This window comes from Bacillus sp. FSL H8-0492, assembly GCF_038006145.1.
GTDB lineage: Bacteria > Bacillota > Bacilli > Bacillales > Bacillaceae_G > Bacillus_A > Bacillus_A mycoides.
In genome coordinates this window covers 656,029-771,371 of sequence record NZ_JBBOUP010000001.1, presented here as the reverse complement: position 1 = coordinate 771,371, position 115,343 = coordinate 656,029, and the positions used below count along the sequence as shown (strand labels likewise).

Sequence of the window (115,343 nt, the reverse complement as noted above, 5' to 3'; positions counted from 1 at the left end):
TCATTTTCCCATCTACTAATAAATGATCTTCAAATGCTTCCACTGTTCCGTCAAACTTACCATGTACTGTATCATATTTAATTAAATGTGCTAACGTTTCGGATGGATAGCTTGCGTTGATTGCTACAATTTCGAATGCGCTTTCTTTTATTGCTTGACGAAACACCATTCTCCCAATACGTCCAAATCCATTAATTGCCACACGAGTCATAATATGTTATCCCCCTTGAATGCGTTATACTATTTATCTCCAATCCCAATAATAGTATAACACAAAAAGGAGATATGTCACTAAGCATTTTCATTAATTTCACAATTTTTTAGTCAATAATGTTCCAATTCTTTAAAATCACCTGTAATTGTGTTTTCGTTCCCATAATTGTGCCATCATTATTTATCACTTCATCTGCACTCTTCACTTTTTCTTCTAACGGCATTTGAGATTGAATACGAGCTGTTGCTTCTTCTTCTGAAAAATTATTTCGTTTCATTAAACGTTCTAATTGTGTTTTCGGCGTAACTGCTACAACTAAAACACGATCAACGAGACTTGTTAATTTACCTTCAAACAAAAGGGGGATATCTAACACAACCGCTTGCATACCTTCTTTTATGTACATCTCCTTTTGTGCATTCATTTCTTCACGCACTGCAGGGTGAACAATTTTGTTTAACTGCAATCGTTTTTCTTCATTATAGAAAACGACACTTCCAAGCTTCGGTCGATCCAGTTCTCCATCTTTTTGCAATACTTCCGTTCCGAACACCTCTACAATTTTGTTATATGCCGGTTTTCCTCGTTCTACAACTTCTCGCGCAATAATATCTGCATCAATAACCGGTATACTCATTTCACGAAACATTTCTGATACCGTACTTTTTCCGCTTGCAATGCCTCCTGTTAATCCAATTACTACTGTCATAATAATCCTCCTCACAATATTAAAGGCGCGAAACTAATGTTCCACGCCCATACTTACATTTTCCAAATTCCAATAATAATGAGTAATACCCCAGGCAGAAATGTAAATTTTTGTAACCATTTCATATTTGATAAAATCGTACCGAGCTTCATTCCAATAAATAAAAATAAAGAACTCATAACCGCGACTAATGCCGCCATCATCGCGGGTGCATAACCTAATAAAGATGCACCAATTCCAGCACCAAACGAATCTATAGAAAGAGCAATACCAAGAAGTAACGCTTCTCCTGCAGAGATAGTTCCTGATTTATCAAAATCCGCAACAGTCGGCTTCCGCAAAATTTGAATCACTAACCCTAGCGAAGCAATTTCTAGTTTCCAAACCTTCTCCTCTTGCTTCGGTTCTTCTTTTTTATCACTTCGAAAAAATTGATATAATACCCAAATACCTATTCCAATAAGAACAAATCCGCCGATACGCGTTGCGATAACAGGTGAAAATATTTTCGCGATCATATGTCCAATTCCCATGGAAACGAGCATTACAGCTGCTGAACAGATCCCGATAATTATAATTGATCTTAGTGGAATTCTTACGCTCCTTAACCCGTATGTTAGCCCTACACTACAGCTATCTAAGCTTAATGTAAAAGCTAATAAAATAAGAGATAAATAAAGGTACATCGGTAAGCTCCTCCCTTATACATAGCTCTGCTCTATGTATATGACAAATGCCTATCCGATGTTATCCCTTTTCTATATTCTAGGTTGGCAAATTGGGCAGTAATGTGTTCCCCTTCCGCCAACAACTGTTTTTTCTAATAGCGTACCGCAAGTCACACACGGTTCTCCTTTTTTCCCATATACATTTAGAAGTTCTTGGAACGAACCAATTTGTCCTTGTGAATTAATATACGTTCTAATTGTACTTCCGCCTCGCTTAACAGCTTCGCCCAGCGTTGTAACAATCGCCTCGTAAATTCTTTCTATTTCTTCTTCTGTTAAAGATGCAGCTTCTCGTTCTGGGTGAATTTGAGAACGGAATAACACTTCATCTACATATATATTTCCAAGCCCTACTAAAAGACGCTGATCTAATAATACGACTTTTATTTTACGATTTGTTTTTTGCAATCTTTCTTGTAAATACTGCGGTGTCAATTCAGCATCAAATGGCTCCGGGCCTAAATCAGCAAGAGGCATTTGATTCAACTCTTCACCTTTCTTAAAGAGATGCATCGTACCAAACTTTCTCACATCTTTATAATGTAATTCAGTTCCATCTGTAAATAAGAAACGGACGTGCGTATGTTTATCAATCGGCTCATCCTCTTGATGAAGTAAAAACTTACCTTCCATGCGCAAATGTGAAACAATTACATAGTTCGTTACATACAAAAGCAAAAACTTACCTCTTCGCTTTATATTTTCAATTGTCTCGCCTCTTAGCATTTCTTTAAAAATTTCTGCATCATCCGGTCGTTTTACTATTTTGGGATAAGTAATAACGACATCTTCAATCGTTTTTCCTGTTACAAGATTTTCAAGCGTCCGTCTAACGTTTTCAACCTCTGGTAATTCCGGCATTTCATCACGTCCTTATTTCGCATCGTACCAAGTTGGACCGTAAGAATAATCAACTTTCAATGGAACGGCTAGTTCAATTGCATGCTCCATTACTTCAGGTACAAGCTTCTCTAATTTTTCAATTTCTTCTTTTGGTGCTTCAAATATCAATTCATCGTGTACTTGCAGAAGAAGACGCGCTTGTAATCCTTCTTCTTCTAGACGATCTGCCATAATAATCATCGCTTTTTTAATAATATCAGCCGCACTACCTTGAATTGGTGTATTCATAGCTGTACGCTCAGCAAAGCTACGTAAATTGAAATTACGACTCGTAATTTCCGGAATATAACGGCGACGATTTAATAATGTAACCACATATCCTTTTTGTTTCGCATCTTTTACGATTTCATCCATGTATTCTTGTACACCAGGGAAACTTTCTAAATACTTTTCAATAAATTCCGCTGCTGCTTTTCTTGTAATTCCTAAGTTTTGCGAAAGACCATAATCACTAATACCATACACAATTCCGAAGTTAACAGCTTTTGCTTGTCGTCTCATGTTAGATGTTACTTCATCTTTCCCAACACCAAATACATCCATAGCTGTTTTCGTATGAATATCCATGTCATGTTGGAACGCTTCAACTAACCCTCGATCTTTTGCAATGTGAGCAAGCACACGAAGTTCGATTTGTGAATAATCAGCCGCGTACATGATCCATCCTTCTTCTGATGGAACGAATGCCTGACGAATCTTTCTTCCTTCTTCTAAGCGAATCGGGATATTTTGTAAGTTCGGATCTGTTGAACTTAATCGACCTGTTTGCGTTAACACTTGATTAAAACGAGTATGGATTTTAGATGAATCTTCATGTACAACTTTCAATAAACCTTCAATGTAAGTTGAATTTAGCTTTCCTAATTGACGGTAATGTAAAATATTTGGAATAATTTCATGACGATCCATAAGTTTATCTAATACATCCGCCGACGTAGAATAACCTGTTTTCGTCTTTTTAATAACTGGTAAGTTTAAATTCTCAAACAGAATAACCCCAAGTTGCTTCGGTGAATTAATATTAAATTCTGTTCCCGCAAGCTTATAAATTTCCTGTTCCATTTCCTTTAATCTACCTGCAAGTTCTTCTCCCATATTACGAAGACGCTCCGTATCAACTTTTACACCTTTCACTTCCATATCAGCTAATACACGTGCAAGTGGTAATTCTAATTCCGTAAATAATTCATATTGCTCGTTCTTTTTTAATTCTTCTAAGAACGTTTGCTTTACATCATATAATACATGCACTTTACGAGCTACATGCTCCGCTACTACCTCTAGCTCCGGAACAGCACGCTTCGCACCTTTCCCGTAAACTTCTTCGTCAGATTTTACCGCATGTGTTTCTTTCATTTTCGCAACAGCACGGAAATCTTTATCTGTATCGGCTGGATCAAGTAAATAAGCGGCAATTAATAAATCAAAGTCAATCCCTTGAATATCTACACCTTTCCACTTGAGAGCAACGATAGCACGCTTCGCATCAAATGTATGTTTTCTCATTTCCCCATTTGCAAGCCACTCTTTAAAAGCATCTGATTTAAGAGCAACATCGGCTGGAATGAAGTAACAACCATTTTCATTTTGAATACCAAAACCTTGAATATCGGCTTTATGATAATTATCTTCTTGCACTTCAACAATAAGCGCACTATCTTGCTGAAGCATTTCTTCTGTAACTTCTTCTACAATATCAAATGTAATATCATCTAATTCAGCTGGAGCCGTTTCCTCCGGCGTAACACCTAACTTATTTAAAAGGGATGTAAATCCTAAATTCTCGAACATTGGAATCAAATCGCTTGGTTCATACCCTTTATATTCCATATCATCTACATGCACAGTAATCGGTGCGTCTGTAATAATAGTCGCAAGTTCTTTACTCATAAGAGCTTGTTCTTTATTCGCTTCTAACTTTTCTTTTAATTTCTTTCCACTCACTTGATCTAAGTTTTCATATACTGCTTCTACCGTTTCAAATTGCGTTAATAATTTAATGGCTGTCTTCTCACCAACACCTGGTACACCTGGAATGTTATCCGATTGGTCTCCCATTAAACCTTTCATATCGATAATTTGCTTTGGTGATAAGCTATATTTCTCAAATAAAGCTTCTTTCGTATATTCATCTACTTCCGTAATCCCTTTGCGAGGAATACATACGAGTGTATTATCTGAAACAAGTTGCAGTAAATCTTTATCTCCTGAAATAACTTTAACATGAAACCCTTGCTCACTCGCTTCTTTCGCTAACGTTCCCATAATGTCATCCGCTTCATAATTTTCCAGCTCATAACGCGGTACATTGAATGCATCAAGCACCTCACGAATAAACGGGAATTGCTCTGATAACTCAGGTGGAGTCTTTTGACGCCCTCCCTTGTAATCACTATACGTTTTATGACGGAATGTTGTTTTCCCCGCATCAAACGCCACAAGCATATGCGTCGGTTTTTCTTCCTCTAGTATCCTCATTAACATCATTGTAAAACCATAAATTGCGTTCGTATGTATACCTTTGTCGTTATTTAAAAGCGGTAGTGCAAAGAAAGCACGATACGCGATATTATTACCATCTACTAATACGACTTTTTTTTCCAAACTACAAACCTCCCCATACATATTTGAAACGATTTTTTCCACAGAAAAAAACCGTTCCTGTCCTCTCTCTATATTAACATGACTAATAGAGAGAAGAAAAATAACGGTTTTTTTCTATCATATATAAACAGACTTACATTGGCATAAAGGGAAGTGACGAGAATAGCATAACTACTCTCGTCCAAAATTACTCCTTGGATGAAGGGGTTTTCATATATTATATTAACAGAGCTTTATTAATATTTAATTAAGCCATTGTTAATATATTGTAAATATCCTTCATCCTATTTTTCAGTAGCTGATTTTGGTAAAACAACTGTAAATGTTGTTCCTTCCCCAACCTCACTATCCACTGTAATCGTACCTTGATGCGCTTCAACTAAATGTTTTACAATTGATAAACCAAGACCCGTTCCACCCGTATTTCTACTTCTTGCTTTATCCACTCGGTAAAAGCGTTCAAAAATACGCGGAATTTCATCTTTACTAATACCAATTCCAGTATCAGATACTTTTATATAAGCATTATATTTATCTTCTGCCAATTCAACAGAAACAACGCCTCCAGCCGGTGTATATACAATCGCGTTATTAATTAAATTAATAAAGATTTGTTTCAAGCGGCCTGGATCTCCAATAACGGAAACTCGTTTCAATGCATTCACTTGTAAAGAGATTTCTTTTTCTCCCGCTTTATTATCAAGCACCATATGAATATCTTCAAGAAGTTCCTTCATATCAACGGTCCCCATATTTAGTTTAAACCCTTGTTGCTCGATCTTTGACAAGTCTAATAAATCTTCAATTAATCCTTGCATGCGTTCACTTTCTTTTAAAATAATATGTAAGAAATGTTCGCAGAATTTTTTATTATCCATAGCCCCATCCAAGAGCGTTTCTGAAAAACCTTTAATAGAAGTAATTGGCGTCTTTAGTTCATGAGAAACATTCGCTAAAAAGTCTTTTCTCATTTGTTCTAATTTCTTTAACTCTGTTATGTCATGGAACACAAGAACAATACCTTTCCATTCATGGTTCGTCCCAATAATTGGCGCTCCATATACTTCGAAATGCTTTCGCTCAATTCCAAGCGGCAATAACATTTGTTTACGCACTTTCACTTCTGTCATAAAGATTTCTTCCACAAGCTCAATAATTTCTGTATGATGAAACGATTCATAATATAAGCGATCTAAATATTCTTCATCTGTTACGTGGAAAGTTTCCTTATAAGAACGGTTTACAAGGTTTATATAACCGCGGCTATCAATTAAAATCATTCCACTTCCCATATTTTCAATTAACGTATGCAGACGATCCTGTTGCATTTCCTGCTCAAGAGTCATCTCTTGTAAATTACGAGCTAAAATATTAATCGCTTTACTCAGCATCCCTGTTTCATCCGAATGACTTTCATAAGCGCGTGCTTTATAATTTCCCTTCGCTAATTCAATGGCAACTTTCGTAACCGATTCAATCGGCCTAATATATTGCCCCGTAATTTTCATACCTAAAAATACGACTACGAGACAAGCGATAACAAATCCTATAATTAATAATCCCCACGTTTTTTGATGTACGTCTTTCAATGGCTCAATTGTACTTTTCACCAAAATATATCCTTGTTTTCCTGCTAGATCTTGAACGAACACCGCATGATAAAATTCATTCTTTTGATCTGTTTCTTGCGTAATCACTTTACTTCGTTGTTTTGCTGCTTCAGAAGAAAGTTCTTTAATCATCTCTTGATTAAATGCAGATGGTTGCCCTCCGCTATATTGAACTTTCTTTTTTTCATCAACAAATATAATAGAAGCTGGTATTTTTTCTTCTAACTTTTCAAATACATAAGGCTTTTTTAAAACAGCATCAAACCCTTGCTCTTCTGCTAATACCGCAACATACTGTGTCTCTTTTATCATTCTCTCTTTAGCATGATCTATATAGTAGTTTTCAAATACAGTTTCTAATAATACACCTAGTCCAACTAAAATAAAAACGATAAGAGAAACAAATGTAAAAAGAAGCCTGGAACGAAACTTATTCATCCACTTTTGGCTCCTCTAATTTATAACCTAAACCACGTATCGTTTTAATGTACGTCGGTTTTTTCGTATTTTGTTCAATTTTATCGCGCAAATGGCTAATATGGACATCAACAATTCTTGTATCACCGGCAAAATCATAATTCCATACAGCACTTAATAATTGGTCACGAGTTAATACACGACTTTTATTTTTCGCAAGATAAACAAGTAACTCAAATTCTTTCGGTGTTAATTCCAGTTTCCTTCCTTGGAAGTACGCTTCATAAAACTCCGGTAAAATTTTAAGCTCTCCAATTTTGATGCTCTCTTCATCTGGCGATTCTGAAACTTGTTCTTCCTGCTGTAATTTCGTACGGCGCAAAATCGCCTTCACACGAGCAACAACTTCCCTTGGACTAAATGGCTTCGTCATATAATCATCAGCCCCAAGCTCAAGACCTAGCACCTTATCAAATTCATCATCTTTTGCTGTTAACATTAAAATCGGCGTCATAATACGCTGCAATCGTAATTCTTTACAAACTTCCATACCATCCATTTTTGGAAGCATTAAATCTAATATAATTAAATCTGGGCGTTCTGTAGTCGCTTTTTGAAGCGCCATTTCTCCATCCATTGCTGTAATAACTTCAAACCCAGCTTGTTGTAAATTAAATTCAATTAAAGTTAAGATAAATTCCTCATCATCAACTACTAAAATACGATTGTTCATTCTTTTCCTCCAAGTTATAGACTTGAAACCTTCTTCATCCTAGTATTTTCCCCGTTATTCTCATCATACTAGAAAACAAGGTCTCCCTCAATATAATTGTCTATTCATGGAGCTCGTTTGTACTAGAGTTTCGGAAAATAAAAGCAATCGTAACTTCATTCCCTCTATCCGGTCGCTATCCAAACTTTATAGATGAATCTATCTTTTTTAAACCCTTCTTCCGTATGAACTATAAACTCTCGATTTTGCGCTAGGAAAAACGAAAGAGCATACGCTATTTTATAATCTGGTGTTTCATATCCATCAAATACTTTCCCGTACATTTCATTTGCGATTGAATCGGCCCATACTTCAGCTTCTCTTATCGTTTCAAAGATAACGTCTTCTCTTTTCCACTTCATCTAAAAAAACCTCCCCCTTAATTGACTTCAATTACCAATAATCGCATTATTATTTTGAATATATAAATAAATTCGATAAAAGAAGGCTATTATGCGAATATTACTACCTATTTTAACTTTAGTAGTAACATGTTTCCTTACTTTTAACGTACCTAGCTGGGATACGATTAAAACAGGTTGTTCAGAATTTGCTGAAGGGTTCAAAGAAGGATTTTTCAACTAAAATAGCGCTAGCCCCTTATAAAAGGTTTGCTAGCGCTATTCATATTTTCATATTTTAAAAATTATCTAATGCTTTTTCCATAATGGAAACAGATTTAAAAGGTGGTGTTACTGTTAATGAACCTTTTACAACAGTTTCTCCTTTTTCATCATGAGCAAATACAATCATATCAATTGTATGTTCCTCCTCTGAAACAGCCACAACTTCAAAGTGGATTTGTAACGTTTCATAATGGTGAACATGTTTCACGAACGTAAGGTCCTTCCTAGTAATATGACTACCTGGACCTGGTAAATATTTCGTAACCGCCGTTGTAATCAGTCCCGTTAGCATAATGCTTGGGACAATCGGCTTTTCATACGGAGTTTGGGATGCGTAATCATGCTGAATATATAATGGATTGGCATCATTCGTTAACCCTAAGTACAATAACAAATCTTTATCCTCAATTTTTTCAGTGATAGATAATTTCTCTCCTACTGTAATTTCATCCATTCTACGACCAATTTGAACTTTTTTCTTTAACATGTTACAACCCCCTCCGATTTTTTCACCTTATTATCCTACTAAAAGCGATACCTTATCCGAAATTTACTGTGATGAGGGCAATGTATAGTATAAGTCTATAGTTTCATTATAGGATACACCAAATGATAGCGTTTTCATATTATTTCAAAAAAACATTTCAATATATAGTAGAAAAAGATTCGGGGCCCCGAATCTTTTTCCACTTATATTTAATTATTAAACAAGAACTTTCATAACGTTACGTACAGATTCTACAGAGCGATCCAACGCTTCTTTCTCATCTGCAAGAAGTTCTAATTCAATAATTTTTTCAATTCCGTTACCACCTAGAATTACTGGTACCCCTAAGTAAAGGTCACTATAACCATATTCACCTTCAAGGTACGCAATAGCTGGTAATACACGGCGTTGATCTTTCAAGATCGCTTCTGTCATTTCAACTAAAGAAGCTGCTGGTGCGTAATATGCACTACCGTTTCCTAATAAGCCTACAATCTCACCGCCACCTTTACGTGTACGTTCTACGATTGCTTCTAAACGCTCTTTTGGAATTAATGTTTCTAACGGAATGCCACCTGCATAGGAATAGCGTACAAGAGGTACCATATCGTCACCATGTCCACCAAGAACAAATCCTGTAATGTCTTTCACAGAAAGGTTTAACTCTTGTGAAATAAATGTACGGAAACGAGCTGTATCTAATACGCCCGATTGACCGATAACACGCTCTTTCGGGAATCCTGCTTCTTTAAATACAGAATATGTCATTGCATCAACTGGATTTGTTAATACAAGAATAATCGCATTTGGTGAATGCTTTGCAATGTCGCGCGTAATACTTTTCATAATTTTAGAGTTTGTTGCTACTAAGTCATCACGGCTCATACCAGGCTTACGCGCAATACCTGCTGTAATAACGACAACGTCAGAATCAGCAGTATCTGCGTAATCAGATGTACCAATAATGTTAGCATCAAAACCTTGTACTGGGCTCGCTTCTAACATATCTAACGCTTTCCCTTTTGTTGGATTTTCCAGCTGTGGAATGTCCACTAATACAACATCTGCAAGTTCTTTTTGTGCTAATAAGAATGCTGTTGTTGCTCCTGTAAATCCTGCACCGATGACTGAAACTTTCTTGCGTTTGATTGTCATAATTTACCCCCCGCTTTAATTATGCGTTTTTGATTATCGCTACATCCATGTTTTTAATAAGTTCATTAGCGAACTCAGAACATTTCACTTCTGTTGCACCTTCCATTAAGCGTGCGAAATCATAAGTTACTACTTTTGATTCAATTGTTTTCTCAACTGAATCAGTTACTAAATTCGCAGCTTCGTTCCATCCTAAGTGCTCTAATAATAATACACCAGAAAGAAGAACTGAAGATGGGTTTACTTTATCTAAACCTGCATATTTTGGAGCTGTACCATGTGTAGCTTCAAAGATAGCATGTCCAGTCACATAGTTAATGTTTGCACCAGGTGCAATACCAATTCCACCTACTTGTGCAGCAAGTGCATCAGAGATGTAGTCTCCGTTTAAGTTCATTGTTGCAACAACATCAAACTCACGTGGACGAGTTAAAATTTGTTGTAAGAAGATGTCTGCAATAGAATCTTTTACGATGATTTTCCCAGCCACTTCTGCTTCTGCCATCGCTTTATTCGCTGCATCTTTTCCATCTTTTTCAACAATGCGATCATATTCAGCCCAAGTAAATACTTTGTCGCCGAATTCTTGTTCAGCTACTTCGTAACCCCAGTTTTTGAAAGCACCTTCTGTAAATTTCATAATGTTTCCTTTATGAACTAATGTAACAGAAGAGCGTTTTTCGTTAATTGCATATTGAATTGCAGCGCGAACAAGACGCTTTGTCCCTTCCTCTGAAATTGGTTTAATACCAATCCCTGATGTTTCTGGGAAGCGGATTTTATTAACACCCATTGCTTCTTTTAAGAAAGCAAGAACTTTTTCTGCTTCTGGAGAACCTTGTGCATATTCAATTCCAGCGTAAATGTCTTCTGTATTTTCACGGAAAATAACCATATCAGTATCTTCCGGACGTTTTACAGGTGAAGGAACACCTTCAAAGTAACGAACTGGACGTAGACATACATATAAATCTAATTCTTGACGAAGCGCAACGTTTAGAGAACGAATACCACCACCAACTGGAGTTGTAAGTGGACCTTTAATTGCGATTAAATATTCACGAATTAAATTTAAAGTCTCTTCTGGTAACCACTCGCCTGTTTGGTTGAATGCTTTTTCCCCTGCAAGCACTTCTTTCCAAACGATTTTCTTCTCACCATCATAAGCTTTTTCAACTGCTGCTTCTATTACGCGAGATGCTGCAGCCCAAATATCAGGACCAATTCCATCTCCTTCGATAAATGGAATAATCGGATTGTTTGGTACATTCATAACACCATTAGTTACAGTAATTTTTTCACCTGTCGTCAATGTGATAACCCCCATGTTTGAAATTTCATATGTATGAAACTGAGGGAATAACCCCTCAGTTCAAACCGTTATTCAAATTTAAATATTCTAATCATTATATCTTCCCAAAAAAATCAGACTTTTGAAAGCGTATTTTCACTATCAAAATAGTGTTTTTCGCTTATCGTTGCGCTAGCGGAACGTACACTTGATGTGTCGGTCCATCATAATCAGCACGCGGACGGATTAAACGGTTGTTTTCATATTGTTCTAGAATATGAGCTAACCAGCCTGACATACGGCTAATTGCAAAGATAGGTGTAAATAAGTCATGGTCAATTCCTAAACAATGGTATACAGAAGCTGAATAGAAATCAACATTTGGTGGAAGACCTTTTTCTTTTGTTACAATGTCTTCAATTTTGATAGACATATTATACCATTTATCTTCTCCTAAAAGCACGCATAATCTCTTAGACATTTCGCGTAAGTGTTTCGCGCGTGGATCACCATGCTCATATACGCGATGACCAAATCCCATAATTTTCACTTTATTTTGAAGAGCATTATGAATATATGATTCTACATTTTCTTCTTCGCCAATTTCAGTTAACATCTTCATTACATTTTCATTTGCCCCGCCGTGAAGAGGACCTTTTAATGCACCGATTGCTGCTGTAATACCAGAATACACATCTGAAAGTGTAGCTACGCAAACACGTGCAGTAAATGTAGAAGCGTTTAACTCATGATCGGCATGAAGTACAAGTGCCTTATCAAAAGCCTCAATTTCAACTTCATTTGGCTCACGATCATTTAACATGTACAAGAAGTTTGCAGCTAATGATAGATCTTTTCTTGGCTCAACAACATCTAACCCTTTACGAATTCTTGCATAAGCCGCAATTAAAGTTCCGACTTGAGCCTGTAATTTAACCGCTTTCAAATAATTAGACTTTCCATCCATTATTTCAGCGCTCTCATCATATAATGATAGCATGGAAATCGCAGTTCGTAAAACCGACATCGGGTGCGCGATTTTTAAATCTACTTGTTTCAAATATGTTAAAACCTCACCTGGTACCTTATAGTATTCAGATACTGTTCCACTAAATTCCGCTAGTTCTTTTTCGTTAGGAAGCTTGCGGTGCCATAATAAGTACACTACTTCTTCGAACGTAGCATTCTCAGCTAAATCATCAATATTATACCCAACATAAGTTAATGTATCATCAATAATAGAGCTCACAGATGATGTTGTTGCTACTACCCCTTCTAAACCTCGAATAACAGTCATGACATTCTCTCCTTTTCCTGAAAATTCTCCCAACCTTGCTCCTTATATCTATTTGCTCCCCTTATAAATTATGAACGCTCGTTCACTCTTTAGGCAAGCAAAATGCACGTTCATGCAAATTTATTGCGATGTTCCCCTCTTATTGTCCATTGCTTACATGGAAAGCATGAGCGTGAATGTCTCCCCGAATCCTCACGCTCAGAACAACAAGTTAGTGAGGAAAATGAATTCCGAAGAGTTTATGATAAAAACAACATAAAACAATATCATTATAAAATTGTTTTATGTTGTTTTTATTTTATCTGGTGTAAAGTCTCTGCTGTTATGTAACTTTTCAAAGTTTCTAATCCTATTATAAACAATTATCTGACTTTTGTGAACAGAAAGAATTCAAAAATTTTATATTACTATAAAATTCCTTATTTAAACATCTGTATAATACTCATAACTGCGTAGGCAATTCCAGCCCCAATTAATGGACCTACAGCGACTCCATTAAATAAAGCTACAGCTATAATTGTCCCAAAAACAAGTGCGGTTGTAATATGTGGGTCCGTCGTCAATAATTGTACGCCGCCTTTCGCTAACAAAGCGACCGCCACACCTGAGGCTAAAGCAATCCATGCATAATACGATTTCGCTGCTTCTCCGAGTTGTTTAAAGCCTATTTCCCCTGTTGCAATCGGTACGAGTACTGCTATTGTAATGACTGTTACACCAAGGTTAATCCCTTTCGTTTGTAGATAAGGAAAGACTTTATCTCCTAAAAACGTAAATTTCAATAAGAATAACACTCCAATAGCTACAGTAAGCGATTGGTTTTTAGCAATAAGTCCTATAATAAGTAGTATGAATAAAAATAACGTTGACTGACTAATCATGTTTGCACTTCCTTTCTGAAAATAATGAACTCGCTTCCAAACAAAAATACCTTTAAACCTATCGTTATACATGCTATATCGATGTATATGCAACAATAACCACTTCATTTTTTTCATATTTTAAAATGACAAACTGAAACTCTAACCATCAAAAATTTAAGCATGTATACATTTTTAAAAACGGTCGTCTCTCCTTTCTTTTCTATTAAGAAACAGGTAAAATAAAAAGAAGAGAAAATGAAGTTTTTACCATATAGTAGAAGCATCAACACCAAGCTTTTCCGGTCACTCATATATTGAAAAAGCAGGAAAAATCCATCATTCCACTATAACATAAAGTGAAACTTTGATCAGTGAATCTCACTAGTTATAAGTTGAACGAATTAGGATAATCCAAATTGGAATGGGAGGTATACATCTTTGAACCGAAACTTACTATATATGATATTACGACTCATGTTTGTCATTGTAGCAACGGTAGTTGGGTTCTATGCATTGCTGTACATGTCAGGCCTTATCTACCCTTTTATTATCGCTTTTGCATTCGCTTATTTGATTAATCCTGTCGTCAATTTCCTTAATCAAAAACTACAATTCCCTCGCGCATTAGCGGTACTCGTTAGCTTAATTCTCGTATTCGGAGCTATCGTTGGACTTGTTACATACCTTGTAACTGAAGCAATATCTGCCACAACGTACTTACTACAAATTGTTACAGTTAAGTTTCCAGATATCGTTGCATTCGCCCAACAATTTGCACTTAATCATATTATGCCTCTCTATGATGATTTAATCTCTAAATTTAATCATCTCGGAGAACCACAGCGATACACTATTACACAAAACATTCAAAACTTAGGCACCGAAGCAACGACACAAATGAAAGAACTTTTAACCGCCATTATAAGTGGGTTAACAAATTTCATTAGTGCATTACCAACAACTTTAACTGTCCTTGTCTTCGTCTTATTAGCCACCTTCTTCATTAGTTACGATTGGCACCGTCTTGCTCATAAAGTAAGAAAACTTCTACCTAATCGTTTGCATGGATACGGAAAAACTATTTTTGTCGATTTAAGAAAAGCTTTGTTTGGTTTTGTTAAAGCGCAACTTACACTCGTATCTATGACAACTATCATTGTACTAATCGGCCTTTTAATATTACGCGTGCCATACGCAATTACTATCGCGATTATTACAGGGGTTGTAGATTTACTCCCGTATTTAGGAACTGGAGCCGTCTTCGTTCCTTGGGTTATATACGTATTTTTCACAGGCGATACTGCATTCGCCATCGGTCTTCTCATCCTATACATCGTCGTGATTGTCCAAAGACAAATCATGGAGCCAAAAGTACTTTCATCTAATATTGGACTAGATCCATTAGCGACACTCATCGCTCTATTTGTCGGCTTTAAGCTCTTTGGTTTTTTAGGATTAATCATCGGTCCAGTCATATTAGTACTACTTAATACATTACACAAAGCTCATGTATTCCACGACTTATGGAAATTCATTAAGGGTTCACCATCAAAATAATATTTCCTAATTCATACACAATAAAAAATCAACTGTAATCAGTGGGAATTTCCCACTGATTATTCACTGTACTTTTTTGTACTACCTACATCTACAAGAGAATTTCCTAAAAAAGGATAATCCTCTTATTTTTTTGCATAAAAACGCATATTTTAGGACAAAAATACATTTTTATTCTATATACTTTATAATTATCACTTACATTTATTACCTTTTATGCAAATGAATAAATATACAAAACAAGGCAGATGAACCCTTTAATCAGTAATTTTTCTTCTCCTGTCTAACTTCTGCTCACTAGTCGAATCTTACTACACGCAAAAAACATCATCCTAATGTAACACCCTTCATTCACAAGAACCCTCTGCATCCTATCGTTTAATAACTAACAAAAATCCAACCCGAGCAGGAAGCTAACAATTGACTATAAGTGGCAAATAAAAAATAACGCGTAGATCGCTATAATCTACGCGTTATTTCTGAACAATAATAGTAGTTCTCTTTCTAAATTTCCAATCAATCCACTTCATAACAGCCGGCTTCAATAAAGCCCTCGTTATAGGAACAACAAAGATAAAACCTATTATATCCGTCACATATCCAGGCAGTACTAAAAGAATACCTCCTACGAATATAAAAATACCATCTAGAACCGCATCACCCGGCATTTCTCCTCTATTTAGCCTAAATTGAATCTCTCTAAGTACTTTAAACCCTTGTCGTTTCGCCAAATATACACCCACAATACCCGTAAATACAATCATAGCGAACGTAGACCATAAACCTATTACATGACTCGACCCTATTAACACCGTAATCTCAATCGCCGGCACTAAAATAAGTAAGAACAGTAACCACTTCATAGCTCACACTCCTTCATATTTCAATTTAAAAGGTTTGAAAGTATCACCCTTACAAAACCCTTTATAAGCCCCTTAAAACGCTCATACAAGCTTCACAAAGGACAAATAACCCTCTCCCACTAAACATTATAATAAACGTTTTTCAAAGCGATTTCAGGTATTTAAAGCTATCTCTATCCTTTTTTGTGTAAAAAAAAAGAGAAGGACTCCGATCCTTCTCTCCGTATTACTTCTTATAGCACTTCCGCATGTCCATTATAAACAATTCCGCGTGCTGCATCAACTGTTACTTCTTGGCCATTTTTTAAAGTTGTTGTTACGCCGTTTACACCAACGATAACAGGAATACCGATTGATACACCTACAACAGCTGCATGGCTTGTTAGACCGCCTTCTTCTACAACTAGAGCAGCAGCTTTTTCAATTGCAGGAATCATATCTTTATCTGTGCTTGTCGTAACAAGGATATCACCTTTGTTTACGTTCGCTACAGCTTCAGCAGCTGTTTTCGCTACAACTACTTTACCTTTTGCAGATTTACGACCGATTCCTTGCCCTTTAGCAACTTTTTCACCAACAACGTGGATTTTCATTAAGTTTGTTGTACCAATTTCAGCAACTGGAACACCAGCAGTGATTACTACAGTATCTCCAAGTCCGATTAGACCCGCATCCATACCTGTTTGAATTGCTGTATCTAACATTTCATCAGTAGAAGCTGCACGTTTCTCAGACATAAATGCTTGAACACCCCAAACAAGTGCAAGACGACGTCCTACTTGCTCGTCAGATGTTACAGCTACGATTGGAGATTTCGGACGGTATTTAGAGATCATTTTCGCAGTATGTCCACTTTCTGTTGGAGCTACGATTGCAGCTACATCAAGAGCAAGTGCTGTGTGCGCAACAGATTGGCTAATTGCATCTGTAATTGTTGGCGTGAACTCTTTAATACGTTTTTTGAACATATCTTCATATTGTAATGATTTTTCAACACGTATCGCAATGTTAGCCATCATTGTTACAGCTTCTACAGGGTATTGACCCGCAGCAGTTTCACCTGAAAGCATGATTGCATCTGTTCCATCGAAGATTGCGTTTGCTACGTCACTTGCTTCCGCACGAGTTGGACGTGGGTTACGTTGCATAGAATCTAACATTTGTGTTGCAGTAATAACTGGTTTGCCTAATACGTTACATTTTTTGATTAGACGTTTTTGTACTAATGGTACTTCTTCTGGTGGAATTTCTACACCCATATCACCACGAGCAACCATTAAACCGTCAGAAACTTCTAAGATTGAATCGATGTTGTCGATACCTTCTTGGTTTTCGATTTTTGGTACGATTTGGATGTATTGAGCGTTATGCCCTTCTAATAATTCACGAATTTCTAATACGTCAGATGCTTTACGTACGAAAGATGCTGCGATGAAATCAACTTTTTGCTCGATACCGAAAACGATATCTTGCACGTCTTTTTCAGTGATACCTGGAAGCTTAATGCTTACGTTTGGTACGTTAACACCTTTTTTATTTTTTACAGTTCCGCTGTTTAATACTTTTGTACGGATGTTTCCGTCAGCTTTCTCGATTACTTCTAGTTCGATAAGACCGTCATCGATTAGAATACGAGAGCCTGGATCAACATCATCATAAAGACCAGCATAAGATACAGAGAACTTCTCTGCAGTTCCTAATACTTGTTCAGTAGAAAGAATTACTTCTGCACCTGTTACAAGCTCAGCTTGTCCGTCTACGAAGTCATGTGTACGGATTTCTGGACCTTTTGTATCAAGTAAGATACCAACTGTTTTACCAGTTTTCTTTGAAGCTTCACGAATATTTTTAATACGAGCTCCATGCTCTTCATGGCTACCATGAGAGAAGTTTAAACGAGCAACGTTCATACCCGCTTCCATTAATTGCTCTAATTTCTCAATACTTTCACTAGCAGGACCTATAGTACATACAATTTTAGTTTTACGCATATTGCACCTCCGAAAATTATGAAACCGTTCCCAAATACAAGGCATTAAGCCGATTAGATAGATAATTCTTTAGATAATTGATACATATCTTTATCGATTGTATGCTTTTGAGCTAACGCTTCGATAATGTCATGATCAACAAGTTTATTATTTTGAATACCAACACAACGTCCGCCATTACCAGCAATTAATAATTCAACTGCTCTTGCACCAAGACGACTAGCTAATACACGGTCTTGTGCACTTGGTGATCCACCACGTTGTACGTGACCTAATACAGTTACACGAGTATCAAAGCTTGTTGCTTCTTCAATGTGCTTACCGATGTCAATTGCACTTCCAACACCTTCAGCTACAACGATAATACTGTGCTTTTTACCACGTTCACTACCGCGTTTCAGACGAGCGATAACATCTTCCATGTCATACTTTTCTTCTGGAATTAAGATAGTTTCTGCACCATCAGCTAAACCAGCCCATAATGCGATATCTCCAGCGTGACGTCCCATTACTTCGATAACATATGTACGTTCATGAGATGTAGCTGTATCACGGATTTTATCAATTGCATCAATAACAGTGTTTAAAGCTGTATCAAAACCAATTGTGAAGTCTGTTCCAGGGATATCATTGTCGATTGTACCTGGTACACCTACACATGGGAATCCTTGCTCAGTTAATTTTTTTGCGCCTTGGTACGAACCATCTCCACCAATAACGACAAGTCCTTCAATACCATGTTTCTTTAATTGCTCGATTCCTTTTAGTCGTACTTCTGGGTCTTTAAACTCAGGACATCTTGCTGTATATAATTTTGTACCACCACGGTGGATAATATCGCCAACAGAACCAAGTTCTAATTTTTCAATATGACCAGAAATTAAACCAGCGTATCCATGGTAAATACCATATACTTCAATATCATGGAAAATCGCTTTACGAACAACTGCACGAATGGCAGCATTCATACCAGGTGAATCTCCACCACTTGTTAATACACCAATACGTTTCATTTGTACTCACCTCATAAAGATTATTTGCCTTATAATAAAATAACACGAAAAAATACAAAAACACAATGGAGAAGATGTGTCTTTTCATAATAAAAACGTGCATTCGCGAAGAGGAACGCACGCTTTTCTTATTTTATCCCAATGGAAGCGTTTGAAAACGAAACTTGCCCAATTTTCATATATTTTTCATAACGTTTTTCGATTAATTCATCTTTCGAAATTCCGCTTAATTGTTCAAAAGTTTTCTTAAGCATTAAATCTATATTTTCTGATTGTTTCAAAACATTACGATGTGCTCCGCCTTTTGCCTCTGGAATAATTTCGTCAATTACACCTAATTCTTTCAAATCTAATGCTGTAATTTTCATCGCTTCTGCAGCTTCTTTTGCTTTACCAGCATCTTTCCAAAGAATCGCCGCCGCACCCTCTGGTGTAATAACAGAATAAGTGGAATTTTCCAGCATATGAATGTAATCTCCTACTCCAAGACCTAACGCACCACCGCTACCACCTTCACCGATAACGATACAAATAACAGGTACAGTTAAACCCGCCATTTCAAATAAATTACGGGCAATTGCCTCACTTTGTCCACGTTCTTCAGCTGCTTTACCAGGATAAGCTCCCTTCGTATCGATGAAACAAATAATGGGACGATTAAACTTTTCCGCTTGTTTCATTAGACGCAGTGCTTTTCGATATCCTTCTGGATGAGGCATCCCAAAATTACGACGAATATTTTCTTTCGTATCTTTTCCGCGTTGGTGCCCAATTACAGTTACGGGCATCCCCTTATATTTCGCAATGCCGCCGACAATCGCTGCATCGTCGCCAAATAGGCGATCTCCATGACATTCAAAAAAATTAGTAAATAAGTGCTCAATATAATCGAGCGTTGTCGGTCGTTCTGCATGACGAGCAATTTGAACACGGTCCCATACTTTCATATTGCCGTATATATCTTCCTCTAGTTTTTCTAGCTTGTCTTCCAAAATACGAATCTCCTCACTGAAGTCCATCTGGCTGTTTTTCGTATAGTCTTTCAGTTCACGAATCTTATTTCTTAGCTCAACAACTGGTTTTTCAAATTCTAGCTCTGCCATACAGCCATTTCCCCCCCTTGATGAACTTCTAAAATCTTACGGAGTGATTCTCTCATATCATCACGATGCACCACCGCATCTAATTGACCGTGCTCTAGTAAAAATTCTGCCGTTTGGAAATCTTCCGGTAGTTTCTCACGCACTGTTTGTTCAATTACGCGTCTACCAGCAAATCCGATAAGTGCACCTGGCTCTGCAAGATTGTAATCACCAAGTGAAGCGAAACTCGCTGAAACCCCGCCCGTCGTTGGGTGAGTCATAACAGAAATAAATAACCCTCCTGCATTACTATGCTTTTTCAAAGCTACGCTTGTTTTTGCCATTTGCATTAAACTTAATATCCCTTCTTGCATACGAGCACCACCCGAAGCAGTAAAGATAATAAATGGAACTTGTAAGTCGTATGCCTTTTCAACCGCACGGGCAATTTTCTCTCCTACAACAGAGCCCATGCTGCCCATTCGAAAACGAGAATCCATTACTGCAACAACAACAAGCATGTCATCAATTGTTCCTTCACCAGTTACAACCGCTTCATTCAATTTAGTCTTCTTACGATCGTTTTCTAGTTTCTCTTCATATCCCGGAAACTCAAGTGGATTTAGTGAAACCATCTCTTTGTCATACTCACGAAATGAACCTTCGTCCAATATACTATCAAGGCGTTCCCATGCATTCATCGGATGATGATATCCACAATTCACACATACTTTTAAATTTTTAAGAAGCTCTTTCGTATACATGATTTTTTTGCATTTCGGACATTTTGTCATAACGCCATCTGGTACATCTTTTCGTACTTGTTCTGAAGGTATTGCAGCGTACTTTTTCTTTTTCACGAATAAATCTCTTAGCACAATTTGACCCCCTTCATTGAGAGCTAAGGTTAGCGTAAGAAGAAAATGGGGCTAACACCAATGTTTGATGTTAGCCTTATCTTCTCAATCTGTCTAATAACCTCTCTCTTTACGTTTAACTTTAACCGCTATGCGGTAGAATGTTTGTCATAACGTGTCATGGTCATTTCGACAAATTTTATACATTACGAGTGAAACTGTATATTCTCTACTAATTCATCGTAAATTTTTAATGCATCATTTTCTTGTTTCACTTCCAAAGTAGCATAAAGCTTTCTATACATTTCGATAGAATCTCCTGAAACTTCACAAGAAAGAGTTGCAACGTAATCATTTACGATCATCCAAATGCGATAGAGTAAATAATTATCGAATTGTTCAATAAGTGTTTTAAAGAACGTTTGATGAAGCACCGGAATTGAGCTTTCATTTTCTTCAAGCACTTTGTGTAATTTACTTAGTACTTCAGAAAACGTTTCTTTCGGTAAATTACATACAAGTCGAATCATATCTTTCTCAAGCAATCGTTTTGTTTGTAATAAATCACGAATTGTTTTCTCATCTTGCAGCAAGAACGGAGCAATTAATTGTACAAGACCGTTATCGTAAAAGTTTCGAATAAACGTTCCCTCACCACGTCTCGTTTCAATTAATCCTACCAACTCTAACGCACGTAATGCTTCTCTTACAGAGGAACGTCCAACATTTAAGCGTGAACTTAACTCACGCTCAGATGGCAAACGATCCCCTGCTACTAAACAATCCTCTTCCATAATGGAACGGATTTTTTTTACAATTTCGAGATATACTTTTGTATTTGATGATGTCAATGGAAATTCCTCGCTTATTCTTTACCAATCAGCGCTAATTGTTTTGTTTTCTCAGCGACTTCATTTGGATCTACTTGACGGCGAGCTACTCCTGTCTCCATTGCTGCTTTCGCAACGTAAGCCGCTACTTGAGGCGCTACACGCGCGTCAAATGGTGCTGGAATGATATGATCTGTATTCAACTCATCCTCTGATACAAGCTCTGCAATGGCCTGTACAGCTGCCATCTTCATTTCTTCATTAATTTGTGTCGCATGTACATCAAGTGCACCGCGGAAAATCCCTGGGAACGCTAGTACATTATTTACTTGGTTCGGGAAGTCAGAACGACCTGTTCCAACAACAGCTGCGCCCGCTGCTTTTGCCAATTCTGGCATAATTTCTGGAACCGGATTCGCCATTGCAAAAATAATTGCATCGTCATTCATTGTACGAACCATCTCTTCAGTTAATGCACCTGCTGCAGATACACCAATGAATACGTCCGCACCTTGTAAAACGTCAGCTAAAGAACCTTCTATACGACTCTTATTTGTATATTTTGCAACTTCATCTTTCACCGGATTCATACCGACAGGACGACCTTCATAGATTGCACCTTTACGGTCACACATAATAACGTCACGTACACCATAGCGATATAAAAGTTTAATGATTGCAATACCTGCTGCACCTGCACCATTTGCGACAACTTTAATGTCAGACATTTTCTTTCCAACTAACTTCAGCGCGTTCACAAGGCCTGCTACTGTTACGATAGCTGTTCCGTGTTGATCATCATGGAATATTGGAATGTTTGTCTCTTTTTTCAAACGTTCTTCAATAACGAAGCAGTTTGGCGCTGCGATATCTTCTAAGTTTACACCGCCAAAAGTTGGCTCCATTAATTTTACAGTTTCAACAATTTTATCTACATCGTTTGTATTTAAGGCAATCGGGAATGCATCTACACCAGCAAAGCTCTTGAATAATACAGCTTTACCTTCCATTACTGGAAGAGATGCTTCAGGTCCAATGTTACCAAGACCAAGTACAGCCGTTCCATCTGTCACAACTGCTACCATATTTCCCTTCATTGTATATTCATATACCTTACTTTTATCGTCATAAATTTCTTTACAAGGCTCTGCAACCCCTGGAGAATATGCAAGACTTAAATCTTTTGCATTTTCTACTTTTACTTTTGATACAGTTTCTAATTTTCCTTGATGCACTTTATGCATGTGAAGTGCTTCTTCACGAAGTGTTGACAAACTATCCACTCTCCTCAAATTATGCTTGCTGATATCAATTTCTCCAAGTGGTCTGACCACGAACACTACTACTATAATAATCGAAGTGTAGGGAAATTGTCCATTATATTTTCACAACGACATTTTCTTCACCGACAATTTCACGAAGTGCTCCTAGACATTCTTCACTTGGATGAATCGATAAACTTCGAGATAATTGTACCATTTTATGTTCCTTTTCATAATAAATTAGTACTTTCGTAAAACCTGAATAATCAAACAATATTTTTGTAACTTGATTTACAAGCTTTTTTTCATATTGAGACGGCAATTTCACGTAAACAGATGCTTCTTTCATTCCTTCATAAACATCCATTTCTTCTAGCGGATATAGTCCATTCACGATCCATTGTAACTTATGATTTCTTTGCTCGATCGTACCATCAACTAAAACGATTGCACCTTCTTGTAACCTGTCCGAAAAATGTATATACGTTTCTGGAAAAATAACGGCTTCCATTTCATCATTTTGATCACAGAATGTAATAAACGCCATCTTTTGCAACTTTTTCGTACGAATAACTTTCACACTTGTTATATATACGATCGCTCTTTGTACTTTTTTCTTATGTCGCATCGCCTGAGCAAGAGATGGAATTTCTAATTCTTTTCCTAGCTCCGCATACTGCGCTGTCGGATAGCTAGATAAATAAAAACCGAGTGCTTCCTTCTCTTTATTTAACTGTTCAATAAAGGATAGCTCTTCTCCTTGTACGTATTTTGATTTCGGAACAGCATCCCCTAAATCAAAATCACGTGCAAGATTTGCATACTCCAACGCTCCTTTAAGACTTCTCCATAACGTCGTCCTCGAAACACCAAAACCGTCAAAACAACCAGACCAGACAAACGCTTCTAAATTTCGCTCTGTTAAAAATTTTGATGGCATACGAAGACAAAACTCAAATAAATCTTCGAACATTTTTTCCTCTCGTTCTTCGAGTAATGCCGTCACGGTAGCCATTCCGATATTCCGAATCGAAAGTAAACTATATCGAATCGCATTCCCTTCTATTTGGAAGTTGTAACCACTTCTCTGAAGAGACGGCGGTAAAACGTGAAAACCTTTCCGCTTCGTTTCTCGTACATACTGCACAATCTTATCTTCATTTCCAATTGCACTTGATAATAACGCAGTCATAAATTCCAGCGTATAATTTGCTTTTAAATATGCAAGCTGATATCCGATCATACTGTAAGCTACAGCGTGACTTCGGTTAAAACCGTAATTCGCAAATCTTACAATTAAATCATAAATTTGTTCTGAAGATGTCTCATCGTATCCGTTTTCCAAACAACCTTGAACAAAATGCTTACGTTCTTGATCTAAAATATCACGATTCTTTTTACTCACTGCACGGCGCAGCAAATCCGCTTCTCCAAGCGAAAATCCAGCTAACTTCGATGCGATTTGCATAATTTGTTCTTGGTATACAATTACGCCGTATGTTCTTTCTAAAATCGGCTTTAAATCCGGATGTAAATATTCAATTTGTCTTTTCCCATGCTTCGATTCAATAAAGGTTGGAATTTGGTCCATCGGTCCTGGTCTGTATAACGAGTTAACAGCGACTATGTCTTCAAATTCATTCGGTTTTAACCCACGAAGTACATTTCGCATACCACCTGATTCAAGCTGAAATACACCTGTTGTATCCCCTCTTCCTAACAATTGAAACGTCTTTTCATCTTGCAGAGGTAAATTTCTTATATCAATTTGTTTCCCAGTTTTTTCAACAATAAATTTTATAATATTTTCAAGTAACGTTAAATTACGTAAGCCTAAAAAGTCCATCTTGAGCAATCCAAGTTCTTCTAATGCATCAGCTGGATATTGCGTAACATAAACATCGTTATGCCCTTCTTGAATCGCTACACTTCCCGTTAACGGTTCTTGGCTCATAATAACGCCAGCTGCATGAATAGACGTATGACGCGGTAATCCCTCTACACGTTTTGCAATTTCAAACACACGCTCATGTAACAGATTCCCTTGTATAAACTCACGGAGCGATTGCGATTCCTCATATGCATCTCTTAACGTTATACCAAGCTTTGATGGGATAAGTTTCGAAAATATGTCAATATCTCTTGGCAGGAGCCCCATTACACGAGCAATGTCTCTAATTGCGGCTTTCGCTGCAAGAGTTCCGAACGTTACAATTTGAGCAACACGAAGCTGACCATATTTATCTTTCACATATCGAATCATCTCATCACGTCTTATATCTGGAAAATCAATATCAATATCTGGAAGTGTCACACGTTCAGGGTTTAAAAACCTTTCAAATAATAATTCATATTCAATCGGATCAATATCTGTAATTTCCAATACGTAAGAAACGAGTGAACCAGCTGCCGATCCACGGCCTGGCCCAGTTAAAATATGATTTTCATGTGCATATTTCATAAAGTCCCATACGATGAGGAAATAATCGCTAAATCCCATACGAGAAATAACATTTAATTCATGATCCAAACGTCCTATATGCGCTTCTTTCGGCGTACCATAGCGTTTCTGCAAGCCTTCTTCACAAACACGGCGCAAATACGTATCATTCGTCTCGTTAGATGGGACAGGAAATTTCGGTAATTGATTTACATGGAAAGGAATTTCTACTTGGCAACGTTCCGCGATTGTTATTGTATTTTGAACCGCTTCCTCAGCATGAGAAAATAGTGCTCCCATTTCATCCGATGACTTTAAATAATACTGATCCGTTTTCATTCTCGGTCTATCTGGATCAGTCATTTTCGTTCCGCTTTCAACAGATAATAAACATTCATGAACAAGTGCGTCACTTTGATTAATATAGCGAACATCATTTGTTGCAACGACTGGAACGTTTACCTTATTAATAAATTCAGGCAGTTTTTCTTGTAAAAGTAGTTCATCTTGAATCGCATGATGCTGCAAACTTATATAAAAATTGCTGAACATATTTTGATACGTACGAGCTACTTCTTCAGCCTGACTCTCTTTGTCTTCTAATAATAGCTGTTCAATCTCTCCGTCTTTCCCTGGTGAAATTGCAATTAACCCTTTCGCATAATGAGCAAGCCACTTCTTCGGGATACCTTCTTTTGACTTCGTCATAATGCTGCTAGAGATCTTTAATAAATTTTGATAGCCTATTTCATTCTCAGCAAGTAAGACAAGTGGATAAGACCTTTCTTCTTCTTCACTAAAAATAGAAGCTGTTAAGCCGATAATAGGCTGTATACCATTTTTCTTGCATGCTTTATAAAACGGAATAACTCCATACATAACATTTTCATCTGTAATGGCCAGCGATGAAAATCCAAGCTCTTTCGCCCGAATGACAAGCTCATCAATTTTACAAGCACTTTTTAATAAACTAAAAACGGTTTGACATTGTAAATGCACAAACTTCACTGTTGTACCCTCTCTTTACCTATGTGACTACTTTTATTATAGGTGATGAGGAAAGCGGAAATCAAAACATACTTCTCATACTTTGTCCATATATATGAAGAAGAAAGGGGAATGACGATGGATGTAAGAGAACATACTTTTTTCTCTCTGCTTATTATTAGTTATTTTATTGCCTTTGGAGTTATACTTGGTGGTTCATTAATTGGCGGATTTGGTGCATTTCTCATCGGAAAACCAACTCTAACTTATATTAATCAATTCGCCCAAAATTTAAGAATTTGGGCACTCGTTGCAGCAATTGGCGGAACGTTCGATACCTTTTATAGCTTTGAAAGAAGCTTCTTTGGCGGAGATATGAAAGATATCGTAAAACAAATTCTCCTTATTTTTTTTGCAACTGGCGGTATGCAAACTGGTCTTATTATTATTAAATGGCTTACACAGGAACATGTATGAGAGTACCCAGCGCCAATACAGCCAAAAGGTGGTATTTAGTTTTAGCTGGTGCTGCTGTTGGAGGAGTGTTGAGCTGGTTTGTTTTTTTGTACATATACGGTGTTTTTCAAGAAGAACAAACTAGTAAAATAGCAGAACAAAAAGAAATTATCGAAAAACAAGAAGCAAAACTCCACGTCCTTCTCGAAGACCAAGAGAAATTGAACACAGAAAATAAACGGCTCTTAACAATTCAAGAAATCAAAATAAAAATTATAAATCGAAAAAAATATAATTTAGACAATCTTACACTTGAAAACATGACCACTTCTATCCATAATGATCTCCAGCATCTTTTAACGAAAAACATTCAAAGCATCGCAAAAAATAAAGACCTGCTCAAAAAAGTCATCGAAAATAAAACGTACAAACATTACGATCGTATATACCGCTTTAAAGTAGACACAGTCTCTTTTGATACCGTACTTGAAATTAGTATTGATATAGAGAAAGAAAAATAAAAAAAAGGAGGGCTTCAGTGCCTCTCCTTCTCTTTCGTTCAACATACAATTTTTATCTACACAGCTCACGTAAATCAGCAAACAGGCGATCTGCTTCTTCCCAAGAAGATGCTTTTGCACCAGAAGCCATCGGATGTCCTCCGCCATTATATTGCATTGCTAACTTATTAATAACTGGTCCTTTTGAACGAAGACGAACACGAATAACATCATCTTCCTCTAAAAATAGAACCCATGCCTTTAATCCATCAATATTACCAAGTGCTCCGACAACACCAGATGCTTCAGTAGAAAGTACATCAAACTCTTCTAGTACCTCTTTCGTTAATTTAATGTACGCTGCACCTTCTTCTACCATCGTAAAGTTTTGTAAAATATAACCGTTTAAACGAGCAATTTTTTCTTTCGTTTTATACATTCCATTGTATAAATCTGTAAATTTTACATCCATGTCAACGAGCTCACTTACGTAACGAAGTGTTTTCGCTGTTGTATTTGGGAATAAGAAACGACCTGTATCTCCAACAATACCCGCTAAAATAAGGCGAGCTACTTCCTTTGAAATCGTTAATCCTTTATCTTTTCCATAACTGTAAAATTCATAAATCATTTCACTTGTAGAACTTGCTGTCGTATCCACCCATGTAATATCTCCGTACGGGTCTTCATTCGGATGATGATCAATTTTAATTAACATCTTTCCTTTTGCATAACGCTGATCACAAACACGCTCTTGGTTCGCTGTATCACACACGATAACAAGTGCATCTTCATATACACTATCTTCAATATCATCCATTACTCGTAAAAACGATAAAGAAGGCTCGTTGTACCCAACCATATAAATATTTTTCTCTGGAAACGATTCTTGCAGAATTGTACCAAGTCCGCACTGAGAACCTAACGCATCTGGATCCGGACGTACATGACGATGAATAATAATTGTATCAAACTCTTTAATTGCTCCTAAAATTTGCTCATGCATATGTATAATCTCCTTTTTATTCAACTTCTTCATTTTATCCCGCATTAACGTGTAGTAAGACTCCCACCTCAAAAGTATTAAAAACAATAGGGCAAAATTAATTTGGAGCCTGGATGCACGTAAAAGCCCGATTGGTGAGGGCTAATAATTAGTATGTGGGATCTCCCCACACTAATTAAAGTTTCACTTTATCCCCCATTATAACGGAAAACATTTCATACATGCGAACAATTGCTTTATAATAAAAGTTAGAAAGTTTAGATTTTTCTTTTTTCTAAATTGTTATTTTTATACCAATCGATGGGAGCGTGTATTATGCCAGTATTCGTCTTTTGTATTATCATCTCATTTGTGTTGTACCTCTTCTACAAAACAAAATTCTTTCGTACAAACCGTCCAATGGAGAAAGGTTGGCTCTCTGGAAAATCCGCAATGGCACTCGGCTTATTCGTCCTCTTCTTTGGGATAAACCAATTCTTTTTAGAACTTTCAACTGCACGCATTATCGTTGGTGTTTTGTTTATTTTACTTGGCAGCGCGAGTACATTTAATGGATTCCGCCAATATAAACATTTTCTACCATTAGCAGTCAAAGAAGCCGAATCTTATAAAACAACGTAAAAAAAGCATCAACATTGTGATGCTTTTTTACGTCCCTTCACTTTCAAAATCATATATGCAACAAACGCAGATGGTATATTAAAGGGATTACCTTGCACGTGAAAATGTAATTGTTCTTCTCCAAAAGACATCTGTTTGTATAGTTCTTGCTGAGATAATCCTGTTCGTTTCTTTTTTTCATTTAATCCTTGTAAGTATAAGTATTGAATTGGTATCATCACAAGGAAATAAAAGAGTGCGATACCACAAAAAAAGAGTAATTCTGATGACATATTGCATCCCCCCTCCGACATCCATTATCTTACAATCTAATTATATCATAGTATACAATCTAAATGAATTAATATTCTGTTTTTTCTAATTATATAATCATCTCTCCTTATATATTTCCCGCTAAAACTCTTCCACATCTTTAGCAACAGCTTCCAAACCCAATAAAACAAAAAAGATGGAACAAACCAAAGCGATTTGTTCCATCTTTTTATTTATCGATTAATTGCACCATAAGTAATGCTTTCCCGACAACATTACCTTCATGATGCACTTCTACATCAATCTTACCAAATTTACGCCCAATTTCTAATACTTTCGGATGAACTGATACAACATTATCAATTTGAACTGGCTTAACGAAATAAATGGTTAAGTTTTCAACAATTAAATCGCTCTTCTTCTGCGCACGAATGACGCGGTTTGTTGCTTCTGTCACAATTGTTGTGAATACGCCGTAAGATAACGTCCCGATTGAATTCGTCATTTGTGGCGTCACTGAAAATTGATACAAATGCTCATTTTTCGCTTCTTTCGGCGTCATAAATTGGTTCGTTACAATGTCATCAATTGTTTCCCCAACTTGCGGTTGGCGCTGAATCATTTGCAGCGCCTGAAGTACATCTTGGCGACTAATGATCCCTTGCAATTTATTCCCTTCTTCCACAACAGGAAGTAACTCAATACCTTCCCACACCATCATACGTGCTGCAGCTGCGACAGACATTTTTCCGTTTACCGTAATTGGATGCTTTGTCATCACTTTATCAATTGGTGTTTCTTTCACGACACCAATCATATCTTTTGAAGTTACAATACCTAACACCTTTTTATTTTCATCAACAATTGGATAACGTCCATGCATCGTCTCTTCATTGTACTCATGCCATTTCTGCACTATGTCACTAGGCTTTAAATATAGTGTTTCTTCAATTGGTGTTAAAATATCTTCAACTAGTACAATTTCTTTCTTAATAAGTTGATCATAAATTGCACGGTTAATTAACGTTGCGACCGTAAATGTATCATAACTACTCGAAATAATTGGCAATTTCAATTCATCTGCTAACTTTTTCACATGCTCTTCTGTATCAAATCCACCTGTAATTAATACAGCAGCCCCTGTTTCTAATGCTAATTGATGTGCGTTCGTACGGTTACCGATGATAAGTAAGTTCCCTGCTTCTGTATAGCGCATCATCGCTTCTAATTTCATAGCCCCGATTACGAATTTATTTAATGTTTTATGTAGCCCTTCTCTGCCTCCAAGTACTTGACCATCGACAATGTTAACGACTTCTGCATATGTCAGTTTTTCGATATTCTCTTTCTTCTTTTGTTCAATTCGAATTGTTCCGACACGTTCAATTGTACTAACATATCCTTTATTTTCTGCGTCTTTAATTGCACGGTAAGCTGTCCCTTCACTTACACTCAAATCTTTCGCAATTTGCCGCACAGAAATTTTATGCCCTACCGGCAGGCTATTAATATGTTCTAAAATTTGATTATGTTTGGTAGCCAAATGGTTTCACCATACTTTCTTTTCCCTAAATTCTTCATGTGTTGTATTTTCAGTATACTATATTTTCAAAACTGTTACACTCTCTCTTTATATGCCTGTACCATTTTTTTTATAACAAAATACCCCTTACATTCCACCAGTCATTCTATTACAACAATGTAATGGTATTGTCATCTCGTTCGATAGTTTGTCCAGACGCTTCAATATACAATTAAGACAAGAAATGAAACAAAGGAGCGAATACATTATGAAAAAATTTTTAGAGGTTGTAGGTGCTGTATTTTTAGCTTTCGTAGATGGAAAAAAAGTTGCAATGGAGTTGAATGAAACACCCGAACAGCCACGTACAAAACGAGAAAAATCAGCTAAACAAATACAGACTTTAAAAACTGTACTACACACATAAAAAACCCTTCACTTGTCATTTCAAATGAAGGGTTTCTTTTTTATAGTGTAATACTTTCTCCAGCTTCTAATACTTTCCCTGTACAATTTTGTAGCTTTCCTACAAATTGATATGGATCTTGTTCAATAACTGGGAACGTATTGTAATGCATCGGTACAACTGTTTTCGCCTCTATCCATTTTGATGCTAACACAGCATCTTCTGGCCCCATTGTGAAATTATCGCCAATTGGTAAAAATGCTAAATCAATATTATTCAGTTCTCCAATTAACTTCATATCAGAGAATAAAGCAGTATCTCCTGCATGATATACCGTTTTCTCCTCTGCTGTAAACAAAATACCAGCTGGCATACCTGTATATGTAATCGTCTTATTTTCTTCATCAATATAACTAGAGCCGTGGAATGCTTGAGTAAATTTCACTTTTCCAAAGTCAAATTCATGTGAACCACCAATATGCATTGGATGTGTATTTACACCTTGCCATCCTAAAAATGTTGCTAGTTCAAACGGTGCTACTACAACTGCATTATTTTTCTTCGCAAGCTCTACTGTATCCCCAACATGATCACCATGTCCGTGCGATAAAATAATCGCATCAACTTTTACATCTTCAGCCTTTAAATCTGTTTTCGGATTTCCCGTTAAAAATGGGTCAATTAAAATAACTTTGCCATTCGTTTCAATCTTTACAACTGAATGCCCGTGATAAGATACTTTCATCATTACATTCCTCCCCTATTCACATTCACACTTTTTATTCTACATGATTTCTTAATTCCCTGTCTTTTCTAACATCTATTTACTTGTCATAACGCTTTCGTCCGATGTAAAGTTATATTTGTAATTAAATATCTCGGGGGTGCCAATCGATGAATGCTAGATTAGAAAATTTAATGCAATGGCTAAAAGAAAAAAACGTAGAAGCTGCGTTCTTAACTTCTACACCAAACGTTTTCTACATGACAAACTTCCACTGTGAACCACATGAAAGACTACTTGGTATGTTTGTATTCCAAGAAAAAGAGCCTATTTTAATTTGTCCTAAAATGGAAGAAGGCCAAGCGCGTAACGCTGGCTGGGCACATGAAATTATCGGATTTACTGATACGGACAAACCATGGGATATGATTGCAAAAGCAATTAAAGATCGTGGTATTGATGCAAATGCAGTTGCAATTGAAAAAGAACATTTAAACGTAGAACGTTACGAAGAATTAACAAAGTTATTCCCAAATGCAGCTTTCAAATCAGCTGAAGAGAAAGTTCGCGAGCTTCGCTTAATTAAAGACGAAAAAGAACTTTCTATTTTACGTGAAGCAGCTAAAATGGCAGATTATGCTGTTGAAGTTGGTGTAAATGCAATTAAAGAAAATCGTAGTGAGCTAGAAGTATTAGCAATTATTGAGCATGAATTAAAAACAAAAGGCATCCATAAAATGTCATTCGATACGATGGTATTAGCAGGTGCAAACTCTGCTCTTCCACACGGTATTCCAGGTGCAAACAAAATGAAACGCGGCGATTTCGTACTATTTGATTTAGGTGTAATCATTGAAGGTTATTGCTCTGACATTACACGTACAGTAGCATTCGGTGAACTTTCTGAAGAACAAACTCGCATTTACAACACTGTACTTGCTGGACAATTACAAGCAGTTGAAGCATGTAAACCAGGCGTTACATTTGGTGCTATCGATAATGCTGCTCGTTCTGTTATCGCAGATGCAGGTTACGGAGACTTCTTCCCACACCGACTTGGTCACGGACTTGGAATTAGCGTACACGAATATCCAGATGTAAAAGAAGGCAATGAGTCTCTATTAAAAGAAGGTATGGTCTTCACAATCGAGCCAGGTATTTACGTACCAAACGTAGGCGGCGTTCGTATTGAAGATGATATTTACATCACAAAAGACGGATCAGAAATCTTAACGAAATTCCCGAAAGAATTACAATTTGTGAAATAATAAAAAAGGTAGCGTGATCGCTGCCTTTTCTATTTCTCTACTATTTCAAATTTCTCTACAATCATTTTTGATGGATAACTCTCAAGTGTTTGAGAAGACCATACTTTTATTTTATCCCCTGTTTTTAATTGATTATATGCGTCTTTATTCTTAAAACTCAAGACTGTATGTGATGGATGCTCTTTATTCATTTGTTGTTCCATATAATTTTGCAACTCTACTTTTGTTTTAAAAGTTTTATCACTGTCAAAAAATATTGTGCCATTTCTCAATATTACATACCCTTCTTTAGGTTCTTCTTTTCCCCCTACTTGCTCTACTGTTTTCGTAGTACACGCTGATAATATGATTAGAAGTACACTTAAAAATATATGCATAGAAATTTTCATATTTCTATTCATTTTTAATCCCTCACTCTTCGCTATTTCCGCTTTAAAACCATCTTCTCTTCATACTTATCATCCCATTTAATCACAACCTCTATCGGTTCACCTTTAGATAAAGGCGCACAACTTACACAAGATGATTTCATTTCAATCCTTGCCCCTTTATGACTTTCTGACGTTTGTGTCATTGTACTAAACGCTTCATTAATAGCAATCTCTAAATTTTCAATTTCTGTATTCCCATCTCCGCCCTTATACTGAAACGTAAACATTCCATCTTCACTGTCATCCTTAATATGACCTTTATATTGTCCCGTCCAACTTTTGCTCTCGCTAGAAAAAGTAACATACGAAATCGAACAACTTCCAAAAAAGAAAATACTAATAAAAAAGAATAATGCTCTCTTCATAATGTCCCCCCCATCCAAAAGCACTTATTTCTTGTCTATTTCTTCCTCTCATTATACTATTAATATACAGAATTTTCTAAAACAGGAGGTTTACATGTTACAACAACAGTTAGCAGAAATTCGTGATAATAATTACGTAATCAATGGTGCACTCAATATTGATTCTTTAAGTTCAAGTATGCTTCAACATATCGGTGTTACTGATAGCTATTTAAGGGACAAACTCATTTACTCTACTTTTTATCATCTAATCAAGAAGGACTATATTTCACACACCCACTTACAGAAACTATTATCAGAAAGCATCAGTGAAAAATATTTATTTTATAAGATTCATTCGGATAAAGACGATGCTGTATTTACCCGTGCATTTACAACATTATTAATCGCACTCATTATTGATGCTGATACAAATCATAATTTCTTATCACAGACTGATATTTTAAATGTAAAAGATAAATTAATTCTATATATGAACAAAGAACAGGATTTCCGTGGGTATGTACAAGACCAAGGCTGGGCACATAGTATCGCTCATGCTTCCGATACATTTGAGGCACTTGTTAATAATCCTAAACTGGAAACTTCACATTACGAAGAAATACTACAAACTTTATTAAACAAAGTTTGTATCCATTCCATTTATTACAAATATGAAGAAGATGAGCGTCTCGTTTATCCGATTGTCGTAATGCTGCAAAATGGCTTGGAGGAAAAAATACTCATATTAGCCCTTCGTGATCTAGTAGCTCAATTACAAGTTCAAAAACCGACACTACATATTGACTCGTATGAATTTCTATACGGAAATATAAAATCTTTCTTGCGCAGCTTATTTTTCAAATTACGTACAATGTCTATATGTAAAAAAACTGAACGTGAAGTTGAAAAATTACTACAAGAACTTCATAAATATTATTACTAAAAAAGAAGGCCACTCAAAAAGTGCCTTCTTCTATCTCACTAATATTTATTTGAAATTTCACGATCCAAACTGAGAAAAGGTGGACAAGAAGCGCAAACGCCATACATGCTCCGCTTAAAAAAGTTAGTATAGGATGCGAATACACGTGCCCTAATCCATAGGATATCGCCACGAAAAACATTGTTATGTAAATATAAATTGCTCCATGTATTTGCCTCATATAAACCTCCTTTTCCCATATTATAACATAAATTTTCTGATTATTCACATTAATTAATTATAATCAATATTTCTCAACTGTTACGCCTCTTACAGCCGCCTTAATATATGGTGCTCCTTGTAAACCTTGTAAATCCTCTGTTTTCCCTGTTACAACTACACCGTATATTGGTAGGTCTTTTGGTTTCGTGTTTTTTATTTCTTTATAATATTGTTCAAAATAATCACTTGGTATACCTTCACTATTTTTTGCTAAATACTTCATTTGGTATAGAAATTCTTTTGAGTTTATTGTTATATCGTTTTTCATATCTTCTTTCACTTTTGAATAACTTCCTTCAAATCCAAAAACGTTTTTTGCCATTTCCGCATTTAATATCGCACCATCTTTAGGATCTTTTAACCCTACATAAAAATCGCTTTTCTTTTCATTATATGTATCCACCCAAAACCAAACTGGCTGTACACTTTTGGGAAGCATCTCAGTAATTTGTTCAGCTGTATACGATTTATCAAAAGATAAGGCTACTTCTGCAACTTTATTTTGCAAATCCCCAATATTTTTCAGATCATCCACATAATTTTTATAAGTAACGAAAGGTAAATAAAACCTCATTTCTCTTTGCATTGTTTGTACATTATAATCCGGTATGGTAACAGCCCCTCCCCCCCTTTTCTCTTCATCTAAACTAACAAGTTCACCATTGTAGTGCTTCATACTATAACCCCAGATACCTGATTCATATATATCATTTATCCATTTTACTGGTTGACCGGCTATATTTTTATAAGAGTTGTATATTACTGTACTTCCTGTCATACCGAGACTTAAATACATACTTCCACTAAAATGAATATTAGGGCCTTGAACCCTATGTAGTGCATTCATTTCTCTTTCCATTTTTCTAAACGTTTGCTGAGAAAAATAAGCTGCCCCCAAAAACAAACTTACTATAACAATAATGGACGCACAAATAGAAATAAGCCAGTTTCGCCAAAGCTGCTTCCTCTTCGCTCTCTTCATCAAAGTCTTCATCTGCTTATCATCCATATTCAAATCAAAATCCTTCCGACTCATCATTTCTCCTCCTATACAATTTTTTAAATTGATTTCTTGCACGGTACAAACTTGTTTTCACTGTTTCTTCTTTCATACTTAATAAAATGGCAATTTCCTTATAAGATAGTTCATATTCATATTTCAACAGTAAAATATGACGATAATCCTCCGTCATCGTCTCCAGTATTTCTTGTACTTCTCCTTGCAGTTCACTTGTTAAAAGCACTTCATCTAATGACTTTTGACCAATAAGAACGACCGATTCAATCGCAATTGGATTTAGTCTTTTTTCTTTTCGGTGTAAATCTCGGTGCTGATTGATCGCAACTCTAAATAGCCACGGTGTTAAATGCTCTAACGGTATTTCCTCCATAAGCAATAAAGCCTTATACAACGTATCTTGCACAATATCTTCCGCTTCTTTTCTATCTGCTCCAATCTTAATTAAGTATCCAAACACAGCTTTTGATTTCTCTATTAATAATGATTCAAACGTATCATGGCTCATTCTGCTCTCCTTTGTATATACTCAACGTTTGAGAGCGTAAAATGTATACAGCTTTTCCTTAAAATTTTTTTCAAAATAAAAAGCACATCTATTTTGATGCGCTTCTCTCCAACATACTATTCTATTATTTCATTACTTCCTTCACAACATCTTGAATCATAACAACTTCTGTTTTCATATCAACAGACGGTGTTTCTTCATCAATACATTCATACCAAAACTCTAAATGTTTTTTATCAATTTCATGATGAGAATTTTCGACAAGAGCCCCGCCTTCTCCTTGCACAGAATACCAATATAAGTACTCTTCTCCATCTCTTATTTCCCGGAAAATTGTCTCTACATACATCTTTTCGTCGTTTAATGTCAAAAGCACTTCTTTCATATTATCATTAAGAAGCTGCATCCATTCATCTACACGCTGGCTTTTACCTGGCTTGACTTTGAATCTTGTTAATTCTACGTTCATCTTTTATTCCCCCATTTTCCTGCGGACAAACAAAACATATTCTACTGGATTATGGAAGCTTAATTTACTAGCTAATTTTTGCGAGGGAATATTATCTACATTACAATCCCAGCATGGTGTAATATGATTTTGTATACACTGTTCAATGAAACGTGTTGCGACAGCTTGAGCTAACCCTTTCCCTTGATGTGCTTCATGTGTTGCAATATCAATTTCAGCAAAGCCATTCCCTCTAAATATTGAGACGCATTCGGCTACAATCATCCCATCTTGTTCTATACAAAAACCAAAGCCGTTATTTAAAAACACTTCTTTTGATCCCCAATATTCTTTATAATAATCCTCTGTAAATTCATTACTTCGTTCTATATCACTTTTATCAATACGTTTAATTTCATATGTATTTTTGTTTAATTCTATTTTTCTATCTTCAAAAACTTCTCTTTGAAATTGAAATGTCATTCGTGGGATGTTCCGAAATGCATTACTAAAACGCTCTTCTAACATCATTTCCCAATCGTCACTCGAAGTGAACAATGTAAATCTCTTCTCTGTTTTTTCAATAGCCATTTTTAAATATGCAAATAAATATTCGTTATAATTTTGATCATCCGTATCACCAAATAAATAATAGATACCATTAGCTGTACGAATTAGTCCTGCTGTTAACTTCTCGTTTGCAAAAACTTCACCATCTATCATTTGATCACATACCGCATGAGCAAAGGTTGTTGTCCTTGTATGACCTTCTAAAATCGGAAGGATTTTTCTATACTGGGCTACAGATAATTTTTTCATAATTGCTCCACTTTAATCGTATCCGCCTCTATATTTTCAAAACAAAGATTTACCGTTCTCTTGAATACTCTCGTTCTATGGATCGTGCATGCTGGAATTAAGATAGAATCATTTGGCTTTAAAACCGCCGTCTCTCCATCTTCAAAATCGATAAGTAGTTCTCCCTCTAGCACAATAAATAATTCATCCGAATTAGAATGATAGTGCCAATCATATTCACCAGTAAATACGGCGATTCGTAAACAATGATTATTTACATTTGAAACGACGAAGTTTTTATGTTGTTCTTGAATGTCCTTTGTTAATTCTAATAAATTTACAGTTTCCATCTTTCGTCCCACCCTTTCATTAGTCGTTCTTCTGAAAAACTAACTTAGTCTCCACCACCTCCGCAATCTCCTCCACTATCACTTGAGCTGCTACAATCGTTGCTACTATAATCACCAAATCCACTTGATGAGCTTGAATCGGATGAAGATTTTTTTCTCTTTTTTCTTTTCCTATTTCTCTTACTTTCATAACTAGGCCATACTTTATGAAAGAATATAACGAATAAAACCAATTCTATTACAACAAGGATAAAAACTAGACTACTCTCAATAATATTAGGAGTTATCTCAAAACTGTAAAACAGTCCAAATGAATACATACACAAAATCACATACAGAGCCATACAAATATACCGAAATGTTTTTTCTATCATAATGACTACTTTTTTTGAAAGAGGTATGTTCTGTTCCTGTTTTTTCTTTATATACTTTTGTCTTTTAGCTTGCTTTTTCTTCCTATTTTTACTCCCCATTGAATCCCCTCTATCGACTTTCATTTTTCATTTAATTCCAAATTATCACAAAAAACAACATCATAACAAGCTATATCTCTCGTAAAGTTTTATTTACTTTTTGTAAAGTTTCATTTACTTTTTACCTATAAATGGATATTATAAAAGTAACAAATTTACAAAAAGGAGACTTTGTATATTTGATTAAAAATAAAGTGAAACAATTCCGCGTCGTTAGAGACATCACCCAAGAGCAATTAGCTTCCTCTGTTCAAATCACTAGACAATCCCTCATCGCTATCGAGAAGAATAAATACAACCCAAGTTTAGAATTAGCATTGAAATTATGTGAGTTTTTCGGCTGTAAAGTAGAAGATTTATTTCAATTAGATAAAACTGGGGAGGAAAAAGAATGAAAAATACTTTTAATCAAGAGTTCATTTCGCATCTTACCATTTTGTTGTTAGGATCGACTTTTCTTTATTTCAATAGTAGTGATGAAGAAAAGATTCGTTCCGTCCTTCTATTCGCTGGCGTTTACATACTCTTAGCCTTGGTACTATTAGTAGTGAAACGAATATTCTTTAAGAAAAAAAAGAACGATGCAGAGAAATATCCATTACCTGAGATGGATGAAAGAATCGAGAAGATGAGTTTAAAACTTATGGCGCAAATTTTCGGTCTGTCTCATTTAATTGGCTCTGCGATACTATTTGTTTTATATATCACTAACGAAAATTCGACGATACGAGTAGAGTATGCCTTATATTACTTGTTCGGCATTCTTTTCTTTACAATGATGTTCGGATTAAAGATTGTAAAGAAACTAGACAATTAATCTAAATAAAAAGCCCCTCCTTACGAAAGGAGGGGCTTACATGTATTTCTATTATGATAAAGCAGGAGCTTTTTCAAGTAGCTCTTTTGCATCAGCATATTGTAAGCCGTGTGCTTCTGCCACTGCTTCGAATGTTACATAGCCATCTAATGTGTTAATACCTTTTAATAATGCAGAGTTGCCTAAGCAAGCGTCTTTATAGCCTTTGTTAGCAATTTGTACTGCATATGGTACTGTTACGTTTGTTAATGCAAGAGTTGATGTACGTGGCACCGCACCTGGCATATTTGCAACTGCATAATGAACAACGCCATGTTTCTCATAAGTTGGGTTGTCATGAGTTGTAATACGGTCAGTTGTTTCGAAAATACCACCTTGGTCAATCGCGATATCTACAACGACAGAACCTGGTTCCATTGATTGAATCATTTCTTCTGTTACAAGTTTTGGCGCTTTTGCACCTGGGATTAATACTGCACCGATTACAAGATCAGATTCTCTTACAGCTTCTGCAATGTTATACGGGTTAGACATTAACGTTTTCACTTGGTTTCCGAAAATGTCATCTAATTGACGAAGACGTTCTGCACTTAAGTCGATGATTGTTACATCTGCACCTAAACCTACTGCAATTTTCGCTGCGTTTGTACCAGCTTGACCACCGCCGATAATTGTTACTTTACCGCGTTTCACCCCTGGAACACCTGCAAGTAAAATACCTTTACCACCTTTGTTTTTCTCAAGGAACTGTGCACCGATTTGCGCAGACATACGACCAGCTACTTCACTCATTGGTGCAAGTAATGGTAAAGAACGATTGTCTAATTGTACTGTTTCGTATGCAATTGATACCACTTTGTTATCAATTAATGCTTTCGTTAATTCTGGCTCTGGAGCTAAGTGTAAGTATGTGAATAAAATTAAACCTTCGCGGAAATAACCGTATTCACTTTCAACTGGCTCTTTTACCTTCATAACCATATCTTGATTCCATGCTTCTTCAGCAGTTTCAACAAGTTTCGCACCAGCTTGTACGTATTCTTCATCTGTAAAGCCTGATCCTACACCTGATCCTTTTTGAACAAAAACTTCATGACCATTTTGTACTAAATGTACAGCTCCCGCTGGCGTCATTGCCACGCGGTTTTCATTGTTTTTAATTTCTGTTGGAATACCGATACGCATTATTAGTTCCCCCTTGAGTTATGAAATGACCCCTGAATCATTTTTTAAAGCGCTTTCTATACTCTTATATTCTAACATAATATCTCAATATTTGACAAAAAAATAATACAAGTTTTCCGATAGATTTAATCTTACATGAAAGGACAGTATTATCCGTACCTCTCAGTATCAAGGATAAACTGTCCAATTATTCGAAACTTCACTTTATTTAATTCTATCGATGTCTATGAATAACATCAACAGCGCCTGTTACTTCAATAATCGTGCCAGTAATCATATCAGAATCGTCCTCACATAAAAACGAAATGGTTCTTGCGATATCTTCCCCTGTTCCAGATCTACCAATTGGTGTGTTACTACCTTTCAGATTTCGTGCTTCTTCAATCGTTGCCTCTTTCATTTCACCAATTATATCACCAGGACATACCATATTCGCAGTAATACCGTATTCAGCTTCTTCGTATGCGACTGTTTTCGTTAAAGAAACAAGTCCGACTTTCGCAGCTGCAAAGGCTGAACGATAAATCCATCCAGGCGCGCTATCTGCCCCTTGAAATCCATAGTTAATAATACGGCCAAATTGCTGGTTTCTCATAATCGGTACGACAAGTTTTAATAAATGAAACACCGCTGTTAAATTACCCTGGATCATTTCATTCCATTCGCTTTCTTCGTAATCGACTAATTTTTTCCTTTCAAATACGTAAGGACCAGCATTATTAATTAAGAAGTCAATTTTGCCAAAACGGCTCATCGCTTCTTCTACTATTTTATGTAAATCTTCCTTTTTCGTGACATCAGCTTGCACGAACTGTAGACGTTCTTCCATATTTTTATATGTTTCTTTCATTGTTTCCATAGCACTTGTATCGCTATGATATGTTACTGTTACTGAATATCCTTTATCCAATAACTTTTCTGTTACTTGCTTTCCTAAACCTTTCGTACCGGCTGTAATGAGCGCGTGTCTCACAAACATGCCTCCTTTTAAATTGCTATACTCCATATGTAACAAGTTCTCGCTTCAATTACAACTAAAATGAATTAAGGCAAAGTTTTCAAAATTCTGTAACGTTTCCGACAAGCACATTACCAAAATTTGTTTTATAATAAAGTTGTAAACGGTAATAAAAATGATTGGGAGGAATTTACTATGAATAATACATATACAAATATTTTAATTGCGGTGGACGGTTCTAAAGAAGCAGAAAAAGCCTTTAAAAAAGCAATTCAAGTTGCAAAACGAAACAACGCAACATTAACAATTGCTCATATCGTTGATGTAAAAGCATACTCAGCAGTAGAGGCTTATAGCCGCGCAATTGCTGAACGTGCAAATCTATTTGCAGAAGACTTATTAGAAGACTACAAAAAAACTGCGCTTGAAGCTGGTCTTGAAAAAGTGGAAACTGTATTAGAATTTGGTAATCCTAAATCTAAAATTTCAAAAGAAATCGCTCCAAGCCATAAAGTGGATTTAATTATGTGTGGTGCAACTGGTTTAAATGCTGTAGAACGTTTCCTAATTGGTAGCGTCTCTGAACATATTATTCGCTATGCGAAATGCGATGTCCTTGTTGTTCGTGGTGACGAGGAGCAAGGTGATCTTTAATTTATAAATAAAACACCAAGTCCACATAGGCTTGGTGTTTTTCATTTCACATACTTCACTATAAATACAAGACAAGCTACAACAACAACGGTACCTGCCAACACATACGGCGGAAGGAATTTCAAAGACCATAGCGCCATCATTATCGTCGCAACAGTTAAGTACGTTTGCTTTGCATCTTCTGTCATTTTTTTACGAAGTAAGAAAACATACACATAACCGATTGGCGGCGTAATGAAGCAAAGAACATATATAATTTTTGATTTTAAATACCACTTTTGTTCACCAAGTTTCTTTATGTCTTCTTCTATTCTCTTACTCTCTTGTTCTCTCACTTCTTCTTCAATCGGATCTTCCTCTTCTCCTCGCCTTTCTTTCATATAAGGAAGAAAGTGCATGAAAAAATAACATGCAAATACAATTGCCCAAAATTTAATATCCAATCTTTCTAGTGGAATATGCTCACTAAAAAATGCAGCAGCAATCACTAAAGAAAAACAATACGTTGTCATCCAAAATGAACGTTTTCTCTTTTTCCGTTCTATTTCTTTTTTATCTTTTACTTCTTGTACTTTCTTTTTTCTAGAAAGCCATACAGAAATACAGCAATCTACTACAAATAGAGTAAAGATAAATATCGCAACGTGTATTGTTTCTACATTCTCAAATGAAAATACTTCTGGGAATGCAGCGTGTAATACAATTAGCGTGTACAAAATTAACCCTACAAAATAAAGTGAAACTTTAATCAGTGGGGGTTTTGTTCATCCCCCACTGATTATTAGTTGAACCAATCGGGCTTTTACGGGCAGTTGATCCCCCACCTAACTTCTTTGCTTTCGCTGAATTTTGAGGTGGGGGTCTTACTGCCCGTTAATGCGGGATAAAATCTAGTTAAAACATACAAAAAAATATGGGGGGAGGGACATATGAATCAACAAGTAGAACAAGCAGAATTAAAATACCGCACACCACTTTATCCAATAGTTCCAATCGTAGCTTTCTCACTCAATTTCCTTACATTTGTTAGTTTAGCTTTCATTCCAGATCAGAGAATTGCTCTTTATTGCGGGGTTCCATTTATGATCATTTGTTACATTTTATACCGAGTTAAAGTTTCGGAAAGTTGTCACATTTGAGCAAAAAAGAAATATAACTTAGGTAACAAACTGAATATATTAAAAATTCAGTATTTTTCCTTATGATAAGATAATTTTTTTCTATTTATTGGGTATGTTGGTATAACTTTATTTATCTTAAAATTCCCACAATCACGTTTTTATCTGGAAAATAGTTTACAATGTTATCAAGTTACAAATGATATTCACCTTAAAAAGCGTGCATTTGTGTCTATTTTTTAACAATATGACAAAAACTATTGCCTTCTATAAATTAATAGGTTTATATTGTTTTATTGGCATAGTTTCAATCCAAGGAGAAAGGAGATTTTCAATCGTGCAACTAAAGAAAACGTTTTGGAAGTTGGCTTCGCTTCTTCCGTTATCATTACTTCTGTTCCTCGGTGGCTGTGATAAAAAACTCGCAGTATTAAATCCGCAAGGACCTGTTGCAAAAGCACAGTATGATTTAATTGTTTGGTCATTCTTGCTTATGTCATTAATTATCGCAATTGTATTCATCTTGTTTACAGTCATCTTGATTCGTTATCGTGAAAAACCAGAGAATATGGACTATGAGCCACCTGATCAACATGGTAACACATTATTAGAAATCATTTGGACGATTATTCCTGTTATTATCGTTATCGCATTATCGATTCCAACAGTTAAAGCAACTTATGCTTCGGAAGAGGTTCCGCAAGAGTCCAAACATATTAAACCAGTTGAAATTTATGTTACATCTGCAAACTGGAAATGGTTATTTAGTTACCCGGAGGAAAAAATTGAAACCGTTAACTATTTAAACATCCCAGCTGGTGTACCAATTCAATTTAAGCTGACTTCTGTCGGTCCAATGAATGCTTTCTGGGTACCAGAACTTGGTGGTATGAAGTATACAATGGATGGCATGATCATGGACTTATATTTACAAGCTGACAAGCCAGGTTCTTACCTAGGTCGTAGTTCGAACTTCTCTGGTGAAGGATTCACTCACATGGAGTTCGAAGTTGAAGCAAAAACTAAAGAGAAATATGATAAGTGGGTAAAAGAAGTACAAGAAACTGCCCCTAAATTATCAGAAAAGAAATACAACGAAATTATTAAACCTGGTGTAGTGGGGCGTATGACGTTCTCTAGTCACCACTTAAGTTATGTAGATCCAAAATCACTTGAATATTGTGATTACAACTACTACAAAAACAAAAAATAATAGCTATTATTCCAACAGATTGGAGTGAACACAGTGAAGCTTGATGAATTTTTTGTCACAGGTGACCCGATTATTTACGGAGCTGACGCTTCTATCGTTCTTGTGACATTAGCGATTCTTTTCGTACTAACAAAGTACAAAAAATGGAGATGGCTTTGGGATGAATGGTTGACAACTGTTGACCATAAAAAAATAGGAACCATGTATATTATCTCTGCCGTTATAATGTTATTCCGTGGTGGTATGGATGGTTTAATGATCCGTGCACAGTTAACATTCCCAGAAACAACTTATTTAAACGCTGAACACTATAACGGAATCTTTACAACACATGGTACAGTAATGATTCTTTTCATGGCAATGCCATTCGTTATGGGATTAATGAACCTTGTAGTACCATTACAAATTGGTGCTCGTGACGTTGCATATCCGTTCTTAAATGCTTTAAGTTTCTGGTTATTCTTTGTCGGAGCAATGTTATTCAACATCGCTTTCGTAATCGGTGGTTCTCCAGACGCTGGGTGGACTTCTTACTTCCCAATGGCAGGTACAGAGTTTACTTCTGGTGTAGGAAATAACTACTACGCAATTGCATTACAGATTTCAGGTCTCGGTACGTTAATGACAGGTATTAACTTCCTAGTTACTATTTTAAAAATGCGTACACCTGGCATGAAATTAATGAGAATGCCAATGTTTACTTGGTCAATCTTAATTACAACAATTATCATTATTTTCGCTTTCCCAGTATTAACAGTTGCTCTTGCATTAATGACATTTGACCGTCTATTCGATGCTCACTTCTTTACGATGGCGAGCGGCGGTATGCCGATGTTATGGGCCAACCTATTCTGGGTATGGGGTCACCCTGAAGTATATATCGTTATTTTACCGGCATTCGGTATTTTCTCTGAAATCATTAGTACATTCTCACGTAAACGTCTATTCGGTTACAGTGCGATGGTGTACTCGATGGTTGCAATTTCTTTACTAAGTTTCGTCGTATGGCTTCACCATTTCTTCACTATGGGTGCAGGTCCAGCGGTTAACTCATTCTTCTCGATTTCGACAATGGCGATTTCGATTCCAACCGGTGTTAAGATCTTTAACTGGTTGTTTACACTGTATAAAGGACGTATTCGTTTTACAGTTCCAATGCTTTGGTCATTGGCATTTATTCCAAACTTCGTAGTTGGTGGAGTTACAGGGGTTATGCTTGGAATGGCAGCAGCTGATTATCAATACCATAACAGCTACTTCCTAATTGCTCACTTCCACTACGTATTAATCGCAGGTACAGTATTCGCTATGCTTGCTGGATTCACATACTGGTATCCAAAAATGACAGGTCATATGTTAAATGAACGCCTAGGTAAATGGACATTCTGGATCTTTATGAGCGGATTTAACATCTGTTTCTTCCCAATGTACTTCTTAGGTTTAGACGGTATGACTCGTCGTATGTACACTTACTCTGAAAGTCTTGGATGGGGCTGGCTAAACCAAATCGCATCTGTTGGTGCTGTAATGATGGCTATTGGCTTCCTAATCCTTTGCTATAACGTAATTTGGAGTGCACGTCACGGTGAGCGTGACACAACTGGAGATCCATGGGACGGCCGTACACTTGAATGGGCAACTCAATCTCCTGTACAACATTACAACTTCGCGAAACTTCCTGAAATTAAAGAAGCTGATGCTTTCTGGTTCATGAAAAAACGTGGAGAAACAATTACACCAACAGCAGATGAATTAAAACCAATTCACATGCCAAGTAATTCTGGCGTGCCTATTATTGCGTCTTTATTCTTCGGTCTTGCAGGTTTTGCATTAGTATTTAGCTGGTTCTGGATTGCAGCAATCGGTGGTATTGGTATTTTAGGTTGCTTAATCTATCGTTCATTCGATTATGATGATGGCTACTACGTAAGCGTTGATGAAATTAAAGAAACAGAACATATAGCATGAGAGGTGAAATGACATGGCGGCTTTAGATAAAAGCTTACCTTTGGAATATCAATCCGAGCAAAGCAGGTTGAACATCCTAGGATTCTGGATTTTTCTTGGGGCTGAAATTATGCTGTTCGCAACACTTTTCGCCTCTTATCTAGTCCTTGCTGGTCGTACGGCAGATGGCCCAACACCAGCGCAACTGTTTGAACTTAAAACGCTTTTAATTCAAACACTACTACTTTTAACAAGTAGTTTCACATGTGGTATCGCAATTCATGAAATGCGTAAACACAATCAAAAAGGAATGTTAGCTTGGTTTATCCTGACTTTACTTTTAGGTGCAGGCTTCCTATTCTTTGAAATTGAAGAATTCATTTTGTACGTTGGTGAAGGTGCAACGATTCAAACAAGTGCTTTCTTATCGGCATTCTTCGTTCTTCTTGGAACGCATGGTGCCCACGTAACAGGTGGTATCATCTGGGCAACTTGTGTTATTATCCAAATTTTAAAACGAGGTTTAACACCAGTTACAGCTCGTAAAGTATTTATTATCAGCTTATACTGGCATTTCCTTGATCTTGTTTGGGTCTTTATTTACACACTAGTTTACTTGAACGGGATGGTGGCGTAAATGGGTCAAAATAACAACCAAGCAAACGGGCGTGGGCATAGCGGATTCCCATGGTCACACGTTTTCGGATTTATTTTATCGCTTGCACTAACGTTTCTAGCTTTATACGTGGCACTTTATACACCCCTGCCACTTTCAACGATATTAACAACTATTATCATAATGGCTGTTGCGCAAGCTTTATTACAATTAATTATGTTCATGCATTTAAAAGAAGGAGAAGGAAGCATTCAAATCCTTACAATGATATACAGTTTCTTCGTTGCAGCTGCAACAGTTGGTCTTACTGTATGGATCTTCTTCTCAATGTAATTTGCATGAAAAGACTGCTGGGATTCCTCAGCAGTCTTTTTTTATCCCGCATTACCGAGCAGTAAGGCCCCCACTGATTAAAGTTTCACTTTATCCCCTCCCCTATTACATCCACATTACGGAATTAACAACAAAATCATGCAAAATATACTTATTATGACAAATGTTAAGAAAACTCTTTCTTTATGAAATCGAAACCATATCCGTTGCTTTTCTTCCTATTATATGGCTAAATAGTTACTATATTTATTTGAAGGGAGAGAACGCAATGGAACATCATTCTTCTGTTCTATCACTTATGGTTGTCGTCGCAATCGCGTTTTTCGTTCCCCTTTTGTTACAGCGCTTTAAATTAAAAGCACTTCCTGTCGTTGTTGCAGAAATTATCGCAGGAATCTTTGTAGGTAAAAGTGGATTTAACATCATTGAGCCAGATATGTGGCTTCAAGTCTTATCAACACTAGGGTTTATCTTCCTGATGTTTTTAAGTGGTTTAGAAATTGACTTTTCGATCTTTAAACAAAAAGGGAAAAAGAATACGACAAACGAACCGAACACATTTCAAGCAGCAAGCATTATCTTCTTGTTTATTTTCATTTTATCTTATGCCCTATCATTAATATTCGTATGGCTAGGATTCGTAGACAATGCAATGTTCATGACTTTAATTATTTCAACTATTTCTTTAGGTGTTGTCGTACCAACATTGAAAGAAAATAACTTAGGAAAAACCGCAATCGGGCAAATCATTTTATTAGTCGCTGTTATTGCAGACTTAGTTACAATGATTTTACTCGCTGTATTCGTCGGATTAAATTCCGAAAGTGGCCAAAGCATGTGGCTTCTACTTCTTCTATTCGGTGCTGGTATTGTAATTTACTTTGTCGCAAGACGTTTTAAAAATATTCCATACCTAGAAAGCTTAAAAGCCGGTAGTGTACAAATTGATACACGAGCTGTTTTTGCACTCATCTTAATATTAGTTGGATTATCTGAATCTGTTGGGGCAGAAAATATTTTGGGAGCCTTTTTAGCAGGTGTACTCGTATCTTTATTATCACCAAATGAAGATATGGTTGAAAAACTTGATTCCATCGGATATGGCTTCTTCATTCCTATTTTCTTCGTAATGGTTGGTGTAAATCTAGAAGTATGGTCTATTTTTAACGAGCCTTCTAGTATGCTAATGATCCCAATTCTAATTGTGGGACTCTTTATTTCAAAACTGTTGCCATCACTCGTCTTACGAAAATGGTACCCACGCAATATCGTACTCGGAAGTGCTATTTTGTTAACATCAACACTTTCTTTAGTTATTGCGGCTGCACAAATCGGTGAAAAGCTAGACATCATTAGCCCAAGTTTATCAGCATCTCTTATTTTAAGTGCAGTTATTACTTGTATTTTTGCACCTATATTATTTAAAAAGATGTTTCCAAAAGTGGAAACACCAAAACCGAAAGTATCTATTATTGGTGCAAGCAGAATTACCCTTCCGTTATCACTTGATTTAAAACGTGAGGATTATGACGTAACACTATATATGATACGTCAAAATAAAATAAATGATGAGGAAGCGAAATCTCATGACTTCCCTATTGTAAAATTAGATGAGATTACTATTCAATCTTTAATGGAGCAACAAGCTTTCGAAGCAGACCGTGTTGTTGTTGCGACAAGTGATGATGAACAAAACTTATTATTAGCAGAACACGCAAAAGAATTAAGTGTTGAACACGTCATTGCAAGTGTAGAAGATCCCCTTCTACAAGAAAAAGCGACTCAAGAACATATCGCTGTATTCTCGACTATTAACTCTACACGTATTTTATTACGTGCACTTATTGATAAACCGAGTCTCGTTCGCTTGATTACAACAGCAAATGAAACGGTGCGTGGGGTTGAACTACGAAGTAATAAATATAACGGCTTAGCACTTCGTCGCCTTCCGTTTCTAGGTGATGTACTTGTCATTCAAATTTACCGTGGTAATAAAGCATTAATACCACATGGTGATACGAAGTTACAGCATGGCGATACTTTACTTGTAACGGGTTCAAAAGAACATATTGATACAATGAAAAACATATTAGAATAGAAAATGCCCCTCACATAAATGAGGGGCATTTTTTCAATTTCATATGGTAAAATGTTACTATCACATATTATGGGGATGGATCACATTATGTCTATTGTAACTTTAGCTCTATTATTATTAGCGGAAGTACTCGTTGCCATTATTCTCATCGGTGTTAGCATTGAAATTTGTAGTTACGGCTGGAAAAAATCAAATGGCGTCAAATACACTTGTCTTTTGCTTTCGCTCCTTATCGGAACTGCTAGCATACTCGGACTTTTCGCTGCACCCGCATATTTCTTCTTACAACTTATAGAAAAGGGCTTATAAGAAAGGATGATATTATGATTACAGTGAAACATATTGATGCATCTGAAACATACTTATTACGTCAAAAGGTTTTGCGTCCCAATCAATCATTAGAAGATTGTAAATACGATTCAGATTACGAAACAGACGCTTTTCATTTAGGTGCATTTTTATATGATGAACTTGTTAGTATCGCCTCTTTCTCTAAAGAAATACATCCTGATTTACAAGCTGGTACCCACTATCGTCTACGAGGAATGGCAACATTACCTAATTTCCGAAACCAGCATGCTGGCAGCTCCTTAATCCGTAAAGCTGAACAAGTCCTCCAAGAACGCGAAGCAAATATTCTATGGTGTAATGCCCGAATTACCGTAGCGGATTATTACAAACGATTAGACTTCCATGAGCATGGTGAAATCTTCGAGATTGATCCAATAGGACTACATAAAGTAATGTATAAAGAAATATAAGAAAAGCTTTCTGCATATTGCAGAAAGCTTTTCTTATATTTCATTTTCACTTTTTATTTTTTTCATATATATGTATATAAACAAACTAGGAATTAAAAAACAAGCAAACATAATAAGTCCTGTTATACCAATTTCCTTTATCGAAATGTCCGGTGTTACAATGATACAAATAGCTAACAGTCCAATAACAATCCCTACTGGAATTAATAATAGTTTCATGAAATAACTACGAGATACTCCCCCTGTATGCTCATACACTTCCACCGAATTTTTTAAGTTTAAAAAGTTAATAACTATTATCCCGCCCATAAATACCATTAATAAATCCGAAACACTTTCATACCCTGCCCCTTGCAAGACGTAACGGTAAAAAACAATGCCTAGTATGACGACATTTTGTAAGATGAAAGCCAATCTAATATGTTTTAATCCCTCAATCATTAAACGTTCATCTTTCACGATTTTCACCCTATCACTCCTTTTCCTCCCAAAACAAATCATTCAATGTTTTATCTACTGCATAACAAATTTTCAAACATAAATCTAAAGATGGATTGTATTTCCCCTTCTCAATTAAACTAATTGTTTGCCTTGTGACGCCTACTTTTTCTGCTAATTGTTGTTGTGTTAAATCTAACTGAACACGTGCGACTTTTATTTTACTTACAGCCATTCATGTTCCTCCTCTGCCTTTATTGTAACATATATATTCCATTAAGTAATTTATATTTTACGTAATTGATTTGTTTTTTTCACTTTATTATACACAAAAAAGGAGCCTCTCATAAGAAGCCCCCTTTCCTATCTCTATACTATAAGAATAAATGACATCCAAATAAAATTGTAAATAAATATAGTAACGGATGTACTTCCATCCCTTTCCCCTTCACAATTTTTAATACTGGATACACTAAAAATCCAATTGCAATTCCATTTGCAATACTAGACGTTAACGGAATACCAACGAAAATTAAAAATGCTGGTAATGCATCTTCAAATTCATTCCAATTAATATCACGAATGCTTTGTGCCATTAAACTACCTACAATAATTAATGAAGGAGCTAATAGCAGCTACACTTGATAAAGACGCGATAACAGGGCTGAAAAATGCCGTTATAATCGTTAGACCAACAACTACAATACCTGTTAATCCAGTTTTACCACCTGCAGCAATACCAGCTGACGATTCAATCGTTGCTGCTGTTGGGCTTGTTCCGAAGATAGAACCTGTCGTTCCGCCAATCGCATCTGCAATAAACGCTTTGCCAAAACGTTTCTCTGTATTATCTGTAATTAAACCAGCTTGTTTAATTAAACCGAGTAATGCACCTGTCGTATCAAATAAAAGTACAAGTAAAAATGAAAATACAACACCATATAATCCATACTGAATTACATCTGAAAAAGCATTGATTGGATTTGAAACGATAATACCCTCTGGTAAATGAGGCATCGCCACAATTTTATCCTCAAACTTCAGTTGCCCCGTAAAGAAGGTGATAATTCCTGTCACAATCATACTAATAAATAATGCACCACTCACACGTAATACCATTAATACTGCCGCTAAAATTAAACCAATTAAAGTTAAAATAACGGCTGGAGAATGAAAATCACCAATCGTAACTAAGTTAGATGGATGATCCACGATAATTCCAGATAGACGTAATCCAATAAAAGCAATAAATAGTCCAATTCCACCTGCAATTGCATGTTTTAAACTGTCAGGAATTGCGATAATTAGCTTTTGCCTAAATGAAGTGAAAGATAATAAAAGAAAAATGATACCTGTTACAAATACTGCCGAAAACGCAATGACATACGTAATCCCCTCTGCCTGTTGAACGACAGAATAAGCAAAATATGCATTCATCCCCATAGCTGGAGCAATAACAATTGGATAGTTAGCTAAAAACGCCATACATAGCGTCCCAATAACTGTCGCAATAATAGTTGCCGTAAACGCTTGATCAAATGGTACACCTGCATCAGATAATATTTTCGGATTGATGACAAGAATATACGCAAATGTAAAAAAAGTTGTGATGCCCGCTAAAAGCTCTTGCTTCACAGAAGTGTTATATTTTTGTAATTGAAACATGGCTATGTACCCTTCCTACACCTGAATTATTATCACACATTCTTTTCTTACTAGTATGTGAGAAAATATAATACTTAATCTTAACAATCAATAAAAAGAAGAGTCAATATATTCTCTAATAGTAAGAATTTTAAGTTTAAGTCTGACAAGTTCAGATGTAGTACAGTTCATTTTGATTATTTTTGTAGCATAACAGATAGGAATGTTTTATAATTTGAAATAGTTAAATATTTAGGTAGCTCATTCTACAAGGGGGATTCTTCTTATGCAGCACACAAACAAATCTGGAACTTTAAATCGAGGTTTAAAAGAACGACATATTACTTTAATGTCACTCGGTTCGGCTATTGGCGTTGGGCTATTTTTAGGATCTGCTTCTGCTATTAAACTAGCTGGTCCTTCCATCTTACTAGGTTATATGATCGCTGGACTCGTTATTTTTTTCATTATGCGAGCGCTCGGAGAAATGGCAATTGAACAACCGGTTGCCGGCTCTTTTAGTAAATATGCTAATGATTATATCGGCCCACTTGCTGGCTATATTACTGGTTGGAACTACTGGTTCTTATGGGTTGTTACTTGTATGGCTGAAATTACAGCGGCTGGAATTTACATGCAGTACTGGTTCCCAGATATCCCGCGCTGGACTTGGGCACTACTCGCTCTATTATTAATGAGCGCTTTCAACTTCTTATCAGTAAAAGTATTTGGAGAACTTGAGTTTTGGTTTGCTCTCATTAAAATTGTCACAATTATCTGTATGATAGTGATTGGCTTTGGTATTATTCTATTCGGATTTGGAAATGGCGGCGTTGCAACTGGTATTTCAAATCTTTGGGAACATGGGGGCTGGTTCCCAAATGGCTTCTCTGGATTATTGCTTTCCTTACAAATGGTATTATTCGCTTATTTAGGCGTTGAACTAATTGGTGTTACAGCTGGTGAAGCTCAAAACCCGAAGAAAACACTCGCAAAAGCTATCGATAACGTATTTTGGAGAATCCTAATCTTTTACGTCGGGGCATTATTCGTTATGATGGCAATTTATCCATGGAACGAACTTGGCGAGAAAGGAAGTCCATTCGTATTAACATTCCAACAAATCGGCATTGCAAAAGCAGCAGGTATTATTAACTTTGTTGTATTAACAGCTGCACTTTCTTCTTGTAACGGTGGTTTATTTAGTACAGGGCGTATGCTATTTACACTAGCACAACAAAAGAAAGCACCTGAACGATTTGGACGTTTAAATAAAAATGGCATTCCAAGTCAAGGTATTATAGCAACGGCTATCGTTTTACTTGTTGGTGTTATATTAAACTACCTTGTGCCTGCAAAAGTGTTTACATGGCTGACTAGTATTTCAACTTTCGGGGCAATTTGGACTTGGGGTATAATATTAGTCGCTCAAATTAAATTCCGTAAAGGATTACCAACTGAGAAAAAAGACAAGCTAACGTATAAAATGCCTTTACATCCATTAAGCTCTTACTTCTCACTTGGCTTCCTTGCACTTGTACTATGTATTATGGCGTATTCAGAAGATACACGAATTGCATTAATCATTGGCCCAATTTGGCTTATCGGCTTAGCTATCGTGTATTACATGAAAGGATTTCATAAGATTGATGAAACACCTAATTCAAAGATTAGTTAAACAAGCTATCCCTTCCTTATTAATTGGAAGGGATTTTTTATTGTCTATATAAATATTTCTCAACAAAATTCACGGTATTTTTACAATTTTTTAATATTTTTTACGTTTTCTGTCTTTATTTTTTCAGAAAAATAAATTACATTATTAAAGCACATATATTTATTATTAGGGGGATTCTTCTATGAAGAATAAAAAATGGATTACATTTTCTTTAGCAACAGCAATTACACTTAGTATGGGGAGTTCGTTCATACCGTCTACTTATGCCGAAAGCTCTGTAGACCCAGCTCCTGAAATTGCTGCAAAGGTTGTAAATCAAAACAATGGGAAAAAAGTATTATTCGATAATACGCACGGTCAAACTGCCGGGACGGCTGATTGGGTTATTGATGGCGGCTTTTCTGATTTTGGAAACGGCATTGCCCAAAACGGATATCATGTAAAAGAACTTCGTAAATCAGCACCTATTACATACGAAGATTTAAAAAACTACAATGTGTTTATCGTTCCAGAAGCTAATATTCCTTACAAAAAATCTGAACAAGACGCAATGTTACAATACGTGAAAAATGGCGGCAGTATTTTCTTCATTGCCGATCATTATAATGCAGATCGTAATAAAAACCGCTGGGACTCCTCAGAAGTGTTCAATGGATATAGACGCGGGGCATGGGATAATCCAGCAAAGGGAATGTCTAATGAAGAAACAACTTCACAAGCTATGCAAGGAGTAGAAAGCTCTGATTGGCTATCCGATAATTTCGGTATTCGCTTCCGTTACAATGCACTTGGTGATGTTTCAGCTAAAAATATTGTCTCACCTGCGCAATCATTCGGAATTACAACTGGCGTTTCATCTGTAGCAATGCATGCCGGCTCTACCCTTGCGATTACAAATCCAAAACTAGCGAAAGGCCTTGTATATCTTCCAGAAAATCCATCAAAATGGAATAACGCTGTTGATAGCGGCGTTTATAACGGTGGTGGCGTTGCAGAGGGGCCTTATGCTGCTATTTCGAAAGTTGGTCTTGGAAAAGCTGCCTTTATTGGTGATTCTTCTCCTGTTGAAGATGCCTCGCCAAAATATGTTCGCGAAGACTCAGGTCAAACAAAGAAAACTTATGATGGTTATAAAGAAGAAAACGATGCTGTTCTATTAGAAAACATCGTGAATTGGTTAGCGAAACAAGAAACATTTACAAGCTTAGATCAAGTGAGTGGTTTACAGCTTGATGCACCTACAGCTCTACAAACATTTGAACAACCAAGTTTATCAACAGAACCACAACCAGAACCTTGGAGCGCACCAAGTCAAGGTTACCAGTGGTTCAATACAAATACTTTCAAACCAGGTTCATACGGCTATAACGGTGCAGTGACAACGAGTGATTACGTAATTACGCACCCTAGCATTCTACCAAACAATGAAGTGTTCCAAATGAAGATTCAAGTAAATAACTTATTACCAAATACAACGTACAATAATTATTCTTTAGGTATATTCACAACTGGCGGAACACAGGTGGCAAAAGTTCAAAATACAAATGGCACTTGGCCATCTTCTTTCGGATATAGCAGTGCATTCTCTTTCATCACAAATAGCCAAGGATCTGCTGAAAAAATTGTGAATGTACAACTTGATCCAAATACAACTGGACAAGCAACACTTCGTCTACGTCAAAATACGACAGCGAAATATAGTGAAACTGTAACGATTAATAAAAAATAATGAAAAAGGCAATCCGAATATGGATTGCCTTCTTTTCACTTCTCTTCTTTTGAGAAAAACATTCTTGAAATAACGATACCTATACTACCAACGATTAAGAATAACACCGCCCTGATCATCATCGACACTTCTGGTAAGTCGAGAAGGAATAACTTCCCTACTGTTACTACTAATACAACTAAGCCAGCATATAATATTTCGTTCATCTGTCTATAACGACCAAACCAAACTGCAAATAACGCATATACCATCCATAATAACGATACAGATACGCTAATTATACTTCCATCTGTAGAAAGAACTTCACCGATTCTAGTAATTGTAATAAATACAATAACCATTAATGAGTAGAGCGCTATAGAGTACACATATTTACCAAAACTCGCTAGCACTTCTTTCGCTTGTCTCATGCAATAATAGAACGTTCCTATTAAAATAATATGAGCGACAAACCCTGCTGAAATGAAATGATCAAACGGGCTAAAAATCGTCTGCACCATTCCAATAGCATAAATCGTTGCACTTACATATAATTTAATATTTTGCTTTACTTTAATAGCAGTAACCATACCGAGGAAACCTTGTAACAATAATACGATCGCTGCATTCACCAAACTATACTCGTATAAAATCGCTAAACTAAATGATCCCATTGCAAAGCCAAATATTAGATTTGAAAATACCGAATGTTTATTCTTCCTATATTCAAGTACAAACATAACAGCATGCACAAATGCACTTATAACTAATCCCCACGTTGTAAATTCAGGAATTTGAGAAATGGCTAAAATAAAGAAAACTGCATTCGCACTAAATATCGCCAATCGTGCTTCTTGTATAAAACTTCTCTCTGAAAACATATGCCAAAATAATAGTAAATGAATTGCACCGTATACAAATGTTAACTGTACTTGCACATTCTCTACTAATATTGACATAACAACAAAGAAGACAAATAGGACAATTGCCGCAACAACATAAGAAATCATATACAAGTACTTATAAAGGTTTCTCAATGCATACCATAATAGGCTAATTGTTAATATCGTCTCATAACTAAAGAAAATATACGTATTAGGAGTCGTACTATTTAACAAGAAAGGAACAAAAAATGCTCCCACCGCCACGAAAATAGCGAGGTATTCCGATCTATATCTTTTCGCTAAATAAATCCCTAAAATAACCCATACAATATTACAGATAAACGCAATACTTGCAGGAATAAACTCATATAAATAATGTGCCGCAAACGTTGTTAAAACAATTCCCGTAATACTTCCTCCAGCTAATACTAACCCTAAGGCTTGCCGCTCTCTTTTAATTTGTATATCTCCTACGTAATACAAACCGGCAGATAGTACTATACCAAACACAACTCGTATCGCTGGTGTCAATAATCCGGCATCTACCCCTGCTTTGAATAACCAAATAACGCCAAGTAGCATAATACCGACAAATATGCGTGGTAACCACGTTTGACAAAACTTTATAATATTAAATGGTTCTGGTTTAAATGCAGATATATCTACTTGTTTCACCTCTGGCTCTTGCATGGACTTCCTCGTCTTAACTACATCTTCTTGTAACTTTTCATTACTTACCGCTTCAATATATTCTTTCTTTTCCTTATTAACATTTTGTTGAACTTTATCTACTTCTATTTTTCTTTGTTTCGCTTTCAATTCATAAAGTGCCTCTTGCATCGTTTCAATTGCCGTTTCGAGTGCTTCTATTTTCTTATTCAAATCCTCCTTCATACGCTCCCCCCTCATCATTCATGTAAAACCTATATATTACCAATTACCTTTATCATACTCTTAGTCTATTCATTTTCAATACTATTTTTCCAAAAAAAGAAAGGTGTTTTCCGAAATAGGAAAACACCTCTTACTTATTTATTCTTATTTATAGCAATACTAACAATTACACCGAGGCAGACACCTACAAATGCCGGAACAATCCAACCTACACCTTCTGAATAAAACGGAAGCATTTTTAGTAGTGGCGTCCATTTATTCATCAGTACACTTTTGTTTAAAATATCAATCGCACTAAATACCGCTACGAGTCCAATCGTTACCGAATATACGTATACATACTTTCCAATATACTTATGGAATAACCCTAAAATAATAAGCGTTAGTGCAACTGGATAAATAAATCCAAGAATCGGTACCGATACTTTTAAAATTTGCGTTAATCCTAAATTAGCTAAAACCATACTAACAAAACTTAATATAAATGCCCAAACTTTATAAGATACTTTCGGAAATACACTTGCGAAAAATTGACTACAAGACGTAACAAGTCCGATGGAAACGCATAGACAAGCGACAGTAAAAATAAGACCTAATAAAACTAACCCACCTTGTCCAAATAATGTAGTCATAACTTGTGCTAACACTTTCGCACCGTTATCAAATGTACCCAATGAACCACTAATTGAACCAACATATCCAAGAATGACATAAATAATAGTTAGTAATAGTCCTGCTCCAATACCAGCAATACTCATATATTTCGCTAAACCTTTATCATCCGCTACACCTTTTGCACGCAGAGCATTTGCAATAACAATCCCAAATATTAAAGCTGCTAACGCATCCATCGTTAAATATCCATCTAAAAATCCTTGGAACATAGGAGCTTGTCCATAATTTCCTGCAGGCTCTTTCACACTGCCTACTGATGTAAACATACTTTTTATAAATATAATAGCAATCATACATAATAATAAAGGCGTTAACACCTTTCCAAACAAGCCCATTAATTTAGACGGTGATAAACTTAACCAGTAAACAACACTAAAGAAAATAGCCGTGTACAATAACAAAACTACGCTACCCGCTTCTGGGAACAACTGGCCTGGCCCCATTTCAAAAGCTAAACTTCCTGCACGTGGTATACCAAGACCTGGTCCAATAAATAAGTACACAATACACGGAAAAATAATTGCAAATGAAGAATGAACCCTGCCCGCTAACGTTTGAAAACTCCCTGCTTTCGCAATAGCGATAACACCTAATATAGGAAGCCCTGTTGCTGATATAATAAAACCTAACAATGCAATCCATACATGTTCTCCTGCTTCATATCCAAGGAAAGGTGGAAATATAAGATTTCCGGCCCCAAAGAACATAGAGAATAACATAAGACTAATAAGCAAAATTTCTTTTTTCTGTAACAATTTCATTTCTTTCTCCTTCTTCAATTTCACCTTACATGAAATCAATTCCACAAATAAAAAAATGCGGTAATCCGCTTCCTTACAAAGAAAACATAGTCCATAGTCTATCACAAAAGAAACACCCATTCTATAGCTATTTCCCTTTTCAAATTTCTTCTGAAAAATCAACCTTTATTGACTTATAATAGTTAATAAGGTAAAATATTAATCATACAATACTATTAACTTTGTTTTTTGCTTGTGTCAGGAGGAAAATATTATGGAATCAGCGATACAACTAGAAAGAGAACAACAAAGAAAAAAGAAACATCCTCCAGGTTTATACTTACTCTTTTTTACAGAAATGTGGGAAAGATTTAGTTACTATGGATTACGAGGATTATTAACATTATATTTAACAACAGCTTTAGTAAGTGGTGGTCTTGGGTTTAGTCCCGCTTGGGCACTCTCTATTTACGGATTTTATACTGGTGCTTGTTATTTCACACCATTGATCGGTGGATACTTAACGGACCGTTTTCTAGGCAAACGAAAAGCCATCACAATTGGTGGTATAACAATGGCAATCGGTAACCTTACACTATTTGCCTTGCAAAACCAAGTCGGTCTATACCTCGGATTAGCGCTTATTATTATCGGTAATGGATTCTTCAAACCGAATATCTCTACACTTGTTGGAGAATTATACGAAGAAAATGATCCAAAACGTGATAGTGCATTTACAATTTTCTATATGGGTATTAACGTTGGTTCATTTTTAGCTCCACTCGTTTGCGGGTTTTTATCAGAAAATTTATTCAAAACAACAGTAGATGGCGTTGTTCATTTCGGATTCCGTTACGGTTTCTTAGCCGCTTCAATCGGAATGATCATTGGACAAATTTTATTTACAACACTATCAAATCGCTTCCTTGGTGATATCGGTAAAAAACCAACTCGCGATTTGCAAACGGATGCTGGACAACAAACAATAGGAAATACACCGTTAACAAAAAAAGAAAAACAACGTACAACAGTTATCGTCATTTTAACATGCTTTGTTGTCTTCTTCTGGGCTGGATTTGAACAAGCTGGTAGTTCGTTAACATTATATACAAATAAATTCGTTGACCGCTCCGTATTCGGATGGGAAGTACCAACGTCTTGGTTCCAATCGGTCAATCCATTATTTATTATTTTACTTGCACCAGCTATTTCAGCATTATGGGCGAAACTGGCAACTAGAAAAAATGGTGACATGAAAATCCCAACAAAAATGGGACTTGGTATGATCTTACTCGGTATCGGTTATATTGTTCTTGTTATCGCTACATTAAAAACAGGCAGTGACGAACATAACATTACAGAAAAAGCAAACTTACTATTTATCGTCTTTACGTATCTTTTCCATACGTTAGGTGAGCTATTCTTATCACCTGTCGGGCTATCAATGGTTAGTGCTCTCGCTCCAGTAAAACTAGCCTCTTTATTAATGGGCGTATGGTTAGCAAGCTCAGGTATTGCTAATATTTTAGGCGGACAGCTTGCAAGCTTCACAACTTCACTTGGATATGCTGAAGTATTCACAGTTATTGGCGCTGTGGCGATCGTTTTAGGTTGTGTTTTATTATCAATTTCTAAGAAATTAGTGAAATGGATGGATTAAAAAAAGATGAGGAATTTTCCTCATCTTTTTTTACGCTTTCTTTCCCTTTTCTATTGCTTGTTCATACAAGCCTTTATGTTCTTTATATTCACTTGGCACGAAACTCTTATAGAAGAACGAAAGCCAGCTGTCTCCTTTTTTATATCCTTCTTCTCGAATTTCCGCTGCCTTTTTATTTGATTTAAATCCTTCAGTAAACCATTTCTTTAATGTTTCATTCTTTTCATACTTAGCAGGAACTTTTAAATCATAATTTTCAAATGCATATGTATATCCAGCTTTTTCCGCTGCCTTTTTGGCAGACTTATATCCCTTTTCATACGCGGTTTCATATACTTTCACATATGTATCCTTTTCAGTATTTCCAGGTTTCTTTTCAGCTAATTCTTTACCAGCATTTTCACCGAGTTCTGCTTGCTCTTTTTCAATTTTTGCTGTTCTCTCTTTATTACCTACTTGGAAACCTTCTGCAGCACGCTGTCTCTCTTCCTCTGCTTTACGCTGTGCTTCTGCAGCATGTTGTTTTTCAGCCTCAGCATTGCGCTGCGCTTCTGCTTGTCTTTCAGCTTCTACAGCACCATTATTATTTTGACTAGGCGCAGGGCTTGTTGTTCCGCCGCTAGAAGCTGGTTTATTGTGATAATGATATTCCCCGTACTGCAATCCCCATTTTTCACAATTTGTACGACACGTATGTCCACCATTAGCATCTGTACGTCCTGGATGTGCATAAGCAGAAATTGGCGCTACCAATAACGCTACACTTGTTGTTAAAAGAAGTCTTTTTACTTGCTGTTTCACTTTTGTTCCTCCCAAAATCTAGAATCATTACTTTATTATATAAAAATAGAAAAATATTTAAATACCAACTAAAATATTCTTTTATTTCTCAACATTGGATAAAAAAAGAAGGTTCACTCTTTAAAGAGTGAACCTTCTTTTTTCTTTATTTCTTAGCCTTTGTTCCTACTAAATCACCCGTAATAACAAAACGCTTAGAATTATCCTTAACAGATACACATGTAATAAGTGTTATCTCATCTTTCCCATGATCCTCTACAACTTCCCATTTATCAGGAGTCACTTCAGATACACCAGTAACAGTATACTCATACTCATTTGCATTGTCATACAAATAAATTTTATCGTTCTTCTTTAAAGTTGATACATCACTAAATAAAACACCTTTTTTTGACATATTATGCCCTGCAAGTGCATAATTCCCTTGTCCCATTACTTGATTTTCTCTTACAGTTGCCGCACCTGATAATAAATTCTTTTCAGTCGACGCTTTTAAAACAGGAAGTTCTAATGAGATGCTCGGAATTGAAATACGACCGATTACTTGTTTTTTATCTAACGATGCACTCGCTACTTCTGCCAAGTCTGGTTGATTAATTTTTGAAGCATCTACAAATTCTGTATCATGCTTTTCATATTCCATCTTTTGAACAGCTTGTACATTCGCTGTCTGCTTCTTCTCTGCCTTATATCCATCATAAAATGGCTTTCCGATTAATACACCACCTACAACAAATAGAAGGATTGCTACTATACTATAAATTCTTTGCTTATTCATATACAATTCCTTTCCGTTACAAAATCTTACTCTATATAAAATGATAAGATAATATTGCTGTATGTACAAGTATAAGCTGAAAAGAAACCTTCTTGCTTATGCAAGAAGGTTTCTTTTAAACTAACTTATTTCTGTATAGGGATACGTGAAAGACCGTCATTTGAATAAAGAAAATAGAGAATATAATATAAAGTGGGTACCCAGGAAGATAGTCATTAATAATAGGCGAAAAAGTTAAAAATCCGACTGCACAAGGTAACACATACCATAACGAAACAAAAGTTGTTCGACAGGCTTTATCCGTAATCGCTTTTTCACGTTCATCTTCTAGTGGAAATAATAATGGATACATCCAAAAAGATAAATTCTTGTATTTTTTCTTTTGAATTCTATAAAAAATTGTAACTATAATAGCTCCAATAAATAATAAAATGAATGGTGCTCCATTAAACCATACTTCAAATGGGAACTTCTCGTTTTTAATTATATCTGCTAACTCTGTAATAACACTATAAAATTCAACAAATGTCCAGCAGGCTAGCGCAGTATAAAGCACGTTTACGATATAAGAAACCCCAATTCTATTCATCCTCTTCCCCCTCCTTATTTAAAACAAATACATCTTCCATCTTTAACTCGAATACATCACAAATCGTCAATGCTAGTAATAATGAAGGAACGTAATCCCCTTTTTCAATTGCAGCGATCGTTTGTCTCGTCACTCCTACCTTTTCTGCTAATACACTTTGCGTAAAATTAAAGCGAGCTCTTAATTCCTTCACCTTATTACAAATGGTCAAATTTACCACCTCTTACCATCATTGTATGATGTCCTTAACAAAATGTAAACTCAACTTAACATTATTTTTACAAAAAAATCCAACTTTACGTTTTGTAAAGTTGGATTACGTTTTAGTTTAAAATTGTAACTTTAACACTTCTTCTGCCCCAATTATTAGCTGTAGCTGAATCTGGCATTAATAAATCAATTATATGACCTTTAATCGCACTACCAGTATCTCCAGCAATCGCCGTACCATAATTTTCCACATATACAGTAGAACCTAATGGAATCACAGCTGGATCTACAGCAATTAGTTTCATGTTTGGATTTGCAGTCAAATTATGTCCTAACTTAGACTTTACAGTTTCACCCGGTTTATAGCCATTTTCAGATGGATCAGCTGTATAAGCAGTTGCTGTTACATAAAATTCTTTTCCACCTTGAGCTGGTTTTGGATCCGGCTTAGCTGGTGTTGTATCTTTAGCTACAGGCTCTGCCGGCTTAGCTGCCTGTTCTTCTTTTTGCTTAGCTGCTGCTGCCTTCGCTTTTGCCAACTCTTCTTGCTCAGCCTTTGCAGCTGCTTCAGCTTTTGCGCGCTCTTCTGCTGCAATTCTTGCTGCTTCTTGTTCACGAGCAATTGTTTCTTGTACTGCTTTCATATTTGCTTCAACTTTTGCTTTCTCTTCCGCTGCTAAATTAAGTTGGCTTGCAATCTGATTATATTTAGCCTGAACCGTTTGTAAGTTATCTTGACGTTTTTTCAAGTTATCTTGCAAATCCGCTTGTGCTTTTGCTAATTTTTGCTTATCTACTACTAAAGATGCTTCTTTTTCGTCAATTGCTTTTTTATCTTCTTCAATTTGACGAAGATCTTGTTCTTGTAGACGTAAAATTTCTTTATCTGCTTCTAGAATAGTAGTAACTGCATTCATACGTTGTATGAAATCTGCAAAGTTTTTTGATTCTACAACAACTTCTACTACTAAACTCGTATTTGAGCTATTTTGAACAGAAACCATACGTTTTTTCATAATATCCTTACGAGCAAGGACTTTATCTTCTAAAACGATAATATCTGCTTTTTTTTGTTCAATCTGCTTATGTGTTTCATCGATTTTACGTTGAATAGCAGCTTGATCCTCTTTATTTTTTGCAATTGTATTATTTAAATTATGTAGTTCATTTTCGATACCTTGAATTTCTTTACTAACAGCTTGCTTCTCTTGCTCTTTCTTCTGCATATCTGCATCGTTTTGCTGCAATTGCTGTTGCATGTTGTTAAGTTTCTCGTCGTTTGACTCTGCTTTTACAGCGACTGTACTAGAAAGAACGATAATTCCTGCTAATACTAGACTACTGATTCGCTTAAAATAGTTCATAATCCGACTCCCTTCTTATACAGTTATACATGATTTATTTTACAGTTTGTTTACAGAACCATTAAATACAGTTTATTTTTCATGACAAAAAAAGGGGATTATGAACAAAATGTAATAGATTCTTAAATATTTAACAATTCCTATATTTAAAAATTATAAAAGATGCTAAAATCCAAATATAGAGAAATTAAAAATCCTAAAGGCGGTTGAATTAAATAAAATGTTTACTCAAAAGAAATCACTCCAACATAAAATTGATCAACTAGAAACTCATATACATGAACTAGAAGCAGAATTAAAACAAAAAGATATTGAAAGCCAAGAGACTATTTCTTCTATCCACGACCGTGTACAAAGCGTTGTTCAAGAGCATCAACTTGTAAATAACCAGCACCATACACTCCAAAATTTAATTCAACAATTAAACTCATGTTTTGAAAATGTTTCAACACGTACGACACATTCCAATGAATTAAATAGTGAAATGTTACAAAAAGAACAAAGCTTAATTCAGTCTATTGAAGAAATTATCGATTGCTCTAATGAAGGAAAAGAATCTGTTCACCGTTTACTTATTGTAATTAATAAATTAGGTGAACAATCTCAGCGCACGTCTAATAGTATGAATCATTTAAGTGAACGCTCAAAAGAAATCGAGCAAATTGTAGAAGTAATTCAAAACATTGCTGCGCAAACAAATTTATTAGCGTTAAATGCAAGTATTGAAGCTGCACGTGCTGGAGAGCATGGAAAAGGATTCGCTGTTGTTGCCAATGAAGTAAGAAAACTAGCAGAAAGCACAGCGGAGAGTACAAAAAACATTGGCAATTTAACGAAAAAAATCCAAGAGGAAATTGAAAAAGCGTACGAAAATACAAAAGATAATTTACATTTAGTTGATGAAGGTGTGGAAATGAGCGCCGATACTAACGCTAGAATTGAAAATATTTTAATAATGATTCAAACATTACAAAGTGGCGCTACAAATGTTATTAAAGCTATCGAAAACCAAAAATCTTGTAATGATGATATATTACGAGAATTTGCAAATACACAGCAAGTGTTCCAAAAATTAAATACTACTATTATGAATCACATTCATGATGCTGAAAAAGTCGATGTTCAATTGACTAAAGGTCTTCAAGAAACAGTATCTTCTCATTAATAATAAAAACCCCTTATAGCGATATAAGGGGTTTTTATTATATTTCGAATATTTATTCCTTCTCAATATTCATCTATATCTTTGTTATAATGGAAAAGTTATTTCTTTCGACTAATACACAAGGAGGATGTTATGGAACAATTTTATTACATTTTGAAGTATTTAATTCTTGGTCTATTCCAAGGACTAACAGAACCAATTCCGATTTCTTCAAGCGGTCATCTCGTTTTAGCACAGCATTTGCTAGGACTAAAAATAGAAGGGTTTAGCTTTGAGCTACTTGTTAATTCAGCTTCATTATTAGCTGTACTACTTATTTATAGAAATGACTTAATTCGTCTAACAAAGAATGGTCTATCTTATATATTCACTAGAGCAGAAGATGCAAAATCAGATTTCTTCTTTATTATTTACCTTGTTATTGCAACCATTCCAGCAGGTGTAATTGGAGTTTTATTTAAAGATTATATCGACCACTATTTAAAAGGCGTTAAAATGGTTGGGATTTCCCTTCTTATTACTGCTATCGGCCTTTGGATTATTCGAAACTTACGTGGACGTAAAAATGATGGCGACCTTTCTATGAAAGATGCAATCATTATTGGTCTAGCACAAGCTTGCGCACTAATTCCTGGTATAAGCAGGTCAGGTGCTACAATCGTAGCAGCAATGTTACTTGGTATGAAGCAAGAAACAGCTCTTCGTTTCTCATTCTTACTATACATCCCTGTTAGCTTAGGTGGTTTATTGTTAAGTATTACAGACATTGCAAACGATCCAAATTTAGATACATTATTTGTACCTTATATTGTTGCTTTCATCGCAACATTTGTCATGACATATATTTCATTAAAATGGTTTATGAACATTATGGCGAAAGGAAATTTAAAATATTTCTCTTTCTACTGTATTATCGTAGGTGTGCTAACTATCATTTTCTTATAAAGTGAAACTTTAATCAGTGGGGGTTTTGTTCATCTCCAACTGAATTTTGAGGTGGGAGTTTTACTTCCCACAAATAGCGGGATAAAAAACCTCTTACTGCCCTCATACAGTAAGAGGTTTTTCCTTATGCATAAACTTTCTTTTCCTGACAATACAAGCGAATAACATGTGTATTTTTTTGAAATAAATCATGTGTTAAGCGAATAATAATAAAATTTCGTTTTGTATTATCATCATGAACAAAAATCTGTTCTCCCTCTTGAAAACGCCACGCGCTTTCAAAAGTTGTAATATGATCCCCACTTACAGAAAAAAGCTCATATCGCATGTCTTGTCCCCTCTCTCAACTTATAATAATCATAATATCCTTATATTAAATTTAGTATAACTTAATTTCGATAAAATTTGTAATTCTTTCTATTTCGAAATATTTTAACTTTGTTTTAAACTCCTTTTAGCGCTATAATGATAAACGAATTTTCATTGAAAGGAGTTTCATTTTGACTGCATATTTATTTCCAGTAAAAACAGCATTTATTTTATTTCCTATTTTAGCAATGTTTCTCTTAATCCCTTTTTTAATATTCAATTATCGAAAATACGGTTATTTAAATAAATGGCGTTCATTTATTTTGTATTCATTACTACTCTATTTATTAAATGCCTATTTTCTTGTTATTTTGCCGTTACCACAAACGTATGATACTTGTAGCCTACAACCCGCTAATACACAGCATATGCAACTCTCACCATTTTATTTCATACAAGAGATTAGTAATCATACATCGGCAATTTTAACGAAACCTACTACTTATTTCTTGTTATTAAAAGAATCTGCATTTTTACAAGTTGCTTTTAACGTTCTATTAACCGTTCCATTCGGTATTTACTTACGTTATTATTTCCGACGTAGTTTCTTCCAAACAGTGTGCATTTCTTTTTGCCTTTCACTGTTCTTTGAATTAACACAAGTAACTGGATTATATGGTATTTATAATTGTGCATATCGCTTATTCGATATCGACGATCTGTTTTTAAACACACTAGGCGGCGTAATCGGTTTTATCATTGCACCAATATTTACGTACTTCCTGCCAAAAACAAGCGAATTAGATAGTCATATTGATTTGGAAACGAAACCAGTCGGATTCGTTCGTCGTCTCATCGCTATGCAAATTGATTGGATCTTCTTATCTATCGTTGTACCTTTCATTAAAAACAAAGGAAACTCACTATTTATTTCTAACATCCAATCTTATACAAATGTATACGAACTCCTTTTCATCGCATGTTCAATCTTAATTTACTTTATTATCATCCCATACTTTACAAATGGAAGAACAATAGGGAAAGCGTTGCTTCGTATTTACATTAAAGGACAAGCAGAGCGTATTACACTAAAAGAATTATTCATTCGTTACGGTATATTCTATTTCATTTTAGGTGGAATCAATTACATTCTTTCTAGTAGCTCTATTTTAAATCATACAGAGCCTTTAGTATTACTAGTTATACTGTTATTCCAATTTGTAATTAACGGGCTATTTATTATTCATGTTTTATTACATATATTTAGTAGTGATAAATTACTATTTTACGAGCGTATTAGTCATACAAGAAATGCAATTACACTTAAAAAAGCTGACAAATACTAATTTGTCAGCTTTTTTTCATAATCGTAAATAACTTTTCTGTATAAGGGCTTAAAAATATTCCTGTTTCATCTAGTGACTTCCTCACTTTTAGAAACGAGTGCAATTCTGGATATATATTTTGCAATTTTTCGTACGTTAACGTATGCATTTTCCCCCAATGTGGGCGCCCTTCATACTTTAGAAAAATTTTCTCCACTTCACCAAAATAAGCGGCATACTTCATACCTTTATACATATGAACAGCTATATACGCTGAATCTCTTCCATATGCTGGACTGAGCCATATATCATCACCTCTCACGTAGCGGCATTCAATCGGGAAGTGCACCTTATACTTTTTCTTTTCAATAAGATTTGAAATTTCTTCTACAACAGCCCTCATATACTTTGAAGGGACACTGTACTCCATTTCATAAAATGGAACTGTACGTGATGTAGCGAATACTTCATAGCTTGGTCCAATTATTTTCGTGTTCGGTACAGCCTTAGCTGATAATCGGCTTACTCCTTTACTTATAGAAGGAAACCATTTACACCCTTTAGATAATAAAGAGAACATCCTATTTTCAAGTAACTCCACCTTTAGTTTATGCCATTTCAAATCACTTTCTTTACTCGTTGTTTCGTTTGTAAATTTCACTTGCACTTCATCTGAATAAGGAAAAACGAAAAATTCAAAATGACGATTCTTCTTATATTCTTCTAGTTTGTTCATTACAGTAGACAATGATTGTTTTTCACTTTCATAAACAAGCGAATACGCTGGGATAACCTTCAATTTTATCTTTACAATGATACCTAGCATTCCAAGCGACAACTGAAATGCTTTCCAATATTCGACGTTCTCGGTTTCTGAACAAACTATACTCTCACCTGTTGATAAAACTGCCGTGATCTCTATAACTTGTGTTGATAAACTTCCAAATGTAACACCCGTCCCATGAGTCCCCGTACTAATCGCTCCTGCAATAGATTGTGAATCAATATCTCCTAAATTTTCTTGCGCATAACCTTTTTCCTGAAGTAACTTCCCTAAATCATGTAGCTTTGTTCCCGCCCATACTTCGGCAACCTTCTTCTCTGCATCAATATTCACAATGCCCTTCAATTCATCTAAAGAAACTAAAATTTCTTCCGTTTGCACAAGAGGTGTAAACGAATGACCTGAACCGACAACACGAATTTTCTTTCCTTTTTTTCGTGCAAGCCCCACAACTTCTACTACATCTTGTATACTTTTTGGATACATCGTATAATGCGGCGTTCCTTCTACATTCCCTGTCCAATTTCTCCATTTTTGTCCCTTTATAGAAAGCATTGTCCATCCCCCCGATATGTTGAATACTCTCCAACAATTTCCCCTTGTTTAATGCGATATAAAATAGGAAAACGCTCACATAACTCCCCAGCTTTACTATGGCGAAACAAGATAGAATCTCCTATATCCACTCGTTCCTCGCCGTTATAAAAAATTGGCGTTTGCACTTCACCAGCACCTTCTAAAGCTAATAGTTTTGCACCATGCGGCATCCAAACCTCAGGCTCTTTATCTTTACCAACTGCACCTGAGGCAATATATCCGCCACCTAGGCAAGTATAAATAAAAGGATCCGGTTTACGTACAACTGGTAAAACAAATCCGGCAGCTGGCTGAAATTTTACTTCTTTATAATAGTCAAACAGTTTAGGAGAGTAAAAGGCGGATCCTACAGTAATCTCTGAAACTGAGTTATCTTGCTCAGTTGTTTTTATACTTCCTGTTCCTCCCCCATTTACAAATCTTAGTTCAATACCAAGGTTTTGTATTTCTTTTACGATACGTTCTCTTCTTTCTTTAACCTCTAACACTGATTTCTTCTTTAAATACGAAACAGCTTTACTTTTCATCCATTGATTCGGTATATGATCCCCCACCCCGGCAATTTGAGCTTCATATCCCATTACACCATCTAGTATTAAATATGATGAGCCCTTCACCTTTTCTACTATTTTCAAAGCGCTCTGCACATCTTTTACCGGTGATCTTTTTACACCAAAATGAAATTTCAAAAAACGACTACTCATATCAATATCCAAACAAACGCGAAAACACCCTTTAGACTTCTCAGCAATCTTTTCTAAATAAGTAATATGGTCTTCACAATCCACCATACAAGTTATAATGTGCCCTTGCTTTGTTAGCAAACTAATTTCATGTAAAGCTCTTTCATCATAAACAGGATATCCGAGCAATAAATCATTAAACCCTTGTTCAATTAAAAACAAAGCTTCTCTAGGAGAAAAACACATAATACCTTGAAACCGATTATTTGCAGCTAAAATCTTTTTCATAACTGGAACAGAGCGTAATGATTTACTCGCTATACGAATTTTCTTATCTCCACTTAACTCTATAATCGATTGAATATTCCTCTCTAAAGCCACTTCATCTAAAAATGCACACGGTAATGGAACTTCCTTAAAAATTCCTCTATCCACATTTTTCTCTCCTCTTCTATATATGTCTTATACATATTGGAAAGAAAAAATGATTTTCCTGTTTTCAAATAAAAAAAGTTTCTTCTTCACGAAGAAACTGTTTTAAGACTACTCTACTTCATAGAAATAGTCGCCTCTACTGGATAATGATCAGAATAATCATCATACGTATATTTTTTGAACCATGATGTAACAGACCACTTTGGAGATTTCACTTGTAATACGTTATTCTCTACGAATGATGGATTCGCATGATCTTTACTCGCAATAATATAATCTAAATGTTCAGTAGGTGCATCTGGATAATTGTATTTCGCAATACTGTTTGTCGTCGCATCCCAAGTTGCTGCATGTCCTGTATAAGATGGAACAGACGCATGTAATGTTTTAAACATCGATGCATACTCTGAATTGCTATTATTCTCAGCATTTATTTTATTTACATTCATATCACCACCAATTAACACATACTCGTTATTTGGTATATTTTTATTTTTAATAAACTCTTGAATTTCTTGTAGCTGTTTTGTACGTACAGATGCTGGCGAAGTATTTCCACACATACTATCTTCAGCTTGTAAATGAGTCCCAATCACATGTACAAAACGATCATTTTTCTTAACTTTTGTGTATACAAATCCTTTATTTGATAAGTTATCTGGTCCACAGCCTTTTTCAAATACATATTGAATCTTTTCAACAATTGGCCATTTACTCACAATCGCTACACCTCCATCTTCAGGAGTCGAAGATGAATAGTTTCCTAACGTCTTATCCCACTCGCTTCCACTACTACGACCTAATACTGCCGTTTGATTTGGATATTCTTTCTTCAAATTTCCTAATAAGCGATTTGAAGCACTATTATCAAACACTTCATTTAATATAACAACATCCTGATTCTTTATATAATCTGCCGCTCCAATTAAATCAGCGCGCTCACTTTGTCCCCAGTTCGGATATAGGTTTGTTGATAGCATGTATACATTATGCGTCATAACTTTTAATGTATTATTTTGATTTATAGACATTTCTGCTTGAGCTGAAGATCCACTATATAAAGCTCCTAAACCAATACCAAAGCTTAGTACACCTTTTAGCAATTTACCTTTCACGTTTCATACCTCCATGTACTGTGTAGTGATAAAAAGGCCAAATACTCTATTCTGAGATTTGACCTTTTTCAAATATTTAACGATTTCCGTACGTATCAAACCAAAGCTGAATGTATCCAGCAGTAACACGTTGTGCATCCATTAATCTCGTACCTGTCATTGGTATAACTTCAGCGCGCCATTTATCTGCATATTCTTGTGATACAGCTGCTTTCACGAACCAATCTTTCGTATTATCATTTACAATGCCAGAGTAATCTTGTTTCGCAGCTACTGCCGCTCCATGAATCCAATCTTCTGGATTTGTACCTTTCCAGTTCCAATATCCATTTCCATCTGTTACTTTATAATTATCTTTTATCGTATCTACAAAGTTTTCATATTTAGAATGGAACCCTTGTGGATAAGAAAGATTTGTAAAGTTTGCCGCATGCATCGGTTGATTTACATCCCCTAAATAATGAAGAGATAACCCCAAATAGAAGAATGCTTGTTTCATATCTTTATTTTTGTATGACTCACCTGCTAATTTAAAATATTTAGCTCCAGTTTCCTTTGCCTGCTTTGCAAATGGAATATAAGTTTTTCCATTGTCAGGGTCATAGAAGTGTGAAGCAAATGTGCTATTATCATAATAAGGATTTTCATAGTCAGCAGCATAAATACCGTTCTCTAACTCCGTACGCCATTCATTTAATAGTGCAACCTGATCTTGTTTTACAAGTGTTGTATTACGAGACATAATATCCATTGCACGGTTTACAATCCATAAATGAGAGTTTACGCCTTCTTTATGCTTATCTTCAGCAGACCAGCGGTGAACTATATTTATTCTACTTCCCCCATCATTTTCATGAGCAAATGCAACACTTTGTAACGGAGCTACTAATGTAATAGCCGCTGCTAAAGCAAGTACTTTCTTTTTCATATAAAATCCTCCATTTTTTAATTGAATTATTGTAAACTTTTTGTTAGGATCCTATGATATCGTCTGGTTAACCTATGACTAGAATATCCCACCTTTCATGAAATTTCTATCAATAAATTAAAATATGCAAATGTTCATATCATTATAACTTTATACATAGTGAATATAATGAATGAATACACTTACATTGTAATAAAGTATTGTTAAGCTACTGCAAATGATTGTCTAAATTAATGTAAAAAAAGAGTAAAGCATCCACATGCTTTACTCTTTTTTTCTTTTCGATAATATACTTGGCAGCTGTACATTAACTGCCAACTTATGAATAAATCCAAACACTAATCCAATCCCGATAAATATGTATAAGATCGTAAATACCTTTCCGAAATCAGTTTGCGGACTAAAATTCCCATCACCGACAGTCGTCAACGTGACCACACTAAAATATAGGGCGTCAAGAGGACGTAATCCTTCAACTGTACTATAAAAAATCGTACCAGATGTTAATGTTAAAAATGTTAATACGAATAATACTTGAAATTCTTTATCTTTCCACGCTCGTAAACAAGCTTTTAGCATCCGTTTCAATGTCAACATAAATGAAAGCATTAGACTTCCCCTTCCAAACAAAATACCTGTAGTTAAAGGAAAGTCTATCACCTTTCTGTATAGAAAAAAAGTAGCCCTCTTCTATTTCTAGAAAAGGGCTACTTTTTACTATTCTCTATTATTTAGGTGAAACAAGAATTTTCACTTGTGTTTTATCTTTTACAAGTGCTTCAAATCCTTCTTCAACAACTTGATCTACTGTGATTTTTTTCGTAATTAATTTCTCTGCTTGAATTTGGCCAGAGCTAATTAATTTAATAACAGCTGGGAAGATATGACGGTATCCAAGAATACCGATAACTTCTTTTTCTTTTAGTACAAGGTTGTTTGGCGTAATTGTCGCATCTTTTTCCCACACACTAACAATTACAGTTTGTCCTTCAAAACTTGTACTTTCAATCGCTTGACGAAGTACTACTTCGACACCTGTTACTTCAAAGCTCACATTTACACCTAAACCATTTGTTAAGTTACGAATTTCTGCTAGTACATCTTGAGTTGCTGGATTTAATACGTAATCAGCACCTGCTAATTTAGCTAGCTCTTGACGTTCTTTAGAAAGTTCCACTGCGATAACAGGAGTTGCTCCTGCTGCTTTTGCTGCTTGGATTACAAGAAGCCCAATCGGACCACAACCAAATACCGCTACAGCTTCTCCCTCTTTTAATTTACTTTGACGTACTGCATGAACTGCTACTGCTGCTGGTTCTACAAGTGCACCTTGTTCATACGTCATTTCATCAGGAATATGGTGGACCATATCTTCTGGTACTACTGTATATTCAGAGAAACCGCCGCCTTCTCCGCCAAGACCGTGGAAAACAAGTTGTTCACAAACATTGTAATGTCCGTGTTTACAAGCTTCACATTTACCACAAGAATAAATTGGTTCTACAACGACGCGATCTCCCACTTTATGAGAAGTAACGCCTTCACCGATTTCAACTACCTCACCACTAAACTCATGACCTAAAATAACCGGTGCTTTTACGTGTGTTAATGGGTGCTCTTCTGTTGGAATAAAAATAGGTCCTGCTAAATATTCATGCAAGTCTGTTCCGCAGATACCACACCATTTAACTTTAATCTTAACTGCTCCTGGTCTTACAGTTGGTTCTGGTACTTCTTCTACTCGTACATCACGTTGATTATGCCAAAGTAGTGCTTTCATTTTATACATCCCTCTCTACGTATATACTTAACCTGGTGAAGTTTACAATTCTATTATAATACTTCCATCCATATATTTCAAAAAAACAATCTCATTTCCACTAAATTTTAACAAATAACGTTCAATATTTTGTCACTTTGTACTTTTTTCCACATCTGTTAATGCTAATTTCATTGCGGTTGAAATTAGCATTATGCCATAATAGCAGAGGAGAGGTGAATATGACTTGAAATATTTTATTTACTTTATTGTTATCGTAGCGTTTTTAGATACATTTTCACAATTACCTATTATGAGTACTTTCGCTCAAAGTCTTGGAGGAACCCCTCTTGTTATCGGGCTAGTTATCGGTATGTACTCATTCGCTAATATGATCGGTAATATTATCGCTGGAGCCGCTGTCGATAAATTTGGTGCAAAAAAAATCCTTTATATAAGCATGGGAATTACGAGTTTCATAGTCTTGTTATACACCGTTGTTCAAAGTGGTGAACAACTATTAGTTGTGCGCTTTATGCACGGTTTTAGTGACGGATTTTTAATTCCTGCTGCCTTTACGTTTTTATCAAAGCAAACGAATTCAGCAAGGCAAGGTAAAGCAATGGCTCTATCTGGTGCCGCTGTTGGAACAGCTGCAATCGTAGGACCTGCTTTCAGCGGCATTATGAAAGCAACAGCTGGTATAGAGTGGGTGTTCATTACTATTTCTATTTTAATGGTCCTTGGTACAATCGTATCTCTATTTTTCTTACCAAATAACGTATCAAGAAAAGATACATCAAGAACACAAATGATGAACAAAGAAGATATGATTGAACTATTGAAATCAGAACCGTTATTACAAGCATATATTGGTGCTTTCACACTAATGTTTTCACAAGGGATTGTCACTTATATGTTACCAGTAAAAGTTGAGGCATTAGCACTTAAAGCATCTACAACAGGCATGATGTTAAGTGTATTCGGAATTACCGCTATCCTCTTCTTCTTACTGCCAACAAATCGTATTTACGATCGATTTAATCGTTCCAAACTAATGCTAATCGGGATTGCAGTAATGGCACTAGCGTTATCTTTACTCGGATTATTTGCAACAAAAGGCATGCTCTTTATCGTTATGATAATTTATGGAATTGGATTCGCTATCCTCTTCCCAGCAATTAATGCTTTACTTGTTGAAAATACAACAGATAGTAACCGAGGGAAAGCATTCGGATTGTTTTATGCATTCTTCTCGTTAGGAGTTGTTGCTGGCTCCTTTACAGTCGGAGCAATCGGAGCATCACCTAGCGCTAGCTTCGTTATCGGAACTGCATTCTTGTTAACATTTGCTGGAATGATTTTTGTAAGAAGCAAAGTAAAAAAGACAATGATGGGTTAATTCCATCATTGTCTTTTTTAAAATGCATATTGATATAACCCGTAATATAATGGCAGCGTTGGGATAATACCAATTAATTTGAATATAAAAGGTAGCGGGTCATCCTTCTCTTCATATAAACGTAAAACAAAAACTGCAGTTAAAGTCCAAATGATGCTAAATACGAAGATGCATTGCCAAACGATCGGCGTCAATATTTGTACATCAAAAACAAATCCAAATAGTCCTATCCATGTAATAATAGTCACCACAAAATCAAACTTTTGAATTAGTGTTTGAAACATGCCTCTTACTAGCGAAGTTATAGTTAATATCGCTATAATTACTAAATAAACTTTCCACAACATAATGATAAGCTCCTATTCAACTTTTGACTTTCAACAAGCCGTATTTAATAAACAATATGGCATTATATTTTTCATAAAGATAATACAACGGATAACAAAATAAGAAGAAAATAAGTACAGTTGGTACATCATCTATAATAGAAAAATATTTTACTAGTAATTCCTTAATACTCTCTCCAATCATGATAAACAGTGGAATTATACAAATTGCCGCTAATATTAAACATGGTGTGATCCTCATTTCTTTTAATTTCACCTTACAGTGTGGACACCTGAATGAAAAAGGATGCGGAAGATCAATAATATGTTGTGCAGTAATATTCCCTTCACACTGTGGACATTCAATTATTTCTTTCATTTAGTTCACTCCTTTCTATCCATAAAAAAGAGCCCTATCGAATAGAGCTCTTTGATTGCCGAATATATCACTTTTGTGTATAGCCAAATAACAATGTAAATAAATTAAACTGTACAGGCAATACTACATTTCTTCTTCTACAAAGAAAGTGTATAAATACCGACGATACTTCGACAATTTCCTCGGAAATATTTCCTTTACCCACATAATTTGATACACTACATATGAACAGACAATTGTATTACATAAGCTAAAATAATAACTTAATGTACAAATTAAAAAGCACACTCTTCATATGAAGAATGTGCTTTTATGTTATTAACGTTTAATCCAAACAGCGCCTGCCGATTTATCCTCTGCCTGTCCAACAACTTGGAATTTAAGTCCAAGGTTTGGAACTTTTCTTCCCGCGTCTGCAATTTGTTTGTTACTATATACTTTTGAATCATCAAAAGTTGTAACACCTTGTAATCCAGAATAGTTAAACTGTCCACGTGTTAATGAATTTGCACTCCATGCGGGTGTTTGATCAAATGAAAAGGCAGCGTCTGCAATTTGCATGCCTGTATTACCATACGCTGGTTTCCCGTTTAAATTACCAACAAACGCTTCTGGATGAGAGTCTACAACACCAAGGAAGCCTTCACCTGGATGTACCCCAACCCAGTTATCTTTGAAACTATCATCTGCATACCAAACGACAAGACCAGTATTATACACCGGACCTTTTCCTGCTTTTAATCCATTATCTGATCCAGCATAGTTTCTCCACTCTAAATAATAATAATGTTGTTTCTTCTCTGTCCCATCAGAAACAACGAATCCATTTAACTGCATTTTAGATGTTCCTTCTGCGTCATCTGAAAATACTACTTGTCCATCAACTGTTACATTTACATTATCCATTGCGAAACCTTTATATGTTAAAGCTGGATCTGTAATATAGTCGAATTGTAGTTTAACTTTCTTCCCTTTAAATTGACTTAAATCGTATGATTTATCAATCCATTTTCCATCTGTTGTATCTTTATCTTCTTGGACTATGTTTTCTCCCAATCTATCAATTAATGTTTTCGTTCCATCTTCAGTTACAGCATGTACTTCGATGAAATCACACTCTGCTTCTAGTTCATAATTCGCTTTATAATCAAATTTCGCATTTGTTCCTTTTGTTAAATCAAAGAATGGTGTTTCTAATGTCGTATGCATATCATCTCCTCTTGTACTATAATATGCATGCTTTCCAAACTCCGGTTTAATTGTTTCAACACTTTTACCTGGTAAGTTAACACGTACAACGCCTGGACGATTGGATTTCGTAACACTTTGATCAATATATGTAGGAACTCCTACACCACTCTTAATTTTATCGTAATCTACTTCTAAAATTTTCGCCCAGTTTCCACCCATATTCTTTTGTAAGAAGTCTTTATTTTGTGGTGAAAAACTAGTTGGCTCTGTTCCTGCGATTTTTCCTGTCCAGCTACCTCCACTCATTAATGACCACGCTTCAACAGGTGAACCAGTTCCAGTATATTTCGTGTCATATTCATCCGGTAAGCCAAGGTCATGTCCAAATTCATGTGCAAACACACCTACTGCACCGTCTTCTGGTTCAATTGTGTAATCATGAGCCGCTACTTTTCCACCAAAGTAATCTACCTTTGATTTTGTACCTTCAATCGCTACTGGATCTGTTGCTAATTTTGAACGATGTGACCAAATTGCATCATCACCTAATTTACCGCCACCAGCTTCTTGACCAACACCAGCATGGATTACCATTAAATGATCAATTACACCATCAGGTTCATTTGGATTTCCATCACCATTTGTATCATATCTATCAAATTGATCAAATTGAGATAAATCTAACCCTTTCTCAGCAGCTGCATGTAAAGCTTCTTTCACTAAATCACGTGCACCTTTTGGTCCTTTATTATCGTGACCACTACTACCATCAGCACCGTAGTCAGACGCTTTCCCTGGCACAGTTAGCCATTCGGTTACATATCCATCCGTCGTATAACTACCGCCAGACTGCTCTTCATAATATTGTTTAAACGTTTTTACTTTCGAACCATCAAATAGCTTGTACGGCTCATTACCAAATAACATTTTTTGATAATGCTCTCTACTAAAGTCTTTCGAATACATATACCCTGGAGTTTGATCAATATTATTATGTTTATAATCACTAAATTCAACGAGTAATACTAATACTTTATCATTTCGAACCGGTCCATTATATGGCGCTTGCTTTGCTTTAGAAGTTGGAACTTGCCCATTCAATTGATTTTTATTTGGTTCCGGTTTTTGCTCAGGGCTAACATTTTTTTCAGGTTTCTTTACCTTCTCCTTTTCTTCCATTTTTTTCTCTTTTACTTTTTTCACAAAATCAGATGCCTCTTTAGCAGTATCCGCTGGAAGAATTTCTTTATTTGCCTGATCCCCTTGTTTCTTTTCAATATATTGCTCTACGGCCTTTTTTGTCTCTTCTTTAGACGATGCTGGATTAATTGTTCCTCTTTCTTTCAGCGCTTCCGCTAAACGATCTTCTTGAATTAAGTTATGATCAATTGGCGTTGTAGACACACTTTCTTTTGCTGACGTTTCTGCATATGCTAACGGAGCACTCATTACAGCTGAGCATCCGATGAGTGTCGCGATCGTTAACGATGACAACACTTTAAATGGCGCTTTTTTTCTCATTTTACTCATCCCCTTGTATCAATCTTAAACTTCAGATAAAAATATGTAATCCATCCTCCCTTGTATAATAAAAGACATGATTCTATAAGAAATAAGCTTTCTGTTATAGAATCATGCCCTCCAGTTTTCTGGTCAGACCCTCTATCTTTTTATGTCGAAATGTGAAAAATAAAGAGTGATTTGTATATATTAAATAGCTTATATTAAAAATTTAAAAGACAATATGCACAATTGCATGAAAATTCTTTCAAACAAAAAAAAGAACCCAAGTTAATTAAACTTGGGTTCTCCATTTCGTATTATTTCTCTTGTGTTTTTTCCCAATCAGCTAAGAATTTCTCAATTCCTTGATCTGTTAATGGATGCTTCACTAATGAAGCGATTACGTTTGCTGGGATTGTTGCAATATGTGAACCATTTAATGCTGCTTCTGTTACGTGAACACTATGACGTACAGATGCTGCAATGATTTCTGTTTCAATGCCGTGAATTGCAAAGATTTCTGCGATTTGGCGAATTAAGTCCATACCGTTATGACCGATATCATCTAGGCGACCTAAGAACGGTGAAACGTATGTCGCACCAGCGCGAGCTGCAAGTAATGCTTGCACTGCTGAGAATACTAATGTAACGTTTGTACGAATTCCTAAATCTGAGAATGCTTTTACTGCTTTTAAGCCTTCTGTTGTCATTGGAACTTTTACAACAACGTTTGGAGCGATTTTTGCTAACTCTTTTCCTTCTTCAATCATTTTGTCAGCTTCTAAGCTAATTACTTCTGCGCTTACAGGTCCTTCAATAAAGCTGCAAATTTCACGAATACGCTCATGGAAATCTACGCCTTCTTTTGCTACAAGTGATGGGTTTGTCGTTACTCCAGCTACTACGCCTAATGCATTTGCCTCTTTAATTTCGTTAATGTTTGCTGTATCAATAAAAAATTTCATTTGTTATTCTTCCTTCCTAATTTTCATTTTATATTTATTTATTTTTTCTTAATAAGCTCTAATTCAATCGGAATAAATTTGTCCACTTTTTTACCTTGTGTTATCTCTTTCGCTGTTTCCATCGCCTTCTCTCCGATTAATTCCGGTTTTTGAGCGACTGTTGCTGCCATACGCCCATCTTTAACCGCTTTTACAGCATCATCCGTTGCATCAAATCCAACAACGACTACATCCGTTTTACCAGCAGATTTTAATGCCTCAATTGCGCCTAATGCCATTTCATCATTATGAGCAAATACCGCTTTAATATCGCTATTTGCTTGCAAAATATTTTCCATAACGGATAACCCTTTTGCACGATCGAAATCAGCTGCTTGTTTTGCTACTACTTTTAAAGACTTATCAGCTACGTTATGGAATCCTTTCCCACGCTCACGAGCAGCAGACGATCCAGGGATTCCTTCTAACTCAGCAACATTTGTTCCTTCACCAACTAATTCCCGAATGTAATCACTAGCCATTTGACCACCTTCGACATTGTTAGAAGCAATGTGAGAAACAACTTTACCTGAATTCGCAACTCGGTCTACTGTAATAACAGGCACATTGGCTGCATTAGCTGCACTTACCGCTGAAGCAACGGCATCTGAGTCAGTTGGATTAATAACAACTACATCGACACCTTTTTGAATTAAATCTTCAACATCGTTTGTTTGCTTCGCTGCATCATTTTGTGCATCAACAGCAATTAGTTCAATGCCACTATCTTTTGCTTTCTTTTCTGCACCTTTTTTCAACGTGACGAAAAATGGATTATTTAAAGTGGAAACAGAAAATCCAACTTTAATAGTTTTATTTCGACCTTTATCGCTAGAATCCTTTGCCCATTCTGGTGGTTCCATTGAACAACCAGCAGTAACTACCATGATGCATGCAACGAGTATCAGTAACCATTTTTTCATGAATTGCCCCTCCATTACGCTTCTTTTCGACGATCAATTAGTACAGCTAGTAAGATTACAAGTCCTTTTACAACTTGTTGGAAGAAAGAAGATACACCTAATAAATTTAAACCGTTATTTAGTACGCCAATAATAAGCACACCGATGAATGTACCAACAATCCATCCTCTTCCACCTGAAAGACTCGTTCCGCCTAACACAACTGCAGCAATTGCATCTAATTCGTAAGAAGTACCAGCAGTCGGCTGTGCAGAATCTAACCTTGATGTTAAGACAATACCTGCAAGCGCTGCCAAAATTCCGGAAAGACCGTAAATCATTACTTTAATTCTCGTAACATTAATACCTGATAAAGCTGCCGCTTCTTCATTTCCACCAATCGCAAACGTACGGCGACCAAACGTTGTTTTCTTTAAAATAAAGTACAGTACTGCAAAAGCGATCATCATTGTAACGGCTGGCACAGGAATACCAAGGAAATAACCACGGCCAAACATTTGGAACATTAAATGATCACCAAGACCAGTGATCGGACGTCCGTCCATATAAACAAGCGTCAACCCGCGAAAAATAGTCATTGTTGCTAAAGTTGCAATAAACGGAGCTACTTTTCCCTTCGCAATAATGATACCGTTTACAATCCCCATTGCAAGACCTGCTAATAATCCAACTACCATTGCAAGGAACGGATCCATGCCACTTGCCATCATTCCGGCAACAAGTGCACTTGATAATGCTAAAATAGAACCTACCGATAAGTCAATACCCCCTGTTAAAATAACGAAGGTCATTCCAAATGCAATGAGTGCATTAATCGATACTTGGCGCAGTATATTAAATAAATTTGGAATTTCAATAAATGCTGGATTTAAAGCTGTAATTACTACGATAATTAATACTAATCCAATTAAAGAACCAAGTTGTTGTAATACATTCCCCTTCTTAGCCATATCTTACTCTCCCCCTGTAGCTAGTGCCATAATAGACTCTTGCGATGCCTGATCTTTCTCTAAAATACCACCGATTTTCCCTTCATGAATGACGAGAACTCGATCACTCATGCCTAAAACTTCTGGAAGCTCAGACGATACCATAATAACGGCATCTCCTTGCTCGGTAAGCTTATTCATAATAGAGTAAATTTCTTTTTTAGCCCCAACATCTACACCTCTCGTTGGTTCATCTAAAATGAGTAACTGTGGATGAATACCTAACCATTTTGCAATTACAATCTTTTGCTGATTTCCACCAGAAAGAGATTTTACAGCTTGCTCTCCGTTTGCTGCTTTCACATTAAGAAGCTTCATCATATCCTCTGTAAATTGCTGTTCTAAACCTTTATTAACAACGCTTCCCTTTGAAAGACTCTCTAAATTTGGTAAAGCTAAATTTTCACGAATCGAAAAATCTAACACAAGCCCTTCAGATTTTCTATCCTCTGTAATAAAGGCAATTCGTTGTCTAATCGCATCAATTGGACTATCAATTTTTACTTCTTGTCCATTCATAAAAATTTGTCCTGAATCAAGCGGTTCATATCCAAATATTGCTTTCATAATATCCGTGCGACCAGCTCCCATCAAGCCCGCAACACCAAGGATTTCACCTTTTCTAACTTGAAACGAAACATTTTCAAATTTCCCCTTTTTCGTTCCGTTACGCATTTCAAAAATCACTTCGCCAATTTGACTATTTCGTTCTGGATAACGTTCACCAATACTTCGGCCTACCATCATGCTAACTACTTCATCAAATGACGTTTCCGGAATTAACCTTTTCCCTACATATTCTCCATCACGTAAAATCGTAATGGCATCACATATTGAAAAAATTTCTTCCATTCGGTGTGAAATATAAACGAATGAAACGCCCTCTTTACGTAATTTATTAATAACAATAAACAGTGTTTCAATTTCGCGATCTGTTAATGCCGCTGTAGGCTCATCCATAATAATAACGCTTGCATTTGTCATTAATGCTTTAGCAATTTCAATAATTTGCTGTTGTCCAACCGATAGTTCACCTGCTAGCATAGCACCTCTCACATGTAGACCAAGATCTGCCAATTGTTGCTGGGCAATCGCATTCATTTGACGCGTACGTAAAATGCCCGTTTTCCCATACATTAACTCTTTTCCAAGAAACATATTTTCAGCTACCGTTAAATTCGGTAATATGTTCAACTCTTGATGGATAAATGCAATACCGTACTCTTCCGCTTCTTTCGCATTTTTAAAAGTTCGTTCTTGTCCATCAATTGTGACTGTTCCACTGTCTTTTTTATATACACCTGTTAGAATCTTCATGAGCGTCGATTTCCCCGCTCCATTTTCCCCCATCAATGCATGGACTTCTCCTGTTTCAATCATAAACTGTGCGTTTTTTAGAACAGGATTACCACTGAACGCTTTTGAAATGTTCTTCATTTCAATATGCATTCTCATCACATCCCTTTATTAAAAAATCACGCCTGCATGTAAAATAACATTCGCATAAGGCGTTGCTTCTCCTGTACGAATAATCGCCTTCGCTCTCTTTGTATGCTCTTTAAATTCCTTATGAGACACATATTCAAATGCTGGCTCTATTAATCGCATCTCAACTTCTTTATTTACCTCTGCATTATTCATAATAACGTCTTCTGCTAACGTCACTTTTTCAATTGCCATATCATCAGCAACAACTTGTAATACGTCTAAAAAACTAGGTTTTCCGATTTCAACTGCTAAATCAATTCGTTTTACTCCATCAGGAATAGGTAACCCACAATCAGCAATTACAATCGTATCTGTATGTCCAAGTGAAGCAAGGACTGCTGCGATTTCACTATTTAATACACCGTGCTTTTTCATCCAACAATCACCTGCACTTCACGTACTCTATCTCTCGTTGGCATACCGCCCTGTGCCCCAAGTTTCGTTACGGAAAGACCACCAGCAATATTTGCAAAACGAATTGCCTTTTGAAGTGCTACTCCTTCAGAAAGCGCAACTGCTAACGCACCGTTAAATGTGTCACCTGCTCCAGTCGTATCTACTACATCTACAGCGATACTTGGAACTTGAACAACTTCCGTTCCATTATGGAATCGAACACCGTTAGACCCTTCCGTCATCAATAGCTTATTTGGATATTTCGCAAGTAACTCTTCAATTGGTGATGTGAAATCATTTAATACGATGCGACATTCATGTTCATTCGGTGTAATATAAGTCGCTTTTTCTAAAATATCTTCTGATAAAAATTGTGCTGGAGCCGGATTCAACATAACTGGAATTTTATGCTCCTCACAAATAGACAGAACGTATTTTACTGTTTCAAGCGGAATCTCTAGTTGAAGAACAACCATATCAGCTTTTACAAGAAGGTCTTTTGAACGATCTACAACCGATTCATTTACAAGAGCATTTGCCCCTTGCACAACAACAATACTGTTATCCTCTTCTGCTAAAACGATATGAGCAATTCCTGTCGTTCTATCTGTAACCGGTACCACATAGTCGATAAAAACGCGTTCGTTCTCTAAATTTTTTCTAACTACTGTTCCGTAATCATCATTGCCTACTGCACCAACCATCGCTACATTTGCTCCTAATCTAGCTGCAGCAACTGCTTGGTTCGCCCCTTTCCCTCCTGGGATCGTATGAAACGCTTCACCAATTACCGTTTCTCCGGCTTTCGGCCGTATTTTTGAAACAGCCACTAAGTCCATTGAAATACTACCTACTACTGCAATATTTGGCATCTGTCTCATCTCCTTACTTCGTTGTATTTCGTTCTATAATTTCAATCGGTAAACGATAGTGTTTCTCTTCTAATGGATTTCCTTCCATCTGCTCTAACAACAATTCTGTTGCAATTTTCCCCATTTCATAAATTGGCTGTGCAACAGTCGTAATAGATGGATACATCATTTCAGTTAAAGAAATTCCATCGAATCCAATAATTTGTAAATCGTTTGGAATAGAAATTCCCTTTTGAAGTGCAGCCTTTACAATACCAATTGCAATTAAATCATTCCCAGCAACAATTCCATCAATATGCGGATATTCTTCTAATAATTCCACCGCTACCCGTTCACTATTAGCTGGATCGAATGTACTCTCTGCAATCATATAAGAAAGATTATTTTGCGTAATAACGTCTACGAAACCTTCAAAACGTTCATTAGCTGTGCTCACATCACGCGGTCCACGAATATGTGCAATATGTTTACACCCTTTGTCTATTAATAACTTTGTCGCCGCCTGACTCCCTGCATAGTTATCTGCATATACAGTAGGAATGCGCTCATTAAACATACGGTCAATCGCAACAACTGGAATAGACAAATTCATGTAATTAACACTATTTTGTGGATTCGTTGCTACAATAAATCCGTCCACATTATTTTGTCTAAGCACATCAATGTATTGCTTCTCTTTTTCTAAATTTTCATCAGAGTTACAAAGTACAACTGTGTAACCTTGCTTATGTGCTACATCTTCTACGGCACGTGCAACTTCTGGAAAGAATGGATTCACGATATTTGGAACAACTAATCCAATTAAACGAGATTTTTTATTGTATAAAGAACGTGCTACTGTACTAGGTTTATAATCTAGCATTTCAATTGCTCGCTCTACTTTTTTTAATGTATCCTCATGAACATATCCATTTTTATTTAACACTCTGGAAACGGTCGCAACAGATACCCCTGCTAATTTTGCAACGTCTTTAATCGTACTCATTCTCTTTTCTCCTCATTTCATGTAACCGTTTACAGAAAATAATATAACGCATTTATAAAAATACGTCAATCATTTCTAACTAAAAAGCTTTTAAGGTTATACTCAAAAAAAGCATCGCCATAAGGCGATGCTTTTTTATTACGAATATGATACAGTTTTTTCCTTTTCTTCTACAGCAGGCTCTTCAGCATCTTTTTTACGATCAGACAGTTTAATTTTCTGTAAGAAAATCGTAAAGATAGCACCTACTACGATAAATACCAATCCTGTTAAGAATACAGTATGAAGTGAGTCCACTAAAGAGCTTTTCAAAATTGGTACGATGCTATTAGAAAATGCTTCTGGCATTTGTTTTAATGCCTCTGGACTAAATAGCATAGAATATAAACTTTGTGGATCTGTATGAATCATATCTTTAAATTTTGTTACCATTTGTCCCGCTTCTTTTGGGAATGTGTCTAATACAGGTACTAATTTATTTGTTAACGTTGTGCCTGAAGTGTTATTCATAATTGATCCTAAAATTGTAATCCCAAACGTTCCACCGATTTGACGGAAGAATTGACTTGATGATGTTACAACGCCAAGATCTTTTTTCGGGAAGCTTTCTTGTAATGCTAATGTTAATATCGGCATAACAAGACCCATTCCTAAACCGATAACCATCATATAAGAAGTAGCGGTAAGCTTAGTTGTATGCATATCCATCGTTGTTAATAACCAGAAACCACTAGCCATAATAAGCATCCCTGTAATAATTTGTGGTTTCACACCAATTTTTAATACCAGCTGACCACCGATAATACTCATAACGATCATTGTAATCATCATCGGTGTCATAATCGTTCCTGATTCAGCAGCACTTACGCCTACAATTCCTTGCATAAAGAACGGTACGAACATAATTGCTCCAAACATTCCGATACTCATAAAGAAACCGATCGCATTCAGTAGTGTAAATGTACGGTTTTTAAAGAAGTGCATCGGTAAAATTGGTTCTTCAGCCTTCGTTTCAACGATAACAAAGCTAACAATACCAATGGCAGCTAGTGCAAATAACCCGATAATTTGCCAAGAACCCCATGCATAATCTTTCCCGCCAAACGTTAACGCAAGTAATAAACTTACAACACCGAGAATCATCGTGAAGATTCCAGCGATATCAATTTTAATTGGTCCTGTTTGTTTATGTGCTTTTAATCCCATTGCAATGAAGATTGTCGCTAAAATACCAACTGGTAAGTTAATATAGAATACCCATCTCCAGTTCACTGCGTCTACAATCCAACCACCAACTTGTGGTCCAATTACAGAGGCAAGACCGTATAGAGCTCCAAAAATACCTTGCCATTTAGCACGTTCTTTTCCCGTGAACATATCTCCGATAATAATCATAGCCATTGGCATCATAATACCGCCACCAAGACCTTGAATACCACGGAAAATAATTAATTCTGTCATACCGTTTGCCATACCACATAACGCTGAACCAACCATAAAGATAATTAATCCTGCTATATATACGTTACGACGCCCAAGTAAATCCGCTAATTTACCTGCAATCGGTACAACCGTTGTTGATGTTAACATGTACGCTGTTGTTAACCATGTCATTAAACTTAATCCACCTAGTTCACCGACGATACGCGGCATTGCTGTACCAACGATTGTTCCGTCCAATGCAGCAAATAGCATTGCGATTACTAAACCGATTAACAACAACTTTCTATTCTGATTTTCTTGTTGCTCCATGTAATCTCCTCAATTCCTCTTAGTTTTTCTCTTTTTTCTCTTTTTTCTCTGGTTTCCCGCAAATAATTGTTTCTAGCTTTTCAAAGAGGCGCAACAAATCTTCCCTCTCTTGTAATTCTAAGTGTGAGAAGTATTTTGCAATATGCTCATTACGAGCCGCCATCGCTTCTTCTACTGTAGTTTTCCCCTTCTTCGTTAGCTCAATGACAACAACGCGGCGATCATTATCGTCGTGATAGCGCTCTACTAACCCATGATCAATTAAACGATCAGTCATTACTGTAATCGCGCTCGGTTTCACGTACATTTTCTCCGCCAATTGTGTCGCTCTTGAAGCTCCGTAATGATCTAAAATCTTTAAAATATAAAACTGCGGTGGTGTAAGTCCTGATGCTTGCATTTGTTCTAATAGCTCTGTTTGCATTTTCTTTCCTATAGCGAATGTAAGAGCTTGAATCTTATCAATATGAGTCATATCATTTGGCATGTTATCCACCTCTTATTTAAGCAATAAAATATTTAACGTATTTAAATATTAATCCCACAAACAAAATACGTCAACAACTTTCTTTATAAAAACGTTTACATTCTTGTCACAAAGTTGTATAATTTTCGTCGAAGTTAATATTGACAGTCACGGAGAATCGGAGTATATGGCTATGAATCATAAAAAAGGGAACTTTTTTATATTTCATAGCCTTTTTGTATTCTCTCTGTCTTAAAACGCTTCCAATTAATTAGGGGAGGATTTTCATTTTATGTTTTTCACACAATTATTTAAACCTGCGCCCCACGCAGAACGCTTACCAGCTGATCGCACTGATAGCGAATACCGCAAATTGCGTTTGCAAGTATTCTTAGGCATCTTCATCGGTTATGCGGGTTACTACTTTGTTCGAAAAAACTTTTCACTCGCAATGCCATACTTAATCGAACAAGGCTTTAGTAAAGGGGAACTTGGGGTTATCCTTTCAGCAGTATCTATCGCTTACGGATTAAGTAAATTTCTTATGGGTATCGTATCCGATCGTTGTAATCCTCGCTACTTTTTAGCAGCTGGGCTATTTTTATCCGGTATCATTAATATTATTTTCGGCTCATTTTCTTTCATTACAACGAGCATTATACTTATGTTTGTACTTCAGTTTTTAAATGGATGGGTACAAGGTATGGGATGGCCTCCTTGTGGTCGTACGATGGTTCACTGGTTCTCCGTTAGTGAACGTGGTACAAAAATGTCTATTTGGAACGTCGCTCATAATGTCGGCGGCGCGCTTATGCCTTCTCTCGTTACATTAGGCTTATATTTCTTTGCAAATGACTGGAAAAGTATATTTTACTTCCCAGGTATTCTTTCAATTTTAGTGGGGATTTATGTATTAATTACGATGAGAGATACACCTCAATCTTGCGGATTACCTTCTATTGAAGAACATACTGGGGAATATCCATCAGATGAAAAAGTAGCGGACCGTGAACGCGAACTTTCGGTAAAGGAAATTTTATTTACATACATATTAAACAATAAGTTTTTATGGTACATCGCTATCGCTAACGTCTTTGTTTATTTCGTTCGTTACGGCGTTGTAGACTGGGCTCCTACTTATTTAGTAGAAGAAAAAAGCTTTACTCACAGTAGCTCACGTACAGCTTATGCTCTATACGAATGGGCTGGTATTCCAGGTACACTTCTTTGCGGATGGATGAGTGATAAACTATTTAAAGGGCGCCGCGCACCTGCTGGCATTCTATTTATGGTCGGTGTATTCATTGCCGTTCTTGTTTACTGGCTAAATCCTGCTGGGCATCCAATCATTGATAGTATCGCACTTGTTTCCATTGGATTTTTAATTTACGGACCTGTTATGTTAATTGGCCTACACGCTCTTGACTTAGCACCAAAGAAAGCTGCTGGAACTGCCGCTGGGTTAACCGGGTTCTTCGGTTACCTAGGGGGAGCTACTTTTGCTAGCGCAGCTATGGGCTTTATTGTAGATGGATTCGGATGGGACGGCGGATTCATTTTGCTCCTTGCTTCTTGTGTGCTTGCAATGTTCTTCCTTGCTCTTACTTTAAATACAGGATCTACAAAACAAAAACAAGCTTAAACAATAATATTATACTTACAAAAAAAAGAGAGACAGTTCTTTCCAGAACACCTCTCTTTTTTCTACATATACTACTTTTTTATTACAAATAATTTATCAATCCACCCCATAATTGTGAGCGTTTTAAAAGGGTTTTTATCCTTATATTACTGCATCTCATCTCTATATAAAAAGATTTTTGAATATTTACTCTTGTCAAACATTGTCACTTTATATTAAAATAACAACAACATACTAAATATTTAGTCTTTTCAGAAAAGATGGAGGGATAACCATGAAGAATCCACTTCTTCGCATTGAAAACTTACAGACTTCCTTTCGCATACAAGATCAATATCATGCAGCAGTTGATAACGTTTCGTTAACTGTCCATGAAAATGAAATTGTCGCGATAGTTGGTGAATCCGGTTGCGGAAAAAGTGCACTTGCCCTTTCCATTATGCGACTGCATAATGAAGCAAATACAAAATTACAAGGGCAACTTAACTATAGAGATAAGGATTTACTTACTATGTCGACCGCAGAGATGAATAAAGTACGCGGATCAAACATCGGTATGATTTTCCAGGAACCTCTTACAGCACTCGATCCTCTTATGACAGTTGGAAAACAAATCGAAGAAAACTTAGACTACCACACAAACCTTTCGAAAGCAGAAAAGAAAGAACGCACCTTAGAACTACTCCATCAAGTTGGTATTCCAAAACCAGAACTTACATATAAACAATACCCTCACGAATTATCTGGCGGAATGAGACAAAGAATTGTTATCGCGATTGCGATTGCTTGTAACCCAGCACTCATTATTGCGGATGAGCCAACAACGGCTCTTGACGTAACCATCCAAGCACAAATTTTAGACTTACTAAAATCTATTCAAGAACAAACGAAAATGGGCATCATTTTAATTACACATGATTTAAGCGTTGTTGCCGAAACAGCTGATCGTATTGTCGTTATGTATGCAGGACAAGTTGTAGAAACAGGAACAGTAGAAGAGATTTTTAATAACCCGCTTCACCCATATACTCGTTCTCTATTAAACTCAATTCCATCTGCGTATGCGGAAAAAGAAAAATTGCATGTAATTCAAGGCGTGGTTCCTTCGTTAGCGCAGCTTCCTCGCACTGGATGTCGATTCCAAGCCCGAATCCCTTGGGTTAGACCAGATCAACATGAGGAAAATCCTGTTTTACATGAAGTAAAACCAGACCATTGGGTACGTTGTACTTGCTACAAGCACTTCAACTTCCAACATAAGAAAGGAGATGACGTAACTCATGGCACTGCTTAAAGTAGAAGATTTAAAAGTACACTTTCCAATTAAGGGTGGTTTCTTCGGACGTACATTAGATTACGTACGAGCAGTTGATGGCGTAAGTTTTGAATTGCAGCCTGGTGAAACATATGGAATCGTTGGTGAATCAGGTAGCGGCAAATCAACAACTGGTAAAGCAATTATGCACTTAACGAAAGCTACAGGCGGTAACATTCATTTTAATAATAGAGATTTAACGAAATTAAGTCGCTCTGAGTTAAGAGAACAACGAAAAGATATCCAAATGATTTTCCAAGATCCGTATTCATCATTGAATCCCAAGAAACGTGTTATCGATATTATTGCCGAACCACTTCGGAATTTTGAAAAGCTCTCACCCGATGAAGAGCGTCGAGCAGTTCAAGAATACCTTGATAAAGTTGGGTTAAATCCAGAGTCTATTTATAAATACCCACATGAATTTTCCGGTGGACAGAGACAGCGAATTGGTATTGCACGCGCTCTTACATTAAAACCAAAACTTATTATCGCGGATGAACCAGTATCTGCACTTGACGTGTCGGTACAAGCGCAAGTTTTAAACTTCTTACAAGATTTACAATCTGAACTTGGATTAACGTACCTATTCATAAGTCACGATTTAGGCGTAATTCGTCATATGTGTGATCGCATCGGTGTAATGTATCGCGGGCGCATTGTCGAAGAAGCAACTAGTGCAGAAATTTATAATAATCCACAGCACATCTATACGAAACGCCTAATATCAGCTATTCCTGATATTCGTCCAGAAAACCGCGAACAACAACGTAAATTACGTCAACAAGTAAGTTCTGAGTACGAAAAATCATACGAAAAGTATTTCAATGAAAACGGTCGTGCTTACGATTTAAAACCAATCTCGCCAACTCACCGGGTGGCATTACCTTAAGGGAGTGATAAAACATGTGGAAATTTATATTACGGAGATTTTTAGTGATGATCCCGCAATTATTCGTGTTAAGTATACTAGTCTTTCTACTAGCTAAAGCAATGCCAGGCGATGCCTTAACCGGTAGAGCAATGAATAACCCAAAAGCAGATCCAAAAGTCATTGAAGAACAACGTGAAAAGCTAGGATTAAATGACCCGGTTACAACACAATATGTACGCTGGATTAAAAATGCCGTCCAAGGTGACTTCGGTATTTCCTATGCACATAAAATGAAAGTAACCGACTTAATTGGTGAACGACTTGGAAACACAGTATCTTTAGCACTTGTTATTCTTATTCTTACTTACTTAATTGCCATTCCACTGGGAGTTATAAGTGGGCGTTGGAATGACACCTGGGCTGATCGACTCATTACCATTTACAACTATCTAGGTTTTGCTACACCGCTATTTATATTTGCACTAATTATGCTCTTCCTTTTCGGATTTAAGTTTGCTCTGTTTCCGACTGGCGGTAGCGTAGATCCTCAAGTTGCAACAGGTACATTTGCTTACTATTTAAGCAAATTCAATCACATGCTATTACCAGCTTTATCCGGCGCATTAATTGCGACAGTTGGTACTGTTCAATATTTACGAAGCGAAATTATCGATACGAAACATAAAGATTTTGTACGTACAGTAAGAGCAAAGGGTGTTCCAGAATCAAAAGTCTATTCTAGACATATTTTACGAAATTCATTCTTACCAATTGCAGCCTTCTTAGGTTATGAAATTACAGGATTAGTTGGTGGTGCCATCTTCTTGGAAAGTATCTTTAGTTATCCAGGGATTGGACAACTATTTATACAATCTATCTCTCAACGCGATTTTAGTGTAATAACTGCACTCGTTATGTTTACTGGATTTGCAACGCTACTTGGAACTCTCCTTTCAGATATTATTCTAAGCATCGTTGATCCACGTATTCGTATTGATTAAAGAAAGGAGGGTTTTTAATGTTAGCAAACCCTAAAAAACAAACTGAAGTTATTCATTACGAAAAAAGTCCTTCTGGTTTCTCTATTATGTGGCGAGAACTTCGCAAAGATAAATTAGCAATGTTTTCACTTTTTTTCCTAGCAATCTTATTACTAGCGGTATACGCAGCATCTTTTATTATGAAACAAGAAGATATTGTACGAGTTGATTTATTCGCCATTTATGCCCCTCCCTCTGCTGAACATTGGTTAGGAACAGATTACGGAGGACGCGATATTTTCGGCCAACTTATTATTGGTACACGTAACTCATTTACAATTGGACTAGCTATTACTATTCTTTCTTGTTTGATTGGTCTTTCAATTGGATTAATTGCCGGTTATTTTGGAGGAACTATTGATAATATCATTATGCGCGTTATCGATTTTGTCATGGTTTTACCATTTTTAATGCTTGTAATTGTTTTTATTACACTTGTTCCTACATTCAACATTTTTACTTTCATTTTAATTATGACCGTTTTCTTATGGACAGGAAAGGCAAGATTAATTCGCTCAAAAGTATTAACTGAAAAAGAACTCGATTATGTCTCTGCATCAAAAACATTAGGAACACCAAACTGGAAAATCATTCTTTTTCAAGTACTACCTAACTTAAGCTCAATTATCATTGTCAGTGTTACATTAAATCTTGCTGGAAACATCGGCATTGAATCTGGTCTAACTTTCTTAGGGTTCGGTCTACCAGAAAGTACACCAAGCCTTGGTACACTTGTTAGTTATGCTAGAAACCCAGATGTATTACAAGAGAAATGGTGGATTTGGTTACCCGCATCAATCATGATTTTAACATTGATGCTGTGTATAAATTTTATTGGCCAAGCGCTACGCCGCTCGGCTGATGCAAGACAGAGAAAAGGATAAGGGGTGGAGAAGATGACGAATAAACCAAATTTTTTCAAAGTATTAAGTACACTTGCAGTTTCAACATTACTACTTTCAGCATGTGGGGGCAGTGGGGGTAGTGAAAAAACTAGCAGCACAAAAAAAGTAGATACAAATAAATTTAGTACAACTGTTAAAAATGACAAAAAAGAAATTAAAGATGGTTCATTAACATATGGTCTTGTTTCTAACACACCATTTGAAGGCCTTTTAAACTTCGCTGTATATGAGGGAGATCCTGATAATCAAGTCCTTACAATTTTCGATGAATCTTTATTATCAAATGATAAAAACTGGGAATACACTAATGATGGAGCTGCTACATATGAACTTTCTGAAGATAAAAAGACAATTACACTAAAAATTAAAGATAATGTAAAATGGCATGATGGGAACCCTGTTACTGCTGAAGATTTAGAATATTCTTACCTGATGATCGGTAGCAAACTATATGCTGGTTCTCGCTATGACTCTCAAATGCAAATGATTGAAGGTATGGAAGATTACCATAATGGAAAATCCGAAAAAATTTCAGGTATAAAGGTAACGGATCCAAAAACAATTTCTATTACATTTAAAGAACCAAACCCTTCAGTGAAAACAGGACTTTGGACATACCCTCTCCATAAGAAATACTTAGGAGATGTACCAATCGATAAATTAGCAGAATCTGATAAAATCCGTAAAAATCCAATTGGCTTTGGGCCTTTTAAAGTGAAGAAAATTACGCCAGGGGAATCCGTTGAATTTGAACGTTTTGATGACTATTATGGTGGAAAGCCAAAACTGAAAAGCATGGTTTTAAAAGTTGTCAATCCTTCCGTTGTTAACGCATCCTTAAAAAACGGCGATATTGACATTGCTGAAGTAAGTGCAGATCAATATCCAAATGTAAGTCAATTAAAAAATGCACAATTACTCGGCAAAACCGATTTATACTATAGTTATATCGGCTTTAAATTAGGGCATATGGATAAAGAAAAAGAAGAAGTAGTCATGGATAAAGATAAATTTAAAGATGTTCGTGTACGTCAAGCAATGGCGTATGCTATTGATCGAAAAGAAATTGGTGAAAAATTATATCATGGCCTACGTTATCCGGCTAACTCACCAATCCCACCATCTCTACCAAAATATCACAACAATAAAGTTGGTTCTTATGATAAAGATGTAGAGAAAGCTAAAAAGTTATTAGATGAAGCTGGCTATAAAGATACGAACGGAGATGGATTCCGTGAAGATCCGAATGGTAAAGAATTTAAAGCTAATTTCTTATCAATGAGTGGTAGCGATGTAAGTGAACCACTCGCAAAATTCTTTATTCAATCTTGGAAAGACATCGGCCTAAAAGTAGAGCTTCTTGATGGTCGCTTACATGAATTTAACTCATTCTACGATATGATTAAAAAGGATGATCCAAAAGTTGATATTTTCTCTGGAGCTTGGGGAACTGCATCTGACCCAGACCCTTCTGGTATTTGGGCTAAAAATGCATCGTTCAATTACACGCGTTGGTCTAATGACAAAAATAATGAATTATTAAAACAGGGTATTTCTCCAGCGGCTGCTGATGAAAAGTATCGTAAAGACGTCTATGATAAATGGCAAAAATTAATTCATGATGAAGTACCATTAATTCCACTTCATTATAAATTCGATTTAAAAGGTGTAAACAACCGCGTAAAAGACTATAAATATACACCAGAAGATCAATATAAATGGGGTAACGTTAGCGTAACAAGCGATAAAGCAGAAACAGAGAAATAAGAAAATAGCTCCTAGCACTAAGATACATGCTAGGAGCTATTTTTTATTTATAATACTTCTCTTGCTATTAATAACAACCAATTCCTTCCCTACTCTAAAATTAAAAGATTTGATGAACCATTTTTATTAAAATAGCTAACGTAACAGATGCAGCAAATCCGCCTAAACAAATTAAGCTTACCCCTTGACTATATGATAAATTTTGCAATGATTTCATTACTTCCATCCTCCCTATCTCCCCTTTGATACTCTTATTTTACCAATGGGAAAAATTTCATAACATCGATTTTTCTGACAACAAACTTACAAATTTGTAAGTTAACGATTTCCCTTTAAACTTATATCTAGTATTTCCATAATCTCCCCCCTCTATACATCAAAAAAGACCTCGAATTATATCAAGGTCCTGCTTACACTACATAATATCTCACTCAACTTATTTTATCCCGCTATTCGCCGGGCAGTAAGACCCCCACTGATTAAAGCTTCACTTTATAATCATCACCGGGCATTTCACACGCTTTGCTATTTTATGACTTACACTACCAAGCACCATCTCTTGCAGTGTATTTAGCCCTCTACTCCCAGCAATAATAAGATCTATATCTCCTGTATTTACATATTGAACAATCGTATCTCCTGGATCGCCATGTAGAATCGTAATTTTGTAGGAAATGTTCTCTTTCTTTAATAAACCCTCAATCTCTTTTAATTTATCTTTTCGACTAGCTGATATTGTTTCTAAATCCGTTTGTCCTTGTATAATATCTGACTTTGCCGTTCTATTATCTACTACGTACACAACTTCAACATGTGTTTCTTCGCTAAATTTCGCAATATATGTTGCATGCTCGGCTGCTCGAAGTGCATGTTCAGAACCATCGCATGCTAATAAAATTTGTTTGTACATATGCTGAATCCCCTTTTCGTTATCCTACCCGTATTATATAATAAAGCCCCCTAAAAAGGAGGCTTCTAACTAGCAATTCTCTTATTATAAGTAGCTAAATTCGCAACGAGCCTCGAGCTACGTTCATTTAACCCTGTGATCCTTACTTTCACACCGTTCTGTTCATATTTCATGATAACTTTATCAATTGCCGCTACTGCTGAATCATCCCATACGTGTGCGTTAGTAAAGTTCATCTCAATTTCTTTCACATTTTCATTGTATGAAAAAGCATTTATATACTCTGCCGTAGATGCGAAGAATAGTTGGCCGTGAATTTCGTATATTTTCTTATTTTCAATATACAAATGTTTCACGTGAATCTTTGCCATATTGAATGCAAATAAAACTGCACTAATTATCGTTCCGATAATTACACCTAATCCTAAATTATGTGTAATTAGGACAATCACAACTGTTACGATCATAACAAATGCGTTTCCTTTTGGTACTTTATGAATCGTCGCTACAGAGTTCCAATCAAACGTCCCAATCGAAACCATAATCATAACTGCAACTAAAGCTGCCATCGGAATATGAACAACGTAATCACCTAAAACAAATAGCAATACGATTAAAAAACCACCGGCTACAAACGTCGATAATCTCCCGCGACCACCTGATTTAATGTTAATAACAGATTGTCCAATCATTGCACATCCTGCCATTCCTCCGAAGAAACCAGCAACAACGTTCGCAATCCCTTGTCCACGTGCCTCTTTATGCTTATTACTTTCCGTATGTGTCATATCGTCTAAAACCGACGCCGTTAATAATGACTCTAGTAAACCTATAACCGCTAGCATAACTGAATACGGTAAAATAATTGCTAATGTCTCAAGTGTAAATGGAACATCAGGAATACTAAAGAATGGTAATTCTTTCGGTAAGCTTCCCATATCCCCTACTGTTTTTAACTGTAATCCGCTCATAAGTGCAATGCTTGTCACAATAATAATTGAAATAAGTGTAGACGGAACAGCCGTCGTAATACGTGGAAATAAATATATAATTGCAAGTCCTAATGCGACAAGTGCATACATTTGCCAAGTTGCATTTTTAAAATGCGGCAATTGCGCTGTAAAAACTAAAATTCCAAGTGAATTTAAAAAACCACTCATAACGGATTTAGGAACAAACTTCATAAATGAGCTCAGCTTGAACACTCCAAAAATAATTTGAACAATACCTGTTACTATTGTCACAGCAAATAAATATTGCAAACCGTGATCCTTCACAAGAGTGACCATTAATAATGCCATCGCACCCGTTGCCGCCGAGATCATCCCTGGTCTTCCGCCGACAAACGAAATTGTAACCGCAATACAAAAGGCCGCGTACAATCCAACCGTCGGATCTACACCTGCAATAACAGAAAAAGCTATCGCTTCAGGAATTAATGCTAAAGCAACGACAATTCCTGATAGTACGTCCCCTCTCATATTTGAGAACCATTCATTTTTTATAGTTTGAAACAAAGTAACACTCCTCCACTCTTTTATCATTTGATTTTCTCCATAAGAAAATCAAGGCCGACTGCACGAAGGCTATTATATAACGAGCAAAGGATGTTGTGCTATGTAAAAGTTTCCTAAAGAAAAGACGCTACCTTAGCAGCGTCTTTTCTCATTTCATTAATGGCCACCGTGACCTTGACCACTTTCCTGAACAATTTCTAACCTCTCATCCAATATACCTTGTGTTTCAAATGAAATATCACTACTACTTCCTAATAGGAAACCATGGTTATACGGTCCAAGTGTTGGATCATCTTTAAACTTCGGCTGAATAGTAGCAAGGAAGTCATAAACTGGTTGTGAAGCTTTTCCTTCCTCAAGCAAAACAACAGGGGCATGTTTACCCATATGTGAAAAGGGTGCTCCCGCAATTGCTAAGTCTAGTGTTTTGCTTGAAACAAATGACAAACCGTGCCCTGGTTTTGTGAATCCCCAGCCAAATTTCGTTTTTTCATCTTTAAATTTCGCAAATGCAACCGAATTTTCTGTTGGAGTCTCCCCACTAATACGCGTTACTTTCCCGTATTTACTTAACTCTTTTTCTACTTCTTTCGAAACGATTTTTTCTGGTCCTAACACATATATATTCGCTTTATCTTTTCTCGTCTTTAATGCCTCTATTGTCGCTTCTGGCACCTTATCTTTTTCTACATATAAAAGTGGTTCTGGCATATGAGAAATCCAATTTACAGCTGGTGTTGTATATAAACGTCCTTCTTCTTCAGACGAACCGATAATAACGCTATTTGGATAATTTCCTGTTATATCGGCATATTCTTTATCAACATCTTTAGCAAATTTAGCTGGGTCCGTTTCTTTTATTTGCTTTACTTTATATTCTTTTAATTGCTCTAGGCTAGCTGCCCCTACATCCCCCATCACCATAATTTGCGTTCCATCTTTCGTTCCGAGCGGATTTAATCGTTTTATTTCTTTTAACGTCATTTCGGGTACCTTTTCTTTTTCTATAAATAAAATCGGTCCGTTATTCGGATGATGAATAAGATCCGCACTTGCAATACCTAATTGCCACTCGTTCACTGGCACTAAAATAATAGCGCCTGGCTGATTCTCTTTATGCGTTGCTGGCCATATCGTTTGCGAAGTTAATACTGCCATTTGCAGAGGATCATTTGTATTTAATCTCGTTACATTTTTTAAACTTGTCGTTAATAAATCATTCGATGCACCTTGATTCATTTCTTTCGGCGCAGTTACCTCCTGATTCATTTCCACCTCCTTTTGCTCTGTTTTCGTCTCTTCTGTAGATTCATGATTTTTATGATCTGTGTTCGTTTGTCCGCATGCCGCAAGACCGACTGCTGCAATTATTGTTATCCCAAAAATTCGGGTCATCTTTTTCACTATATCGCCTCCGTATTATTCGTTTTCGAGCCAATATTATTACCTAAAATGGAATTTCAACTTTACAATAACAAGCAATTCTGAAGAAATTATGCAGATGCATTATAATCTGCACCATTTCTTCATGATTTTGACTTACAATTTAAGTAATAACTACAAATGCGGAGGTACTCTATGATCGATATACTACTCGTAGATGATGAACCGAGAATGCTTGAATTATTAACGCTTTATCTTACTCCAATCGGATATAACTGCGTATGTGCAGTATCCGGAGAAGAAGCTATTTCACATATAGAAAATCGAAACTTCAAATTTATTTTACTCGATATTATGATGCCAAAGATGGATGGGTGGGAAACGTGCAAAAGAATTCGATCATTTAGTAACGTTCCTATCATTATGGTAACTGCTCGTGATCAAACGGTAGATGTCGTTCAAGGATTAAAACTTGGAGCAGATGATTACGTGACGAAACCATTCCACGAAGAGGAGCTCTTCGCAAGAATTGAAGCTGTTTTACGCCGAACCAATCAACATGCACAAATCCAATATCACGGCATTTTATGGGATGAGGCCAAGCATTTCATTTCTGTCCATAATGAAGAACTTCTTCTCACTCCAATCGAATTCTCTTTACTCGGATTATTTTTACGTCATGTGAACTACGTATTAAGCCGTGATCAGCTCATTGAACGAATTTGGGGATTAAATACAAATACAGAAGATAGAACAGTCGATTCACATATTCGTAATTTGCGTGATAAATTACGAAAAGTAAATTTCCCTATTGATCACCATTTAAAAACTGTTTACGGAGTAGGATATCGATGGATTGATACCCTATATTAAGGAGCAAAACGATGAAGCGAATTTCTATTCAACTCGGATTTTATTTTCTAATTGTTACACTTTTAATCGAAAGTGTTCTATTTGTCTTGCTCTATTATAGCCTTGTAAACAATAGAGTAAATGAAGAAATGACAGCTTTATTAAAGCGCGGAAATAGTCACCGAGATGTCCTTGAAAAATATTTTGACAGGCAAACAATTTCCCATGTTGCTTTAATGGAATCCGAAGCTGAAACAACTGTTATTATTACAAATGCAAATAAGGAAATACTAGCTAAATCCAATGAAATAAATACTACTATAAAAAAACATATTGAAGGAATGCAAACACGAACAGATCATGATGGAGCAATTATAGAGAATCATTGGAAAACATCTAATTATATATGTACAGTGAGTCCCATTGTAGTAGATGGCAACATAGAAGGCTATGTATATATGTTTCTCGGGACGGAATCAATCGAAGAAATGGTTAACGGGCTCACACGGCAATTCATTATCGCTGGAGTCATTACTTTCCTATTAACAGCCATCACCATTTTTCTATTATCACGTTTGTTAACAAAACCATTGTTACACATGAAACAAGCGACTGAAAAAATGAGTAAGGGCGATTTATCCGTTTCATTAACAACTACTCGAAATGACGAAATTGGTGAACTAGCACAATCTATCCAAACTCTCGCAAATGATTTACATTACATGAAAACAGAGCGAAGTGAATTTCTAGCAAGTGTTGCTCACGAATTACGAACACCATTAACGTACGTAAGAGGTTATGCTGACATTGCATTAAAAGAAAACACACCCCCAGAGCAACGTTTACGATACTTATCCATTATAAAAGACGAGTCTGATTATATTACAAACTTAGTTCAAGATTTATTTTCACTCGCTCAAATGGAAAAGCATAACTTTTTCATTCAAGTACAGGAAGTGCATTTACACACCTTCCTTACTCGCATCACTGAAAAAATAAATGTGATGTACGGAGAAAAACAAATTAAAGTTGTTTTCACATGTCCTTCCTCACTCTTAGTAAAGCTAGATGAGCAACGCTTTGAACAAGTTATGGCTAACATTTTAAATAACGCGTATAGACATTCAAAAGAACATTCTCATATTAATATTTCTGTTACAGAAGAACATAAACATATTTCCATCAAAATTAAGGACAAGGGAGAAGGTATTCCGCCTGAAGACCTCCCTCACATTTTCGATCGCTTTTACCGTGTTGATAAAGCGCGCTCTAGAGCTACAGGAGGCACTGGTTTAGGGCTCTCCATCGTAAAAGAAATCGTAGAACTACACGGCGGGAATATTACTGTCACAAGTGAAATTGATCACGGATCTTGCTTTACAATTTCATTGCCATCTATATAGAAACACGACTATCATCAATAGTCGTGTTTTCTTATCCTTTAGGACTTTACTTTATAATATAAATTTACGAATTGCCCAAAACGTTTCGTATCCGTTAAAGTTAAATGAATTTCCGGGTTCTTTTCTTTAAATAACGGAACTCCAGAACCTAATATGTGAGGTGTAATCGTAACAACATATTCATCAATTAAATTATTCTTAAAAAATCCTCTCAGTAGACTCCCTCCACCGACCATCCATATTTTAGATCCTTCCTGCTCTTTCAACCTTTTTGTAAACTCTAATACATCTTCATTTACAAACTCTACATGTTCGTTTGAACCTTTTTCTGAATTAGAAAAAACATAACATTTTTTATCTAGGTACGGGAATGTTTCCGTATGTTCTACCACATAATCGTACGTTCTCTTTCCCATAATTATCGTATCAATTGTTTCGTACATTTCTGTATAACCGTTGTCTCCCTCACCTTCTGTTTCCATTAACCACTCTAAATCATCATCTTCTTTCGCGATAAATCCATCTAAGCTCGCTGCAATAAATAAAACAATTTCACGTGACATATCTTTTCCTCCTTACAGCTTCTATTGATAAAATCATCTTATAAGCACTATACTAACCATAAAACATGACAACTTATGTCATGTTAAAAAAAGAAAAAGGTGATATCCTTGTCAAAAGCAAAACGTTTACTAGACATTCTTATATTTGCTTCTACGAAAAAAACATTTACAGCTCAAGAAATAGCTGATGAATTTAATATTTCCGTTCGTACGGTCCATAGATATATTTTAGATTTAAGTGATATGGGATTACCCATTTACGCTGAACAAGGTCGTAATGGAGGATATAAAGTATTAACAAGCAGCATGCTTCCCCCCATTTTATTTACCGAAGAAGAAGCCGTATCCATCTTTTTTGCATTTCAATCTTTAAGTTACTATCGAGACTTACCTTTTAATACAGAAATCAATTCCGTTACGCATAAACTGTATAGCTCTCTACAGCATGATGCAAAAGCAAAAGTTGATAAAATACGCTCTTATATTGCTTTTTGGAATCCGAAGAGAACAATTGATGCACCACTTTTAACTACTTTAGATATAAAATCAAGTGCTTCTTTGGCTAAGTTTAAAATTTCCAACTTGTTCTACCGCTTAATGAGAAGACGCAGATTGTACATTATCTGTTTCAGCCGCATAAACACTATTAGCAGTAATCCCCCCGTTCCTTCTAACAACCCTCCAACTACTACATAGGAATCGATTTTTTCTTTGAATTTTTAAAATTCATGATAATAGCTCCATTCGCTTATAGTTTTATACTAAGTTACCAGTATACCACTGGTAACTTAGTATTAGTTTTCGAATATAAATATAAGCCAGCATCTAAAGCATAGATACATCCCTCATATCCAAATATAGACCACATCTAGACCCCTTAATTAATACATTTTCCCCATAAACTCTATAGTAGGCTTAGCAAATGGATTAGGCGCTTTTAAATATGCTGCTGAAATAATAAGAGGATAACTTTTAATATCATATCTCATACGACTCTACTCCTTACAAAAAACAGTATTAAACCAGCTAGTATTGATACTATTCATTATAAAACTCTTGCCAGTCTAAAATTTTAATTGTTTCATGATCGAGAACCACTTGGATTTCTTTTCTTACTGTATCTGACATAGAAATATTGCTAATACAATTTCAAATCCCAAAGGGTATTCCATAAGTTTGAGCTGCAGATGGAATAGATAAAAACCTTGCCTATCCTATAGTAATTCAAAGTTTAAAAGAAGAGAAACATATGCCTGAGGGCATATAACTAAGGCAAGTTAGATACCTTAATAATATAGTGGAACAAAATCATGTTTTTATAAAAACATGTGTGCTCTAGGTTGGAAGTCAAATCATTTAAGACGGTATCTTCTATATTGAGTAGGTTGGAAGTCATGCATATGATACAAAAAGGACAAATTGATTTGCAGAGCCTGTCTGTCCAAAATCAGAAAGAGTTCGTCCATCGAGCGTGTGGACTTATAGCATAAAATACGACTCCTTTCGGAATCTATTATCATCTATGTTCTTTTTCATATATTTGCACCAGAATCTTAAATTATATTAAATTCTAATTATTAATATAATTCAAAAGAGTGTTGACAATCGATTGTTTTAATATTAAACTAATTAAGTGATAAATGGTAATTTTATCATTTTTTAACATATAACGTATTAATCGGAAGGAGGTGTAAAATATGAATCATTCTGTGAAATTGAAAGCAGCTAACTTAGGTTTTTTACTTGCTTTAGGCATCGTTTTATTAAGTACATATGCTTTCCTATTAGGTATGTTACCTGAAATGAACTTAGTAAAAGAGTTTAATATACCTACATCTGTAGCATCTGCGGCTTTAGGTTATTTAGATGTTATCTCTAATGCTGTAGCACTTGCAGGTGCTATTGCTGCTCTTGGTACTGGAGGAGCTTCTCTTATTGCTGCTGCAGGAGCTCAAGGTGTTAAAGTATTCTTAAAAACTATGTGGCGAGAAAAAGGTAGAAAAGCTACAATTGCTTACTAAAAAATAAAAAAGAGGTTACATTTTATATGTAACCTCTTTTTTATAACTGGGGGATAATATTTTATATGAACATTCCGAAACTTTTGTATCTTCATATAAAAGTTAGATATAGAAATCAATATTCAAGTATATTAAAAAGAATAATAGGCCAAAAAAAACTACCATTTAGCCTTATTTTCATAGCCGATTTTTTATTTAAAATAGTATCAGGTATTATAACATTTATACCACTATATTTTTATTTCCCTAATATATATATATATAATTCAATAACAATCATATTCTTCATAACTATATTTTCTTTTTTTATTCAAGGGATATTTGAATATAAACAAACTATAAAATTGAAATCAGATATTTTATTATATGCTCCACTTTCTTTAAATACAGCATATTCCATCAATATGCTTGAACTGTATATTTGGAGTTTATTTCAAAGTACTAGTTTGTTCAGTATATATTTTTTATTACTTTTATGCTATTACGACTTTGTTACAACTATTGTAATTTTACTTAATACGATTCTTATTAGTAGTTTTATATTTATTCTATCGAATAAATTGTTTAGTCATTATTATGTCAATAAAATCAAAAAGCCTATTGGATTAATAAGATTTTTGTTTTACTTTATTTTTCTACTGTTATCTTTTTGGATTGGATATAAACTAGTAAATTTGTTAAAAGAACCTTTAACTTTAATTAAAAATAAAGTAGTTAATATGACGTTTTTTCAGGATGAAAATTATTCCGACGAAGTTATCTCTCAACTAATCAAAAGTATAATAGAACCTGTTAAACAAATAAGTGTATCTATATTAAATATTGGTAATTCAATTATAGAAAATATAATTATTAAACCTTATATATTTATAATAATATTAATTACCATAATAATATTATTAAAGGTCGTTCGAAGTATTGGTTTAGAAGCACCTTTAAATAATTCTACAGTCAAAAAAGATTTTTTACATGCTTATTCCAAAATTCTTATTTATATTAATAATATGATGTTCAAGAATAATTTATTGGAAGCGGAAATTATAGAATTATCAAGAAAAAGAGATATAGTTTCGCCAAACTTTTTTTCTATGTCTATATTGACATATGAATCTTCATTTTATCTTGGAGTGTTTTCCAATCTATTAATACATACAAAATCAGAAGAAATACAAAATTTACTATTCATAGGTATTATTATACTAATATTAATAAATCATACTTTTGAATTGAGAGAAGAATTCCCTCATTTATTTTTAATAGGATCAGATAAAAATAAATTATTAATGTACAAACTTTCAGGAAATACGACATATGAATTATATAGTACAAAATTAAAATTAATGTTAATAATTTTATTTATACCTTCAATAATTGTTGGAATTTTTATTTTTATAATGATTTTTAATAATATTTTATTCTTATATGGGTTAGTAATTTTAGCACTTACATTTGCATTGGCTCCTAAGATACAAATGATGGCAACAACGTTTGTAATTAAAACCGATTATACTCATTTTGGAGATGTTGGACAAACGGAAGAAGAAAAAATCATACGTAAAATTCAAGCTTTTCCTAGAATGATAATGGTAGTACCGTTATTATACTTTTTATATTCTTTAATCTTCATTCCATGGAGTAGTAATCTTATTTTATTATTTTACTTTGTATATTTAACAATATATATATTAGGTAGCTTATTTTTCTTCAAATATTCTAATAAAATGGCCAGAAAAAATCTATTGAAGTTTGATAAAGAATTTTTAAGGTTGTGATGATGTGAAAGTTAAATTTAAAATTCCATGGATAAAATTGCTTTTAATACAATTTTGCATATTTATATTGGGATTTCTCTATGGAATAATAGCAGGTAAAAATAATCTTATAAATGAATTTAATCCTATCAATTTAGATGCTTTAAAAATAATGAAAAACAATTTCATGGTAATAATATTAATATTAACTTCAGGATTATTAACTTTTGGAACTCTATCAACAATAATTATATTTATAAATGGAATTATTGTTGGAGAAACTATAATAGCTGTATATCAAAAATCTGGTGTAGGTCCCCTGTTTACCGGGCTATTACCACATCTTATTCCTGAATTAAGTGCAATTTTACTTAGTGCTTCTATAACGTTATTACCTGCATATTTTTTACTGAAAACTAAAACTATTAAACTAAAATCCTTTTATATAGAAACCTGTATTCTTCTAATGAGTATTGTACTATTATTAATTTTTGCAGGTTTAGTTGAAGGTAATTTTAGTTATTTTTATTAATTTGGAGGGTACGGCATGTTAGAATTAATTATAAAACCTATCAATTTTTTTAATGAACCAACTAAAAAAAAAATTCTGTTAGTTAATATTTTTTGGATGCTAATCTTTAATTCTTTTTTAACATCTTCTCTTTGTATAATTAGTAATTGGTACGGATTTAACAAATGGTTGAGTACGTTTATTATTATTTTTATTATTATTTGTCCATTTATATTTATTACTTCTTTTATCATCAGTACTTTTTGGTCGTTAATTACTTTATTTGTGCATAAAACAGATTTATCAATTAAGAAGATGTATTTTGTAACATTATCATCAATAAGTATAATGCTATTTTTACAATCAATTCTTTTTATAGCTATACTCACATTATTTAAAGGTGATACTGTAAACACTTTAATTATCGTATGTACGTCGCTTATTTTTTCTTTTATTTCGTTAAGAATTGTTTATTACGGATTTATTTATTATGTCAAGCTATCGAAAAAATTCACAACAATATTCGTTACAATTTTATACCTTGGTTTATTTAGTCTTAACTTAATTTCTTTATTAAAGTGAGGATAATATGGAGCTTTATAAATTTAAAATACCTAAAATTCAATTTGAAAATAAAATTATTATTAACGAGACTGAACTGATTATACAGGATAAGAATGCGTATTGTTTAATAGGAGAAAATGGAGTTGGGAAAACCACATTACTAAACTATTTAACAATGTCCGAGAGTATATCAATTCAAAAAGATAAAAAAAACATTACAAATAAACAATTTAAAAATCATTTTGCTTATATACCAAGCAGCCCACCATTATTTGAGTTAATGACAGGGGAAGAAAACATTCATTATATTGCTTCGTTATGGGATATTAATGAAAAAGATAGATACTATGCAAAAGTAAAAAAACTTTGCAAGGATCTTAAAATATTTGATTCATTAAATCAAACGATTAATACTTATTCATTGGGAATGAAATATAAACTTTTTTTTATTTGTATGTATTCAAGAGAAATAGATTTAATAATTTTAGATGAACCATTTACTGCTCTAGATTCTAATTCACAAGAATATGTAATCACACTTTTAAAAGAATTTATTCAAGAGAAAAAAAGTATAATATTTACTACACATATAAATGAACTTAGAAAAAAATTAAATACTTATACATATGAATTGCGCAATAATTCATTAACATTGTATGAATAAAAGGAGTTTTTATTTTGAACAAACAAATGATATTTGCAATAATTTCTTTAGTCACAGCAATTATTTTATATTTAACAAACTTTTTTGATCAAACTACATTTAAAATATTATTTGCTATTTGTATTGGATTATTTATTCATTTTACAGCCAATAGTATTATCAAAAAAAGTGAAAATAAGAAATGATATTTAATTTATATTTGTTATAAGAGGTATGTATAAGAGGTTCTTGTGCAAAAACTTCATGATGATTGCACGTAATCTCTTAAACTTGGACGTACTGATAGTGAAACCTTTATTAAAGTAATAGCGCAATGTATGTATTTATATACTGCAGTGGATTCAGAAGATAATACCATTGATTTTTATCTAAGTACATCTAGACATAAACAAGCCACCAAGCGCTTTTTCAAGAAAACCTTGGTTTTTCACTACATTTCTCAATTTCGTGTGATAACAGTAGACAAGAACCCTACCTATCCTATAGCGATTCAAGAGTTAAAAGTAGAGCAACATATGCCTGAAGGCATACAACTAAGGCAAATTAGATACCTTAATACGGAAGAAAATGAAGATACATTCATAAATTTAGAAGAATGGTTTTCCTCTAACTCTGACGTAATAAACATTCCTACCCAGTTACATGTCTCATTAACAGCAGAAGGCGTGCGCCAATGTAAAAGCATTCCTTATCTCGAAGAATTCGTGGTAATAAACGAAGACGGGACAGGATATATACATTCAACAATTGATAGCGGTGAAATTAACTTTATTACCCCTTTATTTTATAGACTTGGAAAAGATGCACGAGTTTTAGAGCCGAAAGAATTAATAGATGGTTTACGTATACGTGCGAAAGAAGTTTTACATATGTATGAAGACGAAAAAAGCTGCTAAATATAAGCAGCTTTTTGTTTATTTGTTCCTATTGTTTTGACTGTTGACGAATATCAATCCACCAACGATATGACGCATTCATATTTTCAGTACTTCCATTCCCTCTGTAATGGAAAGCATCCAAAAAGATTGAATCTAGTTTATCTTCATCTACAAAATAACCTAAGTTAACTTTTACCGTTTGTCCTGGTCGGATACTGCCAATATTATAGAAGCTTTTTCCATCTCCGTGAGGTTCTAAATAATCAACTTCACCCGTCATAATACGCGTTGCTTCCATTCCCTCTTCTTTAGCGTATTTCCATGCATTCCCTTCAAATTTAAGCTGCTTTATGGATGGATGCATATAGATTTCTTCTGTCGCCTGTTTACCAATATTTCTCACTGTTGTTGTCAAGTAGACAAATTTAACATTAACTAATTGCGAATCTACTAATGTATCAATTGAATCTTTACCATTCCCTAATTTATATACATCCCGTCTGTACGATAGCAGTTTTCCCGTCTGATCTAAAGCCTTCTTCTTGCTTAATATCCCTAGGCCAAGTTCATTAAAGTTCTCTTGTTTAAAATCTTTAATCGAATCAAAAACTTCAACTTTTTCTATCACATATTCAATTTGGCTGTTATCCATAGATATCGTTACTGGAACCTTTTGACCTATATGAAATAGTCGTTTGCTATCTTTTTTCAAAGGAATCACTTTAGGTTTTTTAGGTTCATCTGCTTGGCTAAAATACTTTTTATCATAATTTGATATATGTGATGCCTTTTCTTTTGACGTGGGCTCAAGTGAAATATTCCCTAAGACATCCATCATTTGTTCTTCATTTATATCTGATCCAATAAAACTTTCTAACATAATCCCTTCTTTCTCAAAAAAGAGAAAGACCTTCCTATCAAACATTACATTGTTGTTTCCAGTTTCTTTATGAACAATTACTGCTTTCTTGCCACCTATCTCTTTTTCTTCGTAGCTTTTTGAATATAAAGTTTGAAAGTCCGCATTTTCCCCTACTCTCCAAAGACTAAATGAAAAGCCTCCATTTGCGTCGTTATCTTTAAATGAATATTTCATAGCAGAGTCATCGATTGCTTCCATATTTTCTGGTAATTTATCGACTTTCAACTTATACCACTTATCAATCTTTTTCGAGTCCTTATTTGTTACTGAAACATTTACTTCGTAATTTTGTTTTTGAACAATCATATTATAGACTTTTACTGCACCAAAAACGGTTGTCGGCATACCAATCAATAAGCAAGCAGCAGCGATTAACATACGATGTTTTTTACGCTTTTTCTGCGGTTGTCCATCTTTCAGCTTCATTTCCTCCATAAACAATTTCTTTTTGCGCGTATATGTATGTGAAAATTCATGTTGTTCATCCAGTTTATCAAAATCATCTAAAGCAATTTTTTCAGCAAGGTCATACATTTCTTTGGAGTTCTTTGAATTCGTCATTTGGTATACCTCCTATAATACTTTGTACTCGTTTTCGAGCGCGCTCAAATTGCTTGCGGACATTAGCCTCGGTTATCCCCATTACACTTGAAATTTCTTGATACGTTAAGTTATAGAAGACTTTGTACTTAAACACTTGTCTGTTAGATTCATTTAGCTCTTTTAGCAATGTATCAATCTGAACCTCAGACATTATACGTTTTTCCCACTCTTCAATATTTTCATCTACTACCTCTGTTGATTCTCGTTGATATTCTTCTAAAAATGTTTCATGTCGTTTATTTTTCCGGTAGCTATCAATCGCTTTGTTTTTCGCAATCCTCAAAGTATACCGTTTAAGCTCTTGAGTGTTCAAACTATGGAGCTTTTCCAAATTCTTATAAAGTGTAATAAACGTCTCTTGAACCGCATCTTCAGCTTGCTGAATATTATTTAAAATAGAATAAGCTACATAATAAATTTTTTGCTCATACAACTCGTATAGCTCTTCCATCTTTTCGTAATCTTTGTTTGTAACTTTCATATAATTCCTCCTCTCATTCTATATAACGAATGAGCGATATACTTTGTGACACTGCAGAATTCTTTAATAAATAAAATTAAAGAATAGAATAAAGAAAAGCCCAATTTCTCTATTTTAACTGAGAAATTGGGCTTTTTAATATTAGAATTTTCCTGACTGTCCCCTTAAGAAAACCCCTCTTACGCCTTTTCGCTATGTATTATTTTCTCTATTGCTTCTTTTAATAAATTCTTTGTCTCTTCAAGGTTATGATTCTGCTGTTCTCCTGGCTGCACCGTATAAAACTCAGCAAACGAACGCTCTTTATATCTCGGCACAACATGCATGTGATAATGAGTTAACTCGTTAAAGATTCCACCATTTTGATAAAGTGAAACTTTAATCAGTGGGGGTTTTGTTCATCCCCCACTGATTATTAGTTGAACCAATCGGGCTTTTACGGGCAGTTGGATTCCCAACTAACTTCTTTGTTTTCACTGAATTTTGAGGTAGGGGATCTTACTGCCCCGTTAATGCGGGGCAAATTGTAATTCCGTCTGGTTTATATAATAACTTAATAGCCTTTGAAATAAGCTTAGAAGCATCCATAATCGCTTTTGCTATACAATCATCTAATTCGTCCACTTCTACAACATGCTGCTTTGGAACGATTAAAGTATGCCCTGTATAGAAAGGCGCATGATCTAAAAAACAAGTTACATAATCATCTTCATACACTTTATATATAATTTCTTCTTCATTTGCTAATTTACAACCTAAACATTCCATCATACTTCCCCCTCTGCCAAAAACATAAAAACGTGAGCGCCCTATTCTCACGTTTTTATGTTTCACTTTACTAATTCAATTGTTTCTGTAACTTTTATACTATCCTTTACAGATTGAACAATTGTGCAATTTTTCACCGCAAGTTGCAGTGCCTTGTCTAATTGTTCTTCTGTAATGTTTTGCGCTTTAATTTTATAGTGCAAATGAACACTTTCAACTGGTTTTGATAAAGCTTCACTTCTCCCAATTTCGGTTTCAATTGTAAACGTATCGTATGTAATACGTTTCTTTTCTAAAATCGTTCGAAAAACAATTGCACTACATCCCGCGATAGAAGAAACGAGTAATTGTAACGGTGAATATCCGTTTTCTTTCCCAATCGCTAATTGACCATACGATAAATCCGCCTGTATATCATCGTGTTTGATTGTTAGTTTCATTTGGTGTCTCCATCTCCACTTTCATCGGTTTCTGCCGTTTCTTATTTATATAATAATATATGTAGCAGAAAATGATAAATGGAATACCACAATATAACGCCATTCGTTGTTCTGGAATAAACGCTAAACTAATAACAACGATGCTATTTGTAATTAAAGCTAAAATTGGAACAAGCGGGTATAGTGGTGTTCTATACTTTAAGTCCTCTAATTTTCCTCCGCCTTTTAAATACTGACTTCTAAAGCGAAGTTGTGATAAAGCAATAATGATCCAACTTGAAACAGCCGATAAACCAGCTATAGATAATAAGTACATATATACTGTATCTTCTGCAAGGAAGCTTGTTAATAAAGAAAGGCCCGCTACTGCAATTGTTACGACTAACGCTGTAATCGGAATACCACGTTTATTTACTTTCTTGAAAGAAGTTGGTGCCATTCCTTCATTTGCAAGTGACCATAGTATACGCGTTGCTGCATATAACCCTGAGTTCGCTACAGATAGAAGAGCTGTAATAATAACGAAGTTCATAATATCAGCTGCATATGGAATACCGATTTTATCAAATACAACTACGAATGGGCTTTCAATTATCCCTGCTTCTTTCCAAGAAATTAACCCTACTAAAATTGTCATTGTTAAAATGAAGAATAACATAATGCGCCATACTGTATTACGAATCGCACGTGGAATTGTTTTTTCAGGATTCTGACTCTCTCCTGCTGCAATCCCGATTAACTCTGTTCCTTGGAAGGAAAAGTTAACTGTAATCATCGTAAGAAGCACTGCGGCTAGTCCATTCGGGAATAGCCCACCATCACTTACAAAGTTAGAGAAAAGAGGCGCTGCTTCTTTTCCATCGTATGGTAAGAATCCTAGTAATGCGCTACCACCAAGTAGAATGAATGCAATAATTGTAACTACTTTAATACTAGAGAACCAAAACTCTAATTCAGCATAACTCTTCGCTGATATTGCATTTGAAGCATATAAAATAACTCCGAATACGAGACACCATACCCAAACATCAACATTCGGAAACCATCTTTTCATCATTAAACCGATCGATGTTAATTCTAATCCTACTGTTACTGCCCATCCAATCCAGTATAGCCAACCGATCATAAATCCAGTTCCTGGTCCAATAAACTTCGTCGCATACTTTTGGAAAGATCCTGAAACTGGCATTGCTACCGTTAGCTCTCCAAGACAAAGCATTGTTAAATACATAATAAATCCGCCCACTAAATATGAAAGGATGGCTCCCCCTGGTCCAGCCTGATTAATGGTGTAACCTGAACCTAGAAAAAAACCAGTTCCGATTACACCACCTAGTGCGATCATAAATAAATGTCTACTCTTCATCGTACGATGTAATTGCTCATTCGTTGTTTGCTGCATCTTAATCCTCCCCCTACAAGTACCCCTATCTCTTTTTAAAATTTTCTGATAATAAAAATATACACGAAAGCGATTACAATTTCTATATAAAATTAAAACTTTTCTGATAAAACAATATAAAAATTCAAATATTAAGAGCTCACAATACTAATTTGAGGAAAAAAAGTATTTATAAGGAAAAAACTCTTACATTTTTTTGTAAGAGTTAACGTATTTCTAATCTTCTAGATAAAATTGATAAACCGTAGTTTACAACAAAATACATACAGGCTACTAGTATAAATGTCGGAATCATATAATTTACATTCTGCCCGCTAATAATTTGAGCATTATGCATAAGCTCTGGCAGTGATATAACAACTGCTAATGATGTATCTTTCAGCAATGAAATAAACTGACTGACAAGCGGCGGGACCATTCTTCTTAATGCTTGTGGTAAAATGATATGCCAAAGCGCTTGCACATACGTTAATCCTGAAGATCTTGCGGCCTCAATCTGTCCTTTTTCAATCGATAATAGACCACTTCGAACAATTTCAGATATCATTGCTGCTTCAAATATTGTTAAAGCAACAATTGTAGCTGTTATAATCTCTAATTTCAAGCCTGCTTCTGGAAGTGCAAAATATGTGAAAAATATAATTAAAAGTAGTGGTAAATTTCGAATCACTTCAACGATAATTCCTAATATTTGTGAGACAACAGGTATTTTCATGTAGCGTAATATTCCTATTACACTACCAATAATAAAGCTAAGTACAATTGCTACGAGCGCTACCTCTAACGTTATGAGTAATCCTTTTAATAAAAACAGAATATGATCTCCTGTAATTGCTCCCTTAAAATCCATTTACACCGCCTCCTTTGCTAAGCGTTTTTCTAAATAACGCACTAGCATACTGAGCGGAAGTGTTAATATTAAATAAAACATCCCGACAAATATATACACATCGAACGTAACTAACGTCTTTGTTGAAATTAAATCTCCTTGATACATTAAATCAGTACCCGCGATAATTCCGAGTATAGAAGAGTTTTTTACTAAATTGAGAAATTGATTTCCTAGGGGAGGGATTACGATTTTCATCGCTTGAGGTAAGACAACATAATACATTCCCTGTACATACGTTAATCCTGAAGACCGTGCTGCTTCCATTTGCCCTTTTGCAACGGATAAAATACCAGCACGAATGACTTCCGCAATAAATGATGCAGTATACACAGTAAGCGTAACTGTCCCTGCTACAAAACCATTTAAAGTGATTCCTATTACAGGTAAAGCGAAATAAAATATAAATGCAATTAATACGAGTGGAATATTTCTTACAAACTCCACAAAAGCTGACCCTATCCAATTTAAAATACGAATAGGTGAAATGCGCATTACAGCCAAAATTACTCCTAAAATAAAGCTTCCTATTAATGCAATTACACTAGACATCACTGTATATTTAAAGCCTTCTAAATACATATCAATGTTATTAGTTAATATAGAAAAATCAGGCACATATTCTCCCCTCTTTCTTTACAAGAAGAGGATGAGTACTCTCATCCTCTCACCCTTACTATTTATCAAGAGACATAAAGTTTCACTTTACTTCTCTTGTTTTTGACCGATCCATTTTTCATATAATTTGTCGTACTCTCCACTCGTCTTCATATCTTTTAGTAAGTTATTAATCTCTTTCGTTAAATCATCTGCACCTTTTTGTACTGCAATTCCGTACGGTTCATCCGTAAAAATTTTCCCTACAACTTCATAATTAGCATCTTGTTTTGCCATTCCGTAAAGA

114 protein-coding genes and 8 pseudogenes (2 of these 122 only partly in view) are annotated in these 115,343 nt (G+C 35.4%); 42 read left to right on the top strand and 80 right to left on the bottom strand.

Features of this window, described 5'->3' with window-relative positions:
• From MHH66_RS03905 to MHH66_RS03870, 8 genes are all read right to left on the bottom strand, one after another.
• Positions 1-211, bottom strand: partial view of a glyceraldehyde-3-phosphate dehydrogenase gene (locus tag MHH66_RS03905; protein ID WP_063218381.1) — the start only. It extends 818 nt beyond the left edge of the window; the window shows 211 of its 1,029 coding nt (coding positions 1-211); the start codon lies at positions 209-211; its stop codon lies off the left edge, out of view.
• A 109-nt stretch (positions 212-320) separates the two neighbouring features.
• A complete protein-coding gene (gene coaE / locus MHH66_RS03900; RefSeq protein WP_063218380.1) occupies positions 321-923 on the bottom strand; it encodes a dephospho-CoA kinase in 603 nt (200 codons plus the stop codon).
• A gap of 53 nt (positions 924-976) precedes the next feature.
• Positions 977-1,609, bottom strand: coding sequence for a sporulation membrane protein YtaF (gene ytaF, locus MHH66_RS03895; protein WP_002190849.1), 633 nt, complete (start codon positions 1,607-1,609; stop codon positions 977-979).
• A gap of 72 nt (positions 1,610-1,681) precedes the next feature.
• On the bottom strand, positions 1,682-2,512 hold the full coding sequence (gene mutM / locus MHH66_RS03890; protein ID WP_002015480.1) for a DNA-formamidopyrimidine glycosylase: 831 nt from the start codon (positions 2,510-2,512) through the stop codon (positions 1,682-1,684).
• Between the two features lie 12 nt (positions 2,513-2,524).
• Entirely contained in the window at positions 2,525-5,158 is a 2,634-nt protein-coding gene (gene polA / locus MHH66_RS03885; RefSeq protein ID WP_063218379.1) for a DNA polymerase I, read from the bottom strand.
• Between the two features lie 284 nt (positions 5,159-5,442).
• A complete protein-coding gene (gene phoR, locus MHH66_RS03880) occupies positions 5,443-7,206 on the bottom strand; it encodes a sensory box histidine kinase PhoR (RefSeq protein WP_002143343.1) in 1,764 nt (587 codons plus the stop codon).
• Entirely contained in the window at positions 7,199-7,918 is a 720-nt protein-coding gene (gene phoP, locus MHH66_RS03875; protein WP_002129355.1) for a two-component system response regulator PhoP, read from the bottom strand. The genes phoR and phoP overlap by 8 nt, the downstream gene beginning before the upstream one ends.
• A gap of 164 nt (positions 7,919-8,082) precedes the next feature.
• Positions 8,083-8,319: a hypothetical protein gene (locus MHH66_RS03870; protein WP_063218378.1), complete on the bottom strand. Its 237-nt coding sequence runs from the start codon at positions 8,317-8,319 to the stop codon at positions 8,083-8,085.
• Between the two features lie 91 nt (positions 8,320-8,410).
• Between MHH66_RS03870 and MHH66_RS03865 the strand changes: the two genes are divergently transcribed.
• The gene (locus MHH66_RS03865) at positions 8,411-8,542 is read left to right on the top strand and encodes a hypothetical protein (protein ID WP_002015487.1); all 132 of its coding nucleotides are present in this window, start codon (positions 8,411-8,413) and stop codon (positions 8,540-8,542) included.
• 54 nt (positions 8,543-8,596) lie between these two features.
• Here the strand turns inward: MHH66_RS03865 and MHH66_RS03860 are convergent, their stop codons facing one another.
• The 5 genes from MHH66_RS03860 to MHH66_RS03840 all read right to left on the bottom strand — a co-directional run bounded on the left by MHH66_RS03860 (position 8,597) and on the right by MHH66_RS03840 (position 13,694).
• On the bottom strand, positions 8,597-9,070 hold the full coding sequence (locus tag MHH66_RS03860; protein ID WP_002143344.1) for a MaoC family dehydratase: 474 nt from the start codon (positions 9,068-9,070) through the stop codon (positions 8,597-8,599).
• 216 nt (positions 9,071-9,286) lie between these two features.
• Positions 9,287-10,225: a malate dehydrogenase gene (gene mdh / locus MHH66_RS03855; RefSeq protein WP_002034284.1), complete on the bottom strand. Its 939-nt coding sequence runs from the start codon at positions 10,223-10,225 to the stop codon at positions 9,287-9,289.
• Between the two features lie 19 nt (positions 10,226-10,244).
• Positions 10,245-11,537, bottom strand: a complete 1,293-nt coding sequence (icd, locus tag MHH66_RS03850; protein ID WP_063218377.1) for an NADP-dependent isocitrate dehydrogenase — start codon at positions 11,535-11,537, stop codon at positions 10,245-10,247.
• Between the two features lie 160 nt (positions 11,538-11,697).
• The gene (gene citZ / locus MHH66_RS03845) at positions 11,698-12,813 is read right to left on the bottom strand and encodes a citrate synthase (protein ID WP_012261808.1); all 1,116 of its coding nucleotides are present in this window, start codon (positions 12,811-12,813) and stop codon (positions 11,698-11,700) included.
• Between the two features lie 419 nt (positions 12,814-13,232).
• The gene (locus MHH66_RS03840) at positions 13,233-13,694 is read right to left on the bottom strand and encodes a DUF441 domain-containing protein (RefSeq protein ID WP_000625507.1); all 462 of its coding nucleotides are present in this window, start codon (positions 13,692-13,694) and stop codon (positions 13,233-13,235) included.
• 420 nt (positions 13,695-14,114) lie between these two features.
• Between MHH66_RS03840 and ytvI the strand changes: the two genes are divergently transcribed.
• Positions 14,115-15,233, top strand: coding sequence for a sporulation integral membrane protein YtvI (gene ytvI, locus MHH66_RS03835; protein WP_002143350.1), 1,119 nt, complete (start codon positions 14,115-14,117; stop codon positions 15,231-15,233).
• Between the two features lie 473 nt (positions 15,234-15,706).
• On the opposite strand, the gene MHH66_RS03830 is transcribed toward ytvI, so the two are convergent.
• From MHH66_RS03830 to dnaE, 8 genes are all read right to left on the bottom strand, one after another.
• Positions 15,707-16,096, bottom strand: coding sequence for an FxsA family protein (locus tag MHH66_RS03830; RefSeq protein WP_002088939.1), 390 nt, complete (start codon positions 16,094-16,096; stop codon positions 15,707-15,709).
• A gap of 233 nt (positions 16,097-16,329) precedes the next feature.
• Positions 16,330-18,087: a pyruvate kinase gene (gene pyk / locus MHH66_RS03825; RefSeq protein ID WP_078185053.1), complete on the bottom strand. Its 1,758-nt coding sequence runs from the start codon at positions 18,085-18,087 to the stop codon at positions 16,330-16,332.
• Between the two features lie 53 nt (positions 18,088-18,140).
• Positions 18,141-19,100, bottom strand: coding sequence for a 6-phosphofructokinase (pfkA, locus tag MHH66_RS03820; protein ID WP_002034288.1), 960 nt, complete (start codon positions 19,098-19,100; stop codon positions 18,141-18,143).
• Between the two features lie 128 nt (positions 19,101-19,228).
• A complete protein-coding gene (gene accA, locus MHH66_RS03815) occupies positions 19,229-20,203 on the bottom strand; it encodes an acetyl-CoA carboxylase carboxyl transferase subunit alpha (protein ID WP_000818787.1) in 975 nt (324 codons plus the stop codon).
• A complete protein-coding gene (gene accD / locus MHH66_RS03810) occupies positions 20,191-21,060 on the bottom strand; it encodes an acetyl-CoA carboxylase, carboxyltransferase subunit beta (protein WP_002015500.1) in 870 nt (289 codons plus the stop codon). The genes accA and accD overlap by 13 nt, the downstream gene beginning before the upstream one ends.
• A gap of 185 nt (positions 21,061-21,245) precedes the next feature.
• The gene (locus MHH66_RS03805; protein ID WP_002143351.1) at positions 21,246-21,890 is read right to left on the bottom strand and encodes a FadR/GntR family transcriptional regulator; all 645 of its coding nucleotides are present in this window, start codon (positions 21,888-21,890) and stop codon (positions 21,246-21,248) included.
• 14 nt (positions 21,891-21,904) lie between these two features.
• Positions 21,905-23,113: an NAD(P)-dependent malic enzyme gene (locus MHH66_RS03800; RefSeq protein ID WP_161939636.1), complete on the bottom strand. Its 1,209-nt coding sequence runs from the start codon at positions 23,111-23,113 to the stop codon at positions 21,905-21,907.
• Between the two features lie 133 nt (positions 23,114-23,246).
• Entirely contained in the window at positions 23,247-26,579 is a 3,333-nt protein-coding gene (dnaE, locus tag MHH66_RS03795; protein WP_078185054.1) for a DNA polymerase III subunit alpha, read from the bottom strand.
• 42 nt (positions 26,580-26,621) lie between these two features.
• Between dnaE and MHH66_RS03790 the strand changes: the two genes are divergently transcribed.
• Together MHH66_RS03790 and ytrI are read left to right on the top strand one after the other, a co-directional pair.
• Positions 26,622-27,035, top strand: a complete 414-nt coding sequence (locus MHH66_RS03790) for a YtrH family sporulation protein (protein WP_002015507.1) — start codon at positions 26,622-26,624, stop codon at positions 27,033-27,035.
• Positions 27,032-27,535, top strand: a complete 504-nt coding sequence (ytrI, locus tag MHH66_RS03785) for a sporulation membrane protein YtrI (RefSeq protein WP_002190855.1) — start codon at positions 27,032-27,034, stop codon at positions 27,533-27,535. Before MHH66_RS03790 ends, ytrI begins: the two co-directional genes overlap by 4 nt.
• Positions 27,536-27,587: 52 nt before the next feature.
• Here ytrI and MHH66_RS03780 read toward each other — a convergent pair whose 3' ends face one another.
• On the bottom strand, positions 27,588-28,520 hold the full coding sequence (locus MHH66_RS03780; protein WP_207553936.1) for a DHH family phosphoesterase: 933 nt from the start codon (positions 28,518-28,520) through the stop codon (positions 27,588-27,590).
• A gap of 315 nt (positions 28,521-28,835) precedes the next feature.
• Between MHH66_RS03780 and MHH66_RS03775 the strand changes: the two genes are divergently transcribed.
• Positions 28,836-29,141, top strand: a complete 306-nt coding sequence (locus MHH66_RS03775) for a YtpI family protein (RefSeq protein WP_002088950.1) — start codon at positions 28,836-28,838, stop codon at positions 29,139-29,141.
• 8 nt (positions 29,142-29,149) lie between these two features.
• Here MHH66_RS03775 and MHH66_RS03770 read toward each other — a convergent pair whose 3' ends face one another.
• Positions 29,150-29,413 carry a DUF3949 domain-containing protein gene (locus MHH66_RS03770; RefSeq protein WP_063218372.1) on the bottom strand — a complete coding sequence of 88 codons (264 nt, stop codon included), beginning with the start codon at positions 29,411-29,413 and terminating at the stop codon, positions 29,150-29,152.
• 209 nt (positions 29,414-29,622) lie between these two features.
• Positions 29,623-30,936: a DRTGG domain-containing protein gene (locus MHH66_RS03765; RefSeq protein WP_002067504.1), complete on the bottom strand. Its 1,314-nt coding sequence runs from the start codon at positions 30,934-30,936 to the stop codon at positions 29,623-29,625.
• A 247-nt stretch (positions 30,937-31,183) separates the two neighbouring features.
• Between MHH66_RS03765 and MHH66_RS03760 the strand changes: the two genes are divergently transcribed.
• On the top strand, positions 31,184-31,342 hold the full coding sequence (locus MHH66_RS03760; RefSeq protein ID WP_165689466.1) for a hypothetical protein: 159 nt from the start codon (positions 31,184-31,186) through the stop codon (positions 31,340-31,342).
• 40 nt (positions 31,343-31,382) lie between these two features.
• On the opposite strand, the gene MHH66_RS03755 is transcribed toward MHH66_RS03760, so the two are convergent.
• Positions 31,383-32,066, bottom strand: a complete 684-nt coding sequence (locus MHH66_RS03755; RefSeq protein WP_002167583.1) for a metal-dependent hydrolase — start codon at positions 32,064-32,066, stop codon at positions 31,383-31,385.
• Between the two features lie 149 nt (positions 32,067-32,215).
• On the opposite strand from MHH66_RS03755, the gene pepQ reads away from it, so the two are divergent.
• The gene (pepQ, locus tag MHH66_RS03750) at positions 32,216-33,313 is read left to right on the top strand and encodes a Xaa-Pro dipeptidase (protein WP_002067500.1); all 1,098 of its coding nucleotides are present in this window, start codon (positions 32,216-32,218) and stop codon (positions 33,311-33,313) included.
• A gap of 29 nt (positions 33,314-33,342) precedes the next feature.
• Here the strand turns inward: pepQ and MHH66_RS03745 are convergent, their stop codons facing one another.
• Positions 33,343-33,714 (bottom strand): DUF3221 domain-containing protein, encoded by a 372-nt coding sequence (locus MHH66_RS03745; protein ID WP_063218371.1) that lies wholly within the window; start codon positions 33,712-33,714, stop codon positions 33,343-33,345.
• A gap of 20 nt (positions 33,715-33,734) precedes the next feature.
• The gene (locus MHH66_RS03740) at positions 33,735-34,109 is read right to left on the bottom strand and encodes a hypothetical protein (protein WP_063218370.1); all 375 of its coding nucleotides are present in this window, start codon (positions 34,107-34,109) and stop codon (positions 33,735-33,737) included.
• Positions 34,110-34,203: 94 nt separating this feature from the next.
• Here MHH66_RS03740 and MHH66_RS03735 point away from each other — a divergent pair, with 94 nt between their 5' ends.
• Positions 34,204-35,034, top strand: a complete 831-nt coding sequence (locus tag MHH66_RS03735) for a DUF2785 domain-containing protein (RefSeq protein WP_078185056.1) — start codon at positions 34,204-34,206, stop codon at positions 35,032-35,034.
• Between the two features lie 13 nt (positions 35,035-35,047).
• On the opposite strand, the gene MHH66_RS03730 is transcribed toward MHH66_RS03735, so the two are convergent.
• The 7 genes from MHH66_RS03730 to MHH66_RS03700 all read right to left on the bottom strand — a co-directional run bounded on the left by MHH66_RS03730 (position 35,048) and on the right by MHH66_RS03700 (position 38,890).
• Positions 35,048-35,254: a hypothetical protein gene (locus MHH66_RS03730; protein WP_002088956.1), complete on the bottom strand. Its 207-nt coding sequence runs from the start codon at positions 35,252-35,254 to the stop codon at positions 35,048-35,050.
• A 63-nt stretch (positions 35,255-35,317) separates the two neighbouring features.
• Positions 35,318-36,331, bottom strand: coding sequence for an anti sigma factor C-terminal domain-containing protein (locus tag MHH66_RS03725; protein WP_078185057.1), 1,014 nt, complete (start codon positions 36,329-36,331; stop codon positions 35,318-35,320).
• Positions 36,312-36,821 carry an RNA polymerase sigma factor gene (locus tag MHH66_RS03720; protein WP_078185058.1) on the bottom strand — a complete coding sequence of 170 codons (510 nt, stop codon included), beginning with the start codon at positions 36,819-36,821 and terminating at the stop codon, positions 36,312-36,314. Before MHH66_RS03720 ends, MHH66_RS03725 begins: the two co-directional genes overlap by 20 nt.
• Positions 36,822-36,945: 124 nt before the next feature.
• Positions 36,946-37,290 carry a DUF6176 family protein gene (locus MHH66_RS03715; protein WP_063218367.1) on the bottom strand — a complete coding sequence of 115 codons (345 nt, stop codon included), beginning with the start codon at positions 37,288-37,290 and terminating at the stop codon, positions 36,946-36,948.
• Positions 37,291-37,293: 3 nt separating this feature from the next.
• Positions 37,294-38,088: a GNAT family N-acetyltransferase gene (locus MHH66_RS03710; protein WP_078185059.1), complete on the bottom strand. Its 795-nt coding sequence runs from the start codon at positions 38,086-38,088 to the stop codon at positions 37,294-37,296.
• The gene (locus MHH66_RS03705) at positions 38,085-38,417 is read right to left on the bottom strand and encodes a cupin domain-containing protein (protein ID WP_078185060.1); all 333 of its coding nucleotides are present in this window, start codon (positions 38,415-38,417) and stop codon (positions 38,085-38,087) included. Before MHH66_RS03705 ends, MHH66_RS03710 begins: the two co-directional genes overlap by 4 nt.
• A 44-nt stretch (positions 38,418-38,461) precedes the next feature.
• Complete coding sequence (locus MHH66_RS03700; RefSeq protein WP_078185061.1) at positions 38,462-38,890, bottom strand: hypothetical protein; 429 nt, start codon at positions 38,888-38,890, stop codon at positions 38,462-38,464.
• A 131-nt stretch (positions 38,891-39,021) separates the two neighbouring features.
• Between MHH66_RS03700 and MHH66_RS03695 the strand changes: the two genes are divergently transcribed.
• Together MHH66_RS03695 and MHH66_RS03690 are read left to right on the top strand one after the other, a co-directional pair.
• Positions 39,022-39,285 (top strand): helix-turn-helix transcriptional regulator, encoded by a 264-nt coding sequence (locus tag MHH66_RS03695; protein WP_002067482.1) that lies wholly within the window; start codon positions 39,022-39,024, stop codon positions 39,283-39,285.
• Complete coding sequence (locus tag MHH66_RS03690; RefSeq protein WP_078185062.1) at positions 39,282-39,707, top strand: hypothetical protein; 426 nt, start codon at positions 39,282-39,284, stop codon at positions 39,705-39,707. Before MHH66_RS03695 ends, MHH66_RS03690 begins: the two co-directional genes overlap by 4 nt.
• 51 nt (positions 39,708-39,758) lie before the next feature.
• Here the strand turns inward: MHH66_RS03690 and ald are convergent, their stop codons facing one another.
• Together ald and MHH66_RS03680 are read right to left on the bottom strand one after the other, a co-directional pair.
• A complete protein-coding gene (gene ald / locus MHH66_RS03685; RefSeq protein ID WP_002138611.1) occupies positions 39,759-40,892 on the bottom strand; it encodes an alanine dehydrogenase in 1,134 nt (377 codons plus the stop codon).
• A gap of 214 nt (positions 40,893-41,106) precedes the next feature.
• Entirely contained in the window at positions 41,107-41,898 is a 792-nt protein-coding gene (locus MHH66_RS03680; RefSeq protein WP_078185063.1) for an SDR family oxidoreductase, read from the bottom strand.
• 147 nt (positions 41,899-42,045) lie between these two features.
• Here MHH66_RS03680 and MHH66_RS03675 point away from each other — a divergent pair, with 147 nt between their 5' ends.
• A complete protein-coding gene (locus MHH66_RS03675; RefSeq protein ID WP_078185064.1) occupies positions 42,046-42,504 on the top strand; it encodes a universal stress protein in 459 nt (152 codons plus the stop codon).
• Between the two features lie 41 nt (positions 42,505-42,545).
• Here the strand turns inward: MHH66_RS03675 and MHH66_RS03670 are convergent, their stop codons facing one another.
• Positions 42,546-43,253 carry a hypothetical protein gene (locus MHH66_RS03670; protein ID WP_078185065.1) on the bottom strand — a complete coding sequence of 236 codons (708 nt, stop codon included), beginning with the start codon at positions 43,251-43,253 and terminating at the stop codon, positions 42,546-42,548.
• Positions 43,254-43,457: 204 nt separating this feature from the next.
• Here MHH66_RS03670 and MHH66_RS03665 point away from each other — a divergent pair.
• From MHH66_RS03665 to MHH66_RS03630, 8 genes and pseudogenes are all read left to right on the top strand, one after another.
• Positions 43,458-43,665 (top strand): annotated as a pseudogene (locus MHH66_RS03665) (amino acid permease); the annotation flags it as partial.
• Between the two features lie 294 nt (positions 43,666-43,959).
• Positions 43,960-44,835 (top strand): cytochrome aa3 quinol oxidase subunit II, encoded by an 876-nt coding sequence (locus MHH66_RS03660; protein ID WP_002134440.1) that lies wholly within the window; start codon positions 43,960-43,962, stop codon positions 44,833-44,835.
• 33 nt (positions 44,836-44,868) lie between these two features.
• Positions 44,869-46,803 (top strand): cytochrome aa3 quinol oxidase subunit I, encoded by a 1,935-nt coding sequence (gene qoxB / locus MHH66_RS03655; protein ID WP_002063826.1) that lies wholly within the window; start codon positions 44,869-44,871, stop codon positions 46,801-46,803.
• Between the two features lie 13 nt (positions 46,804-46,816).
• Entirely contained in the window at positions 46,817-47,419 is a 603-nt protein-coding gene (gene qoxC, locus MHH66_RS03650) for a cytochrome aa3 quinol oxidase subunit III (RefSeq protein ID WP_000729310.1), read from the top strand.
• Positions 47,420-47,731 carry a cytochrome aa3 quinol oxidase subunit IV gene (qoxD, locus tag MHH66_RS03645; protein WP_078185066.1) on the top strand — a complete coding sequence of 104 codons (312 nt, stop codon included), beginning with the start codon at positions 47,420-47,422 and terminating at the stop codon, positions 47,729-47,731.
• A gap of 268 nt (positions 47,732-47,999) precedes the next feature.
• On the top strand, positions 48,000-49,829 hold the full coding sequence (locus tag MHH66_RS03640; RefSeq protein ID WP_078185067.1) for a monovalent cation:proton antiporter family protein: 1,830 nt from the start codon (positions 48,000-48,002) through the stop codon (positions 49,827-49,829).
• A gap of 18 nt (positions 49,830-49,847) precedes the next feature.
• Positions 49,848-50,138, top strand: coding sequence for a DUF4022 family protein (locus MHH66_RS03635; RefSeq protein WP_078185068.1), 291 nt, complete (start codon positions 49,848-49,850; stop codon positions 50,136-50,138).
• A 14-nt stretch (positions 50,139-50,152) separates the two neighbouring features.
• The gene (locus MHH66_RS03630) at positions 50,153-50,590 is read left to right on the top strand and encodes a GNAT family N-acetyltransferase (RefSeq protein ID WP_078185069.1); all 438 of its coding nucleotides are present in this window, start codon (positions 50,153-50,155) and stop codon (positions 50,588-50,590) included.
• A gap of 33 nt (positions 50,591-50,623) precedes the next feature.
• Here MHH66_RS03630 and MHH66_RS03625 read toward each other — a convergent pair whose 3' ends face one another.
• The 3 genes and pseudogenes from MHH66_RS03625 to MHH66_RS03615 all read right to left on the bottom strand — a co-directional run bounded on the left by MHH66_RS03625 (position 50,624) and on the right by MHH66_RS03615 (position 52,693).
• A complete protein-coding gene (locus tag MHH66_RS03625) occupies positions 50,624-51,058 on the bottom strand; it encodes a hypothetical protein (protein WP_016097248.1) in 435 nt (144 codons plus the stop codon).
• 4 nt (positions 51,059-51,062) lie between these two features.
• The gene (locus MHH66_RS03620) at positions 51,063-51,263 is read right to left on the bottom strand and encodes a helix-turn-helix transcriptional regulator (RefSeq protein ID WP_000301182.1); all 201 of its coding nucleotides are present in this window, start codon (positions 51,261-51,263) and stop codon (positions 51,063-51,065) included.
• 139 nt (positions 51,264-51,402) lie between these two features.
• A pseudogene (locus MHH66_RS03615) lies at positions 51,403-52,693 on the bottom strand (NCS2 family permease).
• Positions 52,694-52,958: 265 nt separating this feature from the next.
• Between MHH66_RS03615 and MHH66_RS03610 the strand changes: the two are divergent.
• Together MHH66_RS03610 and MHH66_RS03605 are read left to right on the top strand one after the other, a co-directional pair.
• On the top strand, positions 52,959-54,350 hold the full coding sequence (locus MHH66_RS03610; protein WP_016121468.1) for an amino acid permease: 1,392 nt from the start codon (positions 52,959-52,961) through the stop codon (positions 54,348-54,350).
• 181 nt (positions 54,351-54,531) lie between these two features.
• Positions 54,532-56,079: a DNA-binding protein gene (locus MHH66_RS03605; RefSeq protein WP_078185070.1), complete on the top strand. Its 1,548-nt coding sequence runs from the start codon at positions 54,532-54,534 to the stop codon at positions 56,077-56,079.
• A gap of 35 nt (positions 56,080-56,114) precedes the next feature.
• On the opposite strand, the gene MHH66_RS03600 is transcribed toward MHH66_RS03605, so the two are convergent.
• Complete coding sequence (locus MHH66_RS03600) at positions 56,115-57,836, bottom strand: DUF2339 domain-containing protein (RefSeq protein WP_063218683.1); 1,722 nt, start codon at positions 57,834-57,836, stop codon at positions 56,115-56,117.
• 134 nt (positions 57,837-57,970) lie between these two features.
• Positions 57,971-59,272, bottom strand: a complete 1,302-nt coding sequence (brnQ1, locus tag MHH66_RS03595) for a branched-chain amino acid transport system II carrier protein BrnQ1 (RefSeq protein WP_407060705.1) — start codon at positions 59,270-59,272, stop codon at positions 57,971-57,973.
• 253 nt (positions 59,273-59,525) lie between these two features.
• Here brnQ1 and MHH66_RS03590 point away from each other — a divergent pair, with 253 nt between their 5' ends.
• Entirely contained in the window at positions 59,526-60,911 is a 1,386-nt protein-coding gene (locus MHH66_RS03590; protein WP_002167113.1) for a peptide MFS transporter, read from the top strand.
• Between the two features lie 30 nt (positions 60,912-60,941).
• On the opposite strand, the gene MHH66_RS03585 is transcribed toward MHH66_RS03590, so the two are convergent.
• From MHH66_RS03585 to MHH66_RS03565, 5 genes are all read right to left on the bottom strand, one after another.
• On the bottom strand, positions 60,942-61,712 hold the full coding sequence (locus MHH66_RS03585; protein WP_078185071.1) for a YHYH domain-containing protein: 771 nt from the start codon (positions 61,710-61,712) through the stop codon (positions 60,942-60,944).
• 145 nt (positions 61,713-61,857) lie between these two features.
• Positions 61,858-62,490, bottom strand: coding sequence for a class A sortase (locus MHH66_RS03580; protein ID WP_002063812.1), 633 nt, complete (start codon positions 62,488-62,490; stop codon positions 61,858-61,860).
• A gap of 115 nt (positions 62,491-62,605) precedes the next feature.
• On the bottom strand, positions 62,606-63,079 hold the full coding sequence (locus MHH66_RS03575; RefSeq protein WP_002090909.1) for a hypothetical protein: 474 nt from the start codon (positions 63,077-63,079) through the stop codon (positions 62,606-62,608).
• Positions 63,072-63,299, bottom strand: coding sequence for a helix-turn-helix transcriptional regulator (locus MHH66_RS03570; RefSeq protein WP_078185072.1), 228 nt, complete (start codon positions 63,297-63,299; stop codon positions 63,072-63,074). Before MHH66_RS03570 ends, MHH66_RS03575 begins: the two co-directional genes overlap by 8 nt.
• Before the next feature lie 103 nt (positions 63,300-63,402).
• Complete coding sequence (locus tag MHH66_RS03565) at positions 63,403-64,653, bottom strand: 3D domain-containing protein (protein ID WP_063218687.1); 1,251 nt, start codon at positions 64,651-64,653, stop codon at positions 63,403-63,405.
• 646 nt (positions 64,654-65,299) lie between these two features.
• On the opposite strand from MHH66_RS03565, the pseudogene MHH66_RS28545 reads away from it, so the two are divergent.
• Positions 65,300-65,818 (top strand): annotated as a pseudogene (locus MHH66_RS28545) (methyl-accepting chemotaxis protein); the annotation flags it as partial.
• A gap of 132 nt (positions 65,819-65,950) precedes the next feature.
• Positions 65,951-66,763, top strand: coding sequence for an undecaprenyl-diphosphate phosphatase (locus MHH66_RS03555; RefSeq protein ID WP_002010553.1), 813 nt, complete (start codon positions 65,951-65,953; stop codon positions 66,761-66,763).
• A 124-nt stretch (positions 66,764-66,887) separates the two neighbouring features.
• Here MHH66_RS03555 and MHH66_RS03550 read toward each other — a convergent pair whose 3' ends face one another.
• On the bottom strand, positions 66,888-67,091 hold the full coding sequence (locus tag MHH66_RS03550; protein ID WP_002134416.1) for a hypothetical protein: 204 nt from the start codon (positions 67,089-67,091) through the stop codon (positions 66,888-66,890).
• Between the two features lie 172 nt (positions 67,092-67,263).
• On the opposite strand from MHH66_RS03550, the gene MHH66_RS03545 reads away from it, so the two are divergent.
• Positions 67,264-68,418: a VanZ family protein gene (locus MHH66_RS03545; RefSeq protein WP_063218689.1), complete on the top strand. Its 1,155-nt coding sequence runs from the start codon at positions 67,264-67,266 to the stop codon at positions 68,416-68,418.
• A 4-nt stretch (positions 68,419-68,422) separates the two neighbouring features.
• On the opposite strand, the gene MHH66_RS03540 is transcribed toward MHH66_RS03545, so the two are convergent.
• The 6 genes from MHH66_RS03540 to bdhA all read right to left on the bottom strand — a co-directional run bounded on the left by MHH66_RS03540 (position 68,423) and on the right by bdhA (position 74,719).
• The gene (locus MHH66_RS03540; RefSeq protein ID WP_063218690.1) at positions 68,423-69,736 is read right to left on the bottom strand and encodes a D-arabinono-1,4-lactone oxidase; all 1,314 of its coding nucleotides are present in this window, start codon (positions 69,734-69,736) and stop codon (positions 68,423-68,425) included.
• Positions 69,724-70,896: an amino acid deaminase/aldolase gene (locus MHH66_RS03535; RefSeq protein WP_078185074.1), complete on the bottom strand. Its 1,173-nt coding sequence runs from the start codon at positions 70,894-70,896 to the stop codon at positions 69,724-69,726. The genes MHH66_RS03540 and MHH66_RS03535 overlap by 13 nt, the downstream gene beginning before the upstream one ends.
• Positions 70,897-71,009: 113 nt before the next feature.
• The gene (sph, locus tag MHH66_RS03530) at positions 71,010-72,011 is read right to left on the bottom strand and encodes a sphingomyelin phosphodiesterase (protein WP_063218692.1); all 1,002 of its coding nucleotides are present in this window, start codon (positions 72,009-72,011) and stop codon (positions 71,010-71,012) included.
• A gap of 76 nt (positions 72,012-72,087) precedes the next feature.
• Positions 72,088-72,939, bottom strand: a complete 852-nt coding sequence (gene cerA / locus MHH66_RS03525) for a phospholipase CerA (protein ID WP_063218693.1) — start codon at positions 72,937-72,939, stop codon at positions 72,088-72,090.
• A 264-nt stretch (positions 72,940-73,203) separates the two neighbouring features.
• Entirely contained in the window at positions 73,204-73,548 is a 345-nt protein-coding gene (locus MHH66_RS03520; protein ID WP_000948238.1) for a potassium channel family protein, read from the bottom strand.
• A 118-nt stretch (positions 73,549-73,666) separates the two neighbouring features.
• Positions 73,667-74,719 (bottom strand): (R,R)-butanediol dehydrogenase, encoded by a 1,053-nt coding sequence (gene bdhA, locus MHH66_RS03515; protein WP_000645834.1) that lies wholly within the window; start codon positions 74,717-74,719, stop codon positions 73,667-73,669.
• A 226-nt stretch (positions 74,720-74,945) separates the two neighbouring features.
• On the opposite strand from bdhA, the gene MHH66_RS03510 reads away from it, so the two are divergent.
• Positions 74,946-76,100, top strand: a complete 1,155-nt coding sequence (locus tag MHH66_RS03510; protein ID WP_002140391.1) for an MFS transporter — start codon at positions 74,946-74,948, stop codon at positions 76,098-76,100.
• A gap of 17 nt (positions 76,101-76,117) precedes the next feature.
• On the opposite strand, the gene MHH66_RS03505 is transcribed toward MHH66_RS03510, so the two are convergent.
• The 12 genes from MHH66_RS03505 to MHH66_RS03450 form a co-directional block, all read right to left on the bottom strand.
• Positions 76,118-76,447: a hypothetical protein gene (locus MHH66_RS03505; RefSeq protein ID WP_078185075.1), complete on the bottom strand. Its 330-nt coding sequence runs from the start codon at positions 76,445-76,447 to the stop codon at positions 76,118-76,120.
• Positions 76,448-76,463: 16 nt separating this feature from the next.
• Complete coding sequence (locus tag MHH66_RS03500) at positions 76,464-76,805, bottom strand: hypothetical protein (protein ID WP_002125258.1); 342 nt, start codon at positions 76,803-76,805, stop codon at positions 76,464-76,466.
• Between the two features lie 318 nt (positions 76,806-77,123).
• Entirely contained in the window at positions 77,124-79,517 is a 2,394-nt protein-coding gene (inhA2, locus tag MHH66_RS03495; RefSeq protein WP_078185076.1) for a M6 family metalloprotease immune inhibitor InhA2, read from the bottom strand.
• A 299-nt stretch (positions 79,518-79,816) separates the two neighbouring features.
• On the bottom strand, positions 79,817-80,464 hold the full coding sequence (fsa, locus tag MHH66_RS03490) for a fructose-6-phosphate aldolase (protein WP_000667669.1): 648 nt from the start codon (positions 80,462-80,464) through the stop codon (positions 79,817-79,819).
• A 38-nt stretch (positions 80,465-80,502) separates the two neighbouring features.
• Complete coding sequence (gene rbsB / locus MHH66_RS03485) at positions 80,503-81,426, bottom strand: ribose ABC transporter substrate-binding protein RbsB (protein ID WP_063218696.1); 924 nt, start codon at positions 81,424-81,426, stop codon at positions 80,503-80,505.
• Between the two features lie 14 nt (positions 81,427-81,440).
• Positions 81,441-82,376 carry an ABC transporter permease subunit gene (locus MHH66_RS03480; RefSeq protein ID WP_002029798.1) on the bottom strand — a complete coding sequence of 312 codons (936 nt, stop codon included), beginning with the start codon at positions 82,374-82,376 and terminating at the stop codon, positions 81,441-81,443.
• Positions 82,377-82,379: 3 nt separating this feature from the next.
• The gene (gene rbsA / locus MHH66_RS03475; RefSeq protein ID WP_078185077.1) at positions 82,380-83,864 is read right to left on the bottom strand and encodes a ribose ABC transporter ATP-binding protein RbsA; all 1,485 of its coding nucleotides are present in this window, start codon (positions 83,862-83,864) and stop codon (positions 82,380-82,382) included.
• A gap of 18 nt (positions 83,865-83,882) precedes the next feature.
• On the bottom strand, positions 83,883-84,278 hold the full coding sequence (gene rbsD, locus MHH66_RS03470; RefSeq protein ID WP_063218698.1) for a D-ribose pyranase: 396 nt from the start codon (positions 84,276-84,278) through the stop codon (positions 83,883-83,885).
• Positions 84,275-85,171: a ribokinase gene (rbsK, locus tag MHH66_RS03465; protein WP_063218699.1), complete on the bottom strand. Its 897-nt coding sequence runs from the start codon at positions 85,169-85,171 to the stop codon at positions 84,275-84,277. The genes rbsD and rbsK overlap by 4 nt, the downstream gene beginning before the upstream one ends.
• Before the next feature lie 13 nt (positions 85,172-85,184).
• Positions 85,185-86,156, bottom strand: a complete 972-nt coding sequence (gene rbsR / locus MHH66_RS03460; RefSeq protein ID WP_061673981.1) for a ribose operon transcriptional repressor RbsR — start codon at positions 86,154-86,156, stop codon at positions 85,185-85,187.
• Between the two features lie 138 nt (positions 86,157-86,294).
• Positions 86,295-87,908, bottom strand: a complete 1,614-nt coding sequence (locus tag MHH66_RS03455) for an MDR family MFS transporter (RefSeq protein WP_044444494.1) — start codon at positions 87,906-87,908, stop codon at positions 86,295-86,297.
• 19 nt (positions 87,909-87,927) lie between these two features.
• Positions 87,928-88,395 (bottom strand): MarR family winged helix-turn-helix transcriptional regulator, encoded by a 468-nt coding sequence (locus MHH66_RS03450; protein WP_002140385.1) that lies wholly within the window; start codon positions 88,393-88,395, stop codon positions 87,928-87,930.
• A gap of 271 nt (positions 88,396-88,666) precedes the next feature.
• Between MHH66_RS03450 and glpT the strand changes: the two genes are divergently transcribed.
• From glpT to opp4A, 6 genes are all read left to right on the top strand, one after another.
• On the top strand, positions 88,667-90,016 hold the full coding sequence (gene glpT, locus MHH66_RS03445) for a glycerol-3-phosphate transporter (RefSeq protein ID WP_002090935.1): 1,350 nt from the start codon (positions 88,667-88,669) through the stop codon (positions 90,014-90,016).
• Between the two features lie 274 nt (positions 90,017-90,290).
• Positions 90,291-91,310, top strand: coding sequence for an ABC transporter ATP-binding protein (locus tag MHH66_RS03440; protein ID WP_078185078.1), 1,020 nt, complete (start codon positions 90,291-90,293; stop codon positions 91,308-91,310).
• Positions 91,297-92,223 carry an ABC transporter ATP-binding protein gene (locus MHH66_RS03435; RefSeq protein WP_002090938.1) on the top strand — a complete coding sequence of 309 codons (927 nt, stop codon included), beginning with the start codon at positions 91,297-91,299 and terminating at the stop codon, positions 92,221-92,223. Before MHH66_RS03440 ends, MHH66_RS03435 begins: the two co-directional genes overlap by 14 nt.
• 14 nt (positions 92,224-92,237) lie before the next feature.
• On the top strand, positions 92,238-93,206 hold the full coding sequence (gene opp4B / locus MHH66_RS03430) for an oligopeptide ABC transporter permease (RefSeq protein WP_012260312.1): 969 nt from the start codon (positions 92,238-92,240) through the stop codon (positions 93,204-93,206).
• A gap of 17 nt (positions 93,207-93,223) precedes the next feature.
• Complete coding sequence (locus MHH66_RS03425) at positions 93,224-94,129, top strand: ABC transporter permease (RefSeq protein WP_002140379.1); 906 nt, start codon at positions 93,224-93,226, stop codon at positions 94,127-94,129.
• A gap of 12 nt (positions 94,130-94,141) precedes the next feature.
• The gene (gene opp4A / locus MHH66_RS03420; RefSeq protein ID WP_078185079.1) at positions 94,142-95,917 is read left to right on the top strand and encodes an oligopeptide ABC transporter substrate-binding protein; all 1,776 of its coding nucleotides are present in this window, start codon (positions 94,142-94,144) and stop codon (positions 95,915-95,917) included.
• 100 nt (positions 95,918-96,017) lie between these two features.
• Here opp4A and MHH66_RS03415 read toward each other — a convergent pair whose 3' ends face one another.
• The 4 genes from MHH66_RS03415 to MHH66_RS03400 form a co-directional block, all read right to left on the bottom strand.
• The gene (locus tag MHH66_RS03415; protein ID WP_000453509.1) at positions 96,018-96,143 is read right to left on the bottom strand and encodes a DUF4027 family protein; all 126 of its coding nucleotides are present in this window, start codon (positions 96,141-96,143) and stop codon (positions 96,018-96,020) included.
• Positions 96,144-96,404: 261 nt separating this feature from the next.
• A complete protein-coding gene (locus MHH66_RS03410; protein WP_002140377.1) occupies positions 96,405-96,827 on the bottom strand; it encodes a universal stress protein in 423 nt (140 codons plus the stop codon).
• A gap of 65 nt (positions 96,828-96,892) precedes the next feature.
• Entirely contained in the window at positions 96,893-98,344 is a 1,452-nt protein-coding gene (locus MHH66_RS03405) for a SulP family inorganic anion transporter (RefSeq protein WP_078185083.1), read from the bottom strand.
• Positions 98,345-98,500: 156 nt separating this feature from the next.
• Positions 98,501-99,748 (bottom strand): cell wall-binding repeat-containing protein, encoded by a 1,248-nt coding sequence (locus tag MHH66_RS03400; RefSeq protein ID WP_078185080.1) that lies wholly within the window; start codon positions 99,746-99,748, stop codon positions 98,501-98,503.
• 174 nt (positions 99,749-99,922) lie between these two features.
• Between MHH66_RS03400 and MHH66_RS03395 the strand changes: the two genes are divergently transcribed.
• Positions 99,923-100,600 carry a response regulator transcription factor gene (locus tag MHH66_RS03395; protein ID WP_078185081.1) on the top strand — a complete coding sequence of 226 codons (678 nt, stop codon included), beginning with the start codon at positions 99,923-99,925 and terminating at the stop codon, positions 100,598-100,600.
• An 11-nt stretch (positions 100,601-100,611) separates the two neighbouring features.
• Entirely contained in the window at positions 100,612-101,982 is a 1,371-nt protein-coding gene (locus MHH66_RS03390) for a sensor histidine kinase (RefSeq protein ID WP_078185082.1), read from the top strand.
• Between the two features lie 38 nt (positions 101,983-102,020).
• On the opposite strand, the gene MHH66_RS03385 is transcribed toward MHH66_RS03390, so the two are convergent.
• Complete coding sequence (locus MHH66_RS03385; RefSeq protein WP_002010525.1) at positions 102,021-102,545, bottom strand: dihydrofolate reductase family protein; 525 nt, start codon at positions 102,543-102,545, stop codon at positions 102,021-102,023.
• Between the two features lie 65 nt (positions 102,546-102,610).
• Here MHH66_RS03385 and MHH66_RS03380 point away from each other — a divergent pair.
• From MHH66_RS03380 to MHH66_RS03345, 8 genes and pseudogenes are all read left to right on the top strand, one after another.
• Positions 102,611-103,073, top strand: a pseudogene (locus tag MHH66_RS03380) (helix-turn-helix transcriptional regulator); the annotation flags it as partial.
• Between the two features lie 664 nt (positions 103,074-103,737).
• Positions 103,738-104,035, top strand: a pseudogene (locus MHH66_RS03375) (DDE-type integrase/transposase/recombinase); the annotation flags it as partial.
• Between the two features lie 207 nt (positions 104,036-104,242).
• Positions 104,243-104,566, top strand: coding sequence for a circular bacteriocin, circularin A/uberolysin family (locus MHH66_RS03370; RefSeq protein WP_001016783.1), 324 nt, complete (start codon positions 104,243-104,245; stop codon positions 104,564-104,566).
• A 674-nt stretch (positions 104,567-105,240) separates the two neighbouring features.
• Complete coding sequence (locus tag MHH66_RS03365) at positions 105,241-106,338, top strand: hypothetical protein (protein WP_340866683.1); 1,098 nt, start codon at positions 105,241-105,243, stop codon at positions 106,336-106,338.
• 4 nt (positions 106,339-106,342) lie between these two features.
• The gene (locus MHH66_RS03360) at positions 106,343-106,849 is read left to right on the top strand and encodes a stage II sporulation protein M (protein ID WP_078185241.1); all 507 of its coding nucleotides are present in this window, start codon (positions 106,343-106,345) and stop codon (positions 106,847-106,849) included.
• Between the two features lie 568 nt (positions 106,850-107,417).
• A complete protein-coding gene (locus MHH66_RS03355) occupies positions 107,418-108,056 on the top strand; it encodes an ATP-binding cassette domain-containing protein (protein ID WP_078185239.1) in 639 nt (212 codons plus the stop codon).
• 14 nt (positions 108,057-108,070) lie between these two features.
• The gene (locus tag MHH66_RS03350) at positions 108,071-108,241 is read left to right on the top strand and encodes a hypothetical protein (protein WP_002083768.1); all 171 of its coding nucleotides are present in this window, start codon (positions 108,071-108,073) and stop codon (positions 108,239-108,241) included.
• 102 nt (positions 108,242-108,343) lie between these two features.
• A pseudogene (locus tag MHH66_RS03345) lies at positions 108,344-108,952 on the top strand (DDE-type integrase/transposase/recombinase); the annotation flags it as partial.
• Positions 108,953-108,980: 28 nt separating this feature from the next.
• Here the strand turns inward: MHH66_RS03345 and MHH66_RS03340 are convergent.
• The 9 genes and pseudogenes from MHH66_RS03340 to glnH all read right to left on the bottom strand — a co-directional run.
• Positions 108,981-110,417 carry a DUF4367 domain-containing protein gene (locus MHH66_RS03340; RefSeq protein ID WP_078185238.1) on the bottom strand — a complete coding sequence of 479 codons (1,437 nt, stop codon included), beginning with the start codon at positions 110,415-110,417 and terminating at the stop codon, positions 108,981-108,983.
• Positions 110,383-110,940 carry an RNA polymerase sigma factor gene (locus MHH66_RS03335; RefSeq protein ID WP_078185237.1) on the bottom strand — a complete coding sequence of 186 codons (558 nt, stop codon included), beginning with the start codon at positions 110,938-110,940 and terminating at the stop codon, positions 110,383-110,385. Before MHH66_RS03335 ends, MHH66_RS03340 begins: the two co-directional genes overlap by 35 nt.
• Before the next feature lie 179 nt (positions 110,941-111,119).
• Positions 111,120-111,305 (bottom strand): annotated as a pseudogene (locus tag MHH66_RS03330) (HIT family protein); the annotation flags it as partial.
• 154 nt (positions 111,306-111,459) lie between these two features.
• Positions 111,460-111,708: pseudogene (locus MHH66_RS03325) on the bottom strand (HIT family protein); the annotation flags it as partial.
• 62 nt (positions 111,709-111,770) lie between these two features.
• The gene (locus MHH66_RS03320) at positions 111,771-112,148 is read right to left on the bottom strand and encodes an OsmC family protein (RefSeq protein ID WP_000778855.1); all 378 of its coding nucleotides are present in this window, start codon (positions 112,146-112,148) and stop codon (positions 111,771-111,773) included.
• Positions 112,123-113,550, bottom strand: coding sequence for an amino acid permease (locus MHH66_RS03315; protein ID WP_001188004.1), 1,428 nt, complete (start codon positions 113,548-113,550; stop codon positions 112,123-112,125). Before MHH66_RS03315 ends, MHH66_RS03320 begins: the two co-directional genes overlap by 26 nt.
• A gap of 205 nt (positions 113,551-113,755) precedes the next feature.
• Complete coding sequence (locus MHH66_RS03310; RefSeq protein ID WP_078185236.1) at positions 113,756-114,400, bottom strand: amino acid ABC transporter permease; 645 nt, start codon at positions 114,398-114,400, stop codon at positions 113,756-113,758.
• Entirely contained in the window at positions 114,401-115,057 is a 657-nt protein-coding gene (locus tag MHH66_RS03305; protein WP_033706391.1) for an amino acid ABC transporter permease, read from the bottom strand. It lies immediately after the preceding gene.
• 87 nt (positions 115,058-115,144) lie between these two features.
• On the bottom strand, positions 115,145-115,343 hold the 3' end of the coding sequence (gene glnH / locus MHH66_RS03300; protein WP_078185235.1) for a glutamine ABC transporter substrate-binding protein GlnH. It continues 632 nt past the right edge of the window; only the last 199 of its 831 coding nucleotides appear in the window; its start codon lies off the right edge, out of view; the stop codon is at positions 115,145-115,147.

Coding starts and splice junctions, on each gene's coding strand:
- coaE (WP_063218380.1), bottom strand. CDS start 923: ATGACAGTAGTAATTGGATTAACAGGAGGCATTGCAAGCGGAAAAAGT.
- ytaF (WP_002190849.1), bottom strand. CDS start 1,609: ATGTACCTTTATTTATCTCTTATTTTATTAGCTTTTACATTAAGCTTA.
- mutM (WP_002015480.1), bottom strand. CDS start 2,512: ATGCCGGAATTACCAGAGGTTGAAAACGTTAGACGGACGCTTGAAAAT.
- phoR (WP_002143343.1), bottom strand. CDS start 7,206: ATGAATAAGTTTCGTTCCAGGCTTCTTTTTACATTTGTTTCTCTTATC.
- phoP (WP_002129355.1), bottom strand. CDS start 7,918: ATGAACAATCGTATTTTAGTAGTTGATGATGAGGAATTTATCTTAACT.
- MHH66_RS03870 (WP_063218378.1), bottom strand. CDS start 8,319: ATGAAGTGGAAAAGAGAAGACGTTATCTTTGAAACGATAAGAGAAGCT.
- MHH66_RS03865 (WP_002015487.1), top strand. CDS start 8,411: ATGCGAATATTACTACCTATTTTAACTTTAGTAGTAACATGTTTCCTT.
- MHH66_RS03860 (WP_002143344.1), bottom strand. CDS start 9,070: ATGTTAAAGAAAAAAGTTCAAATTGGTCGTAGAATGGATGAAATTACA.
- mdh (WP_002034284.1), bottom strand. CDS start 10,225: ATGACAATCAAACGCAAGAAAGTTTCAGTCATCGGTGCAGGATTTACA.
- citZ (WP_012261808.1), bottom strand. CDS start 12,813: ATGACTGTTATTCGAGGTTTAGAAGGGGTAGTAGCAACAACATCATCT.
- MHH66_RS03840 (WP_000625507.1), bottom strand. CDS start 13,694: ATGATTAGTCAGTCAACGTTATTTTTATTCATACTACTTATTATAGGA.
- MHH66_RS03830 (WP_002088939.1), bottom strand. CDS start 16,096: ATGAAGTGGTTACTGTTCTTACTTATTTTAGTGCCGGCGATTGAGATT.
- pyk (WP_078185053.1), bottom strand. CDS start 18,087: ATGCGTAAAACTAAAATTGTATGTACTATAGGTCCTGCTAGTGAAAGT.
- pfkA (WP_002034288.1), bottom strand. CDS start 19,100: ATGAAACGTATTGGTGTATTAACAAGTGGTGGAGATTCACCTGGTATG.
- accA (WP_000818787.1), bottom strand. CDS start 20,203: ATGGCAGAGCTAGAATTTGAAAAACCAGTTGTTGAGCTAAGAAATAAG.
- MHH66_RS03800 (WP_161939636.1), bottom strand. CDS start 23,113: ATGCATAAAGTGCATCAAGGAAAATTAGAAACTGTATCAAAAGTAAAA.
- ytrI (WP_002190855.1), top strand. CDS start 27,032: ATGAGAGTACCCAGCGCCAATACAGCCAAAAGGTGGTATTTAGTTTTA.
- MHH66_RS03780 (WP_207553936.1), bottom strand. CDS start 28,520: ATGCATGAGCAAATTTTAGGAGCAATTAAAGAGTTTGATACAATTATT.
- MHH66_RS03775 (WP_002088950.1), top strand. CDS start 28,836: ATGCCAGTATTCGTCTTTTGTATTATCATCTCATTTGTGTTGTACCTC.
- MHH66_RS03770 (WP_063218372.1), bottom strand. CDS start 29,413: ATGTCATCAGAATTACTCTTTTTTTGTGGTATCGCACTCTTTTATTTC.
- MHH66_RS03760 (WP_165689466.1), top strand. CDS start 31,184: ATGAAAAAATTTTTAGAGGTTGTAGGTGCTGTATTTTTAGCTTTCGTA.
- MHH66_RS03755 (WP_002167583.1), bottom strand. CDS start 32,066: ATGAAAGTATCTTATCACGGGCATTCAGTTGTAAAGATTGAAACGAAT.
- pepQ (WP_002067500.1), top strand. CDS start 32,216: ATGAATGCTAGATTAGAAAATTTAATGCAATGGCTAAAAGAAAAAAAC.
- MHH66_RS03745 (WP_063218371.1), bottom strand. CDS start 33,714: ATGAATAGAAATATGAAAATTTCTATGCATATATTTTTAAGTGTACTT.
- MHH66_RS03740 (WP_063218370.1), bottom strand. CDS start 34,109: ATGAAGAGAGCATTATTCTTTTTTATTAGTATTTTCTTTTTTGGAAGT.
- MHH66_RS03735 (WP_078185056.1), top strand. CDS start 34,204: ATGTTACAACAACAGTTAGCAGAAATTCGTGATAATAATTACGTAATC.
- MHH66_RS03730 (WP_002088956.1), bottom strand. CDS start 35,254: ATGAGGCAAATACATGGAGCAATTTATATTTACATAACAATGTTTTTC.
- MHH66_RS03725 (WP_078185057.1), bottom strand. CDS start 36,331: ATGAGTCGGAAGGATTTTGATTTGAATATGGATGATAAGCAGATGAAG.
- MHH66_RS03720 (WP_078185058.1), bottom strand. CDS start 36,821: ATGAGCCATGATACGTTTGAATCATTATTAATAGAGAAATCAAAAGCT.
- MHH66_RS03715 (WP_063218367.1), bottom strand. CDS start 37,290: ATGAACGTAGAATTAACAAGATTCAAAGTCAAGCCAGGTAAAAGCCAG.
- MHH66_RS03710 (WP_078185059.1), bottom strand. CDS start 38,088: ATGAAAAAATTATCTGTAGCCCAGTATAGAAAAATCCTTCCGATTTTA.
- MHH66_RS03705 (WP_078185060.1), bottom strand. CDS start 38,417: ATGGAAACTGTAAATTTATTAGAATTAACAAAGGACATTCAAGAACAA.
- MHH66_RS03700 (WP_078185061.1), bottom strand. CDS start 38,890: ATGGGGAGTAAAAATAGGAAGAAAAAGCAAGCTAAAAGACAAAAGTAT.
- MHH66_RS03695 (WP_002067482.1), top strand. CDS start 39,022: ATGGATATTATAAAAGTAACAAATTTACAAAAAGGAGACTTTGTATAT.
- MHH66_RS03690 (WP_078185062.1), top strand. CDS start 39,282: ATGAAAAATACTTTTAATCAAGAGTTCATTTCGCATCTTACCATTTTG.
- ald (WP_002138611.1), bottom strand. CDS start 40,892: ATGCGTATCGGTATTCCAACAGAAATTAAAAACAATGAAAACCGCGTG.
- MHH66_RS03680 (WP_078185063.1), bottom strand. CDS start 41,898: ATGGAGTATAGCAATTTAAAAGGAGGCATGTTTGTGAGACACGCGCTC.
- MHH66_RS03675 (WP_078185064.1), top strand. CDS start 42,046: ATGAATAATACATATACAAATATTTTAATTGCGGTGGACGGTTCTAAA.
- qoxC (WP_000729310.1), top strand. CDS start 46,817: ATGGCGGCTTTAGATAAAAGCTTACCTTTGGAATATCAATCCGAGCAA.
- qoxD (WP_078185066.1), top strand. CDS start 47,420: ATGGGTCAAAATAACAACCAAGCAAACGGGCGTGGGCATAGCGGATTC.
- MHH66_RS03640 (WP_078185067.1), top strand. CDS start 48,000: ATGGAACATCATTCTTCTGTTCTATCACTTATGGTTGTCGTCGCAATC.
- MHH66_RS03635 (WP_078185068.1), top strand. CDS start 49,848: ATGAGGGGCATTTTTTCAATTTCATATGGTAAAATGTTACTATCACAT.
- MHH66_RS03630 (WP_078185069.1), top strand. CDS start 50,153: ATGATTACAGTGAAACATATTGATGCATCTGAAACATACTTATTACGT.
- MHH66_RS03620 (WP_000301182.1), bottom strand. CDS start 51,263: ATGGCTGTAAGTAAAATAAAAGTCGCACGTGTTCAGTTAGATTTAACA.
- MHH66_RS03610 (WP_016121468.1), top strand. CDS start 52,959: ATGCAGCACACAAACAAATCTGGAACTTTAAATCGAGGTTTAAAAGAA.
- MHH66_RS03605 (WP_078185070.1), top strand. CDS start 54,532: ATGAAGAATAAAAAATGGATTACATTTTCTTTAGCAACAGCAATTACA.
- MHH66_RS03600 (WP_063218683.1), bottom strand. CDS start 57,836: ATGAAGGAGGATTTGAATAAGAAAATAGAAGCACTCGAAACGGCAATT.
- brnQ1 (WP_407060705.1), bottom strand. CDS start 59,272: ATGAAATTGTTACAGAAAAAAGAAATTTTGCTTATTAGTCTTATGTTA.
- MHH66_RS03590 (WP_002167113.1), top strand. CDS start 59,526: ATGGAATCAGCGATACAACTAGAAAGAGAACAACAAAGAAAAAAGAAA.
- MHH66_RS03580 (WP_002063812.1), bottom strand. CDS start 62,490: ATGAATAAGCAAAGAATTTATAGTATAGTAGCAATCCTTCTATTTGTT.
- MHH66_RS03575 (WP_002090909.1), bottom strand. CDS start 63,079: ATGAATAGAATTGGGGTTTCTTATATCGTAAACGTGCTTTATACTGCG.
- MHH66_RS03565 (WP_063218687.1), bottom strand. CDS start 64,653: ATGAACTATTTTAAGCGAATCAGTAGTCTAGTATTAGCAGGAATTATC.
- MHH66_RS03555 (WP_002010553.1), top strand. CDS start 65,951: ATGGAACAATTTTATTACATTTTGAAGTATTTAATTCTTGGTCTATTC.
- MHH66_RS03550 (WP_002134416.1), bottom strand. CDS start 67,091: ATGCGATATGAGCTTTTTTCTGTAAGTGGGGATCATATTACAACTTTT.
- MHH66_RS03540 (WP_063218690.1), bottom strand. CDS start 69,736: ATGCTTTCTATAAAGGGACAAAAATGGAGAAATTGGACAGGGAATGTA.
- cerA (WP_063218693.1), bottom strand. CDS start 72,939: ATGAAAAAGAAAGTACTTGCTTTAGCAGCGGCTATTACATTAGTAGCT.
- MHH66_RS03520 (WP_000948238.1), bottom strand. CDS start 73,548: ATGCTTTCATTTATGTTGACATTGAAACGGATGCTAAAAGCTTGTTTA.
- bdhA (WP_000645834.1), bottom strand. CDS start 74,719: ATGAAAGCACTACTTTGGCATAATCAACGTGATGTACGAGTAGAAGAA.
- MHH66_RS03505 (WP_078185075.1), bottom strand. CDS start 76,447: ATGTTGTGGAAAGTTTATTTAGTAATTATAGCGATATTAACTATAACT.
- MHH66_RS03500 (WP_002125258.1), bottom strand. CDS start 76,805: ATGAAAGAAATAATTGAATGTCCACAGTGTGAAGGGAATATTACTGCA.
- inhA2 (WP_078185076.1), bottom strand. CDS start 79,517: ATGAGAAAAAAAGCGCCATTTAAAGTGTTGTCATCGTTAACGATCGCG.
- fsa (WP_000667669.1), bottom strand. CDS start 80,464: ATGAAATTTTTTATTGATACAGCAAACATTAACGAAATTAAAGAGGCA.
- rbsB (WP_063218696.1), bottom strand. CDS start 81,426: ATGAAAAAATGGTTACTGATACTCGTTGCATGCATCATGGTAGTTACT.
- MHH66_RS03480 (WP_002029798.1), bottom strand. CDS start 82,376: ATGGCTAAGAAGGGGAATGTATTACAACAACTTGGTTCTTTAATTGGA.
- rbsA (WP_078185077.1), bottom strand. CDS start 83,864: ATGCATATTGAAATGAAGAACATTTCAAAAGCGTTCAGTGGTAATCCT.
- rbsD (WP_063218698.1), bottom strand. CDS start 84,278: ATGAAAAAGCACGGTGTATTAAATAGTGAAATCGCAGCAGTCCTTGCT.
- rbsK (WP_063218699.1), bottom strand. CDS start 85,171: ATGCCAAATATTGCAGTAGTAGGTAGTATTTCAATGGACTTAGTGGCT.
- rbsR (WP_061673981.1), bottom strand. CDS start 86,156: ATGAGTACGATTAAAGACGTTGCAAAATTAGCAGGGGTATCTGTTGCG.
- MHH66_RS03455 (WP_044444494.1), bottom strand. CDS start 87,908: ATGGAGCAACAAGAAAATCAGAATAGAAAGTTGTTGTTAATCGGTTTA.
- MHH66_RS03450 (WP_002140385.1), bottom strand. CDS start 88,395: ATGCCAAATGATATGACTCATATTGATAAGATTCAAGCTCTTACATTC.
- glpT (WP_002090935.1), top strand. CDS start 88,667: ATGTTTTTCACACAATTATTTAAACCTGCGCCCCACGCAGAACGCTTA.
- MHH66_RS03440 (WP_078185078.1), top strand. CDS start 90,291: ATGAAGAATCCACTTCTTCGCATTGAAAACTTACAGACTTCCTTTCGC.
- MHH66_RS03435 (WP_002090938.1), top strand. CDS start 91,297: ATGGCACTGCTTAAAGTAGAAGATTTAAAAGTACACTTTCCAATTAAG.
- opp4B (WP_012260312.1), top strand. CDS start 92,238: ATGTGGAAATTTATATTACGGAGATTTTTAGTGATGATCCCGCAATTA.
- MHH66_RS03425 (WP_002140379.1), top strand. CDS start 93,224: ATGTTAGCAAACCCTAAAAAACAAACTGAAGTTATTCATTACGAAAAA.
- opp4A (WP_078185079.1), top strand. CDS start 94,142: ATGACGAATAAACCAAATTTTTTCAAAGTATTAAGTACACTTGCAGTT.
- MHH66_RS03415 (WP_000453509.1), bottom strand. CDS start 96,143: ATGGAAGTAATGAAATCATTGCAAAATTTATCATATAGTCAAGGGGTA.
- MHH66_RS03410 (WP_002140377.1), bottom strand. CDS start 96,827: ATGTACAAACAAATTTTATTAGCATGCGATGGTTCTGAACATGCACTT.
- MHH66_RS03395 (WP_078185081.1), top strand. CDS start 99,923: ATGATCGATATACTACTCGTAGATGATGAACCGAGAATGCTTGAATTA.
- MHH66_RS03390 (WP_078185082.1), top strand. CDS start 100,612: ATGAAGCGAATTTCTATTCAACTCGGATTTTATTTTCTAATTGTTACA.
- MHH66_RS03385 (WP_002010525.1), bottom strand. CDS start 102,545: ATGTCACGTGAAATTGTTTTATTTATTGCAGCGAGCTTAGATGGATTT.
- MHH66_RS03370 (WP_001016783.1), top strand. CDS start 104,243: ATGAATCATTCTGTGAAATTGAAAGCAGCTAACTTAGGTTTTTTACTT.
- MHH66_RS03355 (WP_078185239.1), top strand. CDS start 107,418: ATGGAGCTTTATAAATTTAAAATACCTAAAATTCAATTTGAAAATAAA.
- MHH66_RS03340 (WP_078185238.1), bottom strand. CDS start 110,417: ATGACGAATTCAAAGAACTCCAAAGAAATGTATGACCTTGCTGAAAAA.
- MHH66_RS03335 (WP_078185237.1), bottom strand. CDS start 110,940: ATGAAAGTTACAAACAAAGATTACGAAAAGATGGAAGAGCTATACGAG.
- MHH66_RS03320 (WP_000778855.1), bottom strand. CDS start 112,148: ATGAAACTAACAATCAAACACGATGATATACAGGCGGATTTATCGTAT.
- MHH66_RS03315 (WP_001188004.1), bottom strand. CDS start 113,550: ATGCAGCAAACAACGAATGAGCAATTACATCGTACGATGAAGAGTAGA.
- MHH66_RS03310 (WP_078185236.1), bottom strand. CDS start 114,400: ATGGATTTTAAGGGAGCAATTACAGGAGATCATATTCTGTTTTTATTA.